94 protein-coding genes and 2 tRNA genes (2 of these 96 cut by a window edge) are annotated in these 115343 nt (G+C 39.3%); 67 read left to right on the top strand and 29 right to left on the bottom strand.

The window, feature by feature from the left end; genetic code table 11:
* From HJP15_RS12980 to mnmA, 4 genes are all read right to left on the bottom strand, one after another.
* Nucleotides 1-988, bottom strand: partial view of a ribosomal protein uL16 3-hydroxylase gene (locus tag HJP15_RS12980; RefSeq protein WP_054204757.1) — the 5' portion only. The gene continues 158 nt to the left of window position 1, outside the view; the window shows 988 of its 1146 coding nt (coding positions 1-988); the start codon lies at nt 986-988; its stop codon lies off the left edge, out of view.
* A gap of 131 nt (nt 989-1119) precedes the next feature.
* On the bottom strand, nt 1120-2490 hold the full coding sequence (gene purB / locus HJP15_RS12975) for an adenylosuccinate lyase (protein ID WP_054204756.1): 1371 nt from the start codon (nt 2488-2490) through the stop codon (nt 1120-1122).
* 32 nt (nt 2491-2522) lie between these two features.
* Nucleotides 2523-3125: a high frequency lysogenization protein HflD gene (hflD, locus tag HJP15_RS12970; protein ID WP_054204755.1), complete on the bottom strand. Its 603-nt coding sequence runs from the start codon at nt 3123-3125 to the stop codon at nt 2523-2525.
* On the bottom strand, nt 3125-4225 hold the full coding sequence (gene mnmA / locus HJP15_RS12965; RefSeq protein ID WP_170173942.1) for a tRNA 2-thiouridine(34) synthase MnmA: 1101 nt from the start codon (nt 4223-4225) through the stop codon (nt 3125-3127). Before mnmA ends, hflD begins: the two co-directional genes overlap by 1 nt.
* A 553-nt stretch (nt 4226-4778) precedes the next feature.
* Between mnmA and HJP15_RS12960 the strand changes: the two genes are divergently transcribed.
* Nucleotides 4779-6047: a sensor domain-containing diguanylate cyclase gene (locus HJP15_RS12960; RefSeq protein ID WP_170173941.1), complete on the top strand. Its 1269-nt coding sequence runs from the start codon at nt 4779-4781 to the stop codon at nt 6045-6047.
* Between the two features lie 42 nt (nt 6048-6089).
* Here HJP15_RS12960 and HJP15_RS12955 read toward each other — a convergent pair whose 3' ends face one another.
* The 6 genes from HJP15_RS12955 to HJP15_RS12930 are packed head-to-tail and all read right to left on the bottom strand — an operon-like array spanning nt 6090 to nt 8778.
* The gene (locus tag HJP15_RS12955) at nt 6090-6752 is read right to left on the bottom strand and encodes a pseudouridine synthase (RefSeq protein ID WP_054204752.1); all 663 of its coding nucleotides are present in this window, start codon (nt 6750-6752) and stop codon (nt 6090-6092) included.
* 2 nt (nt 6753-6754) lie between these two features.
* A complete protein-coding gene (locus HJP15_RS12950; RefSeq protein ID WP_054204751.1) occupies nt 6755-7084 on the bottom strand; it encodes a TusE/DsrC/DsvC family sulfur relay protein in 330 nt (109 codons plus the stop codon).
* Between the two features lie 3 nt (nt 7085-7087).
* Entirely contained in the window at nt 7088-7354 is a 267-nt protein-coding gene (locus HJP15_RS12945) for a DsrH/TusB family sulfur relay protein (protein ID WP_054204750.1), read from the bottom strand.
* Complete coding sequence (gene tusC / locus HJP15_RS12940; RefSeq protein WP_054204749.1) at nt 7351-7707, bottom strand: sulfurtransferase complex subunit TusC; 357 nt, start codon at nt 7705-7707, stop codon at nt 7351-7353. The genes HJP15_RS12945 and tusC overlap by 4 nt, the downstream gene beginning before the upstream one ends.
* Entirely contained in the window at nt 7704-8057 is a 354-nt protein-coding gene (gene tusD, locus HJP15_RS12935; protein WP_054204748.1) for a sulfurtransferase complex subunit TusD, read from the bottom strand. Before tusD ends, tusC begins: the two co-directional genes overlap by 4 nt.
* Before the next feature lie 55 nt (nt 8058-8112).
* Nucleotides 8113-8778 (bottom strand): Bax inhibitor-1/YccA family protein, encoded by a 666-nt coding sequence (locus tag HJP15_RS12930; protein WP_054204747.1) that lies wholly within the window; start codon nt 8776-8778, stop codon nt 8113-8115.
* A 252-nt stretch (nt 8779-9030) separates the two neighbouring features.
* Here HJP15_RS12930 and HJP15_RS12925 point away from each other — a divergent pair.
* The 24 genes from HJP15_RS12925 (at nt 9031) to HJP15_RS12810 (ending at nt 40369) form a co-directional block, all read left to right on the top strand.
* Nucleotides 9031-9121 (top strand) — tRNA-Ser (locus HJP15_RS12925).
* A gap of 52 nt (nt 9122-9173) precedes the next feature.
* Nucleotides 9174-9264: transfer RNA gene (locus tag HJP15_RS12920), tRNA-Ser, on the top strand.
* 167 nt (nt 9265-9431) lie between these two features.
* Nucleotides 9432-10337, top strand: a complete 906-nt coding sequence (locus HJP15_RS12915; protein WP_054453078.1) for a LytTR family DNA-binding domain-containing protein — start codon at nt 9432-9434, stop codon at nt 10335-10337.
* Between the two features lie 81 nt (nt 10338-10418).
* Nucleotides 10419-11249, top strand: a complete 831-nt coding sequence (locus HJP15_RS12910) for a CPBP family intramembrane glutamic endopeptidase (protein ID WP_054453077.1) — start codon at nt 10419-10421, stop codon at nt 11247-11249.
* On the top strand, nt 11239-11490 hold the full coding sequence (locus HJP15_RS12905; RefSeq protein WP_231659007.1) for a hypothetical protein: 252 nt from the start codon (nt 11239-11241) through the stop codon (nt 11488-11490). Before HJP15_RS12910 ends, HJP15_RS12905 begins: the two co-directional genes overlap by 11 nt.
* 238 nt (nt 11491-11728) lie before the next feature.
* A complete protein-coding gene (locus HJP15_RS12900) occupies nt 11729-12124 on the top strand; it encodes a hypothetical protein (protein WP_054204743.1) in 396 nt (131 codons plus the stop codon).
* A 125-nt stretch (nt 12125-12249) separates the two neighbouring features.
* Entirely contained in the window at nt 12250-12711 is a 462-nt protein-coding gene (gene msrC, locus HJP15_RS12895) for a free L-methionine (R)-S-oxide reductase MsrC (protein WP_054204742.1), read from the top strand.
* Nucleotides 12708-12986 carry a hypothetical protein gene (locus HJP15_RS12890; RefSeq protein WP_054204741.1) on the top strand — a complete coding sequence of 93 codons (279 nt, stop codon included), beginning with the start codon at nt 12708-12710 and terminating at the stop codon, nt 12984-12986. Before msrC ends, HJP15_RS12890 begins: the two co-directional genes overlap by 4 nt.
* Nucleotides 12987-13001: 15 nt before the next feature.
* Complete coding sequence (gene proQ, locus HJP15_RS12885) at nt 13002-13652, top strand: RNA chaperone ProQ (protein ID WP_170173940.1); 651 nt, start codon at nt 13002-13004, stop codon at nt 13650-13652.
* 26 nt (nt 13653-13678) lie between these two features.
* The gene (prc, locus tag HJP15_RS12880; protein WP_170173939.1) at nt 13679-15712 is read left to right on the top strand and encodes a carboxy terminal-processing peptidase; all 2034 of its coding nucleotides are present in this window, start codon (nt 13679-13681) and stop codon (nt 15710-15712) included.
* 182 nt (nt 15713-15894) lie between these two features.
* A complete protein-coding gene (gene nhaC, locus HJP15_RS12875; protein WP_170173938.1) occupies nt 15895-17358 on the top strand; it encodes a Na+/H+ antiporter NhaC in 1464 nt (487 codons plus the stop codon).
* 45 nt (nt 17359-17403) lie between these two features.
* Nucleotides 17404-19998, top strand: a complete 2595-nt coding sequence (pepN, locus tag HJP15_RS12870; RefSeq protein ID WP_170173937.1) for an aminopeptidase N — start codon at nt 17404-17406, stop codon at nt 19996-19998.
* Nucleotides 19999-20001: 3 nt separating this feature from the next.
* Nucleotides 20002-20223, top strand: a complete 222-nt coding sequence (locus HJP15_RS12865) for a DUF2835 family protein (protein ID WP_054204736.1) — start codon at nt 20002-20004, stop codon at nt 20221-20223.
* 246 nt (nt 20224-20469) lie between these two features.
* Nucleotides 20470-22584, top strand: coding sequence for a DUF1302 domain-containing protein (locus HJP15_RS12860; RefSeq protein ID WP_054204735.1), 2115 nt, complete (start codon nt 20470-20472; stop codon nt 22582-22584).
* 10 nt (nt 22585-22594) lie between these two features.
* Nucleotides 22595-23959 carry a DUF1329 domain-containing protein gene (locus HJP15_RS12855; RefSeq protein ID WP_170173955.1) on the top strand — a complete coding sequence of 455 codons (1365 nt, stop codon included), beginning with the start codon at nt 22595-22597 and terminating at the stop codon, nt 23957-23959.
* Between the two features lie 129 nt (nt 23960-24088).
* Nucleotides 24089-25090, top strand: coding sequence for a WD40/YVTN/BNR-like repeat-containing protein (locus tag HJP15_RS12850; protein WP_054204733.1), 1002 nt, complete (start codon nt 24089-24091; stop codon nt 25088-25090).
* Nucleotides 25090-27411 (top strand): efflux RND transporter permease subunit, encoded by a 2322-nt coding sequence (locus tag HJP15_RS12845; RefSeq protein WP_054204732.1) that lies wholly within the window; start codon nt 25090-25092, stop codon nt 27409-27411. The genes HJP15_RS12850 and HJP15_RS12845 overlap by 1 nt, the downstream gene beginning before the upstream one ends.
* 212 nt (nt 27412-27623) lie before the next feature.
* Nucleotides 27624-32465 (top strand): NAD-glutamate dehydrogenase, encoded by a 4842-nt coding sequence (locus HJP15_RS12840; RefSeq protein WP_054204731.1) that lies wholly within the window; start codon nt 27624-27626, stop codon nt 32463-32465.
* Nucleotides 32466-32578: 113 nt separating this feature from the next.
* Nucleotides 32579-33589, top strand: a complete 1011-nt coding sequence (pyrD, locus tag HJP15_RS12835) for a quinone-dependent dihydroorotate dehydrogenase (RefSeq protein ID WP_169327402.1) — start codon at nt 32579-32581, stop codon at nt 33587-33589.
* 120 nt (nt 33590-33709) lie between these two features.
* On the top strand, nt 33710-34240 hold the full coding sequence (locus HJP15_RS12830) for a cell division protein ZapC domain-containing protein (RefSeq protein WP_169327401.1): 531 nt from the start codon (nt 33710-33712) through the stop codon (nt 34238-34240).
* 90 nt (nt 34241-34330) lie between these two features.
* Nucleotides 34331-36448: a bifunctional 23S rRNA (guanine(2069)-N(7))-methyltransferase RlmK/23S rRNA (guanine(2445)-N(2))-methyltransferase RlmL gene (gene rlmKL / locus HJP15_RS12825; RefSeq protein WP_054204728.1), complete on the top strand. Its 2118-nt coding sequence runs from the start codon at nt 34331-34333 to the stop codon at nt 36446-36448.
* Nucleotides 36441-36677: a glutaredoxin family protein gene (locus tag HJP15_RS12820; RefSeq protein ID WP_054204727.1), complete on the top strand. Its 237-nt coding sequence runs from the start codon at nt 36441-36443 to the stop codon at nt 36675-36677. The genes rlmKL and HJP15_RS12820 overlap by 8 nt, the downstream gene beginning before the upstream one ends.
* Nucleotides 36678-36692: 15 nt before the next feature.
* Complete coding sequence (gene uup / locus HJP15_RS12815) at nt 36693-38612, top strand: ATP-binding cassette ATPase Uup (protein ID WP_170173936.1); 1920 nt, start codon at nt 36693-36695, stop codon at nt 38610-38612.
* An 11-nt stretch (nt 38613-38623) separates the two neighbouring features.
* Nucleotides 38624-40369, top strand: coding sequence for a DUF3466 family protein (locus HJP15_RS12810; RefSeq protein ID WP_170173935.1), 1746 nt, complete (start codon nt 38624-38626; stop codon nt 40367-40369).
* Nucleotides 40370-40542: 173 nt separating this feature from the next.
* On the opposite strand, the gene HJP15_RS12805 is transcribed toward HJP15_RS12810, so the two are convergent.
* Entirely contained in the window at nt 40543-41049 is a 507-nt protein-coding gene (locus HJP15_RS12805; RefSeq protein WP_054204724.1) for a DUF2062 domain-containing protein, read from the bottom strand.
* 21 nt (nt 41050-41070) lie between these two features.
* Between HJP15_RS12805 and HJP15_RS12800 the strand changes: the two genes are divergently transcribed.
* From HJP15_RS12800 to tcdA, 7 genes are read left to right on the top strand one after another with little or no spacing between them, the layout of a single operon-like run.
* Nucleotides 41071-43299: a DNA internalization-related competence protein ComEC/Rec2 gene (locus tag HJP15_RS12800; protein WP_349304630.1), complete on the top strand. Its 2229-nt coding sequence runs from the start codon at nt 41071-41073 to the stop codon at nt 43297-43299.
* A 58-nt stretch (nt 43300-43357) separates the two neighbouring features.
* The gene (msbA, locus tag HJP15_RS12795) at nt 43358-45103 is read left to right on the top strand and encodes a lipid A export permease/ATP-binding protein MsbA (protein WP_054204722.1); all 1746 of its coding nucleotides are present in this window, start codon (nt 43358-43360) and stop codon (nt 45101-45103) included.
* On the top strand, nt 45100-46080 hold the full coding sequence (lpxK, locus tag HJP15_RS12790) for a tetraacyldisaccharide 4'-kinase (RefSeq protein WP_054204721.1): 981 nt from the start codon (nt 45100-45102) through the stop codon (nt 46078-46080). Before msbA ends, lpxK begins: the two co-directional genes overlap by 4 nt.
* Nucleotides 46070-46267 carry a Trm112 family protein gene (locus HJP15_RS12785; RefSeq protein WP_054204720.1) on the top strand — a complete coding sequence of 66 codons (198 nt, stop codon included), beginning with the start codon at nt 46070-46072 and terminating at the stop codon, nt 46265-46267. Before lpxK ends, HJP15_RS12785 begins: the two co-directional genes overlap by 11 nt.
* A complete protein-coding gene (gene kdsB, locus HJP15_RS12780) occupies nt 46255-47028 on the top strand; it encodes a 3-deoxy-manno-octulosonate cytidylyltransferase (RefSeq protein ID WP_054204719.1) in 774 nt (257 codons plus the stop codon). The genes HJP15_RS12785 and kdsB overlap by 13 nt, the downstream gene beginning before the upstream one ends.
* Nucleotides 47021-47698 (top strand): TIGR01621 family pseudouridine synthase, encoded by a 678-nt coding sequence (locus HJP15_RS12775; protein ID WP_054204718.1) that lies wholly within the window; start codon nt 47021-47023, stop codon nt 47696-47698. The genes kdsB and HJP15_RS12775 overlap by 8 nt, the downstream gene beginning before the upstream one ends.
* The gene (tcdA, locus tag HJP15_RS12770; RefSeq protein WP_054204717.1) at nt 47699-48499 is read left to right on the top strand and encodes a tRNA cyclic N6-threonylcarbamoyladenosine(37) synthase TcdA; all 801 of its coding nucleotides are present in this window, start codon (nt 47699-47701) and stop codon (nt 48497-48499) included.
* 2 nt (nt 48500-48501) lie between these two features.
* Here tcdA and HJP15_RS12765 read toward each other — a convergent pair whose 3' ends face one another.
* From HJP15_RS12765 to HJP15_RS12755, 3 genes are all read right to left on the bottom strand, one after another.
* Nucleotides 48502-48912, bottom strand: coding sequence for a SufE family protein (locus HJP15_RS12765; RefSeq protein WP_054204716.1), 411 nt, complete (start codon nt 48910-48912; stop codon nt 48502-48504).
* 13 nt (nt 48913-48925) lie between these two features.
* On the bottom strand, nt 48926-50140 hold the full coding sequence (locus HJP15_RS12760; RefSeq protein WP_170173933.1) for a SufS family cysteine desulfurase: 1215 nt from the start codon (nt 50138-50140) through the stop codon (nt 48926-48928).
* A 123-nt stretch (nt 50141-50263) separates the two neighbouring features.
* Nucleotides 50264-51550, bottom strand: a complete 1287-nt coding sequence (locus HJP15_RS12755) for a citrate synthase (protein ID WP_054453066.1) — start codon at nt 51548-51550, stop codon at nt 50264-50266.
* 412 nt (nt 51551-51962) lie between these two features.
* Here HJP15_RS12755 and sdhC point away from each other — a divergent pair, with 412 nt between their 5' ends.
* From sdhC to hflX, 12 genes are all read left to right on the top strand, one after another.
* Nucleotides 51963-52340, top strand: coding sequence for a succinate dehydrogenase, cytochrome b556 subunit (sdhC, locus tag HJP15_RS12750; protein ID WP_082355599.1), 378 nt, complete (start codon nt 51963-51965; stop codon nt 52338-52340).
* Nucleotides 52331-52678, top strand: a complete 348-nt coding sequence (gene sdhD / locus HJP15_RS12745; protein WP_054204713.1) for a succinate dehydrogenase, hydrophobic membrane anchor protein — start codon at nt 52331-52333, stop codon at nt 52676-52678. Before sdhC ends, sdhD begins: the two co-directional genes overlap by 10 nt.
* A complete protein-coding gene (gene sdhA, locus HJP15_RS12740; RefSeq protein WP_054204712.1) occupies nt 52679-54451 on the top strand; it encodes a succinate dehydrogenase flavoprotein subunit in 1773 nt (590 codons plus the stop codon).
* Nucleotides 54452-54461: 10 nt separating this feature from the next.
* The gene (locus HJP15_RS12735; protein ID WP_054204711.1) at nt 54462-55178 is read left to right on the top strand and encodes a succinate dehydrogenase iron-sulfur subunit; all 717 of its coding nucleotides are present in this window, start codon (nt 54462-54464) and stop codon (nt 55176-55178) included.
* Between the two features lie 88 nt (nt 55179-55266).
* Nucleotides 55267-58086: a 2-oxoglutarate dehydrogenase E1 component gene (locus HJP15_RS12730; protein ID WP_054204710.1), complete on the top strand. Its 2820-nt coding sequence runs from the start codon at nt 55267-55269 to the stop codon at nt 58084-58086.
* Between the two features lie 3 nt (nt 58087-58089).
* A complete protein-coding gene (odhB, locus tag HJP15_RS12725; protein WP_054204709.1) occupies nt 58090-59610 on the top strand; it encodes a 2-oxoglutarate dehydrogenase complex dihydrolipoyllysine-residue succinyltransferase in 1521 nt (506 codons plus the stop codon).
* Nucleotides 59611-59787: 177 nt separating this feature from the next.
* On the top strand, nt 59788-60954 hold the full coding sequence (gene sucC, locus HJP15_RS12720; RefSeq protein ID WP_007375754.1) for an ADP-forming succinate--CoA ligase subunit beta: 1167 nt from the start codon (nt 59788-59790) through the stop codon (nt 60952-60954).
* Nucleotides 60954-61826, top strand: a complete 873-nt coding sequence (gene sucD, locus HJP15_RS12715) for a succinate--CoA ligase subunit alpha (RefSeq protein ID WP_054204708.1) — start codon at nt 60954-60956, stop codon at nt 61824-61826. The genes sucC and sucD overlap by 1 nt, the downstream gene beginning before the upstream one ends.
* Before the next feature lie 145 nt (nt 61827-61971).
* Complete coding sequence (locus tag HJP15_RS12710; RefSeq protein WP_054204707.1) at nt 61972-63915, top strand: GGDEF domain-containing protein; 1944 nt, start codon at nt 61972-61974, stop codon at nt 63913-63915.
* A gap of 196 nt (nt 63916-64111) precedes the next feature.
* The gene (locus HJP15_RS12705) at nt 64112-65509 is read left to right on the top strand and encodes a M28 family peptidase (protein ID WP_054204706.1); all 1398 of its coding nucleotides are present in this window, start codon (nt 64112-64114) and stop codon (nt 65507-65509) included.
* Nucleotides 65510-65769: 260 nt separating this feature from the next.
* Nucleotides 65770-67122, top strand: a complete 1353-nt coding sequence (gene gdhA / locus HJP15_RS12700) for an NADP-specific glutamate dehydrogenase (protein ID WP_170173932.1) — start codon at nt 65770-65772, stop codon at nt 67120-67122.
* A 230-nt stretch (nt 67123-67352) separates the two neighbouring features.
* The gene (hflX, locus tag HJP15_RS12695; protein ID WP_170173954.1) at nt 67353-68702 is read left to right on the top strand and encodes a GTPase HflX; all 1350 of its coding nucleotides are present in this window, start codon (nt 67353-67355) and stop codon (nt 68700-68702) included.
* A 63-nt stretch (nt 68703-68765) separates the two neighbouring features.
* Here hflX and HJP15_RS12690 read toward each other — a convergent pair whose 3' ends face one another.
* The 3 genes from HJP15_RS12690 to HJP15_RS12680 form a co-directional block, all read right to left on the bottom strand.
* Nucleotides 68766-70454, bottom strand: coding sequence for an AMP-binding protein (locus tag HJP15_RS12690; RefSeq protein ID WP_502706985.1), 1689 nt, complete (start codon nt 70452-70454; stop codon nt 68766-68768).
* Nucleotides 70455-70751: 297 nt separating this feature from the next.
* Entirely contained in the window at nt 70752-71198 is a 447-nt protein-coding gene (locus HJP15_RS12685; protein WP_054204704.1) for a DUF3010 family protein, read from the bottom strand.
* A 64-nt stretch (nt 71199-71262) separates the two neighbouring features.
* Nucleotides 71263-72276 carry an endonuclease/exonuclease/phosphatase family protein gene (locus HJP15_RS12680; RefSeq protein WP_169327393.1) on the bottom strand — a complete coding sequence of 338 codons (1014 nt, stop codon included), beginning with the start codon at nt 72274-72276 and terminating at the stop codon, nt 71263-71265.
* 258 nt (nt 72277-72534) lie between these two features.
* On the opposite strand from HJP15_RS12680, the gene thrS reads away from it, so the two are divergent.
* The 6 genes from thrS (at nt 72535) to HJP15_RS12650 (ending at nt 77931) form a co-directional block, all read left to right on the top strand.
* On the top strand, nt 72535-74445 hold the full coding sequence (thrS, locus tag HJP15_RS12675; RefSeq protein ID WP_054453059.1) for a threonine--tRNA ligase: 1911 nt from the start codon (nt 72535-72537) through the stop codon (nt 74443-74445).
* Between the two features lie 59 nt (nt 74446-74504).
* Complete coding sequence (infC, locus tag HJP15_RS12670; protein ID WP_082355596.1) at nt 74505-75068, top strand: translation initiation factor IF-3; 564 nt, start codon at nt 74505-74507, stop codon at nt 75066-75068.
* 208 nt (nt 75069-75276) lie between these two features.
* Complete coding sequence (gene rpmI, locus HJP15_RS12665; RefSeq protein ID WP_002960713.1) at nt 75277-75477, top strand: 50S ribosomal protein L35; 201 nt, start codon at nt 75277-75279, stop codon at nt 75475-75477.
* A gap of 15 nt (nt 75478-75492) precedes the next feature.
* Nucleotides 75493-75855: a 50S ribosomal protein L20 gene (gene rplT / locus HJP15_RS12660; protein ID WP_004587841.1), complete on the top strand. Its 363-nt coding sequence runs from the start codon at nt 75493-75495 to the stop codon at nt 75853-75855.
* A gap of 182 nt (nt 75856-76037) precedes the next feature.
* The gene (locus HJP15_RS12655; RefSeq protein WP_054204701.1) at nt 76038-77120 is read left to right on the top strand and encodes a sensor histidine kinase; all 1083 of its coding nucleotides are present in this window, start codon (nt 76038-76040) and stop codon (nt 77118-77120) included.
* Nucleotides 77107-77931, top strand: coding sequence for a LytR/AlgR family response regulator transcription factor (locus tag HJP15_RS12650; protein WP_054204700.1), 825 nt, complete (start codon nt 77107-77109; stop codon nt 77929-77931). The genes HJP15_RS12655 and HJP15_RS12650 overlap by 14 nt, the downstream gene beginning before the upstream one ends.
* A 116-nt stretch (nt 77932-78047) precedes the next feature.
* On the opposite strand, the gene pyk is transcribed toward HJP15_RS12650, so the two are convergent.
* On the bottom strand, nt 78048-79484 hold the full coding sequence (pyk, locus tag HJP15_RS12645; protein ID WP_054204699.1) for a pyruvate kinase: 1437 nt from the start codon (nt 79482-79484) through the stop codon (nt 78048-78050).
* Nucleotides 79485-79876: 392 nt separating this feature from the next.
* Between pyk and gnd the strand changes: the two genes are divergently transcribed.
* Nucleotides 79877-81250, top strand: coding sequence for an NADP-dependent phosphogluconate dehydrogenase (gnd, locus tag HJP15_RS12640; protein WP_054204698.1), 1374 nt, complete (start codon nt 79877-79879; stop codon nt 81248-81250).
* A gap of 64 nt (nt 81251-81314) precedes the next feature.
* On the opposite strand, the gene ansA is transcribed toward gnd, so the two are convergent.
* Both ansA and sppA read right to left on the bottom strand, forming a co-directional pair.
* Nucleotides 81315-82325, bottom strand: coding sequence for an asparaginase (ansA, locus tag HJP15_RS12635; protein WP_054204697.1), 1011 nt, complete (start codon nt 82323-82325; stop codon nt 81315-81317).
* A gap of 305 nt (nt 82326-82630) precedes the next feature.
* Complete coding sequence (gene sppA / locus HJP15_RS12630; RefSeq protein WP_054204696.1) at nt 82631-84496, bottom strand: signal peptide peptidase SppA; 1866 nt, start codon at nt 84494-84496, stop codon at nt 82631-82633.
* Nucleotides 84497-84714: 218 nt separating this feature from the next.
* Here sppA and HJP15_RS12625 point away from each other — a divergent pair, with 218 nt between their 5' ends.
* The 3 genes from HJP15_RS12625 (at nt 84715) to nhaD (ending at nt 89737) form a co-directional block, all read left to right on the top strand.
* Complete coding sequence (locus HJP15_RS12625; protein ID WP_054204695.1) at nt 84715-86676, top strand: oxidoreductase; 1962 nt, start codon at nt 84715-84717, stop codon at nt 86674-86676.
* 291 nt (nt 86677-86967) lie between these two features.
* Nucleotides 86968-87648, top strand: a complete 681-nt coding sequence (locus HJP15_RS12620; protein ID WP_054204694.1) for an HvfX family Cu-binding RiPP maturation protein — start codon at nt 86968-86970, stop codon at nt 87646-87648.
* A gap of 682 nt (nt 87649-88330) precedes the next feature.
* Nucleotides 88331-89737 (top strand): sodium:proton antiporter NhaD, encoded by a 1407-nt coding sequence (gene nhaD / locus HJP15_RS12615; protein ID WP_249118495.1) that lies wholly within the window; start codon nt 88331-88333, stop codon nt 89735-89737.
* A 71-nt stretch (nt 89738-89808) separates the two neighbouring features.
* Here the strand turns inward: nhaD and HJP15_RS12610 are convergent, their stop codons facing one another.
* Nucleotides 89809-90858: a DUF21 domain-containing protein gene (locus HJP15_RS12610; RefSeq protein WP_169327387.1), complete on the bottom strand. Its 1050-nt coding sequence runs from the start codon at nt 90856-90858 to the stop codon at nt 89809-89811.
* A 1079-nt stretch (nt 90859-91937) separates the two neighbouring features.
* Between HJP15_RS12610 and HJP15_RS12605 the strand changes: the two genes are divergently transcribed.
* From HJP15_RS12605 to HJP15_RS12590, 4 genes are all read left to right on the top strand, one after another.
* Nucleotides 91938-92360, top strand: coding sequence for an MAPEG family protein (locus tag HJP15_RS12605; protein WP_169327386.1), 423 nt, complete (start codon nt 91938-91940; stop codon nt 92358-92360).
* Nucleotides 92361-92672: 312 nt separating this feature from the next.
* Nucleotides 92673-93026, top strand: coding sequence for a 2OG-Fe(II) oxygenase (locus HJP15_RS12600; protein WP_170173930.1), 354 nt, complete (start codon nt 92673-92675; stop codon nt 93024-93026).
* A 99-nt stretch (nt 93027-93125) separates the two neighbouring features.
* Nucleotides 93126-93689: a DUF922 domain-containing Zn-dependent protease gene (locus tag HJP15_RS12595; RefSeq protein WP_170173929.1), complete on the top strand. Its 564-nt coding sequence runs from the start codon at nt 93126-93128 to the stop codon at nt 93687-93689.
* A 229-nt stretch (nt 93690-93918) separates the two neighbouring features.
* Nucleotides 93919-95532, top strand: a complete 1614-nt coding sequence (locus tag HJP15_RS12590) for an ABC-F family ATPase (protein ID WP_170173928.1) — start codon at nt 93919-93921, stop codon at nt 95530-95532.
* A gap of 399 nt (nt 95533-95931) precedes the next feature.
* On the opposite strand, the gene HJP15_RS12585 is transcribed toward HJP15_RS12590, so the two are convergent.
* Together HJP15_RS12585 and cspD are read right to left on the bottom strand one after the other, a co-directional pair.
* Complete coding sequence (locus HJP15_RS12585; protein ID WP_054204686.1) at nt 95932-98154, bottom strand: NADP-dependent isocitrate dehydrogenase; 2223 nt, start codon at nt 98152-98154, stop codon at nt 95932-95934.
* Between the two features lie 479 nt (nt 98155-98633).
* A complete protein-coding gene (gene cspD / locus HJP15_RS12580) occupies nt 98634-98849 on the bottom strand; it encodes a cold shock domain-containing protein CspD (protein WP_054204685.1) in 216 nt (71 codons plus the stop codon).
* A gap of 208 nt (nt 98850-99057) precedes the next feature.
* On the opposite strand from cspD, the gene clpS reads away from it, so the two are divergent.
* Both clpS and clpA read left to right on the top strand, forming a co-directional pair.
* Complete coding sequence (gene clpS, locus HJP15_RS12575; protein WP_170173927.1) at nt 99058-99366, top strand: ATP-dependent Clp protease adapter ClpS; 309 nt, start codon at nt 99058-99060, stop codon at nt 99364-99366.
* 68 nt (nt 99367-99434) lie between these two features.
* Nucleotides 99435-101699: an ATP-dependent Clp protease ATP-binding subunit ClpA gene (clpA, locus tag HJP15_RS12570; protein ID WP_054204683.1), complete on the top strand. Its 2265-nt coding sequence runs from the start codon at nt 99435-99437 to the stop codon at nt 101697-101699.
* A 182-nt stretch (nt 101700-101881) separates the two neighbouring features.
* Here clpA and infA read toward each other — a convergent pair whose 3' ends face one another.
* From infA to trxB, 4 genes are all read right to left on the bottom strand, one after another.
* Entirely contained in the window at nt 101882-102100 is a 219-nt protein-coding gene (gene infA, locus HJP15_RS12565; RefSeq protein ID WP_002962494.1) for a translation initiation factor IF-1, read from the bottom strand.
* 90 nt (nt 102101-102190) lie between these two features.
* Complete coding sequence (locus tag HJP15_RS12560; protein ID WP_169326343.1) at nt 102191-102895, bottom strand: arginyltransferase; 705 nt, start codon at nt 102893-102895, stop codon at nt 102191-102193.
* Nucleotides 102888-103604: a leucyl/phenylalanyl-tRNA--protein transferase gene (gene aat, locus HJP15_RS12555; RefSeq protein WP_054204681.1), complete on the bottom strand. Its 717-nt coding sequence runs from the start codon at nt 103602-103604 to the stop codon at nt 102888-102890. The genes HJP15_RS12560 and aat overlap by 8 nt, the downstream gene beginning before the upstream one ends.
* 129 nt (nt 103605-103733) lie before the next feature.
* Nucleotides 103734-104684, bottom strand: a complete 951-nt coding sequence (trxB, locus tag HJP15_RS12550; RefSeq protein WP_170173926.1) for a thioredoxin-disulfide reductase — start codon at nt 104682-104684, stop codon at nt 103734-103736.
* A 287-nt stretch (nt 104685-104971) separates the two neighbouring features.
* Between trxB and pssA the strand changes: the two genes are divergently transcribed.
* Nucleotides 104972-106297 carry a CDP-diacylglycerol--serine O-phosphatidyltransferase gene (gene pssA / locus HJP15_RS12545; protein WP_170173925.1) on the top strand — a complete coding sequence of 442 codons (1326 nt, stop codon included), beginning with the start codon at nt 104972-104974 and terminating at the stop codon, nt 106295-106297.
* Nucleotides 106298-106385: 88 nt separating this feature from the next.
* Here pssA and ald read toward each other — a convergent pair whose 3' ends face one another.
* Nucleotides 106386-107507, bottom strand: coding sequence for an alanine dehydrogenase (gene ald, locus HJP15_RS12540; RefSeq protein ID WP_054204678.1), 1122 nt, complete (start codon nt 107505-107507; stop codon nt 106386-106388).
* Nucleotides 107508-107647: 140 nt separating this feature from the next.
* On the opposite strand from ald, the gene lrp reads away from it, so the two are divergent.
* The 6 genes from lrp to serS all read left to right on the top strand — a co-directional run bounded on the left by lrp (nt 107648) and on the right by serS (nt 114489).
* Nucleotides 107648-108127 (top strand): leucine-responsive transcriptional regulator Lrp, encoded by a 480-nt coding sequence (lrp, locus tag HJP15_RS12535; RefSeq protein WP_054204677.1) that lies wholly within the window; start codon nt 107648-107650, stop codon nt 108125-108127.
* A gap of 187 nt (nt 108128-108314) precedes the next feature.
* On the top strand, nt 108315-110801 hold the full coding sequence (locus HJP15_RS12530) for a DNA translocase FtsK (protein WP_170173924.1): 2487 nt from the start codon (nt 108315-108317) through the stop codon (nt 110799-110801).
* Nucleotides 110802-111458, top strand: coding sequence for an outer membrane lipoprotein periplasmic chaperone LolA (gene lolA, locus HJP15_RS12525; protein WP_054204675.1), 657 nt, complete (start codon nt 110802-110804; stop codon nt 111456-111458). It begins immediately after the preceding gene.
* 6 nt (nt 111459-111464) lie between these two features.
* Nucleotides 111465-112808, top strand: coding sequence for a replication-associated recombination protein A (locus HJP15_RS12520; RefSeq protein ID WP_054204674.1), 1344 nt, complete (start codon nt 111465-111467; stop codon nt 112806-112808).
* The gene (gene crcB / locus HJP15_RS12515; RefSeq protein WP_082355595.1) at nt 112795-113181 is read left to right on the top strand and encodes a fluoride efflux transporter CrcB; all 387 of its coding nucleotides are present in this window, start codon (nt 112795-112797) and stop codon (nt 113179-113181) included. Before HJP15_RS12520 ends, crcB begins: the two co-directional genes overlap by 14 nt.
* Nucleotides 113182-113190: 9 nt before the next feature.
* Nucleotides 113191-114489 (top strand): serine--tRNA ligase, encoded by a 1299-nt coding sequence (gene serS, locus HJP15_RS12510; protein ID WP_054204673.1) that lies wholly within the window; start codon nt 113191-113193, stop codon nt 114487-114489.
* Between the two features lie 557 nt (nt 114490-115046).
* Here the strand turns inward: serS and HJP15_RS12505 are convergent.
* A protein-coding gene (locus HJP15_RS12505; RefSeq protein WP_054204672.1) for a LacI family DNA-binding transcriptional regulator crosses the window boundary here: on the bottom strand, nt 115047-115343 show its end. Its footprint extends 723 nt past the window's final position; the window shows 297 of its 1020 coding nt (coding positions 724-1020); its start codon lies beyond the right edge, outside the window; it ends in the stop codon at nt 115047-115049.

The raw sequence follows: 115343 nt of genomic DNA, 5'->3' as shown, positions 1-115343 counted from the left end.
CGTTGACGCTGAGAAGTATTTCATTATCAAAAACTTGATATAACGCGCGGGTGCCGCCTAAGCGTTCAAAAAACAGTTCATTATCTTCTAATAGTGCAGTTACTTGTTCGCTATTAAATAAATCTTCTGGTGGCATTAAATCCATCTCGTGCTTAGGTTGACTCAGTGTTGTACCTAGCCAAGAAGTAAATAAATCGTCATCATCAAGCATTGCTTGCATTAATAACTTAATGTTATCGGCTTCTGTTGCTTGGATCTCACCTTTAGAATCGCGCAGTTTTATTGCGGGGTCTTGATAACGACTATTTCCAGCTTCTTTATCAATAATATGATCGGCAAAGTTTGATAATAAATCACGCTGATTTGGTGCGCGAAAACCGATTGAATAGTTTAGGGCATTTTCTACTGCGTAACCCTCATGTGGGCACCCTGGTGGAATGTATAAAATGTCGCCGGGCTCGAGAATACAATCAATAATCGCAGGAAATTGTTCAACTTGTAATAAACTTTTATTTTGTGCAAATTGTTTTAGGTTACTATCTGGCATACCCACTCGCCAGTGACGCTTGCCTTCACCTTGAATAATAAATACGTCGTACTGATCTAAATGTGGGCCTACACCACCATTAGGCGTTGAAAAACTGATCATCAAATCATCTATTCGCCAATTTGGAATAAATCGAAACGGTTCGAGTAGTTGTGAAGCTGTTGGGTGCCAGTGGTCAACTGCTTGTACTAATAGGGTCGAGTTTTGCTCTGTAAGTAATTCAAAATCTTCAAATGGACCGTGGTGTGCTTGCCAATCATTATTATGATTTGTGATTATCCGCGATTCAATACTCTCTTCCATAGCAAGGCCAGCAAGTTCGTTGGCATCAAGTGGATCAACAAAGTCTGCAAAACCTTGTTTGATCAAGAGCGGTTTTTTTTGCCAATATTGAGTTAGAAATTGTTGCTCAGTTAAGCCATTTATAGTTAGTTGATACATGCTGCGCCCGTTAAAAATGAAAAAAGCGAAAGGCTAGGGCCTTTCGCTTAGTAGTCTATACCCAAACCACCTCAAGATGCGAATTCTGCATCGAGAGGTTGGGTACATTAAAATTAGTTGTTGCAGAAAGCTTAAACTAGGTTGTCGATAAACTCGACAGCACGGCCAATGTAGTTAGCTGGCGTTAGCTTTTTCATTTCTACTTTAGCTTCATCTGGTAAGTCTAAACCATCGATAAAATCAGCCATGATTTCTTGATTTACACGTTTACCACGGGTTAAATCTTTTAGCTTTTCATATGGTTTTTCAATGCCGTACTTACGCATTACTGTTTGAATTGGTTCTGCTAGCAATTCCCAGTTTTGGTCTAGTTCGTCAAGTAAACGTTGTTCGTTTACTTCTAACTTGCTGACACCTTTAAGCGTTGATTGGTATGCAATTAGTGCATAACCCATACCTACGCCTAAATTACGTAGTACTGTAGAGTCAGTAAGATCACGCTGCCAGCGAGAAACAGGTAGCTTTTGTGCAAGGTGTGAGAAAATAGCATTAGCTAAACCTAAGTTACCTTCTGAGTTTTCAAAATCAATTGGGTTAACTTTATGCGGCATGGTTGATGAACCAATTTCACCGGCAATGGTTTTTTGCTTGAAGTGGTTAAGGGCAATGTAGCCCCATGCATCACGATCGAAGTCTAATAAAATTGTGTTAAAGCGTGCAATAGCATCAAACAGCTCAGCAATGTAGTCATGCGGTTCAATTTGCGTAGTAAACGGGTTGAATGTTAAACCAAGGCTCGTTACAAATTGCTCTGCGTGATTGTGCCAATCGTAATCAGGGTAAGCACTTAGGTGAGCGTTGTAGTTACCTACTGCGCCATTGATTTTACCTAGCATTTCAACTTGTGCAATTTGATCACGTTGACGCTTTAAGCGCATATAAACGTTTGCAAACTCTTTACCCATAGTTGAAGGTGTAGCTGGTTGACCGTGAGTACGAGTCATCATTGGTACAGCTTTATACTCAATCGCTTTTTCTTTAATTGCGTTAAGTAACTTATCGCAATAAGGAAGTAATACTTCGTTACGCGCTTCAGTTAGCATTAAACCATGAGATAGGTTATTGATGTCTTCTGATGTACATGCAAAATGAATAAATTCATTAATGGCATGTAGCTCTGCGTTGTCAGCTACTTTTTCTTTTAATAAGTATTCAACTGCTTTAACATCGTGGTTTGTGGTACTTTCGATGTCTTTTACACGCTGTGCGTCTGCTTCACTGAAGTTATCAACAATCGCGTTAAGTAAAGCATTTGCTTCGTCGCTAAATGCCGGTACTTCTTTGATTTCGCTTGCTGCAGCAAGGGCTTGTAACCAACGAACTTCTACTGTTACACGGTACTTGATCAAGCCAAATTCGCTGAAAATACTGCGTAGTTCAGTGGTTTTGCTGCCGTAGCGACCATCCACCGGAGAGATAGCTGTTAACGCTGAAAGCTCCATAATAACTCCTAAATTTTAGTTTTGAACGATAATTAAATATGGTTTTTAGCAATGGCGATAATGCTTTTTTTCGAAAAGAAAAAATGACGGCGTTTTCCGCCCATTTGTCGCCATAATACAGCACTGCGAATACCTGCTAATAATAAGGCACGTATTTTGTGTTGTATTAATTGCTGTTTTAGTAAGTCAGGTTTGCCATAAACCTGTATTCGGTGCCCTAGGGGGCTAAGCACCTTTGAATAAATATCTGCAAGGGCAGCAACAACAGTGTCATCAGTTACTGAAAAATGATCAAGACGGCGCTTGATATCATCTATGCTTTTCCCAAGCTCTGCTAAGCTACTTGGTTTTGCGCTTAAAGCACGCTCTAATTGCATTAAACCGCCAACGTATTTGACGATTTCAACATCTTTTTTTTCACCCGCACTGAGCTGGTCAAGTAAACTTTTATAGCCATCTCTTAAATTTTCAGTGCCTTGGTATACATCACTGGGTGAATCAGGCGACGTTTGCACAATACTTGTAAATAGCTTTTCTAATTCATAATCGTTGCTACTACCGAACTGCGCTATTTTTTGAACTTGTTTAGCAACTTGGCACATGGCTGCTAATGCCATGACTTGGTGTTCATTCATTATTTGATCACCGAGTCTATAATACCGCCGCCTAAACAAATCTCGTTGGCATAAAATACGGCTGATTGACCTGGCGTTACCGCTTTTTGTGGCTCATCAAATAATACGCGAGCTAGGCCATCATCACCAACTAATAGCGTACAGCTTAAGTCTTCTTGGCGGTAGCGAGTTTTTACCGTACAACGAGTCGTGCCTTTTGGCCCAATACGATCAACCCAATGTAGCTGGTTGGCATTTAAACCATTGCTGTATAGACGAGGGTGGTCTTTACCTTGGCCAACAATGAGTACATTACGCTCTAGATCTTTATCAACCACATACCATGGTTCGCCTGAGCCTTCTTTCATTCCGCCAATGAGCAAACCTTTGCGTTGTCCTAATGTGTGATACATCAAGCCTTCGTGTTCACCTACATTGTTACCGTCAGTGTCTTCGATAACACCTGGTTGTGCAGGTAAAAATTTTTGTAAGAAATCTTTAAACTTACGTTCGCCAATAAAGCAAATACCGGTGCTGTCTTTTTTATCGTGGGTAATTAAATCTTGTTCTTCAGCAATACGGCGCACTTCTGGTTTGGCAATATCACCCACAGGGAAAAGCGTTTGCGCAATATGCTCATGACTTAATGTGTATAAGAAATAGCTTTGATCTTTGTTATCATCGAGGCCACGACACATTACATATTTATCATCGCGTAATTCACGACGGACATAATGACCTGTTGCAATAAAGTCAGCACCGAGGGCGGTTGCTGCAAATTCTAAAAAGGCTTTGAATTTGATTTCTTTATTACACATGATATCAGGATTCGGTGTACGGCCTGCTTTATACTCAGCAAGGAAATACTCAAATACGTTATCCCAATACTCTGCAGCAAAATTAACGGTGTGCAATTCAATGCCCAATTTATCACAGACCGCTTGTGCGTCTTTTAAATCGTCTGCGGCGGCGCAATATTCATCATTATCGTCTTCTTCCCAGTTCTTCATAAACAGGCCTTCAACTTGATAGCCTTGTTGTTTTAATAAATAAGCTGATACAGAAGAATCAACACCGCCGGACATGCCAACGATGACTTTAATGTGACTATTTTCGCTCATGGGTAATTTCGCTTATACAGGTTGCTGTCATTTAAACTACTAGCGCATATGTGCATTACAGAGATAAAGAATAGAGGCTCTGATTAACCACACAGACTATGAAAGGCCGCGATTATAGCATGTAAATAGACAGCCAAGCCACCCAAAAAATGAGTTTTGTCTAGCGATTACTGAGGAATAGGGGTTGCTCTGACAATCGCGCAGTACCCATATTTAACTTGTTACAGAAAGAGTTATATAAAGGAAGGTGGTTTGTAATGTACTTTACAAGTTAATAGTAAATAATTAGGCTGGATTGCTTTACTGGGTCTAAAGTTGTTATTAGAATAAAGTAATCCGGATGTATTATTTTAATTAGATACTATTTTAATAAAATACTAGACCTTAGTGATAATATCAGGGTAACGTATTTTATACTGTAAAATGCAATAATTGAGTGATTAACTCAAAATCGTTATTTATTTCTTCACGCTGAATGTGTTTTTTTAAATTATTCAGGTGTCATTTTAGTTTTATTTGTTCGTAACGAACGATAAAGTATTGGGCAATACATATGGATTATGTCTTATATACTCATTCATTAATCTCATTGATAGACCGTTTTGCAGTCTTTGCAAACGATGAAATTGATCACATGGTCAAAAATACGAATAGCGATCTCAGAACTGAGGCGTTTACACTATTTGAAGCATTATATAATCAATCAACTCAAAACGGCTCTTTACTTGAAGAGCTACCTGTGTTTTTTATTTCATTAGACAATAAATTCACTGCCCAACAAACACGAAATAAAGCTTTGAGTGCGGCACTTGCAAACTGGTGGTTAGAATGGTCTTTTGTTTACTCAATGCAAGCAAAGGTTATTACAAACAGCCCTGTAACGGTACAAAATATCACACATTTAACGCAAGGGAATACCCAACCTATGCGTCAGCATGAGTTAAGTCATTATGCTAATTTATTTACCCAAGTGCCAATACCCTTGTGTAATGTCAGCACTGTCACGGGTGATATTATTAGGTTAAATCAAAGGTTTGTGGACGTATTTGGATATACAATTAAAGACATACCAAATATGGATACTTGGTGGTTAAAGGCCTACCCAGATCCAGCTTACCGATCGTGGGTTTTACAAACATGGAACACTGCAGTTGAGTATGCAGTTGAGCATAAAACAGATATAGAGCCACAACATTATCAGGTTACGTGTAAAGATGGTCGCTTGATTACGATGGAAATTTCGGGTATTTATATTGATAATGAGTTTTTAGCTATTTTTAAAGATGCAACACAACGCATGGAAGCTGAAGATATTTTAAGAGACATGGCATTTTTAGATTCGTTGACACAAATAGCGAATAGACGTCGCTTCGATGAAAAATTAATTCAAGAATTCAATTTAAGTATTAAAACAAACAGTCCTTTGTCATTAATTTTAATTGATATTGATAATTTTAAACAATTTAATGATAGTTATGGGCACCTAATTGGTGATGAATGTTTACTTAAAGTAGCCCAATGTATATCTACTGCGGTTAGTCGTCCTGAAGACTTTGTTGCGCGTTTTGGTGGAGAGGAATTTGTAGTTCTTCTGCCACAAACAAGTGCTGCTGGGGCATGTAACGTAGCTCAAAAAATCCAACATGCTATCTCTGAACTAACAATAATATATGATCATTGTTTTACAAATAAAGTGACATTAAGTTTAGGTATTAATACACGGTATAATCAATGTGACCATATTCAACTTTTAGATGGTGCGGATAAAGCATTGTACAAAGCAAAAGAACATGGTCGAGATTGTATTGTAGTAAATCAATAGTGTTAAAAATGAGCTGAAGTAAGCTCGCTTGACTTGCTAGTTTTACAGTAATTTGTAATCACCCGTTCCAATGTTATCGAGGCAGTAATCACCAATACGGTAACGAATCAAACGCAGAGTTGGGTGGCCAATGTGTGCAGTCATACGACGAACCTGACGATTTCTACCTTCGGTTAAGGTGATACTAAGCCAGCTGGTTGGGATGTTTTTACGCTCTCTTACGGCTGGGGTTCTTGGCCATAAATCTGGGGTATCTATTTTCTCAATTTTAGCAGGGAGTGTCATCCCATCTTTTAGTTCGACACCTTGGCACAGTGCGCGTATCGCGTCATTACTTGGTTGGCCTTCGACTTGCACCCAATAAGTCTTACTGGTTTTTTTATTTGGGGCCGTAAGTGTGTTTTGTAGCTTTCCACAATTTGTTAGTAGTAATAAGCCTTCGCTGTCTCTATCTAGTCTCCCTGCAGCGTAAACATCTTTAATTGGAATAAAGCTTGCTAAGGTTTGTCTATTATCGTCATCTGTAAATTGGCAAAGTACATCAAAAGGTTTATTAAATAAAACAACCTTACGCTCGCTTGGATCAATTGCTGGTTTGATTTCACGCTTTGTGGCACTACTACCTTTTTTAGAGATAAGGGTACTGCGGCTATAGCTACGTCCACTGCTGCGTCGGCTTGTTTGTGGTTTATTGTTTTGGCTCATAATTATATGCACCTTGCAGGTTTAGGCAACCCAGCTATTTTTGTCGCTTGTTTGGCAGGTCCTTTTGGGAATAATGTGTATAAGTAAATACTATTTCCTTTGTCTTCTCCGAGCGCTTTAGCCATTGCTTTTACCAGCATTCTGATCGCTGGACTCGTATTGTATTCAAGATAAAAATCACGGACAAAATTTATTACTTCCCAATGTTGCGGTGTCAACTCAATATTTTCTTGTTCTGCAAGCGTTGGGGCAAGCTCTGTGCTCCACTGTTCGTGGTTGAGCAAATAGCCCTGTTTATCTGTTTCAATAAGTTGTTTATTAAATTCGAGCATGGATCACCACGTAATTGATTGTGAAGTTGATAAGGTAAGAGCAACAAAATCTGCATAATTAAGGGCATTATCAGATTCATTTATTGTTAAACCACGGGCAAGAGCATCTTCGGCTAAAAATAATAAATCAGATGAAAATTGGCGGTATAAATATGTTGAATAGCATGCGTCACCAACGAGCAATACGCTGTCATGCTCTTGTATTAAATTAGCTAAACGCTCTGTGGCATAGTAACTGATTGGTTTTGAAAATATATGCAATGTACTCATAAATTGACGACCTGGTGTTGAGTGGCTATTAATTTACTTTGCGCTGCAAAGTCTAATACGTTGACGTTAATGAGTAAGTCACTTTTAGCAAGGTTAAAATCGACCAATGATTTTTCACATACGTAAATGTTTTCAACATCGTAAATTTCGAGTGTTTTTATGCTTTTAAAATAATTTTTGAGCCCGAGGGGATCAGTGTGTTGACCTTTTTTCAATGCAAGTACAGCGGGGCCTGTAAACAGCCAACTAATATTTTGCTCTATAGCTGCAAAAATTAAGGTCATATCAAGGGCATCGCGAATATGCATATCATCAAAAGGACTATGCTGGCTTAGTACAAGTACATTGATCATTTAAATTGCACCCATTTGTCAGCATCACTTGCGAGCATTGCAAACTCGGCTAACCCAGCGATTGAAAATATACCTTTTTTTGTAATATCAAGACCCCGTTTTTCGGCAGCAGTGACACATAACATTAAGTTTATTTTCTTTTCATACAGTGTTTGCCAAAGGGCACTAATAGCTAACTCATCTGATGCAAGGTTTAAATGTTGACTGGCATGGAATACACCTTGCTGGTACAAAAAAATAGCGTCTATTGTATGACCTTGTGCTAAGCATGCATGAGCAAATTTAACCAAACGTTGTGTTGTATCATGATCTGATGGTGCGCAGTGAATAGAAAGTACAAATCGTGCCAAAACTAATCCAATAAAAAAGCCCCTAAAGAGGGGCTATTTTAACAGAACTATTTAATTAGTCATTATTTACGCCAAGTAGCGCAAGTAGCGATGTAAATAAGTTATATACGCTTAAGTAAAGAGAGACTGTTGCGCGGATATAATTTGTTTCACCACCATTGATGATACGGCTGGTATCAAACAAAATAAAACCTGACATGATTAGCACAACTGCAGCATTTACTACCATAAACATCAAAGAACTCCCGATGAAGATGTTAACAATGCTCGCAACGATAACCACGATTAGGCCTACTGTTAAAAAACCGCCCATAAACGAAAAATCTTTTTTAGTGTTAAGTGCATACGCAGATAAACCAAAAAATATCAGGGCAGTTGAACCTAACGCTTGCATAATTAGCATAGGGCCATTTGGCATGGCTGCGTAATGGTTCAATAAAGGACCGAGGCCTGCGCCCATCAAGCCTGTAAAAGCAAACACCCATGCAACACCAGATGCACTGTCAGCTTTTTTGTTTACAACAAATAATAAACCAAATGAAATAAGTGTAAAAACGATTCCCATAAAGTAGGGAAGTTGTAATGCCATTGAAATACCAGCCGTCACAGCACTAAATGCTAATGTCATTGCCAGTAGAAAGTAAGTGTTTTTAAGCACTTTGTTTGTTTCAATGGTCGACATAACCGGTTTAGCGGTATTGTACGAGTGATTAAATGCCATTGTAGAGCTCCTTTGTGTGAAACCAGTATAGATACGATAATTAACTAAAGTTAGATTACCAAGTCTTCTATATTTGGGCAAACCTTTGTAGTTCAATAGACCAATTAAATAATATAAAAGTTCCTGTTTGCACGGTTTTTGTTCTGTCTTGATTTATTTATGCACAAATCAATTGTTTTTTAGGCACTTAAACGTTTTTTTGAAAAAAAAGCTTCACAAAGGCGATGGGCTTCTCTATTATTCAGGCCGTGCGGAGAGATGGCAGAGTGGTCGAATGCACCGGTCTTGAAAACCGGCAGGGGTTTATAGCCCCTCTAGGGTTCAAATCCCTATCTCTCCACCACCTAATTAAAATAATTACGAGTACACTTTTACTTGTAATTTATAAAGAGTTTGGAGAGATGGCAGAGTGGCCGAATGCACCGGTCTTGAAAACCGGCAGGGGTTTATAGCCCCTCTAGGGTTCAAATCCCTATCTCTCCACCATATAACAAAAAAGCCCGCTAAATTAGCGGGCTTTTTTGTGCTTAAAATTTGTTGGTCGGGCCGAAAAGTTAAAATAATTGGCTTCAATAAATTGAAGTTAGGCTGTTAGTTTCTTGTGGAATTATGATATTTTCTTATTATTGGTTATTGCTAAAGGTATATAAAATATGATGTTGTGGCTTCAAGATGACTTAGCTTCAAGAAAGTTACTTGTTTATAGAGCAATGCTATTTTCCTTGGTAACCTTATTTGTTCTATTTGTGTTTCAGCCCTTTGGCACAACTAATGATACGACGCCTTACAAGTTACTTCGTTTATCTGGCTATGGTTTAGTGACATTTTGCGCTCTCTTACTGGCAGGCGCTATTGAGATATCGTTAACTCGGCTCACTCTCAACAGCACACTGCTATTGATTATGATCCCCGCTGTATACGTTCTAATTACGGCTGTGTTTAATCATGGATACTTTGTTGTCGCAGTCTTGGGACGTTGGCATTGGCAAAATCAATTACTTTTTATTGGCTATACGTTAGCGATTGGCTTGCTGCCAATTAGTTTTATGCTGTTGGTGAATCGCCATGCAAAACAGACCGTATTAACTACAGATACTACTGAGAAGGCTTCTAGCAATCAGAGCGTTTGTAATGTGTTAGAAGGAAGTGACGTTACACCCCCTCGCTTAATTACACTTATTGGTGACAATAAAAGTGATCGGCTGACTGTTGCACCCGCGGATATAATATTTATTAAGTCGGCTGATAATTATTGTGAACTTGCTATTAAAGAAAACGAGGGTGTTTGCCATACATTGCTGCGCGTCACGTTAACTGGTTTATTAAAGCAACTCCCTGAAAATATATTTATATATCGTTGTCATCGTTCTTATGCCGTGAATTTAGAGTTAGTGATGGCCAGTAAAGGTAATGCGGGTGGCTTACAACTAACTATGCTGTCATCTGATATCGCAGTACCAGTTTCGAGAACTTATGTTGATGCAATTAAACAAGCCTTGTTGTTGGCCCCTAAAGCATGTAAACGGCCCCAAAACATTGCAATTAGTACCAGAGAATGAACTACAGCCCTAATTTATCGACTTTATAATGAGTGATTGACATGCTTGAGTTGAATTTAAAATTTCACTTAAGAAGGTCATATGAAGAATCAAATAAAAGCACTGTTACTAGTAATTACGTTTATATTCTGTCATTACGGGATGAAATATTTTTGGGGTAAAAGTTGGATACCTATTTTATCAGAGCTAGATCAACACACAGATCTTTTATTATTTCCAGCTAAATACTTGTTTATCTATGGACCATTCTTACTGATAGCAACAGTGTTATTTAAGTCGATTCGCTGGTATGAATTATTAGGTCTAAATATAAAAGACTCTCAACGCTATTTATTAGCAGCACTGGCTTGCTGTACACCTATGGTAATAGGCTATGCTTTTTTAAGTAGTGAGCTAAATATTTCTATATCAGGGGTTGTTACAGGTTCAATATATGCTGGCTTTTTTGAAGAAGTAATTTTTAGGGCTGCATTGTTCGGTATATTATTTCGTTTTTGTCGTTGGGGGTTTATCCCAGCAGCACTCATTAGTTCCATAATCTTTGGTTTGGGCCATATTTATCAAGGGCATGATGTTATTTCAGCTCTTATGGCTGTTACTATTACAACAATTGCAGGCACATGGTTTGCGTGGCTATATTGCGAATGCGGTTATCGTATTTGGTTCCCGCTATGGATGCATATTTTGATGAATGCGGCTTACGGCATATTTAGTATGTCTGGTGGGGCAGCCGGTGATTTAAAAGGTAATTTATTTAAAGCGACCGCCATTATTTTGAGTATCGTATACATCAACGTACTTATTAAAGGTGGTAAAAAGCGAGAAGTAACACTTTCTTCATTATTTAAAAACCAACCAAATAGTTCGTCTTTGTCTATTAAAACGCCCACTTATGGACTTAATGATGCTTGAATTATTTTTAGTTACTATGGTCTTTAGTTCCCCTCTAATCTTGCTAGTAATTATTAAGCATTATTTTGCTTATAAAACAACAGTTCAAAAAGAGTTGGTTTTATTACAGCAAGCAAATAGAGCAGAAGCTGTCTTAACAATGCAAAATAAATTAGCGGTTCTAATTGAAAGAATCATTGTACTTGAAAAAATAGTAACAAATAGTAATGTTGATTTATCAAGAGAGATCGAGCAGCTATAACTTTTCAGGCCGGTTATCTTTCGAGATTTAAAATGCTCTGCCTGAAGGGAAACTGCTTAGGGCGATTAGTTCATTCCCCTCCCTACACAGATGTAGACAAGGGGGGGAATGAGTTGTGCGCGGAAACTTTCCTCTATTATTGTTTATCATCACAAATTACGACCATTGTCTCTATTTCGAAGTGGTACAACATGATGCATCCTTAGTATTTATCAAGGTCTGACTTTAAGGACGTTTTATGAAACATCAACTTGCAAAAAGTGTTGGCTTATCACTACTATCGCCTGTGATTATTGGTAGCATTTTAGGCGTTTATTATGGCTTAACATTAAACGCGGATCCTATCACCACATTTATTCAGTTATTAATGAGCGCGATAGCCAATGCTCATATCGTTGGTTTAACGATGGCTGCATTTGTTGTTCCGGGATATTTACTGATGTTTAAGTATGCCAAAGTTAACTACTCGGGCGTTTTGACATTAGGTTTGTTGGGGGGGGCAATTTTTAGCTTCTTACTCAGTGCCACCGGTGGCATGGTGTTCTTAGTTAATACAGCAATGTCAGCATTGGCTGCAGGTTTATTTTTATACGGGCTACGACAAGGCGCTGCAAAACAACAATCCACGCAATAGCAGAAATATTAACCAAGCGTGCTGAAAATTAGGGCAAATTACTTTTTTTTGCCCTGAAAAGGTTTCAATTATTGGCCACAAAGAGTACCTTTAACTACTGTATGTTTGATAAGAAGTAGTTTGGTATGCAAAAGCAAGAATTTTACCAGTCATTAGTTAAACAAACTGAATCACTAATTGCTGGAGAGTCTAATGTTATTGCCAATATGGCAAATATTAGCGCGTTGTTATTTACTTCATTAAATGATGTGAATTGGGCGGGCTTTTATCTAATGGATTCTCCGTCGGAGTTGGTACTTGGCCCGTTTCAAGGTAACCCTGCATGTATCCGTATTCCCGTTGGGAAAGGTGTGTGTGGAACTGCCGCTGCAACTGCACAAACACAACTTGTTGAAGATGTACATGCATTTTCAGGCCATATAGCCTGCGATGCAGCGTCTAATTCTGAAATAGTAATACCGATCCATAAAAATGGTGAATTATTTGCTGTATTAGATATCGACAGTCCAAGTATTGCCCGGTTTGATGCTGATGATAAACAAGGCTTAGAAGCATTAGTTGCGTGTTTTGAGGCAACGATTGCATGAAAGACTTAGTAAATGTACAGGATTATCTGTTTGCCATTGCCGATGTTGGTGATTGGGAAGGGGATGAAGAGCATGTAGCTGAAACGCTAAATGATTTAATTCACATTGCATGGGAACGACTTCCTGATGAGACCGATAGTGAATTAATCGATGAAATAATTAATGGTATTTGGGAACACCTTCGAGGTGATATGGCTGTAATTGAAGCCGACTTTGAAGAGCTGGTCGACTGGGTAACACACTACGTCGATTCGTCCCTTGATGAAAAGATGTGAAAAATAGGTTCTAAAATGGAAACCACAAACAAGCTAAAAGATATTAATGAAGTGTTGGAATTTTTATATCAAGAATTCCCACAATGTTTTAAACAAAAGGACGGTATCAAACCGCTTAAAGTCGGTATCTTTAAAGATATTGCTGAGCGTATTGAAGGGTCAGAGAAGGTTAGTAAAACTCAGGTGCGTCAAGCACTTAGAAAGTACACTTCAAACTGGCGCTATTTAGAAGCCGTTACTAAGTCTGAGTTCCGCATTGACCTTGATGGTAATCAAGGTGAAAAAGTTGAACAAGAACATATCGATCATGCGCAAAAATCGCTTGAAGAAAGTCGAGCGAAAATGGCTAAACGTAAGAAGTCACAACGCCCTCGAAATGATTCAGACACAAAATCTTACAAAAAGAAACCGGGTCAATTCGCCAAAACAGGTGATAAAAACGCTAAGGTTAATAGTACCTCAGCGAAAGCTGCGCCGGCTAAACGTTCTGGTAAAATTGAACCTTTGCCAGCGAGTGAGGTCAAGGTTAATAACAAAGTTAAAGTTAAACTTGGCCAAGCCCTTGTTAATGCAATTATCACTGAAGTGAACAAAGAAGACGTTCATGTTGAGTTGGTAACAGGTATGCAAGTTAAAACCAAAGCAGACAGCCTGTACATTATTTAAGCTGTATATAAATTAAGGAGTTGTGTATGAGTCAGAAGTTTACGCTCATTCCGTTAGTCGCGGCCCTATATTCGGGTTCATTATTTGCCTCAGCTGATATAGCGGATGTTTTATCAGTCAAAGACTTACCGATACTTAAGCAGGAAAGTCAGCATAGTACGGCTAGCAAACGAGTGACAAACTTATTTACTCGTGCACATTACAAGCCAATTCGGTTTGATGACGCACTTTCTAGCAAAGTGTTTGATCGTTATATTGAATCCCTTGATTTTAATAAAAGCGTCTTTTTGGCTGCGGATATTGCATCTTTTGAGCAATACCGCAACCAATTTGATAGCGCATTGCCAACAGGTAAACTCGATTTCACGTTTGATATTTTTAACTTAAGTATGAAGCGTCGTTTTGAGCGTTATGACTACTCGTTAAGTTTGCTTGAAAAAGAAATGACCTTCGATAAAGAAGATGAATATTTCTTTGACCGTGAAGAAAGCGAGTGGGCCAAAACTCAAGCTGAGCTTGATGAGCTTTGGCGTGAACGTGTGAAGTATGACGCTCTACGTTTAAAAATGACGGGTAAAGATTGGACCGGAATTAAAGAGGTATTGACAAAGCGTTACCACAATGCACAAAAACGATTAGTTCAAACTAACAGTGAAGATGCATTTCAGATTGTTATGAACTCGTTTGCACGCAGCATAGAAGCGCATACATCTTATTTATCTCCACGCAGAGCCGAACAGTTTAAGATGGATATGGACCTTGAACTTGAGGGCATAGGTGCGGTGCTGAGTTATGACGAAGACTATACCGTTATTCGCAGTTTAGTCCCTGGTGGGCCTGCAGATAAATCTGAACAAATTAAAGCTGATGACCGTGTAATTGGTGTTGCCCAAGATGGCGAAGAATTTGTTGATATAATTGGCTGGCGTTTAGATGACGTAGTTGATTTGATAAAAGGTCCAAAAGGGACAAAAGTAAGACTACAGTACTTAAAAGGCGCGGACGCACATGGCACGCCTAAAGTGGTTGAAATCATCCGAGACAAAATTCGTTTGGAAGACCGAGCGGCTAAATCAGAGGTATTCGAAGCAAAATACTCAGACTTAACAAGTAAAATAGGCGTTATTGAAATCCCGGGATTTTATAATAACCTCTCTAAAGACGTAAAAGTTGAGCTTGCTAAATTAAAAGAAGCAAAAGTTGATGGCATAATTATTGACTTACGCCAAAATGGCGGTGGTTCTTTGTATGAGGCCACACAATTATCTGGTTTGTTTTTTGATCAAGGCCCTGTAGTCCAGATCCATACATTAAATAATAGAATAGAAGAACAAAAAGATCGTGACGGTGTTACGTTTTATAATGGCCCGTTAACGGTATTGGTTGATCGCTATAGTGCTTCTGCCTCTGAGATTTTTGCTGCCGCAATGCAAGATTATGGTCGTGCAGTGGTCATCGGTGAACAAACGTTTGGCAAAGGGACTGTACAACAGCATAAAGGCTTAGGCAGAGCCTATGATTTATATGAAAATCCACTTGGTAGTGTGCAGTATACAATTGCTAAGTTTTATCGCATAAATGGTGGAAGTACACAGCATAAAGGTGTCATTCCTGATATATCATTTCCATCAGCTATAGATCCTGCTGAGTGGGGGGAGAGCCAAGAAGATAATGCACTCCCGTGGGATAGCATCATTAGAGCGAGATATAATTCGGTTGATAATTTGCAACCGGCGATAACTTACTTAAGTAAGGCTCATGCTGAACGTATAAAAACGGAACCTGAATTTAACTACGTTTACCAAGATATTACACGCTACAAAGAAGAGAAAGATCGTAAAACAATTTCGCTTGTTGAAGCAAAGCGTATTAAAGAAAAGGATGAAGGTGAAGCGCGGGCATTAGCACGTACTAATGAACGTCTTGTTCGCCTAGGTGTAAAACCTGTTGAGAACTTAGATGATATACCAGACGTTTTAGACGATTTAGACCCTTTCTTGGAAGAAGCAGCATTAATTACACAAGATTATATTAAATTTGGCCGCTTAGTTAAAAAGTAAATGGTTTTATTAACTAATAAAAAAGGCGCTTTAGCGCCTTTTTTGCTACCTAAAGCGTCTGATATTGCTATAATTGATGATTAAACGCTGATAAACCTAAGCGTCCTAGTTTCGCTAGATAATCTGTCCGCGCTAAAAATAATAATTAAACACGTACTTAAATACGTGTAGGAGTCTCTATTTTGAAGTCACAAGAAGAAAAACCTATTGCTCAGGCTAGCTTTTTTGATGCCTTAATCCCAATTTCAGTATTGATATGTTTATTAGGTGCTGCAGTGTATTTATTTGGCGATAGCTCGTCATCAGGCCCTAATCAAATTGCTCTGCTATTTGCTACTTTTACAGCTGCACTTATAGGCCTTAAAAATGGCTACACGTGGAAAAAACTAGAGCAGGCGATGATTGAAGGGATCACACTCTCCCTCGGCGCTATTTTAATTTTATTAATGGTAGGTGCGTTAATAGGTACGTGGTTGTTGTCAGGCACTGTTCCAACGTTAATCTATTATGGTTTGCAAGTAATCAACCCGAGTTGGTTTTATGCTGCGAGTTGCTTGATTTGTGGCATTGTTGCGATGAGCATTGGTAGCTCGTGGACAACAGCTGCGACCATAGGTGTTGCATTATTAGGTGTTGCTACTGGTTTAGGGCTTGAACAAACAGTTACAGCAGGCGCTGTTATTTCTGGTGCTTATTTTGGTGATAAATTAAGTCCGCTTTCAGAAACGACCAATTTAGCCCCAGCGGTTGTTGGTGCTGATTTATTTGAACATATTCACCATATGTTATGGACCACAGTCCCTAGCTTTATAATTGCGTTAGTTATTTTTATTTTTATGGGCTTTAATGCAACAGCCTCAAGTGAAGCAGGGCGTATTGATGAAATAACGCGAATACTTGAACAAAATTTTAATATTGGCTTAGAAATGCTTGTGCCTTTGATTGTTTTACTCGTTTTAGCAATTAGGAAAATGCCTGCATTTCCTGCTATCTCTATTGGTGCTGTAATTGGTGCTGTATGGGCGATGATTTTTCAATCTGACTTAATCGCAAACCAAATTGATGGCTCACAAGGTCAGTTAGTAGGTTACTTCAAATTAGTTTGGACTACTTTTTTTGATGGTTTTAGTATTTTAACCGGCGATGAAAAGATGGATTCATTACTAAGTGGCGGGGGGATGTCAGGCATGCTAACAACTACTTGGTTAATTATGACTGCGCTCATGTTTGGTGCCATCATGGAAAAAACAGGACTACTTGATATATTTGTTAAAAGTATTCTAAAAATAGCAAAAAGCACAGGCTCACTTATTACAGCAACGATTGCGACGTGTATCGGTACAAATGTTATTGCTGCAGATCAGTATATTGCTATTGTTGTACCAGGACGTATGTTTAAAGAAGAGTACGAAAAACGTGGATTAAAGCCTGTTAATTTATCTCGTACATTAGAAGATGGTGGAACAATTACAAGCCCGCTTATTCCTTGGAATACCTGTGGGGCATATATGCAAAGTGTGTTATTGATCAATCCGTTTGATTATGCGCTTTATGCATTCTTTAATCTTATTAATCCATTTTTAGCTGTTGTGTATGCCTATTTAGGCATCAAAATATTACGTATTAAACCAAAACAACAGGCATAAATTCTATGCTCCTCTGATAAAGAGGAGCCTTTTTGGAGGTTCATTATGACCGCGTCAAAAAAACCACAAGCACACTACCTTAAAGATTACCAAGCCCCTGTTTTTAGCGTTGAACATATAGATTTAACGTTTGATCTAGCGCCTTTAAAAACTCAAGTTAGCTCACTGCTGACCCTTAAAAGATTAACAGCAGAAAACGACGATTTAGTTTTAGATGGTATAGACCTAACACTACTTTCAGTAACTGTTGATGGGCACGCTTATACTGATTTTCGCGAAGCGGATGAGCAGCTAATCATTAGCAACTTACCGTCGCAATGCCGTTTAGGTATAGTGAACGAGATATCGCCGCAGACAAACACATCTTTAGAAGGTTTATATCTTTCAGGTGGTGCCTATTGTACGCAATGTGAAGCACAAGGTTTTAGAAAAATAACTTACTACCTTGATCGCCCTGATGTACTTGCTAGTTTTGATGTGACGATTATTGCAGACACTCAGTTCACTCATTTATTATCTAATGGTAATAAATTAGATGAAGGTAAACTAGATAATGGTCGCCACTTTGCTAAATGGCAAGACCCATTTAAAAAACCAAGCTATTTATTTGCACTCGTTGCAGGTGATTTTGATGTTTTAGAAGATACCTTTGTAACGCATAGCGGTCGCAGTATTGATTTAGCATTATTTGTTGATAAGGGTAATTTACCAAAAACGCCACATGCAATGACATCACTTAAAAAATCAATGCAGTGGGATGAAGAGCGTTTTAATCTTGAATATGATTTAGATATTTATATGATTGTTGCCGTTGATTTTTTCAATATGGGGGCAATGGAGAATAAAGGCTTAAACATCTTTAATTCTAAATGCGTTTTAGCAAACCAAGAAACCGCCACGGATAAAGATTATCACACGATAGAGTCAATTGTTGGCCACGAATATTTTCATAACTGGACAGGGAATCGCGTGACCTGTCGTGATTGGTTTCAATTGTCTTTAAAAGAAGGCTTAACAGTATTTCGTGATCAAGAATTTAGCAGTGACTTAGGTTCTCGTGCACTTAATCGTATTGATGCTGTGAAAGTAATGCGTACACACCAGTTTAGTGAAGATGCAGGCCCTATGGCTCACCCAATTCGTCCAGAACAAGTGATTGAAATGAATAATTTCTACACAGTAACGGTATACGATAAAGGAGCTGAAGTGATCCGTATGATGCATACATTACTGGGAGAAGAAAAATTCCAACAAGGGATGACTCTTTATTTTGAGCGCCACGATGGACAAGCGGTGACCTGTGATGACTTTGTTGGAGCGATGAGCGATGCTTCAAATATTGATTTAAAACAGTTTAAGCGCTGGTATAGCCAAGCAGGCACACCGCGTTTGGTTGTTAAGCAAGATTATAATGAAGAACTAGGTGTTTTTACATTAAATATTGAACAACTCACACCTCTAAATCAACCCAATAATACAGAACTGCATATTCCATTTGCAATAGAATTACTTGATCCGCAGGGGGACTCAATTACTTTAGGTTTCCAAGGGAAACCAGTCAGCCATGTATTAAATGTCACAAGCAAACAGCAATGCTTTAGTTTTGATGGTTTAACTGCAAAGCCAGTTGCAGTCTTGCTGGAAGATTTTTCAGCACCTTGTATTGTTGAAAAGTACAATACAGAAACAGAACTACTGCATATTATGCAGTTCGCACGCAGTGATTTTTCGCGTTGGGATGCGCAGCAGCAACTGTTTATATCGGCCGTTAAAGAAGCTATTTCAAACCCAGCAGATAACACGCTCAGTGTACCTATTATAGCGGCATTACAGAACCTATTAGGCAAGCGTGATGGTGATCTTGCATTGACTGCTGAATTACTTAAGCTCCCTAGCTTTGATACCCTAGCGGCAGAGTTTGATGTGATCCCTGTAGATACAATTATCAGTATCACAGAGCAATTTGAACGACAAATAGCAGAGCATCTATGTAATGAGTTTCTTGATTGTTATGCAAGCTTAATAGACGACGGTACCGTGAGTTCTTCAGCTGTTGCGACACGCGCATTAAAAAGTATATGCTTGCATTACTTGGCTAAAATTACTGATCCAGCCATCGCAAATCTGCTTAATAACGCAGCGGCTTCATCGAACATGACAAATGTATTAGCAGCTCTAAGCGCTGTTGTAAAAGCAGATAATCCATTATCAGTAGAGTTACTAGAGCAATTTGACAGCCATTGGCGCCATGATGTGCTGGTGATGGATAAGTGGTTTGCTTTGCAAGCAATGCAATGTGGCGATGATGCGATTGATAAAATAAAAAACCTTTATGAACACCCATGTTTTGATTTTTCAAATCCGAATCGTGTGCGGGCATTAGTTGGTAGCTTTAGTCACTTCAATACCGCACAATTTCATAGAAAAGATGGTTTAGGTTATCAATTACTAGGCGATTTATTGGTTAAACTCAATGCTATTAATCCGCAAAATGCCTCTCGTATGTTGACGCCATTTATGTCTTGGCGTCGTTATGATGAACAGCGTTCAAGTGCAATGAAAGCACAGTTACAACGTTTGGCTTTACTTGATGATTTAAGTGATGATTTATTTGAAAAAGTAGATAAAGCACTGCAATAAATTATGATCGAATATTACTTTTTATTAAACCTTACCTATATACAATGTATGGATTATTACGAAGGTAAGTATACCTCGGTGCAAGTACAAGAAGATGGCGGTAAAAAAGTACGTTTTGCTGCCCATCATTTACGCCCGTTTATTTCTTCTTTAGGAGTGAGAGGGCGGTTTAGACTTTTATTAACAGTTGAACATAAATTTATACGTTTAGAGCGCATTGGCTAAGATGGATAAAAAAAAATTATTTGGTTTATATTATATTTTTGTTAAATCAATTTGTCCTATTGTTAATTTACGTGTATAAATTATCTGGTAGGACGTCTTACCATTGCGTAAACGCCAACTAAACTGAAAAATTATGACCGATTGAACGCGTTCTATTTGTAATTTCTTTATTTCGCTTCTATCGTTACGACTACACTAAAAACAATAACTTGATCACAAAATGACCCGCGAAAGGGGGAACACACAATGATAAGAAGATCGCTATTTGTTAAAAATAAAATCGTTATGGGCCTAGCTGCTGCAACTTTAGGTTTATCAACGGGCGTAGCACACGCTGCCAACTTTGAAGTTGGCGGTTTTGATGTAACGTTTGATTCAAACTTTTCTTATGGCCAAAGTATTCGCGTAGAAGACCGCGATTTTTCTTTGATCGGTAAAAGTAATAATCCAGCTTTCGATTGGACGGGTTATAACCCTTCAGTTGGGAACACTGTTTATTCTGGGCAAGATGTCTGGGCTCAGCCAGGCGCATATTCGAACAATGGTGATGCGGGGGACTTAAATTTCGATAGCGGTGATTCGTTTTCTAAATTGCTCAAGGGTACGCATGACCTTTCTATAAATAAAGATAACTTTGGCTTGTTTACACGCTTTATGTATTTTTATGATTTTGAACTTATGGATGGTGAGCGAGCTTATAAGAACCCAACTTCGGGTAAAGCAGCTGATCCATGCGATGACGCAGATACTAAAAAGCAAGTGTGTGCTGATATACGCTTACTTGATGCTTTTGTTTGGGCAGATTTCGACTTGAATGACGGCAATAACCCATTGTCTATTCGTTTAGGTCAACAAGTAGTTAACTGGGGTGAAAGTACATTAATCTCCCATGGTATCAATGTTAACCCTGTCGATATCGATCGCTTGAAAGCACCCGGTGCGGAGCTAAAAGAAGCGTTTATTCCGGTAGGAATGTTATGGGCTTCACTGGGGATCACTGATAATATTAATCTTGAAGCCTTTTACCAATATGACTGGCATGAAACACGTTTACCTGCTGCAGGTAGTTATTTTTCAACAAATGATTTTGCATCAGAAAATGGCTATCAGCAGAATGTCCAGTTAGGATTCACTGCGAATCCTGATATTGACTTGGCATTTTTGACTCAAAGTTTAAATAATCTAGACGATATTGTAAGCTCTCAAGGTGTTGACCCAACGAGTGCACAAGGTCAGGCTATGATGAGCCAAATGTATATGGCTTACCCTACAAAAGTTGCACTTAAAGGAAAAGGCAGTGCGGGTAAAATTGAACCAGATAACGGTGGGCAATATGGTCTTCGTTTAGGGATGTTTTTACCTGAACTGAATGATACCGAGGTTGCGCTTTATCATATAAATTACCACAGCCGCCGCCCTTTAATTTCTGGTAAAGTATCTAACTTCTCAGCGCCAGCAATCGGCCAAGATATTGCGATGATATTGTCATCAGAGATCACGGAAGATAACATCACTCAACTTAATGCATTTACTCAAGGTATTTTAGAATACCCTGAAGATATTAAACTATATGGTTTAAGCTTTAATACGTCGCTTGGTGAAACCGCATTTGCTGGTGAATTTGCATTTCGTCAAGACGAACCATTGCAAATTGATGATGTAGAGCTGCTTTATGCCGGTATGCCTGAACAGTTAGCTGCAGCAGGTTTAAGACCTGATTTAGAACGTATATCTCAGGTGCCAGGCAATGCAAAAACAACACTTGCTGATGGAACTATTGTTAGTAGTGCGGTTGCACCAGGTCAAGTCGCTGCAGGCTATATTTTACGTAATACAGCGCAACTTCAATTTACAGCAACACATTTATTTGGTCCTTCTTTAGGCGCTGATAGTTGGGCTGTTGTAGGTGAAATAGGTGGCGTGCGTATAAACGATTTACCTGATTATAATGAATTACGTTTAAATGTTTCGGGTACTGGTCGAAGTGGTGTTATTTCTGGTCCTAATGCTGATGATTATTCGACTTTACACTTGGGATTATCAAATGGCCCCGAAACTAACTCATTTCCGACCGCATCTGCTTGGGGTTATCGTTTAATTGCAAAGGGTGATTACTATAACTTCTTCAAAGGCGTTAACTTTTCACCGCGCATTGTGTTTTCTCACGATGTAAATGGTATTACACCAGATCCTATGTTCTTGTTTATTGAAGACCGTAAGTCATTAGGTGTTACTGCCAACTTTAACTACCAAAATGCGTGGTCGTTTGATTTCAGCTACAACTCCTTCTGGGGTGGTGGTCAAACAAATACTTTCTCTGATCGCGATTTTGTTTCTTTCAATATTAAATATTCAATTTAAGGGTATCATGATGATAAAAAAACCTACCCTCATTGCGTTTGCACTATGTAGTTTATTTTCAACTACTGCTGCAGTCGCTAAAATGACAAGTGAAGAAGTCGCGCGTTTAGGTGCAGATCTAACACCATTGGGCGCTGAAAAAGCTGGCAATGCTGATGGTTCAATCCCAGCTTGGACGGGTGGTATTACCAAAGCACCTGCAGGTTATACGCCTGGTATGCACCATCCAGATCCTTTTGCTGATGATAAAGTACTTTTCACGATTGATAAATCGAACATCGCGAAATACAAAGAAAACCTAAGTCCTGGCCAAGTTGCACTTTTTGAAGCGTATCCAGATACGTTTAAAATGAACATTTACAAAACTCATCGCAGTGCGTCGAACCCGCAATTTGTTTATGATGCAACGAAACAGTACGCGCCTGTTGCTGAGTTAATTGAAGATGGGAATGGGATTAAAAATACTGCGATTGGTATTCCTTTTCCAATTCCAAAAACAGGCTTAGAAGCCATTTGGAATCATCTTTTACGTTATCGCGGTATGTCGGTAGAACGCTTTGGTGGTCAAGCAGCACCAACAGCCTCAGGCTCTTACAACATGGTTGGCTTTGACGAACAGCTATTAGTTAAGTATTCAGATCCAAAAGCGACGCCGGCAGAGCTGCAAGAGTCAAATATTTTGTTTAAGTTTAAGCAAAAGGTTACTCAGCCAGCCCGTTTAGCGGGGACTGCGTTACTAGTACATGAAACGATGGACCAAATATTAACGCCACGTCAAGCATGGACTTATAATACAGGCCAACGTCGTGTTCGTCGTGCGCCAAATGTAGCCTATGATGCACCAGGAACCGCAGCTGATAGCTTACGCACAACTGATGATTTTGATATGTTTAACGGTTCACCAAATCGTTACACATGGACATTGAAAGGTAAGCAAGAGCTATATATTCCCTATAATAGCTATAAGCTTCACAGTGATAAGTTAGAATATGATGATATTTTGATGGCTGGTCATATTAATCCTGAACATGTTCGTTATGAAAAACACAGAGTATGGGTTGTTGAAGCAAATTTGAAAGCTGATACACGCCACACTTATAAAAAGCGTGTGTTTTATATTGATGAAGATAGCTGGCAAGTACATGTAACTGATATTTACGATAATCGTGATCAAATGTATCGTGTAGCAATGGCGCATGGTATCAATTACTATGATGCACTTACAAATTGGAGTACGCTTGACGTATACCATGATTTAAATTCACGTCGTTATTTAGCGATTGGTTTAGACAACCAAGAGAAAATGTATGATTTCTCACAATCGTTTAATGACAACGAATTTACATCAAACGCTTTACGCCGCGAAGGCCGTTAATAAAACAGGCACCTAATATCGGTTAGGTGCCTTTTCTATCAAATCGCGTTTGTCTTCGTGACACGTACTAGAACACCCAATTGCTAGTTTTATTAGACAAACACAGTCTCCTCAAGGCGATTTAAATTTATGAAGTATTTGCTTTTTGCAGGTTTTAGTTCCCTCGCTTGTTTTACTGCCCATTCATTAGCGGCTGATCCGCTTTACGCTATTAGTGCAATTAAAGCTGATAAAACGCTCCTTACAGATATTGAGTTCAATGGTGATCAATTAGTCGCTGTTGGTAAACACGGAACAGTCATAACGAGTCCAGACGCCAAAAATTGGGAGCAGGCTAACGTACCAACACAAGTCTTACTCACTGCGGTCAATTTTGTCGATACTCAAAATGGTTGGGCTTGTGGGCATGATGCGACCATTATAAATACAGATAATGGGGGTAATGATTGGCAGCTTCAATATAGTAATGCGACATTAGATAAACCATGCCTCGATATATTGTTTAAAGATGCGCAGCATGGTTTTGCTGTAGGCGCCTATGGTATGTTTTATGAAACACATGATGGCGGAAAGCAATGGCAGAAACGCTTTTTAGATACATTATTATTTGAAGATGATCGTGATTACTTGAATGATCTAAAAGAATCGGATCCACAGGCTTATGAAGCTGAAACCGCTTCAATTTTACCGCATTTTAATCGTATTGTTGCCACTAATGAAAAGCTTGTTTTAGTAGGAGAGATGGGTCTACTTGCTCATAGCCTTGATAATGGTCAAACTTGGCAACGCGATGATGAAATTTATCCAGGGTCTTTCTTTGCTTATGGCATTAATGAACAAAACGAAGAGTTAGTTGCAGGATTGCGTGGCAATATATTTAGCCGTCATGGGGATGTAATGTGGCAGCCTATCGAAAATATTAAAACGGCTACAGTTAATAGTATTATCCATGATGATAAGGGTAACTGGTTGTTATTGGCTAATAGTGGTGTCATTTTTCATTATAAAGACAGCCAGTTACAAGTAGAACAATTGCCGGATGGTAAAGCCATTTTAGATGCCGTGATTTTTGAGCAACAATTAGTTATGGCCTCAGAAAATGGTATTAAAGTGAAGAGGATAACTCCGTAATGCACAGTATTTTAGATTTTTTAGAGAAGGCCGTTTTTCGTCACCGTTTGGTTATGCTTATCAGCTTTATTTTGATAACGTGCTTTTTAGCTTTCAAAGCGACTAACATCCAATTAGATGCCTCATTTAATAAAAATATACCGCTTAATCACGACTATATGAAAGTGTATACCAAACATGAAAAACAGTTTGGTGGAGCAAATAGTATTTTAATTTCTGTATGTGATGATAGCGGTAATATATTTAACCCTGAATTTTTTACGCAGTTAAAAGCAGTGCATGATCAGCTTTATTTTATACCGGGAATTAATCGACCTCTAGTAAACTCAATTTTTTCACCAAGTGCTCGTTTTGTTGAAGTTGTTGAAGATGGTTTTGCAGGCGGGCCAATTATCCCTGCAAATTTCAAAGCAGATGAGCGTGGGCTGGCAGTTGTAAAAGAAAATATTGAGAAGGCTAAAGTTGTAGGTCGTATGATCGCATCCGATTACTCATGTGCAATGGTGAGTGCTCAACTATTGGAAACTGATCCGCAAACTCAAGAAAAATTGGATACCCTGGCATTCGCTCAAAAATTAGAAACTGAAATTCGTCAACCGCTAAGCACTGAAACTGTCAGCATTCATATAATTGGCTTTGCTAAAATGGCTGGCGATATTGCTGAAGGTGCTAAAGGTGTTGTTTTATTCTTTGCAATCGCAATCGCCTTTACTTTCATCATGGTTTGGTTATTTTGTGGTAGCTTAAAGCTCACAATACTTCCGATTGCATGTTCAATTATTGCGGTGATTTGGCAATTAGGGATTTTATCTAGCCTTGGTTTTGGTCTTGATCCAATGTCTATTTTAGTACCATTTTTGGTTTTCGCTATTGGTGTTAGTCATGGCGTGCAAATGATTAATGCGATTGGTAAAAAGGTACTCGAAGGTGCGAGCACACGTTTATGTTGTCAATCAAGTTTTCGCTCCTTGTTAGTTCCTGGTGGGATTGCACTGCTTTCAGATACTGTTGGCTTTTTAACGCTTCTCACTATTGATATTGGTATTATCCGCGAGTTAGCTATAACAGCAAGTTTAGGTGTTGCAGTCATTATTTTCACTAATTTAATCTTACTGCCTGTTTGGGCATCCTATATGCATTTTGAAAACTCAGTTAAAATTCAAAAAGGTAATACAAATAAACCAAACATACTTGACTCAATTCGTGAGGTTTTAGTAAAAGCGACAGATCCAAAGTGGGCTAAGCTTATTATTGTATTTACCTTGGTATTATTTGCATTGGGTTACTGGCAAGCAGATAAAATGCGTATTGGCGATTTACATGCAGGTGCACCTTCGCTTCATCAAGATGCACGTTACAACCAAGACACCTTCTTAATATCGGATAAATACACTATTTCGTCTGACATATTAAAAGTGTTAGTTGAGGCCTATCCAGCAGCATGTACAGAGCATGATGTGATGGAGCGTATTAGTCGCTTTCAGTATAAAGTTGAAAATCTGGCAGGTGTCCAGTCAGCTGTAAGCTTGAGTTCAGTCGCTCAATCAGTTAATGCAGGTTACAACGAAGGTAATCTTAAATGGCAAACATTGCCTCGCAATACAGCTAGCTTAGTCCAGTCTACGGCTCGTGTTGAAACCAGTACAGGGTTATTAAACGGGGATTGCTCTGTCATGCCTGTAATCATCTTTTTAGATGACCATAAAGCAGAGACTATTGATAATGTAATTGCAAGTGTGAAGCAGTTTGCCATTGAGGAGCAAACAGATACCTTACAATTCAAATTGGCATCTGGGCCTGTTGGTGTAATGGCGGCAACGAATGAGTCGGTTTCAGCTGCTCAATTGCCTATGATGCTTTATGTTTATGGCGCGGTTATCATTTTATGCTTGATAAGCTTTAAAAGTGTTAAAGCTACTATTGCTGTTGTACTTCCGTTATATATTGTATCAACCCTTGCACAAGCCCTAATGGTGCAATTAGAAATAGGGTTGACCGTTTCAACATTGCCTGTGATCGCGTTAGGAGTGGGTATAGGTGTTGATTACGGAATTTATATTTTGTCCTCGATGATGGGCCAATTAAAGCAGGGGGTTGCGTTACCTATTGCGTATCGAAATGCACTAGTTGAACGTGGCAGCGCTGTTTTATTTACAGGTATTACACTTGCAATTGGTGTGAGCACATGGATTTTCTCTGATTTGAAGTTTCAGGTGGATATGGGAATTTTGTTAACCTTTATGTTTTTGGTCAATATGCTAGGTGCAGTACTGCTTTTACCTGCAATAGGTAGTTTACTCTGGACTGACCAGAAAAAATAATGTGAATAATTGTGCTTCTAAATGGTCAGTAATGGCCATTTATATCTATAATTTGTGAATAGATGACCAAATAGCTGAAATGCTTAAAATGTTTTCATCGAAAGGGCTGTTTATTAATTTTAAAAGGGTTAGAATTTGCCTGACTCCACACAATTAAATTGCTGTACAAATTTCCCATCTAATTTAGATGGTATAGATTTAAGGAACATGTAATGACACGAAATGAAGGGCAAGCCTCGGTTATCTTAGATAATGTCTGTAAGCTGATCCAGAAAAAAGTTCACGCTGATAATGTGTTACTCGTTGAGAAATTCGCCAAATCCTTGTACAGCAATATGTCTAAAGAAGATTTGGCACATCGCAATGATAGTGACTTATATGGCGCTGCACTTAGCCTATGGAACTCGCTGGAAAAAAATACCTCTGATGATGCGGTTATTCGCGTCTTCAATCCTGAAGTAGCAAAAGATGGCTGGCAGTCATCGCATACAATCGTCGAAATTATCGCTAAAGATATGCCATTTTTAGTTGATTCCGTACGTATGGCGATGACCCGCGAAAACATCGCATCTCACTTGCTACTACATAGCCCACTTAAAATTCAACGCGATAAAAACACTAAAATATCAGCTTTGTCTAATTTAAAAGCAGAGCAAGAATCGAGTTCAACAAAAACAGTGTTTTTTATTGAAATTGATCGCCAAACAGATTCGACAGTGATTGACTCGTTTAAAAAAGAGCTTGAGTCTGTATTAACGGATGTATCGACAGCGGTAGAAGATTGGCAGCCGATCCGTGAAAAACTAATTGCAGTCAGTAAAGATTTACCAAAACGTCACCATAATAAAAATGCAAATGAAGTAGCAGAGACAGTCGAGTTTTTAGACTGGTTGGTAAAAGATAACTTCACGTTAATGGGTTATCGTCAGTATGATTTATCTCCTGTTCAAGGTGATTATCAATTAAAAGGAATAATGGAAAGTAGTCTTGGTTTGATGAAAAATTCAACCGAAGAGCATTCACGTTTACTTTCAGAGTTACCAGAAGTTGCTCGCCAAGAAGCGCGTAGCACTAACTTACTTATTTTAACTAAAACGAACTCCGTGTCGCGTGTTCATCGTCCGGCTTATATCGATTATGTTGGTATTAAGCGTTTTGATGAGCAAGGAAATGTGATAGGTGAAGATCGTTTTATTGGTTTGTTCTCATCAAGCTTTTATAACAACAGTGCTACTGATGTTCCAGTCCTTAAAAGTAAAATAACGCGTATTATGGATATGTGTGATTTTGCAAAAGGTACGCATGCTTATAAAGCAGTTTTGAATATTCTTGAAACGTATCCACGCGATGAACTTGTTCAAGCCCGAGAAGGCGAGTTACTTGAAGTTGCAATGGGTGTTTTACAAGTGCAAGAACGTGATATGTGTCGCTTATTTGTTCGTAAAGATGCTTATGGTCGCTTTTTCTCTTGTATGGTTTATGTTCCTCGAGAGCGTTATAACACAGCGTTACGTCGCGAAACTCAAGGTATTTTAGGTAATGCATTTAATTCTGACGATAAAGTCGAATTTACTACTTTCTTCTCTGAGTCAACACTGGCGCGTACTCATTATACCGTACGTGTGACTGACAACAATATAGAATATAACGTGAAAGACATTGAAAATAATTTAATAGAAGCAGCTCGTACTTGGGAAGATAAATTACAATCAGCGCTATTAGAATCGGCTGGTGAAGCGCGTGGTAACGATTTAAATCGTAAATATGCTAATGCATTCGCGCGTTCATATAAAGATGAAGTATTACCAAGTGCTGCAGTTGTTGATATTGAGAAACTTGAATTATTGAACGATGATAATAAGCTGGAAATGCAGTTTTATCGTCCGCAAGAAGAAGCAAATAGCAATATCGTACGTTTGAGCTTATTCCATAAAGATGAGCCAATCCATTTGTCAGATGTAATGCCAATGCTTGAAAATTTTGGCTTGCGCGTAATTGGTGAAACACCTTATTCAGTTAAAACCAGCGATGGTCGTATCAACTGGATCATGGACTTTTCAATGCTACTTGATAGCAAAGGGATTGCTGATTTCGATAAAATATCGGCACGTTTTCGCGCTGCATTAACAAGTGTTTGGAATAATCGTTTAGAAAATGATGGCTTTAACAGGCTTGTATTAATGGGTGGATTAACAGGGCGTGAAGCATCAATATTACGTGCGTATGCAAAATATATGCGTCAAGTCGGTGTTACTTTTTCACAAAGCTATATCGAAAGTACGCTTGCGAACTACCCACATATTGCTACGCAAATAGTTAATCTATTCGCTAAAAAGTTTTCTGTAAAAAGCCCTGCGAGTGTTAAAACACTTGATAAATTAATTGCTCAAGTATATTTAGAACTTGAAAACGTCGCTAATTTAGATGATGACCGTATTATTCGTTTATATGTTGATATGATCATTGCAACACTGCGTACTAACTACTTCCAAAAAGATGAGACTGGTCAATTTAAATCGTATGTATCGTTTAAAGTTAAACCAAGTTTGATCCCAGATATGCCATTACCATTACCGGCATTTGAAATATTCGTTTACTCACCTCGTGTTGAAGGTGTTCACTTACGTGGCGGTAAAGTTGCTCGTGGAGGATTACGTTGGTCTGACCGTCGCGAAGATTTCAGAACAGAAGTCCTTGGTTTAGTAAAAGCGCAACAAGTAAAGAATACAGTAATCGTCCCTGTAGGCTCTAAAGGTGGCTTTGTGTGTAAGCAATTGCCAGCTGAGCGTGATGCATTCTTTAAAGAAGGCCAAGAATGTTACAAAATCTTTATTCGTGGTTTATTAGACATTACCGATAACATTGTTCAGGGTGAGATTGTCCCACCGCAAAATGTTGTTCGCCATGATGAAGATGATGCTTACTTAGTAGTTGCAGCCGATAAAGGTACTGCGACGTTCTCTGATATTGCTAATGGAATTGCAAACGAATATAACTTCTGGCTGGGCGATGCATTTGCTTCAGGTGGTTCAGTAGGTTATGACCATAAGAAGATGGGTATTACAGCAAAAGGTGCGTGGGAATCAGTTAAACGTCATTTCCGTGAAATGGATATTGACTGCCAGACAACTGATTTCACTGTAGTGGCAATAGGGGATATGGCGGGAGATGTATTCGGTAACGGTATGCTGTTATCTAAACATATTCGTTTACAAGTAGCATTTAACCACTTGCATATCTTTATTGATCCAACGCCGGATTCAGCAACATCATACCCTGAACGTGAGCGTTTATTTAATTTACCACGCTCTTCATGGGAAGATTACAATAAAGAATTAATCTCAGCCGGTGGTGGTGTTTTCTCTCGCGCAGCGAAATCAATCACACTAAGCCCAGAGATGAAAAAAATGTTGGGTACTAAAAAAGCCAGCATGACACCAAATGAATTGATCAAAGCAGTCTTGATGATGGAATTTGATCTACTGTGGAATGGTGGCATCGGTACTTACATTAAGAGCAGTAAAGAAAGTGATGCAGATGTAGGCGATCGTGCTAACGATGCATTGCGCATTAATGGTGCAATGCTTGGTGCGAAAGTACTTGGCGAAGGTGGTAACTTAGGTGCTACGCAGTTAGGCCGTATTGAATTCGGGGCTAAAGGCGGTCGCGTTAATACTGACTTTATCGATAATGTGGGTGGGGTTGCATGTTCAGATAATGAAGTGAACATTAAAATCCTTCTTAATGGGTTGGTAACGTCAGGTGATTTAACACGTAAACAACGTGATGAACTGCTGTACTCAATGACTGATGAAGTTTCTGAATTGGTGTTGAAAGATTGTTATCGTCAAACGCATACGCTGTCAATTACTCAATCTAAGGGTTCATCAACGCTTAAAGAAAAAATACGCTTTATTCATGCGCTTGAAAAAGATGGTAAGCTAAATCGTGCCATTGAATTTATTCCAAGTGATGAAGAATTGGCTGAACGTGCTGCCGCGGGTAAAGATTTGACTCGTCCAGAGTTATCTGTGTTGGTATCGTACGCAAAAATGGTTCTTAAAGAGTCATTAGTTACTGATGACATTACAGAGAATCCGTATTATCGTCAGTTATTGGTGAAGTCATTCCCATTACCATTACGTGAAAAATTTAACGGTGCGATGGATAATCACCCATTGCGTAAAGAAATTATTGCGACCAAACTAGCTAATAATATCGTAAATGATATGGGTCTTAATTTCATGGTCCGTATGCATGAAGAGACTGGAGCAACTGAATCTGAAATTGCGTTGTGCTATTCAATCGCAACGGAAGTTTTCCAGATGCGTGATACATGGTCATCGATAGTGGAACTCGATAACAAAGTACCGGCTGCTGTTCAAACGGAAATGCTATATCAATTACGCCGAACAGTTCGTCGCACAACACGTTGGTTCTTACGTCATCGCAATAAAGCCCAAACGATTGAGCAAGCAATTGAATTCTTCACACCAACATTTGCAGATTTAAGTACTAACTTAAATACCTACATGGTTGATAAAGAAGCTGAACGTTTAGCCAAATCAGCAGAAAAGCTGGTTGATAATGGTGTGCCAGTTGCACTTGCTGATCGTATTGTCGCGCTTTCAAGCTTATTCTCAATTATGGATTTAGCTGAAGTGGCAAATAACTCAGGGCGAAGCATTGATATGGTGTCTAACACGTACTTTAAGCTTGGTGCGCGTATGGGCTTACATTGGTTCCTTGATCAAATTACAAATCAACCAGTTGCAAATCATTGGCAAGCACTTGCTCGTGCATCATATCGAGAAGAGCTTGATTGGCAACAACGTACACTTGCTGAAGTTGTGTTAAATGGCTTTGAAGGTGACAATAAGGATGTTGATGGTCAAATAGATCAGTGGATGGACACTCAAGAGCAATTACTGCAACGTTGGAAGCAAATGCTTGCAGAATTTAAAACATCACAAAGTCACGACTTTGCTAAGTTTTCTGTTGCACTTCGCGAACTTATGTTGCTTAGCCACAATTGCGATACATCAGGAAAATAAACAATTAGCTTAACTTATATTTTTCTTACGTGAAAATAATGAGTTAATAGTTAAATTTGTTATACAATACCTCAGCCTAGTCTGGGGTATTTTTTTATATAGAGGATTCTTTTATGTTTTACGATCTAGCTCGCCGTTTTATGTTCACCCGTGATGCGGAATGGGCCCATGAATTCGCACTTCATAATTTACGTCGCTTTAGCAATACCCCATTTAGTGCTGCATGGTCGCAATCGGTGACAGATCATCCTGTTGAGTTTCTAGGTTTACAATTTAAAAACCCTGTTGGGCTTGCTGCTGGGCTAGATAAAGATGCGCAGTGTATTGATGCATTTGCGCAAATGGGCTTTGGTTTTTTGGAAGTTGGTACGGTTACCCCACGCCCACAAGTCGGGAATGACAAACCACGTATTTTCCGTTTACCACAATCTAATGCAATTATTAACCGCATGGGCTTTAACAATAAAGGTGTTGATAATCTCGTTGCTAATGTTAAAGCTGCAAAATACGACGGTATTTTAGGTATCAACATTGGTAAAAATAAAGACACACCAAATGAGCAGGGTAAAGATGACTACATACATTGCATGCGTAAGGTATTTGAGCATGCCTCATACATTACCGTTAATATATCGTCGCCAAATACGCCGGGACTTCGTGATTTACAGTATGGTGCAGCGCTTGATGATTTATTGCAAAGCCTAAAGAACGAACAGCTCGATTTAATCGCAAAGCACGGTAAACAAGTTCCTATGTTGGTTAAAATTGCCCCTGACCTTGATGAGGTTCAAATTAGGCAAGTAAGTGAGTCTTTACTGAATAATAAAATAGATGGTGTAATAGCGACGAACACTACATTAGAGCGAGCTTCTGTCCATGGACAGCAATATGCTGATGAAGCGGGTGGATTATCAGGCCAACCAGTGCGGGCACGTTCAACTCATGTCGTGAAGGAACTAAAGCGACTAACAGGTGGAGCGTTACCAATTATAGGTGTTGGTGGTATTGATGATGCGCCAAGCGCGAAAGAAAAGTTAGAGGCGGGTGCCGATTTATTACAGGTTTACACTGGATTTATTTATAAAGGTCCGCAATTAGTTAAAACGATCCTTAACGACTTATAAGGATCCGTTATCTAAGCTTTTGATCGTTCATTAAATGTTCTAAGCAAACATAGTGTAAATGATCAAAAGCCGCTATACTTCATTATTCGTGTAATTAATTTCTGGGAGCTAAAGGAGAGCATGTTACAAGCATCAAAGCAATGGCAGTGGGTTGCTTGTCAAGTACGGAACCGTTTATTGGTTGATTTAGACCAAGATATGCAGCTGTGCACGCCTTATAAACTCCGTCAATTGACTGATTCTGTACTTACTCAACCTAATTTTAGTTTAGAAGATGCCGCATTTTATCAGCAAGTATATCAATATCTTGATGGTTTTAATATTTGGCAACCAGCAAAGCTATGTCAAATTGCACTCAATGCAACCGCAGCAAAATTTTATTTAAAGCCAATGCTTGCAAAAAGTTGGTTTTTTGAAACTTACACCGGAGCAGAACCGAGTGTTGAAGCTGTTATAAAGCTACAGTCGGCAGCTCAAAGTGGTGAGTTTTTGATCGTTGATCATTGTAAAGAAGCATCTTTATGCATTAGTTTGTCAGAGTGTTTTAAATTAGATGAAAATCTGAGCCTTAACCAATTTGAAGCTATTCGAGTGCTCAATAACCGTGTTTTTCCAATTTATAACCACGCCCAAAATAGTAAAACTGCCTAAGCATATTTTTTGCAGTTCCTCCCATTATCACGTGTTTGTCAGTCAACCTATGGTATAATCCTGCGCAATTAGCTATTAAGGGTTATTACTTTGCAATTTATCGCGCTTACTTCGATCGGAATCGAAAATTTATTGGTTGATGAACTTACTGAAATTGGTGCAACTGTCACCAAGCAAACAGTGGGTTCTGTGCGTTTTGACGCCGACACTACATTAGCACAAAAAGTTTGTTTAATGAGCCGCTTTGCAACGCGTGTTCTGATGTTGATCGAAGAGAAAGAAGGCGTAGATGACAAAGAGAGTCTTTACAATTTTGCTCGTTCGCAACCTTGGCAAGAATGGTTCGGCCCCACACAAACATTTGCTGTTGATTTCAATGGAACAAATGATTCATTGAAAAATACCCAGTTCTCAGGGCTTGTGATTAAAGACGCTATTGTGGATTATTTTAATGACCTTTTCGAACAGCGCCCAAATGTAGATAAACAAAATGCCAATGTGCGTGTTGTTGCACGGCTATCGCGCCAAGGCGTGGCGATGTATATTGATTATTCAGGTCCTCGTTTATCTGAGCGTGGTTATCGTGAAGGCCAAGGCAAGGCACCGATAAAAGAACATTTAGCAGCCGCACTGATTAAACGCAGTGGTTGGCTTGAAAATGTTCAACAGCCGTTATTTGATCCATGTTGTGGTGCTGGTACTATTCTAATTGAAGCTGCAGGTATGGCACGCAATGAAGCTCCGGGTTTATTCCGAGAAGGTTTTGCTTTTGAGCGCTTACCAAGCTTTCGTGTTGCTAAATACAGAGAATTAAAAGAACAACTTACCTCGCAAATTACCGATCCTAAACTATGGCTTATTGGTCATGATAATGATTCTAACGTACTTAGCAAAGCGGTGGATAATGCCCGCAGAGCTGATTTAGGCGATGTGATCAAGTTTAAACAAAGCGATGCGACCAAGTTGACCTCAGTGGCAAAATTGCCGGGTGTGGTCATTTCAAATTTACCGTATGGTGAACGTATCGGCTCTATGGCTGAGTTAGTTAGTTTACATAGTGGTTTAGGTACTGGATTTAAAAAACACTTTAATCATTGGAAACTTGCGTTATTAGGTATGGATGAGAGTTTATTTAAACTACTCAAGTTAGTAAAACTCAAACGCTATAAATTTAAAAATGGCCCGCTTGATGTGGTACTTAACTTATATCAACTTGACGATAAGCAAGTAAGCTTAACAACGGAAGATAAACCAGCATTGAACTTTGAAGGTTCAATGTCGTTTGCTAACCGCGTTAAAAAGAATAAGCAAGGTTTAAAAAATTGGCTTAAACAAAATGATATACACGCATATCGCGTGTACGACGCTGATATCCCTGAATACAATGTTGCCGTTGATATTTATGGTGATTCAGCAGTCATATTTGAATACGCTGCACCAAAAGAAATTGACGATGTGACGGCACATAAGCGTCTTCAAGACGTTATTTCATTGACCGCACAGCAGCTTAATATTGCGCCAGGAAACATTGCCGTAAAAGTCCGTAAAAAGCAAAAAGGCGAAGAACAATACACGCCAATGGCAAAGCAAAATCGTACTCAAGTTATCGAAGAATTTGGTGCTAAGTTTAAAGTTAATTTATTTGATTACTTAGATACGGGGCTGTTTTTAGATCATCGTTTAGCACGACGTTATATTCAAGAAAATTCAAAAGATAAGCGCTTCTTGAATTTATTTGCTTATACAGGTACAGCTTCTGTACATGCTGCATTAGGTGGAGCTAAAGCAATTACGACTGTGGATTTATCGAAAACCTATTTAAAATGGGGCCAAGATAACTTTGATTTAAATAATATCAGTAATACGCGATACCGCTTTGAGCAAGCTGATTGCTTGAAATGGTTAGAGCATGCAACCAGTCAATATGATTTGATATTTTTAGATCCCCCTACATTTTCTAATTCAAAACGTATGAAAGATGCCTTTGATGTGCAAAATGATCATATTAAATTACTGACATGGGTTAAAAAAATCCTCAGTCCATCAGGGACGTTGATTTTCTCGAACAATATGCGTGGCTTTACAATGGATGAAGTCGGTTTAATTGGCTTAGGATTAAAAGCGGTTAATATTTCTGAGAAAACGATTTCACCTGACTTTAAACGCAATAAAAGAATACATAATAGCTGGTTGATTACCCATGGCTAAATGGATTTTATATCATACAGATGGCTGCCATTTATGTGAGCAAGCACATGCTTTGCTTACGCCGTTGCTAGATGATGATTCATTACAGCTAATTGATATTATGAGCGATGAAACGCTAATTTCAAAATATCAGACCAGCATACCGGTTTTAGAAAGCGAACGAGGCCAACAATTTTTTTGGCCTTTTACTGCGCAAGATGTGCGTCAGTTTTTTACGCAAACAGAATAAGAGTAAACAGATAGTATGGATTTAATTAGAATTTCTAAAGCTCAACTCGCATATGGCACGCATCCACTTTTAGATAATGCAGACGCTGTCATTGAAACTGGCGAACGAGTGTGTGTTGTTGGTCGTAATGGTGCTGGTAAATCAACGCTTTTAAAAGTGCTTGATGGCCAAGTGATTTTAGATGATGGTGAAATAAATCAGTTAGGTAGTATCAAAATATCTCGTTTAGAGCAAGATCCACCAAAAGGAGCCAGTGGCTCGGTGTTTGATTATGTTGCTCAAGGGATGCCTGAAATTGCCAATTTATTAATTGATTTTCACCATGTTAGTACTGAGTTACAAACTGACTGTACAGACAAGTTGCTAAATAAACTTGAGCGTTTATCAAATCAATTGGAAGCCGCAGATGGTTGGCGCTTTGATAGCCGTATTCAATTAGTGCTTACACAGTTAGAGCTTTCTCCTGATGCAAAACTTGAATCACTTTCAGGTGGTTGGTTACGCAAAGTCGCCCTTGCACGTGCACTTGTAAGTGAGCCTGATTTATTATTACTCGATGAGCCTACCAACCATTTAGATATGGAAAGTGTCATGTGGCTCGAGCAATTTTTAAGAGAGTTTAAAGGCGGAATTGTCTTTATTTCTCATGACCGTGCTTTTATTCGCGCAGTTGCAACACGTATTTTAGATTTAGACCGTGGTAAATTAATTTCTTACCCAGGTGATTACGCGACCTATTTAGAACAAAAGGCGCACGATTTAAAAGTTGAAGAAACACAAAACGCATTATTTGATAAACGTTTAGCTGAAGAAGAAACGTGGATCCGTCAAGGCGTTAAAGCACGTCGAACACGTAATGAAGGACGCGTTCGAGAGTTAAAGCAATTACGTAATGAACGTAAGCAACGTGTTGATCAAGTTGGTAAAACTGATTTCAATATTGAAACGGCTGACAGATCAGGCAAATTGGTATTTGAAGCTAAGCACCTAAATCATGCGTTCAATAAAGACAAAGTAATTGCTAATGATTTCTCAACACTAGTAATGCGTGGTGACCGTATTGGACTTGTAGGGCCAAATGGTATTGGTAAGACTACCTTATTAAAACTGCTATTTGGTGATATAGAAGCGGACGGAGGTATTGTTAAACAAGGTGTTAATTTAGAGTTTGCCTATTTTGATCAATACCGTCAAAAGCTTGATGAAGAGGCGACAGTGCAAGATAACGTCGCCGAAGGTAAGCAAGAAGTGATGATGAATGGTCGTTCACGTCATGTACTTGGCTATTTACAAGATTTCTTATTCCCACCGGCACGTGCTCGTACTCCAGTTAAAGCGCTATCAGGTGGTGAGAAAAATCGCTTATTATTAGCCAAGTTATTTTTAAAACCTTCAAATATTTTAGTGCTCGATGAGCCAACCAATGACTTGGATATTGAAACACTTGAATTATTAGAAGATATTATTAATCAATATCAAGGTACTGTTTTAATTGTAAGTCATGACAGAGAGTTTATTGATAATACCTGTTCGAGTGTGTGGGCATTTGAGGGGAATGGCGTTATTACCGATATCGTTGGTGGTTATAGCGACTATGAAGCTTATGTTAATTATTTAGCTGATGAGCAGAAAAAAAATACGCAACCTATTATTAAAAAGGTAGAAGTAGCGCCTATTACACCTGTGGTAAAAAATGATAACAAAAGTAATAAATTATCTTACAAATTAAAACTTGAATTGGAACAGTTACCTAGTAAGCTGGAAGAAATAGAAAAAGCGCTTGAAGCTCAGCAAATTGTTGTCAATGATGGTGATTTTTTTAAGCAAGACGCCAGTGAAACGACGAAACAATTGAACCATTTAGCACAACTTGAGTCTGACCTCGAAGCCGCTTTGGAGCGCTGGGAAGAACTTGAAGATTTAAAGAATCAGTAGTAAGGACTAAAATGAAATATAAATTACTCGCTGCCAGTATTTTAGCGACGATTAGCACATCGGCACTCAGTGCAACGTATAAACTAACGGAATTAGAGTCGTATGATGGAGCTAAAAAAAATTATATCAGCGATGTCAGCAATAGCGGTCATATCATAGGGCTTGCAGAAAATTTGTATAATTTCCCAATTGATGTTAGCTATATAAATTTTGAACTTGATTTAATCAAGACGGCATATAGCAATACTAAGGCTAATTATGAAGAAATTAACAAAGAAATAACGTTTACGCTTGATGAAATAAAAAATGAAAATGCAGCTGCGCTTAACCCTGACGCCCATGCTTTTATGCTTTCATTTCTTGCATCACAAGCTAATAACCCTGATTATCAAAAAATAGGTCGCTTTGTTGGTATTAACTATCTAAATAGCAGTGCGCAAGAGCAAGTGTTATTTGACATTTCATCTGTTGATTACGATGGCCTAACTCGTTCTGTAAATAATCTTTATAACGCTGTTTCAGAAGATGGAGTATCTGTCGGTTGGGGTACGGCGCCTTATGACAAAACAACATTCACTGCCGACGGTGAAACAGAGGAAGAAACACAGTTCGTTCGTGACTTTATATCACGAGGTATCATTTTATCGCCTTCAGGCGCAGAAGTTCCGTTAATACCAGAGTTTTCAGAACATGGCGGTATTAGTACCGCTAACGATATTGTTAAAACTAATTCAGGCTATGTAGTTGTCGGGCAAGTTTCTACAGGGATACCTGCAGATCGTCAAAAAAATATTGACGATAGTTGTGATGGTAAAGATGAGCTTGTATCCGTATGCATAGAGCGTTTAAATATAACCCATCAGAGAAGTGGCGGGTTGTTTGATAAACGTGCTGTTATGTGGACTTTAGATGACAATCTTAATATCACAAAAACGCAAGAGCTAGGTTTAGGGTTTACACCAGAAGATGACGAAAGTGAGAGCTTTGCATATAGCAGTAATGCCATAGCAGTAAATGGAAAAGATATTGCTGTAGGTTATTCTAGTGTTCGTTATTATGATCGAGCGAGTACTATTATATCATTACCTGCGTATTATAAAGATGGTAAGGTAACTGAGATAGTCAACCAAGAAGATGGTTGGGTGGAGGGTCAAGCATCTGCTATTAGTGAAAATAATATTATTGTAGGCTATGCATCAAAACAAATTGATGGTGCACAACGTTACAAACTTTTCTATCATGATATAGCGAGCAACAGCACAGTGTTCCCTACGGACTACTTTAGTAGCTCAAGCTCATTCGCTAATAGTATAAATGATAACGGCTATATTGTAGGCGAAGGTGAAACGGATGTATATAATACATCAAATCGCCGTCGTGAAGGCTTTTTATATAAAATTGGTGATGATAAAATTACTAATTTGAATGACTTATTACCTTGCTATGAACTTGATGGTGAAACAAGGTATAAATACACTGTTTCTGAAGCACGAGTTATCAATAATGATAATGAAATTTTCGGTGTTGCAACAAAAACAGTTGAAAAAACTGATTCACTAGGTGGCGTTGTCAGAGATACTAACGGGGACATTGAATACGAAAGTGTACCTGTTCCCATTAAATTGACTCCAATTAATGGTGAAGTTGAAAGTTGTTCTGATCCTGCAACCGAGACTTACGAGCGCCAATCTGCAAGTTTCCCTTGGTATACATTATTATTGTTACCATTAGTGGGTTTACGCCGCGTATTTCGTTAAGAGAAATCTTATGTGATAAGTAATTATCACAGAGTGATTTAAACAAAAAAGCCCTCCTTTTTATAAGGAGGGCTTTTTTGTTCTATACTTCATTATTATTCAATTAACAGGATTTAAATGAACCAAAAATTGAATGTTAATAATAGTGTGTGAACTATTATTTATAGATGAGTTTATTTATGGCGATTCAACCAAGCTTTACGTACAGAGCGACGCCATAGTAAATCAACACCAAAATAGCCGAGTATTGCCGCCATACTGGCACAAATAATAGAACCAACTAAAAAGGCAGGACCTATGGTCGTCAAACTCTCAATAAACCACTGCCAAGTTGGTTCGAATGCAAAATGTTGCTCAGGATGCCCTAAAGCAATTGCTCCGACTAAATAAGAACAGTAGAAAATAGGCGGCATGGTTAAAGGATTAGTGATCCAGACTACGGCAACAGAAATCGGTAGGTTTACACGTAAAGGAATGGCTAACGCTGCAGCCAAAACCATTTGAAAAGGAACAGGGATGAATGCGAAAAATAAGCCAACTGCAAATGCACCTCGTGCAGAGCGTCGATTTAAATGCCACAAATTAGCATCATGCAATAAACGACCAAAAATTTTTAAAAATTTGTGATGTTTAACTGTATTGTGATCGGGTAAAAACCGTTGGATCGTTTTTTTAGCCATTTAAAGCAACCATTTACATCTGTGTGGTTAAGCATTGGGTTTGTTGTAGGTTGTTTAATAACCGTTTTTTATTATCAGACCCTTGTGTTTATTCTCTTCGCTTCATCTTTAACAATTGCGAGCTTGTATTTTAAGCCGTTTTTACCTGTATTGTTAGGTTTTATTTGCTCAATTTTATGTGTTTGGGTACATTTTTATAGCTTTTATTCAATTAACGCGGAACAGTTGCACGAAAATCAATCGCTACTAAGTACATTTAAAGTTGTAGAGGTAATTTCAAGACGTGATGCGTATTATTTAAAAGTTGAAATTGAATCAATTCACGAGAAAAACGTATCAAAAATTAAGCCCCCCCTGGCGTTAGTGAATTTAAAGGTAGATGAATTGCTATCTATTGGAGATAGCATCACCACTAAGCTTAAATTGGTTCAATACCGTAGCCAGAAAAATTTTGATGTTTTTGATAAAGAGCAGCATGCTTTTAGCCAGCGTTTATTTTATAAAGCAAAGCAGATAGGCAGTGATATTCAAATTATGCGGCGGCCTAAGGCAACATTACGACAAAGCTACCGTGATTTTATTAAGCAAACTTACCAAGTGACTCAACTTAATTGGCTTTACTATGCACTATTGACTGGGGAAAGAAGTTTAATGTCGTTCGAGCAAAAAAATGAATTACAGCAGTTTGGATTGAGTCATTTACTTGCTATTTCAGGTTTACATATAGGTTTAATTTTCAGTATTGGCTTTTTTGTTAGCAAAATCTTCGTATCGTGTTTTATAAAGTTATTTAGTCAAAAACTTAATTTATCAGTGATCTATAGCTTTGGTGGGTTTAGTTTAGCATTTTGTTATGTTTATTTAAGTGATTTTTTAGTCTCAGCTACGCGTGCATTAATAATGCTAGGTTGTTATTTACTTGTTTATTATTGCTCTAAGCAAACATTAAAATGGCGGAGTATTTTGTTTGCGTTAGTGTGTGTGCTTGTAATTGATCCATTTAGCTTATTGAGTCCTGGGATATATTTTTCATTCATAGCAGTGGCTATTATCTTCTTAATATTTACTGTAAGAACACGTTTTCCAGCTAACTTTTTTACAACAATTAAAATGCTGGTTATTATACAGTTAGCATTAACAATCGGCTTGTTACCGCTATCCTTGCATTACTTTGGTGGAGTAAGCTTTATTGGCTTAGCAGTAAATTTAATAGCTATACCACTGCTTAGTATCGTTATTATGCCTTGCTTGGTTTTTATTAGCTTGCTAAGTTTTTTTGTAGAAGTACGTGAGCTTATAGCGCTATTTGATTTTTTATTGTTTGAAATGTATCAACTACTTTTAACTATCCCTGTAGATTACCGCTGGTATGACACGACAAAACCAAAACTCGCAATAGTATTAGGCTGCTACGTAAGCGCCACAATTATTTACCTATTCCCGCGGTATTTTATTATTGGGCTATTCCCTTTTTGTCTGGTGTTAGTTGATGAATTATTACAAGCTAGGGCTCGTTGGCAAGTAGATATATTCGATGTAGGGCATGGCACCATGGCACTAATAACGATACAGAATAAAGGTTTTATGTATGATCTAGGCCCTATATATTTTAATCAATTCAGTCGAATAGAAAGTACGTTAATTCCTTATCTAAAAAATAATGATATTGAGGTTGAGCATACAGTTATTAGTCATATGGATAAGGATCATGCCGGAGGACTAAATCACTGGTTAAAACACGGTTACGCGGATACGTTTAATTTATTACAACCAGAAGGAGTGGAGCAAATATGTCTTGCTGGTAGTTATGATTTTCATAGTTTAAAAATTAATGTCATTGAGAATAAAGGAAATTTTAGATCAGATAATGATAACTCTTGTGTCATTCAAATTAGTGATGGCAATTTTAGTGTGTTATTACCTGGCGATATTTCAATAGCGCGTGAGAATGAACTGTTATCTGAAAATTTAGATCTAAAAAGTACTGTGTTATTAAGTCCGCATCACGGGAGCAATACCTCTTCAAGTGAAGAATTTATCGACGCGGTGTCGCCCAACGTTGTTATTCATTCCAGTGCATATAAGGGGCAGTGGCAACTTCCTCATTTTGAGGTTGTTGAGCGCTATAGTAACAAACAAATAAAGCAACATGTTACAGGTACGCAAGGTCAAGTACAGATCCTTTTTTATCAAAATAGTTACCGTGTTCGCGTTGCAAGGGATGAAAGTTATTGGTTTCTAAAAGATTGAGTTTAGTTTTATGTTGCTGGAGGCTACAATACCCATAGACTATGAATTAGAGAGTGTTATGGATCAAACTACATCACAAATTTATAAGCGTTTATTGACGTATGTGGGTGATTATAAAAGCGTTGCAATCTTAGCCGTGGTAGGCATGATCGGCTATTCAGCGATGGATGCTTTATTTATTCAATTGATGAAACCTTTTATTGATCAGGGGCTTAATGAGCGAAATAGCGATGTTTTAAAATACGCACCTTTTGTAGTTATTGCACTCGTTATCGGACGAGGGGTTTTTAATTATATGTCATCTTATTGCTTGAGCTATGTAGGCTCTCAGGTCGTACGTTCATTACGTCAGCAATTGTTTGAACATATTCTTCATTTACCTGTGTCATTTCATGATCAAAATTCAACGGGCGATTTGATCTCAAAAATTACCTTTGATACCGAACAAGTCCAACAAGCAATAACAAAAGCATTGTTAGTCGTTGTGCGTGAAGGTGCCTTTGTGGTGTTTTTATTGGCCGTGATGTTTAATACCAGTTGGAAATTGTCTTTAATCTTTTTAGTTATTATTCCTTTGGTTGCGATTATTGTATCTGTAGTTTCAAAACGCTTTCGCCATATCTCTAAGAATATTCAATCCGCAATGGGACAAGTTACCCGTAGCTCAGAACAAATGCTAAGCGGTCATAAAGTTATTCATGGTTTTGGTGGCCAACAACAAGAAATAGCGCAGTTTGCCAAAGTTAATAATCATAATCGCCAACAACGCATTAAAATGGATGCGACTAAAGCTGTAAGTGTATCAGTTATCCAAATTTTAGCGGCCAGTGCAATGGCTGTTATTTTATGGATAGTGTCAATGCCATCAATGATTGACGCCATTACGTCTGGTGATTTTATGGTGTTGATATCTTCAATGATGATGCTTTTACGGCCATTAAAACAACTAGCTAATGTTAATAGTGACTTACAACGTGGCATTTCTGCGGCGCAAAGTATCTTTTTAGTACTGGATCAAGATATTGAGAAAGACACAGGGACAGTTACTGTAGATAAAGTACATGGGTTAATTGAAGTCAAAAATGTAACATTTAAGTATCCGACCAAAGATGAAGCTGTATTACATGATTTGTCTTTAACAATAAAAGCAGGTGAGAGGATCGCGTTAGTTGGGCGTTCTGGTTCTGGTAAGTCGACTATCTCTAACCTTTTACCACGGTATTACGATTTACAACAGCCGAGTGAAATACTCTTAGATGGTGTAGCGCTTTGTGATTACAAATTGGCTGACTTGCGTAAACAGTTTGCATTGGTATCACAGCAAGTTGTGTTATTCAACGATACCATAGCGAATAATATTAGCTATGGTATTTCACGCGAATTGGCTGAGGACGAACTACTTGCTGTTGCAAAACAAGCGCATGTTTGGGAATTTGTAAAAGACTTGCCTGATGGTTTAAATACGATGGTAGGTGAGAATGGTGTGATGCTTTCAGGTGGACAACGCCAACGCATTGCCATAGCGCGTGCGATATTAAAAGATGCCCCGATTCTTATCTTAGATGAGGCGACATCAGCACTGGATACTGAATCAGAGAAATTGATTCAGCAAGCATTAGATGTGTTAATGAAAAATAAAACATCCATCGTGATTGCCCATCGCTTATCAACGATTGAACACAGTGACAGAATATATGTAATTGATAACGGGAAAGTGATTGAAAGTGGAGATCATCCGTCTTTACTTGCAAAAGATGGTACCTATGCTGCTTTATGTAAAATGCAGTTTGGTGAACACGGGTGAGTAAAATTGAACAAAGTTGGTATAAAAAATTTAGCTTAATAACATTATTGTTATTGCCTTTAAGTGGTTTATTTTGGCTTATTTCATCTTTGCGGACACTTTGTTATAAATTAGGTGTGCTTAAATCATATCAAGGGGCAGTGCCCGTTATTGTTGTTGGCAATATTAGCGTTGGCGGCAATGGTAAAACCCCTTTTGTAATTTGGCTTGTTCAGCATTTACAACAAAAAGGCTTAAAAGTTGGTGTTTTAAGTCGTGGTTATGGAGGGAAATCAGATTCTTATCCGCTGAATGTTGATAAAACGGTTACGTGTGAGCAAGCGGGTGATGAACCCGTTCTTATCCAGCGTCGATTAGGGTGTCCAGTGGTCGTTGGACCTGATCGTACACAGAATATTAAAATGCTCTGCGCGCAAAATAAATTAGACGTTATCATCTCTGATGATGGCATGCAGCATTATAAAATGGCGCGCAGTATTGAATGTTGTATTGTAGACAGCGAGCGACGTTTTGGTAATGGTTTATTAATGCCCGCGGGGCCGTTGAGAGAAACACAAAAACGTTTAAACGCGGTTGATTTAGTGATTGAAAATGGAGGAGAGCATGAATTTAATTATCAACTTCAAGCGTCGCCATTATTACTTGTAGCAAACGGGAAACAAGCACAGCAACCATTACTAAAAGGGCATGCAGTCAGCGCGATAGGTAACCCTAAACGATTTGAACGCACCTTAACAGCCCAAGGTATAGAGTTACTATCAACAGCACATTATCGTGATCACTATGCATATTCGGTGACTGATTTTGAAAAATATAACGAAGAAGCCGTTTTTATGACGGAAAAAGATGCGGTAAAATGCCACACTTTTGCAAAACCAACATGGTACTTTTTACCTGTTGATGCCAAACCATCAACTGCGGTAATTAACAAACTAAACTTATTACTTAAAGAAAAAGGGATCCTCGATGGCCTTTGATACAAAATTACTTGAAATAATTGCTTGCCCTGTAGGCAAAGGAAAGTTGCGCTTAGATAAAGAAAATAATGAATTGATAAGTACAGCGGCAAAACTTGCTTACCCAATCGTTGATGACATCCCAGTATTACTTGAAAACGAAGCGCGTGAATTAAGCCAAGACGAGGTAGACAAGTGGAATTCGTAGTCGTAATACCGGCGCGTTTTGCATCTACTCGACTACCAGGCAAACCACTTGCTGATATTTGTGGAAAGCCGATGATTCAACATGTGTACGAAAAAGCGATCGCTTCGGGTGCCAGCAAAGTAATTATTGCCACCGATCATCAAAAAGTATTTGATGCAGTAAAAGCCTTTACATCTGATGTGCTTATCACACGAGAAGATCATCACTCAGGTACAGAACGCCTTGCAGAAGTGATGGATTTATTGGCATTGCCAGATGATACAATCGTTGTAAATGTGCAAGGTGATGAGCCGCTTTTAGCCCCCGAAAATGTGACACAAGTAGCTGCACTACTGGCTGATTCAATAGCACCTATGGCCACGCTCAGTGTTGCGATTGATGATATAGAGGATGTATTTAATCCCAATGCGGTTAAAGTAGTAAGTGATGTTAATAAAAATGCCTTGTATTTTTCACGTTCAAGCATACCATTTGATCGTGCAAATATGATGGATAGAGCAAACCATGACTTAATTAATACTGCAAATTACCAGCGTCATGTGGGGATTTATGCTTATCGCGCTGGGTTTATCAAAGAGTACATCAAACTGACACCTTCGCCGCTTGAGCAATTTGAGTCGTTAGAGCAGTTACGGGTGCTTTACCATGGGCATCAAATAAAAATTGAGCAAGCACAAATAGCACCGCATGCAGGTGTTGACACACCTGAAGACTTAACGCGTGTAGTAAATTATTTACGAAGCAACACACATTGTGGATAAACAACATACCCCATTACATGTTCATGCGCAGCATAATGACTTTTATGTCATAGAAAAACCAGCAGGGCTTAATTTTCATAGTGAAGAGGGGCCCGGATTTGTTGTGATTGCACAGCAGCAGTTAAATGAAAAACTGTATGCAGTACATCGTTTAGATAAGGTTACATCTGGCTTAATTATTTTGGCGCGCAGTAGTGAGGCCGCAGCTGAGTTTACTCGGCAATTCACTGCTCATGAAGTAGACAAATATTATTTGGCATTGTCAGATGCAAAGCCTAAGAAAAAACAAGGCTGGGTAAAGGGTGATATGGCCAAATCTCGCCGTAGCAGCTATAAACTTTTAAATACAACAGAAAACCCGGCTATTACTCGTTTTTATTCGATGAGTGTTGCGGCTAATTTACGCGGCTTTATTTTAAAACCTTACTCAGGTAAAACTCATCAATTAAGGGTTGCTCTAAAAAGCATATCAGCGCCTATCTTAGGTGATGCGCTTTACGGTGGCACGATTGCTGAACGTACATATTTGCATGCTTATGCACTGTGCTTTCTTTGGGATAACGAGCTATATCGTTTTATTTGTGAACCTAATAGCAATACTCAATTTGCACAAATTACTAAACACGAAAACTTTCATTCATGGCAGCAGCCATGGCAATTGGATTGGTAAATGACAGACTCTGTAATAGATATTCGCTTTGGCGGTATAAAGCGCTTATACGGGCAACAACAATTTGAATGGCTACAAAATGCACACTTTTGTGTGATTGGTATTGGTGGCGTAGGTAGCTGGGCTGCTGAAGCATTAGTTAGAACGGGTGTTGGTAAACTAACGTTAATAGACCTTGATGATATTTGCGCGACGAACGTTAATCGGCAAATACATGCATTAACGGGAACTATTGGTGAAGCAAAAGTTGATGCAATGAAAGAACGGTGTCAACTGATTAACCCGGAATGCGAAATTACTGTTATCGATGATTTTATTACTTTGGATAATATTCGTGAACATATTCAAAATTTTGACTATGTCATTGATTGCATTGATGCAGTGAAAGAAAAGGCCGCATTAATTGCCCACTGTAAACGTAATAAGTTGCCGATTATTACTACTGGTGGCGCCGGTGGGCAAACTGACCCTGGTCAAATTACGTTTGGTGATGTTGCTAAGTCAACACAAGATCCGCTGCTAGCTAAAGTACGCTATATTTTACGTAAACAGTACAACTTTAGTAGCAATCCAAAACGCAAGTTTAATATCGATTGTGTTTATTCAACAGAGCAACTTGTGTATCCAGGCAGTGATGGCAGTGTTTGCCATGCAAAACAAAATGCTGATGGCTCCATGAATATGGATTGCAATAATGGCTTTGGCTCTGCGACGATGATCACAGGAAGCTTTGGCTTTTTTGTTGCAGCCAAAGCAATTCGTAAGTATTTAGATAAAAAGCAACGATTAGTTCAAGTTTAAAGCTACTTTTGTGCAGCCATTGTTTGAATTCGCTCGACAATGGCTTTAACACCATTCCCTCTAGATGGGCTTAAATGGCTAATCAAACCAAGCTTCTCAAACTCTTCAAAAGCATTAATTGATAGAATCTGCGTAGGTGTTAAACCATTATATAGTGACAAAATGAGTGCTAATAAGCCTTTGACGATCCGAGTATCAGAATCACCGACAAGTACGATGCAGCTCTCTTCAAGGTCAAAGTCTAAATACAACCATACTTTGCTCTCACAACCAGGTACAAGTGCATCGTGTGTTTTTAAAATGTCAGGCATAGACGGTAATAGTTTCCCTAGTAACATAATCTCACGGTACTTTTGTTGCCAGCCGGGTGCATTTTTCAGGGTTTGTGCTATTTCTTTAAACGTTTTATTCATTGCTTATCTACTTTTAATCTAATAAAGCGATGCATTCGTGCAGAGCATTAATGAAAATATCTATATCTTGGTGAGTATTATAAAAACAAAAACTTGCCCGTACACTGCCGTTGATACCCAGATGTACCATTAAAGGTTGGGTACAATGGTGGCCGCTACGAACGGCAACACCAAATCCATCAAGTAATGTCGCAATATCGAATGGGTGTTCGTCTTTGTAATTAAAACAAATGGTACCAATATTATGTTCTAAATTACTGTAAATTGTGATGCCATCGATTTCGTTTAATTTATTAACCGCATAGTTAAATAGCCCTTGTTCATAGTCGTAGGCTGCATTCTTATCAAGTTCAGAAAGATAATCTAATGCGGCAGAAAACCCGATTACACCTGCAATATTTGGTGTGCCTGCTTCAAACTTGGCAGGTGCATCGCGAAACGTGCTGTTGAAAAGGCTCACCGTTTCAATCATTTCTCCACCCGTTTGATAAGGCAGTAAGGCGTTTAAACGCTCATACTTACCATACAGGCCACCCACGCCAGTTGGACCAAGCATTTTGTGTGCAGAGAACACATAAAAGTCACAATTGAGTATATTTAAATCAGGCTGTAGGTGCATCGCGCCTTGAGCACCATCGACGACAGTGATGGTATTAAAACCTTTTACAGTACTAAGCAGTGGGCTTAGGTTTGTTATATTTCCCAATGCATTTGATGCATGAGTGAGCGCAAGCACGGTTGGTTTTATTTGTTTTAAAAATTCAATACAGGCTGACATATTGAATGTTGCATCCGCTTCAAGCGGTAATATATGTAATTTAGCACCAGTTTTAAGTGCTAATTGTTGCCAAGGGACGATGTTTGCATGGTGTTCAAGTGGGGTAATAACGATACTTGAATTTTTATCAAGTTGTTCAGTTAATCCACAAGCAATTAGGTTTAATGCCTCAGTAGCACCTTTAGTCCAAACAATTTCACGGCTTTGCACATTAAAATATTGGGCAACTTTATCACGCGCTTTTTCGTAGGCTGTTGTTGCTTGTTCACTGAGTGAATGACGACCTCTATGAACATTTGCATTCTGCTGTGTGTAAAAAAGCTCTGTCGCAGCAATAACCGATTGGGGTTTTTGTGATGTTGCAGCAGAATCAAGGTAAACAAGAGGTTGGTCGTTTATTTTTTGTGTTAAGAGTGGGAAATCAGCACGAATTTTTTCAACAGCAAACATAAAAAAACCAAACAGTAAAAGTTGCTGGAATTGTAATGGCTTTAAGATAATTCTCAACTGTTAATAGTAAAAATCAGCAACAAAAAAGGCCGCTAAAGCGACCTTTTTGCGATAATTTAATTATTAACGCTTATCAGTTGATACGTAATCACGATGTGTGTAACCCGTATATAGCTGACGTGGGCGGCTGATCTTATGACCAGGCTGAGATAGCATCTCATCCCAGTGAGTGATCCAACCAACCGTACGTGCCATTGCGAAGATCACAGTGAACATACTTGTTGGAATACCAATTGCTTTTAAGATAATACCTGAGTAGAAATCTACGTTAGGGTAAAGTTTCTTCTCTACAAAGTACGGGTCTTCAAGTGCAATTTGCTCAAGTTTCATTGCAATATCAAGCAATGGATCTTGAATATTAAGCTCTGCAAGTACTTCATGACACGTTTGACGCATTACTGTTGCGCGTGGATCGAAGTTTTTGTAAACACGGTGTCCAAAGCCCATAAGGCGGAAAGGGTCCGCTTTATCTTTCGCTTTAGCGACGTATTCATCGATGCGGTCAACTGAACCAATTTCTTCTAACATGTTTAAACATGCTTCGTTAGCGCCGCCATGTGCAGGGCCCCAAAGAGATGCAATACCCGCTGCGATACATGCATATGGGTTAGCACCAGATGAGCCAGCTAGGCGTACTGTTGACGTTGAAGCGTTTTGTTCATGATCAGCGTGAAGCATGAAGATTTTGTCCATTGCTTTAGCAACAACAGGACTCACGTTGTATTCTTCAGCAGGGACAGAGAACATCATATGTAAGAAGTTTTCAGCATAGCTTAAGTCGTTACGTGGGTACACGAACGGTTGGCCAACGTTGTATTTGTAAGCCATTGCAGCAATTGTTGGTAGCTTAGCAATAAGTTTAACAGCACTTGTTTTACGTTGTGTCGCATCCGTAATATCAAGGTCTTCATGATAAAAAGATGATAATGCACCGACAACACCACACAGCATAGCCATTGGGTGAGCATCAAAGCGGAAACCCTGAAAGAAGTTTGCAATTTTTTCATCAAGCATAGTGCTATGAGTGATTTCTTTTGCAAATTCAGTGTATTGTTCTTTAGATGGTAACTCACCGTTCAATAGTAAGTAACATAACTCAACATAATCTGAGTCTTCAGCTAATTGCTCAATTGGGTAACCACGGTGAAGCAAGATACCTTTGCCGCCATCAATATAAGTAATTGAAGATTCGCAAGAACCAGTCGACATGAAACCTGGATCATATGTGAAATGACCGTGTGCACCTAACGTGCGTACATCGATTACATCTTGACCTGCAGTACCTTGGTAAATTGGAAGTTCGATTGGATCTAGACCATCAATATGGACTGTGGCTTTTTTATCCGCCATCTATTTATCTCCTATTAAGATAACAACTCTGATTGTTATGTTCTGAATTTGTTTAAGCACATTCTTTTCATTTTAACGTGAAAGAGGGGGTTAAAGTCAATTTTTATAAACATTATGCACAAATGTATAATAAATATTCTGAGAGGATTAAATATTATACCATTGGCTAATTCGCAAATATCTCTAATTAAACAAGAATTGTAAAAAGACCGTTGGCTATATATACTATCGAAGGTTTTATACCGTATTGTCTGTAGGTAAACGTTATTTTTACATGTGATTTTTGCAAAAATGTGAACTTTTCTTGTGTTAATAAAGTTTATTTAGATAGTTCCATCAGAAAAATTCATTTTTGGTGGGTTTAGAAAAACAAGTAGATGAGCTCCTAAGTGGGCAAGATGGGCAAGTAACTGTGAAAAAGCAAAGACCTGTAAATCTAGATCTAACAACTATATCTATGCCGGCAACGGCTAAAGCATCAATATTTCACCGCGTCACCGGTGTTGCATTATTTTTTGCTTTAACGTTTGTCATTTGGGCTTGGTCAGAGTCTCTTTCTTCAGCTGAAGGTTTTGAATTCGTCAAGGGTCTGTTTAGCGGATTCATTGCCAAATTCATAGCTTGGGGCACCATTTCTGTATTGGCGTATCACCTTATCGGCGGTATTCGTCATATCATTATGGATATGGGACATTGGGAAGAACTTGAATCAGGTAACCTCAGCGCTAAAATTGCTATGGCACTTGGCGTTGTGGCTTCCGTATTAGCAGGGGTGTGGATATGGTGTTAAATCAAGCAACTCTTAAGCGTGATGGCGTACAAGATTTCGTATCTTTACGTACCACGGCACTCGTAATTACCGCGTATGCGATTTTTATTATTGGCTATTTTTTAGCGTCGCCAGAAGTCACTTACGAAGCATGGCAAGGCCTGTTTTCAAACCTAGCAATGAAAGGGTTTACGCTAATTACCCTGGTTTGCATTATGGTTCACACCCGTATTGGCCTTTGGCAAGTACTAACAGACTATGTTAAATGCGCAAAGTTGCGTGCTGCTTTAGGGTTTGTATTAAACCTTATGGCCGCGGCGTACGTAGCTATTGGTCTAATTGTTTTATGGGGTGTTTAAGTGAAATATTCTGTTCGTGAATTTGATGCCGTCGTGATTGGCGCAGGTGGTGCGGGTATGCGCGCAGCACTTGCAATCACTGAATCAGGTAAAACCTGTGCACTTATCTCTAAAGTTTTCCCAACCCGTTCGCACACTGTGTCCGCACAAGGTGGTATTACGGTTGCGTTGGGTAACTCACATGAAGATAACTGGGAATGGCACATGTACGATACTGTTAAAGGTTCCGATTTTATCGGCGATCAAGACGCTATCGAATATATGTGTAAAACAGGACCTGAAGCCATTACTGAATTAGAGAACATGGGTTTACCATTTTCTCGTTTTGAAAATGGCCGTGTTTACCAACGTCCTTTCGGTGGTCAATCGAAAAACTTTGGTGGTGAGCAAGCCGCACGTACAGCAGCTGCAGCTGACCGTACAGGTCATGCGCTACTACACCTTCTTTACCAACAAAACGTTAAAAATAAAACCAATGTATTCTCAGAGTGGTATGCATTAGATTTAGTTAAAAACGATGATGGTAATGTTGTTGGTTGTACTGCGATTGATATTGAGACAGGTGAAGTTGTTTACTTCAAGTCAAAAGCGGTTGTATTAGCAACGGGTGGTGCGGGTCGTATTTTTGCATCAACAACTAATGCACACATCAACACTGGTGACGGTGTTGGTATGGCAACACGTGCTGGCATCTCAATGCAAGACATGGAGATGTGGCAATTCCACCCTACTGGCATTGCTGGCGCGGGTACACTTGTTACTGAAGGTTGTCGTGGCGAAGGTGGTTATCTTTTAAATAAAGATGGCGAGCGCTTCATGGAGCGTTATGCACCGAACGCAAAAGATTTAGCGTCACGCGACGTAGTTGCGCGTTCAATGATGACGGAAATTCGTGAGGGTCGTGGTTGTGATGGTCCTTGGGGTCCACACATTAAACTTAAGCTTGATCACCTTGGTGAAGAAACGCTTAATTTACGCCTTCCAGGTGTTTGTGACCTTGCGAAAACATTTGCACACGTTGATCCTGCTAAAGAACCAATTCCAGTAATCCCTACGTGTCATTATATGATGGGTGGTGTTCCAACTAACGTAAATGGTCAAGCGCTACAAATCGACGCCCAAGGCAACGAAAAAGTAGTTGAAGGATTATTTGCAGTAGGTGAAATTGCCTGTGTATCTGTACACGGTGCAAACCGCTTAGGTGGTAACTCATTACTTGATTTAGTTGTTTTTGGTCGTGCAGCGGGTAACTTCCTTGGCACATACTTAAATGATGTTGAAGTATCAAAAGATGCGTCAGAATCAGATTTAGATGCGGCTCTTGCTCGCTTCAACCGTTGGGAAAACTCAGCTGTTGGTCAAGGTGAAGATCCAGTTCAAATCAAGAAAGACCTACAACAATGTATGCAACTTAACTTCTCGGTATTCCGTGAAGGTGAGTCTATGGCTGCGGGTCTGCAAGAACTTAAAGAAATTCGTGAACGTTTGCAACATGCGCGTCTTGATGATAAATCATCAGATTTCAATACTGCACGTATCGAATGTCTTGAATTAGATAACATGATGGAAACAGCATACTCAACAGCAGTTGCTGCAAACTTCCGCACAGAAAGCCGTGGTGCGCATTCTCGCTTTGACTACCCAGATCGTGATGACGAAAACTGGTTATGTCACTCAGTTTTCAATCCGGTAACGGATGAAATGAGCAAGCGTGATGTAAACTATGCGCCTAAACTGCGCGAAGCATTTCCACCTAAAGCACGTACCTACTAGGAGCGAGACGATGGCACAAGTACAATTTTCTGTTTATCGTTACAATCCAGATGTTGATAACGCCCCACGTATGCAAGAGTATACTTTGCAAACGGAAGAAGGCCACGACATGATGGTATTGGACGCACTTTTATTATTAAAAGAGCAAGATCCAACCTTATCATTTCGTCGTTCATGCCGTGAAGGCGTGTGTGGTTCTGACGGTGTCAACATGAATGGTAAAAATGGTCTAGCATGTATTACACCTTTATCTACGCTGCAAAAAAATGGCAAAGGTAAAATCGTAGTTCGTCCATTACCAGGCTTACCTGTGGTACGTGACCTTGTTATTGACATGAGTCAGTTCTACACTCAATACGAAAAAGTAAAACCATATCTAATTAATGACACGCCAGCGGCGGGTGAACGTCTTCAAACGATCGAAGAACGTGATAAGTTAGATGGTCTTTACGAATGTATTCTGTGTGCATGTTGTTCAACATCGTGTCCTTCGTTCTGGTGGAATCCAGACAAGTTCATAGGTCCTGCTGGCCTTCTTCATGCTTACCGTTTCTTGGCTGATAGCCGCGATACGGCAACAGAAGAACGTTTAGCTGACTTAGACGATGCGTTCAGCGTATTCCGTTGTCACAGTATCATGAACTGTGTTAGCGTTTGTCCTAAAGGTCTTAATCCTACTAAGGCAATTGGACAAATCAAGTCAATGCTATTGAACCGTTCGGTTTAAAAGTATTGTAAAAAGTAAGGTGGCTGATGTAAGTTAGCCATCTTGTTATATAACAATTAATTTCTGCGCTAAAGAAAAGGGCTTATAAATGCACGAAGGTGTGATGAAGGCATGGCTAGAATCTTCACATTTAAACGGCGGAAACGTTGCTTATGTTGAAGAGCTTTATGAAGCGTATTTAGATGATGCGACTTCTGTGCCAGAAGAATGGCGAGAAGTGTTCGAACAATTACCAAAAGTAGATGGTGTGGATGTTGACGTTAAGCATTCAGAAGTTCGTGCACAATTTGCGGCGCTTGCTAAAAACAAGCATAGAGAAGTAGTGGTAACACAAAGCAATGGTGGAGACCTTAAACAGGTTAAAGTACTCCAGCTAATTAATGCTTTTCGTTTCCGCGGTCACCAAAATGCTAACCTAGACCCATTAGGGATATGGCAGCGTGAACGCGTTCGAGACTTAGAACTTGAATACCACGACCTATCTAAAGCTGATTTTGACCGCGAATTTAACGTGGGATCGTTTGCCGTTGGCCGCGATACCATGCCTTTAGGTGAGTTATATCAAGCTCTGATGACCACATATTGTGGCTCTGTTGGCGCTGAGTATATGCACATCACATCCACTGAAGAAAAACGCTGGTTACAACAACGTTTGGAATCAGTGCAGTCGCGTCCGACTTTCAGTAAAGATGAAAAGTTGCGTATCCTAAAAGGGTTAACCGCAGCTGATGGTCTGGAAAAGTATTTAGGGGCTAAGTTCCCTGGTGCAAAACGCTTCTCACTTGAAGGCGGTGATGCATTAGTACCGATGCTAAAAGAATTGATTCATCGAGCGGGCGAAAGCGGTCAACAAGAAGCTGTCATTGGTATGGCTCATCGCGGTCGTCTAAATGTGCTTATTAATGTTTTAGGTAAAAACCCATCAGAGTTATTCGATGAGTTTGCTGGTAAACATAAAGAAACACTGAGCTCGGGTGATGTTAAGTACCATATGGGTTATTCGTCTGATTTTGCTACCAAAGGTGGCAATGTTCATATGGCGCTTGCTTTTAATCCATCTCACCTTGAAATTGTAAACCCAGTTGTAATGGGTTCAGTTCGTGCACGTTTAGATCGTTTAAACAGTGAGAGCGGTTCAAAAGCGTTACCAATTACCATTCATGGTGATTCTGCAATTGCAGGGCAAGGCGTTGTACAAGAAACCTTTAACTTATCGCAAACAAATGCGTTTAGTTGTGGTGGTAGTATTCGTATTGTAGTCAATAACCAAGTTGGATTTACTACAAGTAAACAAGACGATGTTCGTTCTACAGATTACTGTACCGACATCGCAAAAATGGTCCAGTCACCGATTTTCCACGTTAACTCTGATGATCCTGAAGCCGTTGCATTTGTAACTCAAATCGCACTTGATTTCAGAAATCAATTTAAACGTGATGTAGTCATCGACTTAGTTTGTTATCGCCGCCATGGCCATAATGAAGCGGATGAGCCGAATGCGACTCAACCGATCATGTACCAAAAAATTAAAAAACACCCAGTACCACGTTTAATCTATGCAGATCAACTAACAGCGGAAGGGTCATTCACTGAAAGTGAAATTAAAGCATTAGCTGACGATTACCGTAATAGCTTAGATGACGGTCACTGTGTTGTTGAAGAGATTCAAAAAGAAACATCACATTCTTCTGATTGGGCAAAATATGTAGGCCATGAATGGAATGTAGAATACGATGCAAGCGTATCAATAGAAAAACTTAAAGAACTTGGTACAATTGTCGCTAGCTACCCTGAAGGGCATAAAGCGCAATCACGTGTTAAAAAGATTTATGATGATCGTAAATTAATGGCAACAGGTGAAAAACCACTCGATTGGGGTATGGCAGAAACACTTGCTTATGCAACGATTGCATCTGAAGGCACAGATATTCGAATGACTGGGCAAGATTCAGGGCGTGGTACGTTCTTCCACCGCCATGCGGTTGTTCATAACCAAACAGATGGTTCTACCTATTTACCACTGCAAAACATCAGTAAAGATCAAGGCACTTTCCAAGTATTCGATTCAGTTCTTTCTGAAGAAGCTGTTGTTGCCTTTGAGTATGGTTATGCAACAGCTGAGCCTACATCATTAGTTATTTGGGAAGCTCAGTTTGGTGACTTCGCCAATGGCGCGCAAGTTGTATTTGACCAATTCTTAAGCTCTGGTGAGCAAAAATGGGGCCGCCTATGTGGTCTTACAATTTTGTTACCGCATGGTTATGAAGGTCAAGGTCCAGAACATAGTTCGGCACGTTTAGAGCGTTTCTTACAATTATGTGCCGATCACAACATGCAAGTATGTGTACCTTCTACACCAGCGCAAGTATATGCAATGCTGCGTCGTCAGTCAGTAAGACCACTTCGTCGTCCATTGATTGTAATGACACCAAAATCTTTACTGCGTCACCCACTTGCAACGTCCACGTTAGAGGAGTTGTCAGAAGGTGTATTCCACAATATGATTGATGAAATCGATGATATTGACGCGGCTAAAGTTGAACGTGTTGTATTTTGTAGCGGTAAAGTATATTACGAGCTACTACAAGAACGTCGTAAACTTGAACTTGATAACGTAGCTATTGTGCGTGTTGAACAGTTATACCCATTCCCACATGATGAAATGGAAGCCATTATGGCCCGTTATCAGCATGTATCTGATTTTGTTTGGTGTCAAGAAGAGCCACAAAACCAAGGTGCTTGGTATTGTTCACAACATCACTTTGTAGAGGCAATCCCACAAGGTGCGAAGCTTAAATATGCTGGCCGTAAAGCATCAGCTTCTCCAGCATGTGGTTATATGTCAGTGCATACAAAAGAACAACAAGCGCTAGTCGCAGACGCGCTTACTATTGAAAATAAAGGATAAGCAATGAGCACAGAAATTAAAGTTCCTGTTCTTCCTGAGTCGGTTGCTGATGCTTCCGTTGCTACATGGCATGTAAGTGTTGGCGACAAAGTATCTCGCGACCAAAACTTAGTAGACATTGAAACAGATAAAGTGGTTTTAGAAGTTGTTGCACCGCATGACGGTGTGATCACTGAGATTTCGCAAGAAGAAGGTGCTACCGTACTTGGTGACCAAGTAATCGGTCTAATTGGTGATGCTGATGCAGCAGCGCCTAGCGAAGACGCGAAGAGTGAAGCAGCACCTGCTTCTGATAAACAAGACAATGCGCCAGTGGCGCCATCAGCACCAGCCTCAGAAGGTAAAGAAGTGGACATTAAAGTACCTGTACTTCCAGAATCAGTCGCAGACGCGACAGTAGCTACTTGGCATGTTCAACCAGGTGACGCAGTTTCTCGCGATCAAAACTTGGTTGATATCGAAACAGATAAAGTTGTTCTTGAAGTTGTTGCTCAAGAAGATGGCATCATGGGTGAGATTATTCATGCAGAAGGCGATACTGTACTTGGTGAACAAGTTATCGGTAAAGTGCAAGCCGGTGGTGTAGCTGCCGCTCCTGCTGCAAAATCTGATGCTGCACCAGCTGCAGAAGCAAGCGATAGCTCAGATGTGTTAACACCATCTGTACGTCGTTTAATTGCTGAAAAAGGCCTAGACGCTGCTAAAATTAAAGGCACAGGCAAAAATGGCCGTGTAACGAAAGAAGATGTTGATACTTTCTTAAAAGCACCAGCACCAGCGGCCAAAAAAGCAGAGGTTTCTGCTCCAGTTGCACCTATGGGCGATCGTACACAAAAACGTGTGCCTATGACGCGTTTACGTAAAACGATCGCAACACGCCTTCTTGAAGCTAAAAATTCAACTGCAATGCTAACAACATTTAACGAAGTAAACATGGAACCAATCATGAGCCTTCGTAAGCAGTATCAAGAAGTGTTTGAAAAGCGTCACGGTATTCGCTTAGGTTTTATGTCTTTCTATGTGAAAGCAGTGACTGAAGCACTTAAGCGCTTCCCTGATGTAAATGCATCGATTGACGGTGACGATATCGTTTATCATAACTATTTTGATATCAGTATTGCAGTATCTACACCTCGTGGTTTAGTGACACCAGTACTTAAAGATTGTGACAAGCTATCGGTTGCCGAAATTGAAAAAGGTATTCGTGAACTAGCCCTTAAAGGTCGTGATGGTAAGTTAACGCTTGCTGATATGACAGGTGGTAACTTCACTATTACTAATGGGGGCGTATTTGGTTCATTACTATCTACACCTATCATTAATTTGCCACAGTCGTCAATTTTGGGTATGCATAAAATCCAAGACCGTCCAATGGCTGTAAATGGTAAAGTTGAAATACTTCCTATGATGTATTTAGCACTTTCTTATGACCACCGTATCATTGATGGTAAAGAATCTGTTGGTTTCTTAGTAACTATTAAAGAGTTACTTGAAGATCCAACACGCTTATTGCTAGATGTTTAATCTAGTTGTATGAAATATGAGCTGTGAATGAACATTCACAGCTTTTTTTTTGCGCCTTTGGTCGTACTGGGGTTTTCATGTTAAGCCTTGGGATCTATACTAGGTGCGCAATTTGGGATAGCTGTCTGTTTATAAAAATAGTCAGCTCTTTTAGTATAAAAAATTGGATAAAGCATCATGAATTTGCATGAGTATCAGGCAAAACAACTTTTTGCCGAATATGGTTTACCAGTTTCTCAGGGTTTCGCATGCGACACACCTGAAGAAGCTGCAGCAGCTGCTGAGAAAATCGGCGGTGATATGTGGGTTGTTAAAACTCAGGTTCACGCAGGTGGACGTGGTAAAGCTGGCGGTGTAAAGCTAGTTAAAACTATCGACGAAGTAAAAGCGTTTGCAGCTAACTGGTTAGGTAAAAACCTAGTTACTTACCAAACAGACGAGAAAGGTCAGCCAGTTGCTAAGATTTTAGTAGAAAGCTGTACTGATATCGCCAACGAATTGTACCTTGGTGCAGTTGTTGACCGTGCATCTCGCAAAGTTGTTTTCATGGCGTCTACTGAAGGCGGTGTTGAAATTGAAACTGTTGCTGAAGAAACACCAGAGCTTATCCACAAAGCTGAGATCGATCCGTTAGTAGGTCCTCAAGCTTATCAAGCCCGCGAATTAGGTTTCAAATTGGGTCTTAACCCAGTGCAGATGAAACAGTTCGTTAAGATCTTCATGGGTCTTGGTAAAATGTTCACTGATTTTGATTTCGCATTACTTGAAATCAACCCGTTAGTAATCACAGACGAAGGTAATCTTCACTGTCTTGACGGAAAAATCGGTATCGATGGTAATGCACTTTACCGTCAACCTAAAATCCGTGAGTTCCACGATCCATCTCAAGAAGATGCACGTGAAGCACATGCAGCAAGCTTTGAGCTTAACTACGTAGCCCTTGATGGTAACGTTGGTTGTATGGTTAACGGTGCGGGACTTGCGATGGGTACTATGGACATCGTAAACCTACACGGTGGCAAACCGGCTAACTTCCTAGATGTTGGTGGCGGCGCGACTAAAGAGCGTGTTTCTGAAGCATTCAAAATCATTCTTTCTGATGATAATGTTAAAGCTGTTTTAGTAAACATCTTTGGTGGTATCGTTCGTTGTGACATGATCGCTGAAGGCATCATTGGCGCAGTTAAAGAAGTAGGCGTAAACGTTCCAGTAGTTGTACGTTTAGAAGGTACTAATGCTGAACTTGGTCGTGAAGTTCTGGCTAAATCTGACCTTAATATCATCGCTGCTGAATCACTAACAGACGCTGCTGAAAAAGTAGTTGCTGCTGCGGAGGGCAAATAATGTCTGTATTAATCAATAAAGATACAAAAGTTATCTGTCAAGGTTTCACTGGTGGTCAGGGTACTTTCCATTCTGAGCAAGCACTTGAGTACGGTACTCAAATGGTTGGTGGTGTAAGCCCTGGTAAAGGCGGTCAAACGCACCTTGGTCTTCCAGTATTCAACACAGTTCGTGATGCAGTACAAGAAACAGGCGCAACTGCGTCAGTTATCTATGTACCAGCGCCTTTTTGTAAAGATGCAATCTTAGAAGCTATCGATGCTGGCATTGAGCTGATTGTTTGTATCACTGAAGGTATCCCTACACTTGATATGGTTGACGTTAAAGTTAAACTAGATCAAACAGGTACTCGTATGATCGGTCCTAACTGCCCAGGTGTTATCACTCCTGGCGAAACTAAGATTGGTATCATGCCTGGTCACATCCACAAGCCTGGTAAAGTAGGTATTGTTTCTCGCTCTGGTACTTTAACGTACGAAGCAGTTAAACAAACTACTGATGCTGGTTTTGGTCAGTCTACGTGTGTTGGTATTGGTGGTGATCCAATTCCAGGTACTAACTTTATCGACGTTTTAGAAATGTTCGAAAAAGATCCACAAACTGAAGCAATCGTAATGATAGGTGAAATTGGTGGTACTGCAGAAGAAGAAGCTGCAGAGTACATCAAAGCTAACGTAACTAAACCTGTTGTATCTTACATTGCTGGTGTTACTGCACCAGAAGGTAAGCGTATGGGTCACGCTGGCGCGATCATCGCAGGCGGTAAAGGTACTGCTGATGAGAAATTTGCTGCATTAGAAGCTGCGGGCGTAAAAACTGTACGTTCACTTGCTGATATCGGTAAAGCATTGAAAGAAAAAACGGGTTGGTAATAACCAGTTAATTTCTTTTAAAAAGGCTCGCTTTTATCGCGGGCCTTTTTTAATGTAAAAATATTAACGTTAATATTTTTATTTTGATCTTCATAATCAATTACTTGCTTAGCACCTACCTTACTTTGATAAATAAGCAGAGTAAATGAATAAAACTGTACTTATTAGGTACGCTAGCATTAATTTAAACTGGCGTTATAATAGCCAACTGTTTATTAATAATTCTAAGAAAAAAGCAGTAATGCGAATAATTCATTTTTCATTTTTTTGTGTTTGCGTAGTATTCACTCCGTTTTTATTTGCAATGGGTTCCCAGCATATTGATTTTTTGTCTGTAGAAAAAACAGCGATGGCACACCCTAATGAAGCAATTAAACGTTTAATTTTATCACAAGATGATAAAAGCTTACCTGATACGCAGCACGCCTATAATAATACATTGCTTGCTCGCCTTTATCTTTTTCAGGGGGATATCGATCTCTCTAAAGATACATTTGAACTCGCATATCAACAGCTGCCAAAAACGGATAATTGGATCCATGGTTACTGGCTCTTATATCGCAGTATTTTTTCTCTAGAGCAAGGGCAGTTACCACAAGGGCTTAGGCAAATTAAGCTATCTCAAGAGGCCTTTGCAAAAGCAAATGATTATGAAATGATCGTCAGAGCTATCTCTATTGAAGGTGTACTTTTACTATGGCAAGAGGAATACCCTAAATCAATAGAGATCATTGAAAATGCTTATATTGAAGCAAAAACTGCAAAAATGTCCACAACAACAATGTTGTATATTTATGACAGTCTCGCAGCATACTATTCAACTATGTCGCTATTTGAGCAAGGAATACAGTACGCTGAAATAGCCGCTGAGCTTGCAACAAATAACGGGGATATTGTCAATGGTTTACCAATCCTTTATACATTATGCATAACTTACTCCCGTGCAGAACAGCTGGATTTGGCGTCTGCGTGCTATGAAAAAATGATCACACTTTCGGCAAGTGTAAAAGCACCACGTTATTTATTTTGGGCTCCGGCTGGTAAGGCACGTGTTGCATTAAAGCAAAAAGATTATACGCAAGCGTTACAGTTGTTGTATCTTGCTAAAAATTACGTTTATAAAGTGATTATTAACCCTGCTCATATTATTGCTTTGAATAATAATTTTGCGCGTGTGTTTTTAGCACTAGAGCAGCCAGAGCAAGCGCTTGAGTATCTACATGAGTCAGATAAGTTACTAGCGAATTATGAGCGACCACTAAATAACCGTTATATGCGACAAACTTTAGCACTCAAAGCGCAGAGTTACGAACAGCTTGAGCGTTTTGAAGAATCGTCAAAATCACTCTGGTTTTATATAAAACTTAGTGATGAAGCAAAAGAAACCACGCAACAAAAATTAGAGCAAGAAGCGCGCTCTAAATTTGAATCAACCCAACAAGAAATTAAATTACAGCTAGCAGAAGAAAAACTAAAAAATCAGCAAATCGCATTAGATAAATTGGCAAAAGAGGGGCAACTAAACACGGCTTACTTGGTTATTGGTTTATTAGTTATTGTGAGTATGTCTATTTTTGGATTTAATCAGCACCGCGCTTATGTAAAAAGCCAACAGCGTGCAAATACAGATCCATTAACGGGTGCGTGTAATCGGCGCTATATACTCGATTTTATTGTTCAGCAGCTCATAGATAAAGAGCGCTTTTTTTCTGTCGCCATTTTAGATATCGATCACTTTAAACAAGTTAATGATAACCATGGCCATGATATTGGTGATCAAGCGTTAATAGGGTTTACCACTTTATTGCAGACTCAATTAGAGAATACAGCATGTAAATTTGCACGTTTTGGCGGTGAAGAGTTTATAGTCGTTATGCCCGATTTTGATTTAGAGGCAGCTCATGAGTTTATAGCTAATTTATGCACTTGTTTAAAATCTTTAAATTTAACAGATAAAAATATCACATTAACCAGTAGTGCTGGAGTTGCACAAAGGCAATCAGGGATGGCACTTAATACGTTATTAAAAGTAGCGGATACAAATTTGTACAAAGCAAAAAATACAGGAAGAGACAAAGTATGCAGCTAACAAATACGGCTTAACGTCGGGGATTGCTTGCTTACTGCTTACTTTCGTATTTTACCACCCCTTTAATTTATCATTTTCATTACTCAATCAATTTTTACTATTGCCCGACTTAAGTCGTCGTTTATCTCAAAACTATTTGCACAATGAATTAGCTCACGTACTGTAGTATTTATTACAATAAAAATGAGTACGGATTATGTTTAATCGAATGACTAGCAAAGTAACGATTTTAAATTATACATTGGCGTTGAGCTCCTTATTTATAACTACATCAGCATTGAGCGAGCAGCTTAACTATCAAGATCAGGAAAAACTACACCGTATTGCTGATGCTGTTTCTGCCAAGCGTATTGAAAATGATATTCAGAGTTTGGTTAATTTTGGTACTCGCCATACATTATCTGATACTCGCTCAAGCACTCGAGGTATTGGGGCCGCGCGACGATGGATCAAAGCTGAGTTTGAAAAAATATCAAAGCAATGTGGTGGTTGTTTGCAGGTTATAGAAGTAAAAGAGACGATCTCAGGTGAAAAGCGGATCCCCACACCTGTTGAGGTCGTAAATATTATTGCAATACAACGCGGCACGTCAGAGCCCAATCGTATGGTAGTGATGTCGGGTGATATAGATTCACGAGTTAGTGATGTAATGGATTTTACTAGTGATTCACCGGGGGCGAATGATAATGCATCGGGAGTTGCAGGTGTCCTTGAGTCGGCTCGTGTTCTATCACAGTATAAGTTTAATGGCTCAATTGTCTATGCTACGCTTTCAGGGGAAGAGCAAGGTTTGTTTGGTGGTAAAATTTTAGCTGAATATGCAAACAAACAAAGGTGGCAAATTCACGGTGTACTAAACAACGATATGATAGGTAATATTACGGGTATTAATGGTGTAACAGATAATACAACAGCCCGAATTTTCTCAGAAGGCACGCGGGTTATCGAAACCAAAGAGCAAGCACATAAACGCCGCTTTACTGGAGGTGAGGTAGATTCTGCAAGTCGTAACTTAGCGCGTTATATCGACACAATAGCCGATCGCTATATCCCTAACCTAGATACTCTATTAGTGTATCGACTCGACCGCTTTGGCCGAGGTGGGCATCATAGACCATTTAATGACATGGGCTACGCCGCAGTGAGAGTTATGGAAACCAACGAAAACTATAATCATCAACATCAAGATTTACGTACTGAAGAGGGTGTTGTTTATGGTGATACAATAAAGGGTGTTGATTTTGATTACACGGCCAAATTAACGGCATTAAATGCTGTAAGTTTGGCATCTATGGCATGGGCACCAGCGCCACCAAAAGCAGTTACTATATCTGGAGCTGTACAGGCGAGCACCACTTTAAAATGGCAAAAAAATCAGGATAAAACGACGACTGGCTACCGTATTTATTGGCGTTACACTAGTGAACCTCAGTGGCAGTTTAGCCGTTATGTAGGCGATGTAAGTGAAGCGACACTCACTAATGTAGTGATCGACAATTATTACTTTGGTGTAGCCACAGTAAATAAAGAGGGTCTTGAATCACCTGTTGTATTTCCAGGAGATGTGGGGGCATTTGAACACGTAAATAACTGATAATAACTTTACCCTAGAGACGCTTTGTTTTGAACAGTACCATCTCCACTAACTATTAATTCGCTATAGATGAATTAATAGTTAGTTTACCAGCCTTTCACTAAAGATTTTTTCAAGTAGAAATAATTAAATATTAATTTTAATAATGCTAAAGTGGCTCGCAGATTATTACTCAAGGGGCATAGATTATGAGTCACAAATTAGATCATGTTTATTTTAATATTTAACACATCAAACTTTTTTGAAACGGAAGAATAATTATGAATTATATCCATAGTACAATTGCACAATTAAAAAATAGCAGCCCTGCACAATGTGAGTTTTATCAAGCTGTAGAAGAAGTACTTGAATCACTTGAAGCTATCTTAGAAAACTCAGCGAAATATAAAAAAAATGCCATTATTCAACGCTTAGTTGAGCCCGAACGTCAAATTATGTTTAGAGTTCCTTGGGTTGATGACGAAGGAAATATTCAGGTAAATAAAGGCTACAGAATTGAGTTTAACTCTGCGCTTGGCCCTTATAAAGGAGGCTTACGTTTTCATCCGAGTGTAAATGCTAGCATAATTAAATTTTTAGGATTTGAACAAATTTTTAAAAATGCACTCACGGGGTTGCCGATTGGTGGAGGCAAGGGAGGCGCTAACTTTGACCCTAAGGGGCGTTCAGATGCTGAGATTATGCGCTTTTGCCAATCATTCATGAGTGAGCTTTATCGTCATATTGGTCCTACAACCGATGTACCCGCTGGAGATATTGGAGTAGGGGCGAGAGAAATAGGTTATTTATTTGGTCAATACAAGCGTTTAACAGGACGCTATGAAGGCGTATTAACAGGTAAAAGCTTATTGTGGGGCGGATCGCTTGTGCGTAAAGAAGCAACTGGATACGGTGCCGTGTATTTTGCTGATTATATGCTGCAAGCGCGCGGTGATAGCCTACAAGGTAAGCGCTGCGTAGTCTCGGGCGCGGGTAATGTTGCTATTTATGCTATGGAAAAACTCTATCAAATGGGGGCAATTCCTCTAAGTTGTAGCGACTCTCGTGGCACTGTTTATCATGAGTTAGGTATAGATTTAAGCCTCATTAAATGCTTAAAAGAGCAATCACGTGATTGCTTGAGTGCTTACAAAAAAACTCATCCTGAGGCAATTTATATTCCAGTAAGTGATTACCCTGAAAATGGACATGCTGTTTGGCGTTTTAATGCTGACGCTGCTTTTCCGTGCGCCACACAAAATGAGTTAACAGAGGCTGATGCAAGTGCTTTATTAGCAGGTGGTTGTATATTAGTAAGTGAAGGCGCAAACATGCCCTCTACCAAAAAGGCTATCGACTGCTTTCTTGCTGCAAAAATTGCGTATGGGCCAGGTAAAGCTGCGAATGCGGGCGGCGTTGCAACAAGCCAACTAGAAATGGCACAAAATGCGAGTATGCAAAGTTGGACCTTTGAGGAAGTTGATGAAAAGCTAAAACAAATTATGAAAAATATATTTGTCACTGCTAACGATACCGCGATAGAATTTGGTGAGCCTGGAAATATTTTACTAGGCGCTAATATTGCAGGCTTTAGGCGTGTAGCCGATGCAATGATTGAACAAGGCGTAATTTGATCATCAGTTTAACAAATCGTTTGAATAATGTACTTGACGTGTTTAACTTGAATTGATTCGCATGTAATTTTAAAACTAGTCATTAAGTTGAAGGTATTATGGCTAGTTTTAAATATTAACGTCATTAATGAACTATAACCCTATAAAGCGAGGCTATAACAGCGTAGGATCAAGCTACTTTCGAATGAAAAATAGGTTTGCACTTATTGGGTGCATTAACACAAAAAATTATGCAACTAACTGCAAAACCATCACTTCCTAATGCGTTACTCATTTCTATTAGTACACCGCAGTTTAAAGGTGACGAAGCAACTGAATCACTTTCAGAACTTGCTCGTTTGGTGACTACTTTAGGATTTAAAGTAGTGGGCACACAATCACAAAAGCAAAGTTCTACGCAAAAAGTTAATGTACTTGGCTCAGGTAAACTAGCAGAAATAGCACACCTCACCGGTAATAAAGGAATGGTTGAAGACGAACTAGCAGATGATTTACTCGATGAAGTTCCTTTAACTGAAATATCGTCAGAAATTCCATCAGATGAACTTGATTTTGCGTGCGCTGACGTAGTGGTATTTGACTGTGATTTAACCCCTTCTCAACTACGTAATGTTGAGAACCAATTAGGTGTAGAAGTATTTGACCGCACTGGCATAATTATTGAAATATTTAGTCGTCATGCGCGTACTAAAACAGCAAAATTACAAGTGGAAATTGCTCGTCTTAATTATGTAGCACCACGACTTCGTGAAACATCAACAGGTGATAAAGAACGACAAATGGGTAAAGGTGCTGGTGAAACCACGCTTGAGTTAAATCGTCGTAAGGTACGTGATCAGTTAGCAGAACTAAAGCGCGAATTGGTAAGTGTTCAAGATGTAATGATGGACCGGCGAACGCAGCGATCTGAGCTATTCTCAGTGGCTTTAATTGGTTACACCAATGCTGGCAAGTCATCCATGATGCGTGCAATTACAGGCAGTGATGTGGAGGGCGAAAACAAACTATTTGCAACGTTAGATACCACTGTTCGGGCGCTGTATCCAATTACACAGCCTCGTATACTTGTTTCAGATACGGTCGGTTTTATTAAAAAATTACCTCATGATTTAGTTGCTTCATTTCATTCAACATTAGCAGAAGCGCATGATGCGTCATTATTGTTATATGTCGTTGATGCATCTGATCCTTCATTTCGCTCACAGCTTGATGTAGTGCATAAAGTTCTGGCTGAAGTTGGAGTGGAAGGCAGTAAAAAGTTACTGGTACTGAATAAGTCAGATCAATTAAGTATTGAGCAACAGCAATCGCTAATGGATGAATTTCCTGATGCGATGATGACATCTACGCGTAACCCAGATGATATCAGCAAACTGCATAAGTACATTATTGATATTGCTCAAGAGGACATGATTGAAGAAGAGGTTGTTATACCGTATACCGCCAAAGGTATCGTGGGCGAAATTCGATCCAGTATGAGTGTTGTTAAAGAAGAATATGAATACAGCCATATCAAATTAACGGTGCGCTCAAGCGCGATTGATTTAGAACGTTTAAAAAAGAGAATGCTGAATTTATAACAAATTCAATATTTAAAAAGCACAGCTGATTGGCTGTGCTTTGTTGTATTTAGCGTGGTGAAGCTAAGAGAAAGCTTTGTCGCTGAGTTCTGCTTGCATTTGTTCTCGCATTTTAAATTTTTGCAGTTTACCTGTTACAGTCATAGGGTAGTTTTCTACAAAACGGATATGTCGTGGCATTTTAAAGTAGGCTAGCTTGTCTTTTAAAAACACACGAATCGCTTGCTCATCAAGTACAGCATCCTCTTTCGGTTGGATCCACGCACACACTTCTTCACCATATTTTTCATCTGTTATACCAAATATTGCAGCATCTTGAATACCAGGATAGGTATAGAGCACCTCTTCAATTTCTCGAGGGTAAATATTCTCGCCACCGCGAATAATCATATCTTTAATGCGCCCAACAATAGTGACAAACCCTTGCGTATCCATAACACCTAAATCGCCAGAGTGCAGCCAACCGTCTTGATCGATAGTTGCAGCTGTTTTTTCCTGATCATTCCAATAACAACGCATAATTCCTGCTCCGCGACTACATATTTCCCCTGGTAATCCTATTTTTTGCAGTTTTCCGACTTCATCTATTATTTTTACTTCTGTATGCGCTAAGGCACGCCCTACAGTCGTTACTTGTTTCTCAATTGACGAGTCTATTTCAGTTACATTATTAATCGGGCTACATTCTGTTTGCCCATATCCAATCACAACCTCATTCATATGCATGAGTGACTGTACTTTGCGCATCACTTGCTCTGGGCAAGTCGAGCCTGCCATTATTCCGGTGCGTAAACTAGATAAATCAAAACGGGAAAAGTCCTTAAGTTCAAGTTCAGCAATAAACATTGTAGGCACGCCATGCAAGGCAGTACATCGCTCTTTTTCTACTACTTCGAGGGTTATTGTTGGATCGAATGATTCAGCAGGAAATACCGCTGTAGCGCCTTTACTAATACATACCAGATTACCTAACACCATACCAAAGCAATGGTATAAAGGCACCGGGATACATAGCTTGTCATCTGCTGTTAAACGCATGGCATTGGCCATTAGAAAACCATTATTTAAAATGTTTTTATGAGACAGTGTTGCACCTTTTGGACTGCCTGTTGTACCCGATGTAAACTGAATATTGATATCTTGCTCTGGTTTTAAAGTTGCTGCGAGCGTGACAAGCGCTAATTTTTGCGCATCAGTTGGCATATTCATTATTTGGTTAAAACTAAACATTCCTGGGGCTGCTTCATTACCAATCCGAATAATGTTTTTTAGATAGGGGAGGTTTTTTGCATTGAGCATACCTGGCTCAGTATGTTCGAGCTCTGGAAGCAATTCATTTAGCATAGCAAGGTAATTACTCGCTTTGAAACAAGATGCAGTGATGAGTGTTGAGCATTCAACCGTATTAAGCGCAAATTGTAACTCGTTTGGACGATATGCAGGATTAATACATACCATAATGGCCCCAATTTTAGCTGTCGCAAATTGGGTTAAGCACCACTCTAAGTTATTTGGAGACCATATCCCAACTCTATCACCCGGCTTTACACCTATCGATAGTAGACCCATGGCCAATTGATTAATTTTTTGTTGATATTCTCTATAACTTAATCGAATGTTTTGGTGATGAACTACAATTGCAAGATGTTCGGGGTTATTGTCGACAATGCTGTCAAAGTAATTACCTATCGTACTCTCTATCAAATCAGGGGGTTGTGATCCTCGGTACTGGCTAATTACCAAGTCATTCATATCATTGACTTTATTCTGCGCATTTTTTACAGGTCTATTGTTGTCATTTACTTGCATTGTGCGATCTCCATGTCATGTTGTGTGAGTATACAAAAACAAGAAAAGCATAAATTGTCGACAAATGAAAGGGTTCTAAGACCAATGTAGCAGGGGGGATGAGCTTAGAGCAAAAAACAGGGCAATAAAAAACGCCAATGAGATATGCTGAATAACAGCACACATTGGCGTTGTGTCGTAGGTTAATTTATTTGGCTTCAGATCAAGCAATTATAATCAATAAAGCGCTACTTTGAAAAATTAAAGCTCTTCACTACGATATGTTTTTTTCATCAAGTGTACGTATGCATTCACAAACGCATTTTCTTGATATTTTTTAAGTCCCGTTTCTGCAAAATCGATAGGGATTGGATTTCGCTTTAACTGTTCTTTGACTTCAGTTGTGCTGAATAAATAGACATCTAATTCTTTGATCAATTGGATAGCCGTTTCCATTTTGAAGCCATTTGCACTACCTGCAAATTTACCCTTAGGGGCACGTTGACGAATTGCCACAGAGTCAATTTGGTAATCTTGCATTAATTTTGCAAAATCGAACTGAAATTTACGCATAACTTCAGTGTCGTTACCATTGCCTAAAGTAAAGCGAGTTTGGCGGATATCACGTATATCAAATACATCGTTATCTTTAGTTAAAATACACAGTAGTACGTCACTACCGGTAATTTCTACACCACATGTTCTCATTGTCATTCTCTAATAACTAGTTTAATCATATTATATCAATTAAACGTCTTAAAAACAGCGCATTTTAAAAACCTATTTCAATTGCTATCCCACTATGATCACTTACACAAATATCTTCTTCAACCAATTGGGGGTTCAGATGTGAATCAAAACTTAAATAATCTAAAGACTTTATTCGTGATAAAGCACAGTGCGTATTAAAATGACTTGAGGTCAAAATATAGTCAAGTACATTGCCTTGGCCTTTATAGTAATGACTGGGAGGCTTTTTCTGTCCCGCATCGCATTGAGTACTTAATTCATATGCATCTGATAAACCAACTACTGGTTGATCGATCTTTAAACACGAATTACTTTGCAACGGGGGGAATCCTGTGGTCATAAATGACAATGCGGGGCTGTGAATGCTATCGTTAAAATCACCCATAACAATTGTGGCACAATTTTTTTCTCGTTGTGTTTTAAGTGCATCATAGTAAACAATAGACGCTTCTAAAGAGCGAGATATTTGCGATTGCATCATACCCACTGTTTGCTGCAATACATTAAGTAACGGATCTTCTTGATTATGAATATTCAAAATATGCGCCATTGAATGCACCCGTTGTGATTTAAAGTGCACTACATAGCAGGTCAAGTCACCAAATTTAGGAATACTAAAGCTGCACTTGATAGGTGTTCTATTAAATTTAAATTCATTTTGGTTATTTAAATATTCAAGTAATTCAGGACAAGGGGTTAATTCGATACATTGCGTAAAAGGAATTTTTGAAGCAATTGCAACGACAGGGTTAAATAAGACTTGTGGATAAAGATTATCGCTTCGTGGTGCTGCCACAGTAGCGAAATGATCATAGCCTTGGTCTTTACAAAGTGTTTGCAATGCATTTGGACTAAAGACTTCCTGAAATGCGACGATAGTCGCTTGGCTTTGCTGTAAAAAACCAGTAATAAACTGCAATTTTTGTTGCCATTGAGTTGCATTATAGCGTTCATGCAATTGATAAAATGAATAAGGAGGTACCGCAAAATTAAGTAAATTAAGCGTGGCAAAGCATATACGGTTTGGCGCAGTCATTAAGTAGTCCAACAGCTAAAATTCTATGTAAGTATGAAATGCGAGGGTTATTTGTCAATTTGTCTGGCTAAATACTTGTATTTAACTGCTTCAAACGCGACAATAACTAACTGTACTTGGTAAGACTCAACAAGTGCATTAGCGTTTAACGCTGAATTTAACAATGCTTATTCGTAAAAGCGTTGTAGAGTCATTCATTTTAATTTAATAAATACATGTGATGCATTGTAGGCGTCACCACTGTAGCAAGGATTTATAATGCCAGTTATTACTCTCCCTGACGGCAGTCAGCGTAGTTTCGAAAACCCAGTAAGTACTCTTGACGTAGCGAATGATATCGGACCAGGTCTAGCCAAAGCGACTATCGCTGGTCGAGTTAATGGTACGCGCGTTGATGCATGTGATTTAATTAGTGAAGATTCTCGTCTTGAAATCATTACCGCAAAAGATGACGACGGCCTTGAGATTATTCGTCATTCATGTGCCCACTTAATTGGTCATGCGGTTAAGCAGTTGTTTCCTGATGCGAAAATGGCTATTGGTCCAACAATTGATAATGGTTTTTACTATGATATCGATATGGAGCAATCGTTATCTCAAGATGATTTAGAAGCCATTGAAAAACGCATGTTACAACTAGCTAAAACAAACTACGATGTGGTTAAGAACACCGTAAGCTGGCAAGAAGCGCGCGATGTATTTGAAGCGCGCGGCGAAACATATAAAATTGAGATTCTTGACGAAAACATCAGTAAAGATGATCGCCCTGGTTTATACCAGCATGAAGAATATGTTGATATGTGTCGTGGTCCACACGTACCAAACATGAAATTTTGCCAAAATTTCAAAATCATGAAAGTAGCCGGTGCTTACTGGCGTGGTGATTCAGATAATAAAATGCTACAGCGTATTTATGGCACCGCATGGGGCGACAAAAAACAGCTTAAAGCTTATTTAAAACGCCTTGAAGAAGCTGAAAAACGTGATCACCGTCGTATTGGTAAAGCACTTGATTTATGGCATTGGCAAGAAGAAGCGCCAGGCATGGTATTTTGGCACAACGATGGTTGGAGCATTTACCGTGAGTTAGAAGAGTTTGTACGTGAAAAATTACGTGAATACCAATATGAAGAAGTAAAAGGTCCAATGATGATGGACCGTTCATTGTGGGAAAAATCAGGTCACTGGGATAAATATTCAGATGCAATGTTCACCACTGAGTCTGAGAAGCGTGAATACGCTATTAAACCAATGAACTGCCCAGGTCACGTACAAATATTTAATCAAGGCTTAAAATCATACCGTGATTTACCACTGCGTATGGCAGAGTTTGGTTGTTGTCACCGTAATGAACCATCAGGTGCACTACACGGTTTAATGCGTGTGCGTGGCTTTACACAAGATGATGCCCATGTGTTCTGTACTGAAGAACAAATCATGGACGAAGTATCGTCATGTATTAAAATGGTGTACGACACATACGAAACGTTTGGTTTTGAAAAAATTGTTGTTAAGTTGTCAACACGCCCTGAACAGCGTATTGGTGATGACGAAATGTGGGACAAAGCTGAGCTTGCATTAGCTGACGCACTTAAAGCAAATGACATTGAATTTGATTACCTACCGGGCGAAGGTGCCTTTTATGGTCCTAAAATTGAATTTACTTTGTACGATTGCTTAGACAGAGCGTGGCAGTGTGGTACAGTGCAACTAGATTTTGCATTACCAGGGCGTTTAGGGGCAACTTATGTTGCTGAAAATAACGAACGCCGTACGCCTGTTATGATTCACCGTGCTATTTTAGGTTCTATCGAACGCTTTATCGGTATCTTAACAGAAGAGTACGCGGGCTTATTCCCAACGTGGCTTGCGCCTAAGCAAGTTGTGATTATGAATATCACAGATAAACAAGCTGGTTATGTGCAAGAAGTTGTACAAAAATTAAATAAAATTGGAATTAGAGCCACTGCTGACTTGAGAAATGAGAAGATTGGCTTTAAAATCCGTGAACATACATTAAAACGTATTCCTTACTTACTTGTTGTTGGCGATAAAGAAGTTGAACAACAAGAAGTAGCGGTGCGTACCCGCACAGGTGAAGATCTGGGCAAATTTAATGTTGATGAATTTGTCGCTAAAATTAGCGAAGAAATTAAAAATCGACTATAAAAATCCAGCGTGTAGGGCATTTACAAAACAGCTAACTACACGCTTATTATTTGATATTCTTGGAGGAACGTACTATTAGAGGCGGCAAGAAAGGGCAACAAACAGCCCAAAAAAATCGTATTAACGAAGAAATTACAGCTCAAGAAGTTCGCTTAATTGACATTGAAGGCGAACAAGCTGGAATTCAGTCATTAAAAGACGCGCAAACAATGGCTGATGCCGCGGGTGTTGATCTTGTTGAGATTAGCCCTAATGCAGAGCCGCCTGTTTGTAGAATCATGGACTACGGTAAGTTCATCTTTGAAAAAAGCAAAGAACTGAAAGAGCAGAAAAAGAAGCAAAAGCAGATCCAGATAAAAGAAATCAAATTCCGTCCGGGAACGGATGAAGGCGATTATCAGGTTAAGCTTCGCAACTTACGTAAGTTCTTAGAAGGTGGCGATAAAGCTAAAATTACCATCCGCTTCCGTGGTCGTGAAATGGCCCACCAAGAAATTGGTATAGAATTACTAAACCGTATCAAAGCCGATTTAGAAGAACTTGCAGTTGTTGAGTCTTTCCCAAATCGTGTTGAAGGTCGCCAAATGGTTATGATGATGGCACCTGTTGCTAAAAAGCAATAAACGCGCTATGATATGCACCGAATTTAGCTCAGGTCTGCAAGTAATATGTAAATATTCACCTGAGTTAACCGGTATTAAAGTAAAACTGCGGCATTTATGCTGGGTTTTCACCGGAACATGGCAGTAAGTTAGGCCTAAAAGTGGAGCTATAGAAATATATCTCACGCCTGCTTACTAATTTTAAAGCAATACATTTGGAGTTATTGCAATGGCTTATAAGCTAAAAAGTCACAGCGGCGCAGCTAAGCGCTTCAAAAAGACTGCTTCTGGCGGTTTCAAGCGTAAACAAGCGCATCTTCGTCATATTCTGACTAAGAAAACTTCTAAGCGTAAACTACACCTACGTCCTAAGATGATGGTTCATAAAAATGACCATGGTCTAGTTTCACGTATGTTACCGTTCGCTTAATAGGGGTTTTTAGAAATGGCAAGAGTTAAACGCGGCGTTGTCGCACGTGCACGTCACAAAAAAGTTTTAAAACAAGCAAAAGGTTACTACGGAGCACGTTCACGTGTTTACCGCGTAGCTTTTCAGGCTGTTACTAAAGCGGGTCAATACGCTTACCGTGACCGTCGTGCGAAGAAACGTACTTTCCGTCAATTATGGATTGCACGTATCAATGCTGCTTCACGTCAAAATGGTCTGTCTTACAGCCGTTTTATCAATGGTCTTAAAAAGACATCTGTAGAAATCGATCGTAAGATCCTTGCAGATATCGCTGTTTATGATCAAGTTGCATTCGCAGCGCTTGTTGAAAAAGCAAAAGAAGGCCTAGCGGCAGCTTAAGCTTTTTAAATAAGTACTAAAAGGGAGCCTATGGCTCCTTTTTTTGTGGCTAAAATAAAGTATGCTCAAATCATCTGTAGATATCTTTGCGGTAAGGCTCGTGAAAAGCGAGATAGTTGGTAGTGATCCCATCCTAGCTAACGCTATATAATAATTATAAATTAATGAGGTAATTAACTATTTTGAATTGGCAATCATTAGTCGACAACCGCCAACGTTTTTTCTGGGTATTACAGATCGCGGGCTGGATTGGTTATGCACTAGTAAATTATATTGGCTCAAAAGTCTTTGAAATGCGCGACATCTACGTATTCGTCATTGTACTCAATGCATATGCGGGTTGCTTAATGACTGTGCCACTGCGTTATATGTATCGCAAAGCATGGAATGCATCCCCTTGGGTGCTCATGCTTGTTGTATTTAGTGCTTCCTACGTAACAGGCACTTTATGGGCAGTTGTACAAAAGTTTAATCTGTGGGAAATATATCGACATGGTTATCGTCCTTCAGAATGGTTTTATTATTTTCAGCAAGGCTTAGACTCAGTCTATATTGTATTGTGCTGGAGTGGTTTGTACTTTGGTATAAAGTATTATCAGTTATTGCAAAGTGAGCGTCAAAAAGCATTAAAGGCTACGACGATGGCCCATGAAGCGCAATTAAAAATGCTGCGATACCAGCTTAACCCTCACTTTTTATTTAATACCTTGAATGCTATCTCAACCTTAATATTGGTAAAAGAGAATAAAGATGCCAATTTAATGGTGTCTAAGTTAAGTGACTTTTTGCGTTATACACTTAATACTGATCCAATTAAGAAAGTGCCATTAGAGCAAGAGTTGCATGCACTTATGTTGTACCTTGAGATAGAACGAGTGCGTTTTGATGAACGTTTAAAGCTCAATGTGCAAGTAAGTGATGAAGCAAAGCAAGCATTAGTCCCTAGTTTGATATTACAACCTATAATAGAGAATGCGATTAAATACGCGATAGCTCATTTAGCGCAAGGTGGAGTGATTGATATCAAAGCACAGGTATTTGCTAATGAACTATTGTTGGAAGTAGGTGATAATGGCCCTGGCACTGAGCTAGTTAATGGTCAATTAGTTAATGCACAAGGGGTAGGGGTGGCAAACACCAAAGATCGCCTAAAGACTTTGTATGAAAATAACTATTCGTTTGTATTATCACATAATACGCCAAGTGGATTGAAAGTAAATCTGCGTGTTCCGTTTGAAAAGGCTGTGAAAAATGAGCAAGATTAAAACCCTGATTGTAGATGATGAACCGTTAGCTCGTAGAGGATTAGCGGTGAGATTAGAAGACTTTGACGATATCGAAGTGATAAAGTTGTGTAGCTCGGGCCAAGAGGCAATTGATGCATGTCTTGCAGGGAATATAGATTTAGTTTTTTTAGATATCCAAATGCCAGGTATGAATGGCTTTGAAGTTGCTAGAACATTAAGCAGTAGCGTAAGGGCGTTACCTGCTATTGTATTTGTAACCGCATTTGATCAGTTCGCAGTCAAGGCATTTGAAATTCATGCTTTAGATTATATTCTTAAACCAGTCGATGACAACAGACTAAAACAGGCGGTAGAAAAAGTGCATACTTACTTGAAGACGCAACAAGACAACGCACATAAAAAGAAATTGGCGAGTTTTGTTGCTGGAATTACGGGTAATAATTGTGAAGAGATTTTGAAAAAGTTGGCGACGGGAGATACGTTAACAGATCGTCGCTATCCAGAGTCTTTAGCCGTGAAGGAGCAAGGGGAAATAATCCGTGTGCCTGTGGCGACAATTCAATGGGTGGATGCAGCTGGCGATTATATGTGTTTGCATTGCCAAGATGGGCAAACGCATATTCTACGTAAAACGATGAAAGAACTAGAACAAGAACTCGATCCACAATTATTTGTGCGCGTTCATCGTAGTGCCATTGTAAATACAAAACAAATTAATAAATTAGTAACGCAAGTAAGTGGTGAGTATTTACTTGTACTTGATAATGGGCAAGAGTTAAAAGTAAGCCGTAGCTACCGCGATAAAGTCAAGGCAGCTTTAGCTAGCTAAATTTATTACCCAGAATTAGGGGATTAAGTTGAGTATTTTATACGCTGTGTTTTAACTAAGAGCCTTAACGTAAAAACGCGAGCAAAAGCTCGCGTTTTTGTAGGACTAAGATTTAACTAAGCAACAGTAACTATTTTCATCGTATTGGTTGCGCCAATAGTCTCCATCGTATCACCATGAGTGATGATAACGGTGTCGCCTGATTGCAATGAACCAGCGGCAACTAAGGTGCTAAGTGCATCTTTTACCATATTATCTTTTTCACATTTAGTCGAATCAAAGAACACCGGGTAAACACCACGGTAAAGCGCTGTCTGACCTAGCGTACTTGCATGACGAGATAATGAAAAAATAGGTAAACCAGAGCTAATACGAGACATTAGTTTAGCTGTGCTACCTGACTCAGTTAATGTAACGATTGCTTTTACTGAATCTAAATGGTTTGCTGCGTACATTGCAGATAAAGCGATTGACTCAGCGTTTGAAGAGAAACGGCTATCTAAACGATGTTTAGAAACGTGTGTTTCTTTTTGTGATTCAGCACCTAAACAAACACGTGCCATAGTTGCTACGGTTTCTTCAGGGTAATCGCCGGCAGCAGTTTCAGCTGACAGCATTACTGCGTCAGTACCATCAAGTACAGCATTAGCAACATCCATCACTTCTGCACGAGTTGGCATTGGGTTATCGATCATCGATTCCATCATTTGCGTTGCAGTGATCACAGTACGATTTAGTGAGCGAGCGCGGCGGATAATTAGTTTTTGCTTACCCATTAAAGCAGCATCGCCAATTTCAACACCTAGGTCACCACGGGCAACCATCACAGCGTCTGAAGCGAGAATAATATCATCAACAGCTTCAACAGTTTCAACCGCTTCAGCACGTTCAATTTTTGCTAAAAGCTGTGCATTAGAACCCGCAGCTTCAGCAAGTGAACGTACATAACGCATATCATCGCCACTGCGTGGGAATGATACTGCGATGTAATCAACGTTAATTTCAGCAGCTGTTAATAAATCTTCTTTATCTTTTTCAGTAAAAGCGGGTGCTGTTAAACCACCCCCTAAACGGTTGATACCTTTATTATTTGATAACACACCACCGACAGCAACTGTGGTATGTACTAAATGGCCTTCAACACTTACGACTGTTAATTGAATTAAACCGTCATTTAAAAGGAGTAAATCACCAGGGGCAACATCTTGTGGTAATTCTTTATAATCAATACCTACGCCATTAATATCGCCTAGGCCTTTTTCCATTTTTGCATCAAGAATGAATTTAGCACCAACAGTCAAACTTACTTTGCCTTCTTTAAACGTTGATACACGAATTTTAGGCCCTTGTAAGTCAGCTAAAATAGCAATGTGCTTACCCAATTTTTTTGCAATATCACGTACAGCTTGAGCGCGATCTTTATGATCTTGTGCAATACCGTGTGAGAAGTTTAAGCGCACTACGTTTGCACCGGCACGAATTATTTTTTCTAAGTTGTTATCTCGATCGGTTGCAGGTCCAAGGGTCGCGACTATTTTTGTGCGTCTAAGCATCAAATTCTCCTGTGAGCTTACGATGTAAGCAGGTTGACGGTTATTTTCATTATTTATATTCATAGGCTTTAGCGCAATGAAATATACAGTTTGAATAACAGGGAAGAATAGTAATTAGTTATTCTTTTGCTGTCATTATTTATACAAAATTAATATGACGACATTATGACACCGGTGTCAGGTTCCGTCAATGCACGAATAATGAAATCCCAACCGTGAAATTATCACCCTGCAACCACGGTTGTTTGATATAATCCCCGCAATGTGCGCATTTGTTTTGCGCTCGGCGTTGTATCTAATGTCTAAGTTCGCAATTTTAAGCTGCTTGGGTATAATGCGCGCGGTATTATTTTCATTTTCTAACCAATAGTTGTTACCGAGGAGGACACTAAATGCAAGTTGCATTAGTCGGGTTAGGCGTTATGGGTAAAAATCTTGCTCTCAATTTGATTGAGCAAGGAATGACACTAGTAGCTTATGATAAAAACCCGGATGCGGGCGAAGAATTACTAAGCTGTGCTAAATTACAAGGCATGGCAGATCGTTTGCACATTGTCTCTGATTTAGGTGATATGGTTAAACGGTTAACGCCACCTCGCTCAATTTTGTTATTAGTGCCAGCGGGTGAGTTAGTTGATAAAGTTTGCAGTGAACTAGTTGAAGCGGGCGTTGATTGTGACGATATTATCGTTGATTGCGGTAATAGTAATTATAAAGACGGCATCACTCGGAAGCTGAAATATCAAAACAAATTTGAATTTGCAACGATGGGAATTTCTGGCGGGGCAGAAGGTGCTCGCCATGGTCCTGCGATGATGGCAAGTGGTTCAGAAGGTGGCTGGGAGCGTGTCGAGCCATGGTTTGAAAAAGTAGCAGCAAGTTACAAGGGTGAGTCGTGTTTTGCCCGTGTAGGTCAATCTGCTAGTGGCCATTTTGTCAAAATGGTGCATAACGGTATTGAATATGCACTAATGCAGTTAATTGCAGAAATGTATCAATTACTACGTTTAGGCACTAAACGCAGTCCGCACGAAGTAGCTGAGATCTTTAATCAATGGTCTGAAGGGTCACTTAATAGTTACTTATTATCTATCTCAAGCCATATTTTATCGCTTGAAACAAATGCAGATGAAGCATTAGTTGATTTAATTGATAATAAAGTTGGCGCAAAAGGCACAGGCTTGTGGACGGCACAGAATGCGTTAGAGCTAGGCATTGCGGTTCCTTCGTTGGTTGCAGCAGTTCAAGCACGTCATTTAACAAACACAGGTGATACACACGCCGCAAAAGAAATGGCCTATGCTGCTAAATCAACCACACATGTTGAATTAGATTTAGACGAACTTAAAGATGCTTTTTTGTTTGCTAGTTTATTAGCTTATCGTCAAGGTCTTGCGCTTATCAAGGGTGCATCGCGTGCGCATCAGTGGAAAGTCGACCTGTCTAAAACATTACAAACATGGCGTGCTGGTTGTATCATTCGTGCAGATTATTTAGATAATATTGCCGAAGGTGTTGAGTTTATCGATACACTAGAAAAAGAGTCGTTAGCACTGCGTAAGATCTGTGGACAAGCAATGATGACAGGATTAGCATTTCCGGTACTGAGTTCTACACAAACGTATTTTGCGACGCTTACTACACCAAGTAATGGTCACTTAGTGCAAGCTCAACGAGATTATTTTGGTGAGCATGGTATTAAAACCCACAGCGGTGAAGTGTGCCATTTAACTGATTTAGTAGAGATTGACGCGAAAGTACGTTAATTGCTGTTTAAGTACGAAAAAGGCGCGCTAAATAGCGTGCCTTTTTCGTTTAGAAAGCTATTTGTTACCGGCTTAATTCACCACGTAAATTATCTTGCATTAAATGACGAATAGTTTCTACTTCTAGTTTTTGACTAAGTAGGTAATGTAGTTTCGTTAAGCATGCTTCTAATGTCATATCGTAACCGCTGATCACACCAATATTGAGTAATGCGTTACCTGTTGCGTAACCACCCATATTAACATGGCCTTTTAAACATTGAGTAAGATTGACGATAACCATACCTCGTTTACTGGCGCTGGAAAGTATTTCTAGAAAATCTGGATCTTGTGGCGCATTACCAACACCAAAGCTTAATAACACTAAAGCTTTAATATTATCATTTACTAAGCTTTTTACAACAGCGTGGCTGATCCCAGGATATAAATATAAAACCCCAATAGGCTGTGGTGTTATTTTAGTTATTTGAAGTTCGTTCTCAACGTAAGGGCTCAGCTGTCCCTTTAGTAATTGAATGTTAATACCGGATAATGCCAATGGATCAAGGTTAGGGGATGCAAACGCATCAAATCCGTCAGCGTGTGCCTTAGTGGCGCGATTACCACGAAATAGTTGATTATTAAAAAAGAGACTTACTTCTGCGATAGGGTAATTAGCCGCTAAATACATGGCATTGAGTAAATTTACTTGGCCATCAGATCGCAGTTGCGAGAGCGGAATCTGTGAGCCAGTAACGATGACAGGTTTTGTTAAGTTCTCAAACATAAACGACAATGCTGATGCAGTATACGCCATGGTATCGGTACCATGAAGCACCACAAAGCCATCGTAATCTTGGTATTTGCTTTTAATATCGTCAGCAATTAATTGCCAATGAGCAGGGGACATATCTGAAGAGTCGATTAGTGGGCAATACTCGTGAATATCGAATAGGGGCATTTCATCACGATTAAATTCAGCATTGTTTTCTACGGTTTGCGTTAAAAAACCTTCAGCGGGAATATAGCCTCGGCTCGATTTTTTCATCCCAATCGTACCGCCAGTGTATGCGATATAAATACGTTTACGTTTCATAAAAAAGCCCAGTAAAAAAACTGGGCTTAGTATAACGGTTAGTGGCTGCGATTACAGCTTATATACCTAAACTACCTCAAGATGCAGAATTCAGCGTTTCACAGGTGCTTAATATCAAGGCGTTACTTTGCAAGAATGGCAGTCCCTTTTAAGAAGTAACAACGATGAGAGTAAGTACCTGTGAAACGCCCAACGGGTTGGTTTAAAAGCGATTTATACCGCGTTATTGATTTTAACAAGGGAATAACCATTCTTTGCAATCAATGCCTTGTCTAAATCGCTTTTAATTCCAACTGAAACTCGCATTATTGTGAAATATTACACACTAAACAACGAGCATAAATACCTTGCGGATCGTTATAATCCTGTAAGCTTTCAACTTCAGCAGTTAATTGCTTAACTAAACCAGTGATTGATGCTTTATTTGATAAGGCATTTTGCAATGTACTTTGTGAGCCAATCAGTGATTTGATAGATGCATTTCCAAAAATATCTTGCATTAGTTGCTCTTCAGCAGACAGACTATGCTTAATAGTTTTAACTTCATAAAAGTCAAGCTTAGCGAGTTCTGCCGCCGCTTTAATTGCATCTTGTTTATTACCTAGTTTATCGATTAAACCAAGTTCTTGTGCCTGGCTTGCAATCCAAACGCGGCCTTGAGCAATATTATCTACTTGCTCTGGGGTCATGTTACGCGCTTCACCAACCACCTCTAAAAAGCGTTGATAAGCATCTTCAACACTTAATTGAATTACTTGTGCCATTTTTGCATTAAGTGGGCGTGCGATTGATAAACCAGCCATTTCCGTTGTAGCTACACCATCCGAGTAAACACCTAATTTAGCCATGGTATTTTCAAATGTCATAAAGTTACCGAATACACCAATTGAACCAGTGATGGTGCTAGGCGCAGCCCAAATTTCATTGGCCGCAGAAGCAATCCAATAACCACCAGACGCTGCAACTGAGCTCATTGAAGCGATCACAGGCTTACCTGCTGCTTTTAGTGCGAGCACTTCGGCACGAATAACTTCAGAGGCAAACATACTACCGCCACCTGAATCAATTCGTAGCACAACCGCTTTCACTTTTTCATCTAAACGCGCTTTACGAAGTAAGGCTGCGGTTGAATCACCACCAATTTCACCGGCTTTACGTTCACCATCAGAAATAGTGCCGCGTGCAATAACAACAGCTACTTTCTCTGTCATTGGGTTATCAAATGTAATGGGAGGTTTAATTAATGATAAATATTCTTTAAATGATACTTGATTAAAGGTCTTGCCTGTTTCTTCAGTACCGACTAACGCGATAAGTTCTTGACGAACTTGCTGATTAGTTTTTAATGAATCTACCCATTGATGCTCAAGCGCATATTTACCTGAATCACCATTGACAGCTTGCATTTTTGCAAGGAACACATCCATTGTTTCATCAAAATTTGTTTCATCAAACGGACGAGCAGCGGCCACATCTTGTTTGTATTCTTTCCACAATGCACTTAACCACACGCTGTTGGCTTCTTTGGCTGCATCTGACATATCATTACGGATAAACGGCTCAACAGCTGATTTGAATGTCCCAACACGGAATATATGCTGAGTGATACCGAGTTTTTCCAAGGCCTCTTTAAAATACAGCGGGTACATACCAAAACCTTGAATTTCGACGCCGCCATAAGGGTGCATCGATACTTCATTAGCATGAGCAGCTAAATAGTATTGCGCTTGTGAATAATAATAACCAGTGGCAATGACTTTTTTATCCGCAGCTTTGAAACGCTCTAACGCTTGGGTTATTTGCTTTAATTTATTTAAATGCGCATTTGGCATTTTTTGTAAATCTAACAAAATAACCGAAATACGTTTATCTTCAGTTGCTTGATCAATTACTTCTATTATGTCATCAAGTAAAATTTCAGCTGGCTCATCCTTACTCATTGTGGCGTCATTGATAGCCGCTCCAATTGGATCCACGTAGATTTTTTCTTCTACGATTGGACCATTGAGGTTGAGCCTAAGTACAGATGTATCTGCTACTTTAATTTCATCTCCATCACTGGCAATTGACACAATGAAAAGAATAACAATTAGCACAAATAAAAAATTGAGAACTAAGCGGCGTGAAAAGTTAATTCCTGCCCACAGTCCTTTAAACATCTTTGCAATCAAAATAGATCCTTAATTTGGTACAGCTTATATCTGACTCCATATTAGCCCAGAATAAAAATTTATTTAACTGTTAAATCGTAACTAAGTATTTACGAATGATTTTTTAACCTTGTTTATGCGAAAATGTTACATAATTTATCACTTTTGTTGCTTATTACTTGCCAATCAAGCAAAATTCGCTAATGTATAGAGGTTAGACCAGTTGATTGGGGCAGAGGATGTTAGAACAACAATTACAATTAAAACACACACAATTACGTAACCGCTTGGTAATGGGCTCAATGCATACGGGCCTTGAAGAGGGGTGGCATAACCGAAAACGCCTAAGTGCGTTTTATGAAGCGCGTGCCAAAGGTGGCACGGCAATGTTGATCACAGGTGGGTACAGCCCTAATTTACGTGGTAAATTAACGCCTATATCGTCATCTTTTAACAGCTACTATGATGTGTTTAAGCACCGCGCATACACCGATGTTGTACATCAGCATGGCGGTAAGATTTGCTTACAATTATTACATGCTGGTCGTTATGCATATCATCCATTTAATCAAGCACCGAGCGCAATTAAAGCACCTATTAATCCGTATCAGCCAAAAGCAATGTCGCTCAGTTCGATTAAAAAAACCATAAAAGACTTTGCCCATTCTGCCTATTTAGCACAAAAGGCTGGCTACGATGGCGTTGAAGTGATGGGGTCTGAAGGCTATTTGATCAATGAATTTATGGCTCCGCATACCAATAAACGCACAGATGAATACGGTGGCAATTTAGAAAATCGTATGCGCTTAGCATTAGAGATAGTCAAAGCAGTACGGGCAAAAGTAAATAAAGAATTTTTAATCATTTTTCGTTTATCAGTGATGGATTTGATCCCTAATGGGTCAACACCTGATGAAGTGACGACTCAAGCCAAAGCATTAGAGCAGGCTGGGGTCGATATATTTAATACAGGTATTGGCTGGCATGAAGCGCGAGTGCCAACAATTGCGAGTATGGTGCCGCCAGGTGCTTTTAAAGAAGCGTCAAAACGATTAAAAGAAGTTGTCAGTGTTCCAGTGATTGCTGTTAATCGTATAAACACACCGGATATTGCGAATGAAATATTAAACGCAGGTGATGCTGACTTAATTTCGATGGCGCGGCCATTACTGGCTGATCCTGAATTTTTTAATAAATACCAAGCACAGCAAAGTAAACACATTAATATTTGCATTGGCTGTAACCAAGGCTGTTTAGACCACGTATTTAAGGGTAAACGAGCGACATGCTTGGTGAATCCGCAAGCGGGATTTGAACTTGATTACCCATTAGAAGCCACATCAAAATCAAAAAATGTTTTAGTTGTTGGCGCAGGGCCCGCTGGTTTATCGGCAAGTTGCTATTTAGCACAAAAAGGCCATACGGTTACGCTGATTGATAAAAAGACAGATATGGGCGGGCAATTTAATTTAGCCATGCGAATTCCAGGTAAAGAGGATTTTAATCATACTCTACGTTATTTCATCAATGAACTTGAGCGCCTAAAAGTCACAATAACGTTAAATACAGCTTTTGCTGATGATATGCTTGAGCAATATGATGAGGTTGTATTTGCAACTGGCGTTCGCCCTCGTGAGGCAAATTTTACCTGTGCAGACAATAAACGTGTATTTTCATACGATGAAGTTATTCGTGGTGAAGTTGAGCTCGGTAACTCTATTGCGATTTTAGGCGCAGGTGGGATAGGTTTTGATATGGTTGCGTTTTTAAGTGAACATAAAGATCAAAGCATTGCTGATTTTAAATCACAGTGGGGTATTGAATGTGAGCCAAATCCTCATAAAGATAACCGACAATTATTTATGTTAAAACGAAGTGCAGGGCGCTTTGGTAGCGATCTTGGTAAAACAACAGGTTGGATACACCGACAAGTTGCAAAGCAGCATGGTGTAAAACAAATTGCTGATTGCCAATATCATCATTTTGATGATCGAGGTCTTAAAATTACAGTGGCAGGGCAAGATCAAGTGTTACCTGTCGATACCGTTATTGCGTGTATCGGGCAAGTTTCTAATAATGAATTAATGTCTCAATTACTTGATAACCCAAAGGTACATGTTATCGGCGGAGCAAAATTAGCATCTGCAATTGACGCAAAACGAGCTATTTATGAGGCATTACAAGTAGCACGAGAAATATAACTCAATTATAAGCCGTTAATCTTTCAAGGTTAAAGTTTTACTCTTAGGGGCGATTTAATCGCCCCTAAAGATTGGCACTTAGAAACGTTCAGTATTTATATGTGATTATTAGCTCATTTAAAGCTTAAATATTCGCATTGTTGTAGAATTAAACCCCACATACGCACACCTTATTGCACTTGAATGTTAATTTATATTTTTTCTGGTTGTTGGTTGAAATAAGCAACTGCTCATGGCGGTCTAAGTGATTTATAGACTATAACTAACTTAAACGTTTTGAGAAGGACTGAAATGAAAAATAAAATCATATCTTTATACCACTCTATCTTTACTAAACTTGCCGTTTTAGATGGCGCTCCTGCATTACTTTTTAGGCTTATTCTTGCGCCTGTGATGATCATTGCTGGGTATAACAAACTTGCAATTAGTGGTGATACGTCAGGTTTTTTTGAATTATTTTTAGCTTCACCCGATGTCGTCGCATGGTTTGGTAATCCTGACTGGGGTTTAGGCTTGCCATTTCCAGATTTGCTCGCATTTTTAGCCGGTTGGAGTGAGTTCTTGGGGGGATGGCTTTTGTTAGTTGGTTTATTAACACGTTTAGTTGCTATTCCACTGATGTTTACCATGGTTGTTGCAGCAACGAGTGTGCATTGGCATAACGGCTGGTTTGCTATTGCGCCAACAAACCCGGAGACAAGTGCGGCACAAGTGCTTGATTGGTTAGCTATTCCCGGTGCTAAAGAAAGCTTAGATAACTCTCTTGAAGTGAAAGATCGTATTGAAAAAATTCGTGGATTAGTCGAAGAGCATGGCTTTCCTGATTATTTATATGAAAAAGGCAAACCATCAATTTTAAATAATGGCATCGAATTTTCTGCGATCTATTTTGCCATGCTATTAAGCTTATTTTTTACGGGTGGTGGGCGTTTTGTAAGCCTTGATTATTGGTTACGAAAAAGAATTGAATAAACTAGATTAGCATAGTCGTGGCTGGGTATAACTAGAATTGAATAGGTTGCGCGTTGTATATCCAAACCAGCTCAAGGTGCAGAATTCAGCGTTTTACAAGGGCTTAATATCAAAATGTTACTTTGAAAAAATGGCTGTCCATTTTAAGAAGTAACAACGCAGAGAGTAAGTCCCTGTGAAACGCCCAAGAGCTTGGTTTAAAAAAATTTATACTGCGTTATTGATTTTAATAAAGGAATAACCATCCTCTGCAATCAATGCCTTGTCTAAATAGCTTTAATTCTAACGACACTCACCTCGGGTATATATTATACGTAGAATACTCTTCTAAGTTTGCAGAGCCTCATAATTATTGATTTATTAGTGAGTCTATAAAATAGCGCGAGAGGAAATTTTTATGCATTAGAGAGCTATCATTAATGTTTAATTTAATGTTTATCCCCACTTGTTCTACCCACCGTTGCGCTCAGTAATATCGCTGTTATTAATGCAAATTTAGACTTGAGTATAATTGCCACGCCATTTTATTGTGATACCTTATTTCAACTTTTTTATAACAATTGATCAATCATAAGAATGATAAATAAAAATATATGAATTGATCAATGCGTATTAAAAAAACAGTTTTTGAAATTAAAACAGGACGTGTTACGTGAATACTTTGTTACGAGGATTTAACCTTTTGAGTGTGGTTTTATTGTTATTTTGCTCACCTGCGTGGGCGGCAGACGGACAATTAGACCTAACAACATCTAATATTGGGTTACTTTGCATTATTATATTTTGTATTGCTTATGCAGTGGTTATGCTCGAAGAAAAACTACATTTAAGAAAATCTAAACCAGTACTCGTTGCAGCGGGATTAATCTGGATATTGATTGGCGCATACTATGTAAACCATGATATCCCTGGTATTACGGAAGTCGCATTTAGACACAACTTACTTGAGTTTGCTGAGCTAATGCTATTTTTACTGGTGGCGATGACGTATATCAACGCATTGGAAGAACGAGGTGTGTTCGACGCTTTACGCTCTTGGATGATACGCAAAGGATTTAATTATAAAAATTTATTTTGGATCACCGGATTTCTAGCGTTCTTTATATCACCGATTGCAGATAACCTGACAACGGCGTTACTAATGTGCGCGGTAGTAATGAAAGTGGCTGAAGGTGATAAACCATTTATTAACCTCAGCTGTATAAATATTGTGATTGCAGCCAATGCGGGTGGGGCATTTAGCCCGTTTGGCGATATAACCACGTTAATGGTCTGGCAGGCTGGGTTAGTCCATTTTAATGAATTTTTAGTCTTATTTTTACCCTCGTTAGTGAACTACCTTGTCCCTGCGGCAATAATGAGCTTTTATGTTGCTGATAAACAACCCACCGCAAAGTACGAAGAAGTTGAGCTTAAACGTGGTGCAGTTAGAATTTTGGTTTTATTCTTATTAACAATAGCTACAGCCGTTGCGTGTCATAGTTTTTTACATTTGCCTCCAGTGCTTGGCATGATGATGGGATTAGGATATTTACAGTTTTTTGGTTACTTTTTAAGAATGACATTACCTGGTTCTCTTGCTCGCAAAAAAGCGCATGCGGAGCAGCTAGGTGATAAAGACAGGTTAGCCAAACTTGGTAGTGTTGTACCATTTGATGTGTTTAGTAAAGTGTCACGTGCCGAGTGGGATACTTTATTGTTCTTTTACGGAATAGTAATGTGTGTAGGTGGTTTAGGCTTTTTAGGCTACTTAAATCTAATGTCTGAAATGCTCTATGGTAACTGGTCTACAACAACAGCTAATGTGTTTCTTGGTGTGATCTCGGCAGTCATTGATAATATACCTGTGATGTTTGCGGTACTATCTATGGAGCCTGACATGTCCCACGGGCAGTGGCTTTTGATCACTCTTACAGCAGGTGTAGGCGGTAGCTTATTATCGATAGGCTCTGCGGCGGGGGTTGCTTTAATGGGGCAAGCGCGCGGTTACTATACATTTTTTGGACACTTAAAGTGGACACCTGTTATCGCTTTAGGTTATGGCGCAAGTATCATGGTACATCTTTGGTTGAATGCATCACTTTTTTAAGTGGTAGTTAAACCACTTATAGGCACTGATTAAAACCAGTGCCTATAAGTCGTCTGCTCGCTTATTTATGTTTATTGTACGTTTGGTTTTTGTGCGGGTAACAATAGTTCAGGAGGCTGCATGCCCTTTAGTAGTCGGCCGTAAATATCAGCGCCAGTTATGATACGGTTTGTAGTTCCCCAAACAAGCAACACATCTTGATCAATAGCACCATCGAATGCTTTATCCACCGATTGACTCATTTTCATTTTTATCACAGCGTCACTTAAACTGGTTTTATCATCAGTAATAATAATAGGGCGGTGACAAAAACGATACGCGTCAAAGCTATCAAACTCAAACAAGGCAGCTCTTAATAAACCATCAGCATCCACGACCAGCAAAGGTTCATCATCTAAATTGGTGATTACCACCCAACGATGACCCGATTTATTAATACTTTTTAAAAAGGGATCTTCTGCTGAATTTGTGATATCAGGAATAATCGGTAAATCCATTTTTGTTTTTAGCGCGATAATTGAATCAGGATCAATTAACTCGCCTTCATCAGCAACGGTTATGGTATCTAGTTTAAAGAAGTTAAGTGCGCCAATCCCTTCGACATGATTAATATCGGTACCTTCGGCTTCAATGTGTTTTCTGATAATACTGCTTAGTTCGCTTTCAGCGAGGTAGGTAATGCCTTCTTTACCTAGCCATAGATCTAATATAATAGCCGTTGGCTTTGCAACGGGATAAAACAATATTTGATAAAAGCGGATTACCGGGGACAATAAACTTCCCATTTTTAGTGCGTTTCTTGAAAAATAAGCTTGGGGAATAATTTCACCAATAATGGTGATTGCAATTGTGGAGAATAAAAAGGCGCTGATACCTGCTAAAGCAGAATCAGATAATAGGGTCAATAAAACATTGATACCCACATTACCCCATAAAATAGTGGTTAAAAGGAAGTTTGAGTCACCTCTCAATGCGAGTATTTTTTTCGCATCTTTATTACCTTTTGTTGACTCTACTTCGAGTTGTAAACGACTCAAAGAGAAAAAAGCTAAATTTAGACCTGAAAATATGGCTGATTGCGAAATGCAAAAAACGATACCAAGCCAAAGAAAAAGATCCATAAAATGAGTTCCTAATGTGTTAGTGGCATGTACCACAAACAATAAAAGTAACACAAACCATCACATTATCAGGCATTTTTATAACTAACGGTGAGGTTTAGGCTGTTTATTAAAATTTTATGGATACTAGGTAGGGCGTGTTGACCTTTGTGGATTGAAATTTGCTCAATCTAGGGGCGATTTAATTGCAGCGCGAGGTTTGTAGCCTAGCGGGCTCGATAACTGCTCCTGCGTTATTCTACTGGCTCACATCCATGTGAGAATAAGTAAAAATCGAGCAAAGCTTCCGCGTCCTGCTCACGGCCCTTATCTACGTCCGTGTATGCAACAAAGAGTTAATCGCCCCTAGGAAAAACCCTTTGGGCAGCGCATATTTGGCATTTATACTGCGTTATCGCCTATTTATGGGGAGCAACCACACGACATAGGCGCTGCCTTGCCTAAATACCAAATAGACTGCTGCAAAATCAATCACGAAAGGTCAACACGCCCTAGCATGATTGATAAAGGGGCCAGTTATAGTTTTTGCTGATGCTATTACAGAAAGTATAAATGTGAAATATAAATAATTAGCTTAAACACGGCTTAAAAAACTGACTAACGTAATGATTTAAAATATAAAATAATTACTAAATTTTCAAAAGTATAGGCTATATACCCAAACCACCTCAAGATGCAGACTTCAGCGTTTCACAGGTGTTTAATATCAAGGCGTTACTTTGCAATAATGGCAGTCCCTTTTAAGAAGTAACAACGATGAGAGTAAGCGCCTGTGAAACGCCCAATGGGTTGGTTTAAAAGCGATTTATACTGCGTTACTTTAATAAGGGAATGATTTTAATAAGGGAACAACCATTATTTGCAATCAATGCCTTGTCTAAATCGCTTTTAATTCCAACTGAAACTGCATCTTGAGGTGGCTTGGGTATGTATTTAAGGTTAACCATGTAGCTTTTATAAAGTATCAACTCAGATTTACAAAAAATTGCGCCGTAAAAATATAATGCATTTAAAATCATGTAATTATAATTGGCTTGTGTTTTGCTTTACTAAAATACAAATACTAAAAAGGAATATTGATGACTGAACTTACCTTATCGGCTTATTATGCGCTTTATCTCTATTTGATTATGTTGTTTATCCAATGGGCTATTGCAACGTTTAGTAAAGCAAGCAAGCCAAATGCGATACCAGGGAAAATTGATGATACCCTAAGCCACGAAAGCTTTATTTTTAGAGCGCATCGTACATTTCATAACACGCTTGAAAATAGCCCTTTATTTTTAGGGACGGTGCTTTTTTCTTTTATTATTGGGTATCACAGTGCCATCTTTGCAATGTGTATTTGGGTGTACGTTGTAGCCCGTATTTTACATATGGTATTTTACTATAGCATTGCAACAGAAAAGAATCCCAGCCCACGTAGTTACTTCTTCTTAGCCGCAGTGGGAGCCAATCTTGTTATGTTGGTTATGTTGGGCTTACGTTTAGTTGCATATTAAAGCTTAAGTGAAAGCATAGTTTGATTAAAAGGAGCCCGTTTGGCTTCTTTTACTTTTTGGTTCATTCATGGGAAACACAGAATTAATTATTTTTTACAAGACGCAGGGCCAAGAGTTTATCAATAGCGAGTTTTTATTGTCAGCATCACCACAAGAACTGGCAAGTTATATTATTCAATGACTAAAGCCTGCAAGCAGTGTTATACCCACTTTAGTTAAAACGTAATCATTTTCTTATCGTTATGATAAATTACTAGTTCTACAATTGGTATTATGAAATTTCCCAGCAATAAATAATAAAGGGGGTTGAATATGTCTATTTTAAACAGGTTATTTAGATGGGAGCGCGGTAGACAGCAATCAGGTTATGACAAAATGTTACTATGTGGTGCGTTGTGGCCAATTAAGTTTGATACCTACTTACTTAAATTTCCACAAGGTAGTGAGATAGCCCCTCATACGGATAAAGTTAAATGTGGTAGGCACTATAGATTAAATATTATTTTGAAAAATGCAGAGCAAGGCGGAAACTTTATTTGTAAAAACCCACTATTTGAAACTAAACGAATCAAGTTTTTTCGACCTGATGTATCGGAGCATCAAGTATCTAAAATAGTAAAAGGGAACAGGTACTTGTTAAGCATAGGCTGGGTGAAAACCCGTTGATAATTTTAAGTTACTTGAACCGCAAAGAATTTAACTATGCCGATAGATTAAAACCTGAGCAATCTCTTTTGCTAAAAAATTTAACAAGGAAATAGTAGTATGAGATTGATAATATTGAGTTTAATCTTTTTATTTACACCTATAGTAATAGCAGAACCGATAATAGAACAAGATACGACTTACTATAAAGTCAAAGTCTCAAGTAAAGAAAAACTGCTTGAGTCGGTTAATCATGCATCGCCAATAAGAGAAAACGGGAAGGTTTTTCATGGTTATACACGTTTTGACATACGGTGGCGCTTTAATTGGGAAAAAACAGCGAAGCGATGCCGGTTAGTGCGTGTAAAAACAATATTACAACTTAAATACACAATGCCAGAACTCGATTCTGATAGCCAGCAAGTAAACACAGTATGGGCACCGTGGTATTCAAAGCTACTTCTGCATGAACAAGGTCACGGTGAGTTAGCTATTACTTTTGCTTCAAAAATAGAGGATGCGCTAAAAAGCATGCGCCCTCAGCGTGATTGTAAGACCTTATCTGATGATGCTAATACTGTAGCGTATAAGATTGTGGAACAATTGAATAAAGCAAGTGCTGCGTATGATGTAAAAACAAACCACGGTGAAACCCAAGGTGCGTGGCTTCATTCACATTTATAAACGAGGTTTTATGGGCAAACCCACGAGTACTTTCCCTGTAAATTACGAGATAAGCGTAAAGTAACGTAATAAAATGCATACAAACCCAGACAGTGCTCGACAGGTGGGGCTAGCCGTCTGTATAATTCGCGTCCTCTTTATACCGTATAATCGCACCGACTATTGTCAGGGCTGCTTTTTTTGAAATAAAAAATAGCGTGCTCGACAGTACGTGCTTAGGAAATTCATCTTGATCTCTACCGCTAATATCACCATGCAGTTTGGTGCTGAACCATTATTTGAAAACATCTCTGCTAAATTTAGTAACGGCAATCGTTATGGCCTAATTGGCGCAAATGGGTGCGGTAAGTCGACCTTTATGAAAATTCTAAATGGTTCATTAGCTCCAACATCAGGTAATGTGTCAATTGGACCAGGTCTGAAAGTAGGTAACTTGAGCCAAGATCAGTTTGCTTTTGAGCAATACTCAGTGGTTGATACCGTGATCATGGGTGACGTTGCATTGTGGGAAATTAAACAAGAACGTGACCGTATTTATTCATTGCCTGAAATGAGTGAAGCCGATGGTATGAAAGTCGCTGAACTTGAAAGTATTTTTGCAGAGATGGATGGTTACAGCGCGGAAAGTCGTGCAGGTGACATTTTATTAAAAGCAGGTATAGAAGAAGAGTTTCATTTTGGTCTAATGTCACAAGTCGCCCCTGGCTGGAAATTACGTGTGTTATTAGCGCAGGCTTTATTTGCAAATCCAGATATATTATTACTGGATGAGCCAACCAATAACTTGGACATCCACACAATCAGCTGGTTAGAGCATGAACTTAACCAACGTAAATGTACCATGATTATTATTTCTCATGACCGTTATTTTTTAAATGCAGTATGTACTCATATGGCCGATATTGATTACGGTGAACTGCGTATTTACCCTGGTAACTATGAGAAATTCATTGAAGCATCAACACTTATTCGTGATCAGTTACTCGCTGGTAATGCCAAAAAGCAATCTGAGATTGAAGAGCTACAAGATTTCGTAAATCGTTTTGGTGCCAACGCATCAAAAGCTAAACAAGCGAGTTCACGTGCAAAGCGTATGGATAAAATTAGCTTAGATGAAGTGAAATCATCTAGCCGCATGGCACCTTCACTGTATTTTGATGAAGGTAAAAAGATGCACCGCCAAGCATTGATTTTAGAAGATTTTGGTCATGGTTTTGATGGCGAAGTACTGTTTGAAAATGGTGAGCTAATTTTAGAAGCTGGTTCTAAACTAGCCATCATCGGCGAAAACGGTGTTGGTAAATCAACCTTCATTCGCTGTTTAGTGGGGGAGCTTGAAGCGAATCATGGCGTGGTTAAATGGTCAGAAAACGCATCTGTAGGCTATTGCCCTCAAGATAGCAGTAAAGACTTTGATAATGACTTAACTTTATTTGATTGGATGTCACAATGGCGCACGGCCAAACATAATGATTTAATGGTACGTGGCATGTTAGGACGGTTGTTGTTTACTGCTGATGACTCTAACAAGAAAGCTAAAAACTGTTCGGGTGGTGAGAAAAACCGCCTATTATTTGGCAAGCTAATGATGCAAGACGTAAATGTGTTGATAATGGATGAGCCAACCAATCACATGGATATGGAAGCTATTGAAGCGCTAAACAATGCATTAAAAGGCTTCGAAGGCACATTGATTTTTGTAAGCCATGACCGTGAGTTTGTATCGTCATTGGCGACTCGTATTATCGATATTCGTGATAAAGAAGTTGTGAATTTCCACGGTACATTTAATGAATTCATGGCAAGTCAGCAAGAACAAGCGAATATCCAAGCTGTAAAGTGATATTTTGCTAGGAAACCAATCTTGAATTCAAATTCAGTGCCAGTCAGCTATTAATTAATACTGACTGGTGCTTCTATGTCTAGGGTCTCTTACGTTGCATGAACTCATTGGTGAGTTTGGTGCTAAACTTTACTGAAGTTAATTTCAATCCGCAATAATACTAAGTCATTTTGAGGTATCAAACCTGACGCTAACGGCGTTAAAAATTTCTTATTTAGAACAACTAAATGACGATATTTTTGCCTTGTTATCGACAAGGTTTTTTTGCCACAAAATAGATCTCATAATTAAGAAAATTGGAATAATTTGAGTCGGTATTGAAAAAGATGGATCTTTGTATTAGGCACAAAAAAGGCGCTCACTTTAACAGTGAACGCCTTTTTTAATTTTAACCGATACTTATATTAATTTAGCTAATATATCGTTAAATGTAGTGCTTGGACGCATTGCTTCGAATGCTGCAGCATCATTTGGTTGGAAATAACCACCGATGTTTACTGCCGGACCTTGTGCGTCATTAAGTTCATTAATGATTTGCTCTTTATTGCTTTCTAAATCGCTGGCGATTTGAGTAAACTGTGCTTTAAGTTCACTGTCGTCGTCTTGCTTAGCAAGCTCTTGCGCCCAGAATAAAGATAAGAAGAAATGAGAACCACGGTTATCAATTTCTTTCACTTTACGCGAAGGCGATTTATTTTCAGCAAGGAAAGTTCCTGTTGCTTTATCAAGCGTATCAGCAAGTACTTGTGCTTTGTTGTTACCCGTTGTAGTGCTCAGGTGCTCAAGTGATGCGGCAAGTGCTAAAAATTCACCCAAAGAATCCCAACGTAAGTGGTTTTCTTTTTCGAACTGTTGTACGTGCTTAGGTGCAGAACCACCCGCGCCAGTTTCAAATAAACCGCCGCCATTCATAAGAGGCACGATTGACAGCATTTTAGCGCTTGTACCAAGCTCTAGAATTGGGAATAAATCAGTAAGGTAATCGCGTAGCACGTTACCCGTTACTGAAATAGTGTCTAGGCCGTCTTTAATACGTGCAAGAGAGAATAACGTAGCTTCAAGTGGCGCTAAAATTTGGATATCAAGGCCAGAAGTATCATGGTTTGGTAAATATGCATTTACTTTTTTGATGATTTGCGCATCGTGTGCACGGTTTTCATCAAGCCAGAAAATTGCAGGGTTACCCGTAGCACGTGCGCGATTAACCGCTAACTTAACCCAATCTTGGATTGGTGCATCTTTAACCTGACACATGCGCCAGATATCGCCTTGCTCAACACTGTGCTCAAGTAAAGTTGTGCCATTTGTATCTACAACACGAATGACACCGTTTGCAGGTGCTTCAAACGTTTTGTCGTGTGAACCATACTCTTCCGCTTTTTGGGCCATTAGGCCTACGTTTGGTACGCTACCCATAGTGGTAGGATCAAATGCGCCATGCTCTTTACAAAAATCAATCGTTGCTTGATATACACTTGAATAACAACGATCAGGAATTACAAAGCTAGTATCTTGTAATTTACCTTCGTTATTCCACATTTGGCCGCTTGAACGGATAGCTGCAGGCATAGATGCATCGATGATCACATCACTTGGTACGTGAAGGTTAGTGATGCCACGATCAGAATCAACCATTGCAATTGCAGGGCGAGTTGCATAAACAGCGTCAATATCAGCTTCGATTTCAGTGCGTTTTGCATCATCTAAAGTTTGAATTTTAGCGTAAACATCACCCAGGCCATTGTTTACATCAACACCTAGCTCAGCAAATAAAGCACCGTGCTTTGCAAAAACATCTTTATAGAATACTTTTACTGCGTGGCCAAAGATGATTGGATCAGACACTTTCATCATGGTTGCTTTCATATGTAATGAAAACAAGATGCCTTTTTCTTTCGCTACTTCAATTTCTGCAGCTAAGAATGCTTGTAATTTAGCAACACTAATTGAAGATGCGTCAATTACTTCGCCAGCTAGTAGCGGTGTGCTTGCCTTAAGTACAGATACATCACCATTTGCAGCAACATGTTCAATACGTACATCTGTTGCAGCATCAACAGTTACTGATTGCTCAGAACCAAAAAAGTCGCCTTCACTCATACTAGCTACATAAGAAGCTGAATCTTTGCTCCATGCGCCCATTGAATGAGGATTATTACGTGCATATTCTTTTACAGAACCAGGCGCACGACGGTCAGAGTTACCTTCACGTAATACAGGGTTTACTGCGCTACCTTTGATTTTGTCGTATGTAGCTTGAATTGCTTTTTCTTCGTCTGTTTTAGGCTCAGCAGGGTAATCTGGAAGTGCATAACCTTTTTCTTGTAGTTCTTTGATAACAGAACGTAATTGTGGAACAGAAGCACTGATATTAGGCAGTTTGATGATGTTAGCTTCAGGTGTTTTAGCAAGCTCACCTAATTCAGCAAGTGCATCGCCAATGCGTTGTTCTTGCGTTAAATACTCAGGGAAGTTAGCAATAACACGACCAGCTAAAGAGATGTCACGTGTTTCAACTTCAACGCCAGCGGCATTAGTATAAGCTTGGATGATCGGCAGCAGCGAGTAAGTTGCTAGCGCCGGAGCTTCGTCTGTTTTAGTGTAGATAATTTTTGATGTCATCATCATTCCTAGATAGTAGGCATAAAAGCCATATTCAACAATGCAAAGAATACCATCGCTATCATGCAAGCACGATTGAGCAATAGTCAGTCTGTTAGGTGTTAATACTGTAAGTCCTTTGCACTATGCAATGGACGTGATAAATAACCACACCTGACGAACTGTATTAAATTTACTGTAATTTTGTAGCCAATTAAATGATCCATTAGCATAGGTATTGCCACTTAAAGAGCTATGTAAGGCCGTTTTTAAGCACAAAGAGTGTAACAAGCTTGGCACAAAAGGGCTAATAACAAATAGGACATGGGGTTATTAAAAAAGAATTTCAAGAGGAAGGGCAGTTTTTGTTCATTAAGAACGTTTAATTTCTAACTATATCGGGTTATTTTTACATTAAAACACGTTTGATGAAGAAAATTGTAGGGAGAATTAAGCGAGGATCTTTACAGAACGCTCGCTTTAGTCGAATATTTATACAGCTACACTAACTCTTCGTTAGGAGCGATATTAGTTGCATGCATGCCTTTTGGGCCTTGCTGCAATTCGAATGTTACATCTTGACCAGCTTTAAGCGTTTTATAACCGTCCATTACAATCGTTGAGTAATGGGCGAATATGTCATTCTCGCAGCCGTCTTCCACGATGAAACCAAAACCTTTGGCGTTGTTGAACCATTTGACTTTACCACAAGCCATACTTCTACATCCTTCTATAAGTTGACTAATTTAGTTATTCTAAACCGTATAGTTTGATAGACTGACTAAGGTTTAATCAATCTACAATTGACTGTAGTTTATTTCGCCGATCAGTCAAGTGTTTTAAACTATTTTTTAACATTTAATTTATTTTTAATTCAAGTTTGCTTGAGTTCCAAAGACAAGACTATATTTAATTATGAGTGGCATGAAAGATTCGGATGTTTTAGATACTGTTCGCGATAGTGAAAAGCAAAAATTGCAACCACCGCGAAAGTATAAAGTCATTTTAAATAATGATGATTACACGCCAATGGACTTTGTAATAGAAGTACTTACGACGTTTTTTAATATGGATAGCGATAGAGCAACAGATGTGATGCTTCAGGTTCATCAGAATGGTCGCGCTATTTGCGGTGTTTATACAGCCGATGTAGCGTATTCCAAAGTTGACCAAGTTAATCGTTACGCACGTGATAACGAGCATCCACTGCTATGTAGTTGTGAGCAGGAATAATACCAAGGTAGGGTGATCAGAATACCCATCACAACGGTATATTTATTTATCTCAGTAAGGGGTTGCCAATGCTAAACAAAGACTTAGAACTAACTTTAAACGCGGCGTTTCGTGAAGCGCGTACACGCCGCCATGAATTCATGACAGTGGAGCATTTATTGCTTGCGCTGATCGATAATCCCTCTGCAGGCGAGGCATTAATCGCATGCGCAGTGGATATGGCTGCACTAAAAACAGAGTTATCAGAATTTATTGATGAAACAACACCCGTTATTCCAGATCTGGAAGATGAGCGTGAGACTCAGCCAACACTTGGCTTTCAGCGTGTTTTACAACGAGCTGTGTTTCATGTGCAATCATCAGGAAAAAATGAAGTAACAGGCGTAAATGTATTAGTTGCTATTTTTTCTGAGCAAGAAAGCCAAGCGGTTTATTTACTGAAGAAAAGCGATATTTCACGGTTAGATATTGTTAACTTTATTTCACATGGTATAGCTAAATCAGATGATGAAATAGGTGGTGAAGAGTCAGACGATATTCATGAAGAAGTGCAAGGTGCACAAGGTGAAGAACCAAGTAAATTAGATAATTTTACGACTAATTTAAATGTGCAAGCCCGTGAAGGGAATATTGATCCGCTCGTAGGGCGCGATAGTGAGGTTGAACGTACGGTTCAAGTTTTATGTCGTCGTAAAAAGAACAATCCGCTACTCGTAGGTGAAGCAGGCGTTGGTAAAACAGCCATTGCTGAAGGTTTAGCTTATCGGATTGTTAATGAACAAGTGCCGGAGGTCATTGCAGATGCCGTTGTATATTCATTAGATATGGGCGCTTTACTTGCAGGGACTAAATATCGAGGCGATTTTGAAAAACGCTTCAAAGCATTACTAAAAGAGCTTCAAGCAAAGCCTGGCGCGATTTTATTTATAGATGAGATTCATACCATCATTGGTGCCGGCGCAGCCTCTGGTGGCGTTATGGACGCATCTAACCTACTTAAACCGCTGCTTTCGAGTGGCAAGTTACGTTGTATGGGGTCGACTACATATAACGAGTATAAAAATATCTTTGAAAAAGATCGTGCTTTAGTGCGTCGTTTCCAAAAAATTGATGTACTTGAACCAAGCGTGGCAGACACGACTAAAATTCTAAATGGTCTAAAAGAGCGTTATGAAGAGCACCATGGTATTCGCTATACGCAAAAAGCGTTAAAGGCAGCAGCTGAGCTTAGTGCTAAATATATTAATGAGCGTCATTTACCAGATAAAGCGATTGATGTTATTGATGAAGCGGGCGCGAGTCAGCGTTTACAGCCAATCTCTAAACGTAAGAAGACCATTGGTGTTGCCGATATAGAATTGATTGTTGCCAAAATGGCGCGTATTCCACAACAAAGTGTGTCATCAAGTGACAAAGAGACGTTAAAAAATCTTGACCGTAACCTGAAGATGTTAGTGTTTGGACAAGATCAATCAATTGATGCATTAACGTCGGCAATTCGGTTATCTCGTTCTGGCTTATCAAGCGAAGATAAACCGGTAGGCTCATTCTTGTTTGCAGGCCCGACGGGTGTTGGTAAAACAGAAGTGACTAAGCAACTTGCAAAGTGCATGGGTGTTGAGTTTATTCGATTTGATATGTCAGAGTATGTTGAGCGCCATGCCGTGAGTCGTTTGATCGGAGCACCGCCAGGGTATGTTGGTTTTGAACAAGGTGGCTTACTAACCGAAGCTGTTATCAAAAATCCACACTCAGTTGTATTGCTTGATGAAATTGAAAAAGCGCATTCTGATATTTACAACATTCTGTTGCAAGTAATGGATCATGGCACTTTAACTGACAACAATGGACGTAAGGCTGACTTTAGAAACGTTGTTGTTGTTATGACCACTAATGCGGGCGTACAAGAAACAGTGCGTAAATCAATTGGTTTTACTGATCAAGATCATTCGCATGACGCGATGAGCGAAATTAATAAAGTATTTTCACCGGAGTTTAGAAACCGTTTAGATAACATTATTTGGTTTAATCATTTAGACCGTGATGTAACCTTACTGGTTGTTGATAAATTTATTGTTGAGCTTCAAGCACAACTGGATAAAAAATCAGTTAACCTTGAGCTTACTTCTAAAGCGCGTGAATGGCTTGCAGATAAAGGTTATGACAAAGCAATGGGTGCACGCCCAATGGGACGGGTGATCCAAGAGCAGCTTAAAAAGCCACTAGCCAATGAAATTTTATTTGGTGCACTTATTGATGGTGGAACAGTGAAAGTATCGCTTAAAGATAAAAAACTTCGTTTTGATTATGAAACGAATTTAACCCCTGCATAAAAGCGTTTGTGATAACGCAGATAACAAAAAGCCCAGCAAATGCTGGGCTTTTTGTTTATTAAATGTAATGGTCAGCAACTTGCATTCAATTACATTTAATAAACGCTTCAAGCTAATGTAGTAAGTAACTAAGTTACTTAGACAACTTAGCTAAAAACTTGATATTTCGTTAACGCACTAACTTAGCGAGCACGGAATACGATGCGACCTTTCGATAAATCGTATGGGGTCATTTCTACAGTAACTTTATCGCCGGTTAAAATACGAATATAGTTTTTACGCATTTTACCTGAAATATGAGCCACAACTACGTGACCATTTTCAAGCTCAACTCGGAACATTGTATTTGGTAAAGTATCAAGGACCGTCCCTTGCATTTCGATTACGTCTTCTTTCGCCATGTTTAGCGTAACACCTCTTTAATAGTTAAACGATGCAGATTCTGCCGAAAATACTCCAATAAGTAAAGCCACAGTAGCTATTTTTGCAAATTAAATAGTCAGCCACTCATCTGCAACCCTATTTTGTGCAGGTAAAAATTGAGTTTTGTAGCGCATTTTAGCGCATTCATCAATTTGGTAACCTAAGTAGACAAAATCTTTATTGTGTAGTTGAGCAAACTTTATCTGCTCTAAAATCATTAATGTGCCTAAACTAAAATGCTCAAAATCGGGGTCAAAAAAAGTATAAATAGCTGAAATGGCGTTGTTCATACAATCAGTTACGGCCACAGCGATAAGCTTTTCTTGGTGCCATAATTCAATAAACGTAATAGGTAACCATTGGCAAAATAAGAAACTTTGATATTGTGATTGTTCAGGAGGGTACATTGAACCCTCTTGATGACGCTGCGTGATATATTTGCTGTAAAGTGGGTAATATTCAAGGCGTTCTTGTCGTGAATACGTCACTGTAAATTGATTTTTTGCCTTATTAAGTTTACGTTTTTGTGATTTTGTCGGTGAAAACTGTTGAGCTAATACTCTTACTGACTTACACGCACTGCAAACAGGGCAGTGTGGACGGTAAATTTGGTCACCACTTCGACGAAAGCCAAGTGCTAATAATGCTTCAAATTTTTCACTGCTGTAGCAGCTAGGTTCGAGGATCACTAATAATTGCTCTTGCCTATCAGTAAGGTAGCTACAATCAAATTGTTGGCTCAAACCTAAACGAGCCGGTAAATGGTCAGTCATAAATAGCTATAAGCTCCTGCGCTTGCCACATCGTTGGTGGTATTTTAAAACTGCTGGCTTGTTTAAGTTTAGTTAAAAATTCGCTTCGCGGTAGGACTTTTTGCCCCAATGATAGCAAGTAAGGGTTTTCTAGTTGGCAATCAATGAAATGTGCGTTGTGGCGCTTAAGCCAATTCACTAAAGCCCACATCGCTAATTTAGAACAGTTAGTTTGATGATGAAACATAGATTCCCCACAAAACACGCCGTTTTGCATCATTCCGTATAAGCCACCAACAAGTTCATCATCTATCCATATTTCAAGGCTGTGGGCAACACCAGCTAGGTGTGCTTGCTGGTAAGCATTGATCATTTCACTTGTGATCCATGTTCCTTCAACATCTTGGCGCTGTTGTTGACATGCTTCAATAACATCATTAAAAGCGGTATTAATGGTTACTTTTACTGGGTGTTTTTTCAGGTGTTTCCGTAAACTGCGGCTAACATGAAACTCATTCAGCTCAATAATGCCGCGCATACTTGGTGACCACCACATTATAGGTTCATACTCGCTAAACCATGGGAAAATGCCGTGTATGTATGCATTTTTCAATCGCTCTATAGATAAACAACCACCCACAGCCAGTAAGCCATCGGGATCATCAAGTGCATGTGTTGGGTTAGGAAACTCAAAGTGGCTATTGGAGAGTTGATAAAGCTGTTTAGTCATAACATCAGTAAATAAAAATAAGACGAATTAAAAAGTGTAACCTGCAAGATTAAAATTACAAAGGGGGAATATAAAAAAGGGCTGAAATATCAGCCCTTAATACTTGCATTTAAGAATACAAACCAATATTTATAGATTATCTAAGAAGCGCTCAGCATCTAATGCAGCCATACAGCCAGTACCCGCTGAGGTAATTGCTTGACGGTAAATGTGATCAGAGACATCACCTGCAGCAAATACACCAGGTACGCTTGTTTGCGTTGCATTACCGTTAAGACCTGATTCAACAACTAAGTAGCCGTCCTTCATTTCTAACTGGTCTACAAACATATCAGTATTAGGTTTATGGCCAATGGCGATAAATACGCCTGCTAAATCGAGTTCTTCAGTTGCGTCAGATTGCGCATCTTTAATACGAATGCCAGTTACGCCCATTTGATCGCCTAATACTTCATCAAGTGTGCGATTGTAATGTAATACCACGTTGCCGTTCGCTGCTTTTTCAGCAAGACGATCAGCTAATATTTTTTCACTGCGAAAGCTATCACGGCGATGAATAACATGAACTTCGTCTGCGATGTTTGACAAGTAAAGCGCTTCTTCAACAGCCGTATTACCACCGCCTACAACCGCAACTTTTTGACCTTTATAGAAAAAGCCATCACATGTTGCGCAGGCAGAGACGCCACGGCCTTGGAAGTTAGTTTCAGACTCTAGGCCTAAGTATTTCGCTGATGCGCCTGTAGCAATGATTAGCGCGTCACATGTGTACGTACCTTGGTCACCAGTAAGTGTAAACGGGCGCTTAGATACATCGACTTTATTAATATGGTCAAATACAATTTCAGTTTCAAAACGTTCAGCGTGTTCTTTCATGCGATCCATTAATGCCGGACCTGTTAAACCATGAGCATCACCTGGCCAATTTTCTACTTCAGTTGTCGTTGTAAGTTGACCACCTTGTTGCATGCCTGTAATTAATACAGGGTTTAAATTTGCGCGCGCTGCGTAAACGGCTGCGGTGTAACCTGCAGGGCCAGATCCTAAAATTAGTAACTTACAATGTTTTGCTTCACTCATGTTTTTTATCCTAAACGTTTAATAGCGTATTAATGCGCTCGATTTTAAGAGAAACAAGGGGGAAGTAAATAAAAGCGATGATTATTTTTTTTTATAAATCGCAAAGCTGTCAAATATTGTGTACTAAGATTGTGAAAAATAGCTGTTCTGTACGATATGTACACTATTAATCTATTATTACCCTAACAAGCATCGTTAATTCATGACCACGCTGTATTTTTTTGATATGTTTTAACTAATTTTGATTTGTTGCGCTGTTTTGGCGTGACCTAAGTGAATAGGCATCTATGTTATTTTGGCAGGAAAAACCCGCGTTTGGGTTGACTTCAAAAGACGTTAACGTCTTAACCAATGCACAAGAATATCGTTCGAATCTTCTGGATCTGATCGCAAACGCGAAAACACGGATCTATATTACCGCGCTTTATTTACAGGATGATGAAGCTGGGCGAGAAATTTTAGAAGCATTGCACCACGCTTCATTAGCAAACCCAGCATTAGAAATAAAGGTGCTGGTGGATTTTCATCGTGCTCAACGTGGTTTGATTGGCGCGGCTAAATCGGATGGTAACGCAAGTTTATATTGTGAATACCAAGAAAAATATCAATCAAATGTACAAATTTATGGCGTACCAGTCAAAGCTAAAGAGCTATTTGGGGTACTGCATTTAAAGGGTTTTGTGATTGATGATACGTTGTTATATAGCGGCGCAAGTCTCAATAACGTTTATTTACAATTTGAAGAACGTTATCGGCTTGATCGTTACTTTTTGATTAATCAATTTGCGTTATGTAATGCTGTGGTCGATTTTATAGAGCAAGAATTATTAAGTTCTGAGGCTGTACCGCGTATTGATGTGCGTCCATTAACTAAGTTTAACGACATTAAAGTAGTGCAAAAGCAATTAATGCGGGCACTTAAACAAGCAACATATTCACATGGACCTGAAAATAACGAACAACCATTAGGTGTACGCTTATTTTTAGGGTTAGGCCGACGAAATAACGAATTAAATCGCGCGATAAAGTCGTTATTTGATACCACTGAAAAAGAGCTTGTTCTTTACACGCCTTATTTTAACTTTCCAGCACCGTTAATGCGCTCGTTAAGGCGTTTACTTAAACAAGGTAAGCAAATAACAATTGTGGTGGGTGACAAAACCGCCAATGATTTTTATACGCCCCCAAGTGAGCCATTTAGTAAAATAGGTGCTTTACCGTATTTGTATGAAACGATTTTGCATAAATTTTTAAAGTCGCAACAACGCCATATAACGAATGGAAATTTAAATGTTTACTTGTGGCAACACGAAAGCAACTCGTTTCATTTAAAAGGCATTTGCTCTGATCAAAAGTACCATTTACTCAGTGGTCACAATTTAAACCCGCGTGCATGGGGTTTAGACATTGAAAACGGTATTTTATTAGATGATCCAGAGCAAAGTTTAATGCCAGCAATTGATAATGAAAGAGCTGAAATATTAAAACACTGCCGCCGTTTATCCGGTGCTGAAGATTTAGAGACTATGGACGACTACCCGCCAGCAGTTAAAAAAATACTTGGCCAAGCAAAGCGTGTAAAGGTTGATTTTATTATCAAGCGATTTATATAAAGCGAATTAAAGCAAAATTTAGACATAAAAAAAGCAGCGAATTCGCTGCTTTTTTACTAATTAACGTACGCTAATTAACGTGCGTTAATTATGCGTTTTCAACAGCTGTACGTGGATCAACGTATTCCATGTTGAATGCTTCAGCTACTTCTTTGTAAGTAACTTGACCTTTGATCACGTTAAGACCTTTAAGGAAGTTAGCGTCATCTAATAATGCCTTTTTGTAACCTTTATTTGCAAGGTTAATGATGAAAGGCAATGTTGCATTGTTAAGTGCAAATGTAGATGTGCGCGGAACAGCACCAGGCATATTAGCAACACAGTAGTGAACAACGTCATCAACGATGAATGTAGGATCAGCATGCGTAGTTGCTTTAGATGTTGCGATACAACCACCTTGGTCGATTGCAACGTCTACAATAGCAGAACCAGGCTTCATCGCTTTAATGTGCTCAGCAGTAACTAGTTTAGGCGCAGCAGCACCTGGGATAAGTACACCACCAATAACAAGATCAGCCTCAAGTACGTGTTTTTCAAGTGCATCAGCCGTTGAGTAAATAGCTTTAACTTTATTACCAAACTGTGCATCAAGAGCACGAAGTACATCGATGTTACGATCAAGTACGACAACTTCAGCACCTAGGCCTACTGCCATTTGCGCTGCGCTACGACCAACCATACCGCCGCCAATAACAACAACTTTAGCTGGCTCAACGCCCGGTACACCACCAAGTAGCATGCCGCGACCGTGGTTTGATTTTTCAAGGGCTTGTGCGCCTGCTTGAATTGACATACGACCAGCAACTTCGCTCATAGGCGCAAGAAGAGGTAGGCCACCACGTGAATCAGTAACCGTTTCGTATGCAATACAAATTGCTTTACTCTTTACTAGGTCTTCTGTTTGTGGAAGATCAGGTGCAAGGTGCAGATAAGTGAAAAGAATTTGGTCTTCACGTAGCATCGCACGTTCAACAGCTTGTGGCTCTTTTACTTTTATAATCATCTCTGCTGTTGCGAAAACTTCAGCTGCTGTTGCTAGAATTTCTGCACCAGCTAGCGTGTAATCTTCGTTAGTGAAGCCAATGCCCATACCAGCATTAGTTTCAACAAAAACTTGGTGGCCGTGGTTTACTAACTCACGAACACTAGCAGGGACCATACCTACACGGTATTCATGGTTTTTTATTTCTTTAGGTACACCGATAATCATAATATTGCCTTGTTTGAACGGAATGAAATTTTCCACTATTATATTCATGACAAGCCAGTGTGTCTCACCTTTTTTTAGTGTGAGTCTAGTGATATAATCTAAATATTAATAATAAACAGAATAAAAAACTAGTTGGTAATATGCATCAATTATTAGATCGAATAGATCGTAAGATTTTAATGGAATTACAGCACGATGGCCGTATCTCCAACGTGGAATTAGCTAAGCGTGTTGGTTTAAGTGCTACCCCTTGTCTGGAAAGAGTAAAAAAGCTCGAACGCGAAGGTTATATTGTAGGTTATAAAGCGGTAGTTGACCCAGCTAAGCTAGGTCAAGGCTTATCTGTATACGTTGAAGTGACGATCACAAAGACATCGCCAGATGTATTTGATGAGTTTAGTGCTGCGGTAAAAAAACATGACGAAATAATCGAATGTCATTTGGTATCTGGTAATTTTGACTTTTTACTCAAAACTCGTGTTAACGATATGTCTGAGTACCGTGGTGTTTTAGGTGATATTTTGCTAAAGCTTCCTAACGTTAGTGAAAGTCGCACTTATGTGGTGATGGAAGAAGTAAAAGGCGAGCAAGGGGTGATTATTCGCCCATATATAGCCTAAGTTTTGTACGGGTTTATAGATGATATAATAAATGGCAAATAACGGGTTTGCCCAAGGTATTCATAATTTATAAAAACACGTTCATTATCAGTCCATCATAGTTAAGATAAAGTGCAACGAAAAGCATTTCCTGCTAAGGTATTTCACTGCTAAGTAAAAATGCAAAGATAATAAGGATTAGGGAATTATGCGCCTAAACGGTGTACAAAGACTATTAGAAACAGGGTTAATAATCAGCACCTTTGCCGCAGTATTTATTTTGTGTGCGCTGATAAGCTTTGATCCTGCCGATCCTGCGTGGTCACAAACCAGCTTTAGCGAAGTCAGAAATGTCACTGGCGCAGCTGGTGCATGGATTGCAGATATTTTATTACTCACCTTTGGCTGGCTAGCCTACTTTGTGCCTGCGGCCATTCAAGTATTTGGCTATTTACTATTTAAGCAACCGCATAAAATTTTTCAGCTAGACTATACAACACTTGCTTTGCGTGTAATTGGTTTTGCGCTATTTATAACCTCAGCGACCGCAATTAGTAGTATCAATTTTGATGATATTTATAACTTTTCGTCAGGCGGTGTAATAGGCGATGTGATTGCAACTGCGATGATGCCCGCATTTAATTTCACTGGCACGTCTATCTTACTACTGTGCTTCTTTTTTGCAGGGTTAACATTATTAACTGGTGTATCGTGGGTGCAGTTTGTTGATTTCTTAGGTGATTGGGTTGTCCGCATATACCGTGTGATTACTTCGCAGCTTAAAGGCTGGTTACACCGTGAACGCGTAGCGATTGAAGAAAAACCGATTAATGAACCTTCAATTGAAGGCGATCTTAACGACCAAGATAAAATCACGTTTACAGAGCCTGCGCCAACGAGTGCGACAAAAGCAAAGCGTTTTACAGCTGATCAAATTGAGACCACACCACAGCATAGCCCGTTTGATGATTTAGACGATATTTTAGATCAAGAAATCAACTTTAGTGCCATTGACGATGAGCCGATGGACACGGCTGCTGCATTAAATGCACTGGATCAAAGCTACGTTGCTGAACCTGAAAAACCAGTTACCACGGTGGTGTCTCCAGCAAGGCCAATGTCTAAGCCAAAAAGTACGTATCAGCCGCCACCGACAGCAAAAGAAAAATTTGAGCAGTTATTAGAAGAAAAACCACCAAGCACACCGCTACCAACGCTTGATTTATTAGACCGCCCAGATAAAGCTAAAAACCCGATATCACCGGAGGAGCTTGAAGCTGTATCGCGTTTAGTTGAAACCAAGTTACTTGATTTTAACGTACAAGCGACGGTTGTCGCAGTGTACCCTGGACCTGTTGTAACGCGTTTTGAGCTGGATTTAGCACCGGGCATTAAAGTATCAAAAATTACAGGTCTTGCAAAAGATTTAGCCCGTTCGCTTTCTGCTGTGAGTGTCCGAGTAGTTGAAGTGATCCCCGGTAAAACATATGTAGGGATTGAATTACCAAACAAACACCGTGAAATAGTTCGTCTATCAGAAGTGATCGACGCGCCAAAATTTGAGCAAAACCCGTCACCCCTTACCATGGTGCTAGGTAAAGATATTGCCGGTGAGCCGATCTGTGCAGACCTAGGAAAAATGCCACATTTATTAGTGGCAGGTACAACAGGTTCTGGTAAGTCAGTGGGCGTTAATGTCATGATATTAAGCTTACTGTATAAATCTGGCCCTGATGATGTGCGTATGATTATGATCGATCCAAAAATGTTGGAACTTTCTGTGTACGAAGGTATCCCACACTTACTATGTGAAGTAGTCACTGATATGAAAGAAGCTGCCAATGCACTGCGTTGGTGTGTAGGTGAAATGGAGCGTCGCTATAAGTTAATGTCAGCGTTAGGTGTTCGTAACTTAAAAGGTTATAACCAAAAAGTAATGGATGCCAAAGAAGCAGGTCATCCAATTTTAGATCCATTATTTAAAGACACCGATGGCATGAAAGAGGGGCCTGACGAGTTAGGTAAATTACCAAGTATAGTCGTGGTTATTGATGAATTTGCCGACATGATGATGATTGTTGGTAAAAAAGTTGAAGAGCTGATCGCGCGTATTGCACAAAAGGCCCGTGCTGCAGGTATACATTTGATACTTGCAACGCAGCGGCCATCGGTAGATGTTATAACAGGTTTGATTAAAGCCAATATACCAACTCGTATGGCGTTTCAGGTTTCAAGTAAAATAGACTCGCGCACCATTTTAGATCAACAAGGCGCTGAAAACTTACTAGGTATGGGTGACATGCTTTATTTACCGCCAGGGACAAGTGTACCGATACGTGTGCATGGTGCATTTGTTGATGATCACGAAGTTCATGCCGTGGTAAATGATTGGAAAGCGCGTGCTAAACCAAACTATATAGATGAAATTTTAAATGGTGATGCCACAGAAGATATTTTACTTCCAGGTGAAGCCAGTGAAAATGCAGATGAAGAATCAGATCCGCTTTATGATGAAGCAGTCTCATTTGTTATTGAAACAGGTAAAGTGTCTGTCTCAAGTGTACAACGCAAACTACGCGTAGGGTATAATCGCGCAGCACGTTTAGTAGAGCAAATGGAAACTTCGGGTATTGTGAGTGCACCAGGTCATAACGGTGCCCGTGATGTATTAGTGCCCAACGGTGGAGCAAATTAAATGAAAAAAATTAAATCTTTAGCATTAGCTGTAAGCTGTTTTTTATCAGCGTCATTCTTTACAGCCCAAAGCCTAGCAGGCGAGACGTTTACAAGTGACAGCCAAGCATTACAGGCAAAACTTGCTGGCTTAAAGAGTTTTCAAGCGCAATTTATTCAGCAAGTAAACGATGCGCAAGGCGAGTCAATTATGCAAGGTAAAGGTAATATTGCCTTACAACAGCCAATGATGATCCGCTGGCAGCAAGCAAGCCCGGATGACACCTTGTTCGTTTCAAACGGTGATAAAACCTATTACTTTGACAGCTTTGCTGAGCAAGTCACGATAATGAAAACACATAGCTTGATTGATTCAACGCCGTTTGTTTTGCTGACTTCTAAAGATCCTGCGCAATGGCAAAAATACCATGTAGCAAGCACTGATAAAGGGTTTAGCGTTACGCCCAACAAAGGCGTTGAAAGCCAAGTTGAGCAACTTGATATTGTATTTTCAGGGAACGAGAGTGGCTTAGCGTCGTTATTAGTCAAAGATAGCTCAGGGCAATCATCAACATTTACGTTTAGCGATGCCAAAGTAAATGAGAGCCTAACAACATCATTATTTGAGTTCACAATTCCAGATGGCGTTGAAATTGACGACCAAAGCCAAGGCGAGTAGTCACAGGTGAGCAATTTAGGTTTTAATTTCGCCCCCGATGTGCGCCCACTCGCGGCGCGTATGCGCCCGACTAGTTTAGAACAATATATTGGTCAGCAACACTTATTAAGCCACGATAAACCTTTATACCAAGCAATATTGGCGGGGCGTTGTCACAGCTTAATTTTATGGGGTCCGCCTGGGGTGGGTAAAACCACACTGGCACAAATTATTGCCAATCATGCTGATGCCGCACTGATCCAAATGTCGGCGGTGACTGCGGGTATTAAAGATATTCGTGATGCTGTGAGCGAAGCTAAAAATAACCTTGAAGGGCGCGGGCAACGCACTTTATTGTTTGTAGACGAAGTGCACCGCTTTAATAAATCTCAACAAGATGCCTTTTTACCGCATATAGAAGACGGCACATTTATTTTTGTAGGTGCAACCACCGAAAACCCATCGTTTGCACTAAATAACGCGATTTTATCGCGAGCGCGTGTGTATGTACTTAAATCTCTGCAAGACGCAGATTTGAATTTAGTAATTGAGCGGGCATTAAAAAACGACGACGAGTTAAGCACTAAAACCATTATTCTTGCTGATAATGCTAAGAGCGCATTATGCCAAGCAAGTGACGGCGATGCCCGTAAAGTACTTAATTTACTTGAACAAGCAATCGATTTAACAGTCGAACAAAATGGCCAATACTTAGTTGATGAACATGTATTAAGCCAAGTATTACCAACGCATTTGGCAAAATATGACAAAGGCGGTGATGAATTTTACGATTTGATCTCGGCGTTTCATAAGTCAGTGCGTGGCAGCTCGCCAGATGGCGCACTGTATTGGTATTGCCGCATTTTGGCTGGAGGCGGTGATCCGCTGTATGTTGCAAGGCGTTTACTGGCTATTGCTACCGAAGACATAGGCAATGCTGACCCAAGAGCTATGGAAGTTGCGCTCAATGCATGGGATATATTTCAACGAGTGGGTCCCAGTGAGGGGGAGCGCGCTATCGCACAAGCAACCATTTATTTAGCCAGTGCGCCTAAAAGCAACGCAGTGTACGACGCTTTTAAGCAAGCAAAGCGGGATGCGCAAAATGAGCCTAGTTACCCTGTTCCAGAGCATTTACGTAATGCCCCCACAAATTTAATGAAAGACTTAGGTTATGGCGCAGAGTATCGTTATGCACATAATGAAGAAGGTGCCTATGCAGCGGGTGAAAAGTACTTACCAGAGCCAATAGCCGACACCCAATATTACTTTCCAACCGATCGTGGATTAGAGCAAAAAATTAAACAAAAACTGGATTACTTAAAACAACGTGACCAACAAAGCGATTTAAAACGTTATGACAAGCCTTAAGTTATACATGATGATCGCGCTTGGTGGCGCAAGTGGTGCTTGTTTACGGTTTTTTATTAGTGAAACCATGCTAAAACTGCTCGGTAGGGGATTCCCTTTTGGCACGTTGACGGTTAATATTCTTGGTTCATTGTTAATGGGCGTATTATACGGTTTGATAGAGCGCGAAATTATCACCGTTAGCCCCGCCAAAACCCTAATCGGAATTGGTTTTTTAGGTGCATTGACCACCTTTTCTACATTCTCAATGGATTCGTTGTTGCTACTGCAACAAGGTCACTTTTTAAAAATGGCCCTCAATATCACCTTAAATGTGGTGGTGTGTATTTTTATGGCTTGGCTGGGCCTTCAGCTAGTAATGCAAAAAGGTTAAAAAACTAACATGTTAGATTCTAAATTATTACGTCAAGATATCGAACAAACAGCGGCGCGCCTTGCAGCACGTGGTTATGAGCTTGATACAGCAACTGTCAGCGCACTTGAAGAAAAACGCAAAACATTACAAGTAAAAACACAAGAGTTGCAAAGTGAGCGTAACAGTCGTTCCAAAGCAATTGGCCAAGCAAAAGCAAAAGGCGAAGACGCACAACCATTACTCGATGCAGTAAGCGATTTAGGCGCGCAACTTGACAGCGTTAAAGCTGAGCAAGATGTTATATTAGAGCAGCTTAAAGATATTTCTTTAGCAATTCCTAACTTGCCAGATGAGTCAGTACCAGCAGGGGCTGATGAATCAGATAACGTTGAAATCTTAACGTGGGGCCAGCCTAAAGCGTATGATTTTGAAGTAAAAGATCACGTTGACTTAGGTCAAGACCTAAACGGTCTAGATTTTGAAATGGGTGTTAAAATTACCGGTTCTCGCTTTACTGTTATGCGTGGCGCAACAGCCCGTATGCACCGTGCACTGGTACAATTTATGTTGGACACGCATACTGACAAAAACGGTTACACAGAAATGTACGTGCCATATTTAGTAAACCGTGAGAGTTTATTTGGTACAGGGCAGCTACCAAAGTTTGCTGAAGACCTATTCCACACTAAAGGTCTTGTAAACGATGACGGCGAAGAACAAGAAGGCTTTAGTTTAATACCAACAGCTGAAGTACCACTTACAAACAGTGCACGTGACGAAATCTACGACGAGAAAGATTTACCAATTCGTTTAACAGCACACACACCGTGTTTTAGAAGTGAAGCGGGCAGCTATGGCCGCGATACCCGTGGACTTATTCGTCAACATCAGTTTGATAAAGTTGAGCTAGTACAACTTGTAAAGCCTGAAGACTCAATGCAAGCCCTTGAAGATCTAACAGGTCACGCAGAGCAAATTTTACAAGCACTTGAGCTGCCGTACCGTAAAGTGATTTTATGCATGGGTGATATGGGCTTTGGCTCAGCAAAAACGTACGATTTAGAGGTATGGTTACCAGCACAAAATACATACCGCGAAATTTCATCTTGTTCAAACATGGTTGATTTCCAAGCTCGCCGTATGCAAGCACGTTTTCGCCGTGCTGGAGAGAAAAAACCAGAATTACTGCATACACTTAATGGCTCAGGCCTAGCAGTAGGACGTACTCTAGTTGCTATTTTAGAAAACTATCAACAAGCTGATGGTTCAGTAGTCGTGCCAGAAGTACTTCGTCCATACATGAATGGTCTTGAAGTTATTAAATAAGCATTAGACCTGTAAGTTTTAAGCTTTTCAAAAAAAGCCGCTGTTTGTAATGAACCGCGGTTTTTTTGTTTTTAGTTCGAGATTAAAACTGAAAAATTAAAGAGAAAAGTTGCAAGCGAGTTTGAATATTAACTCAGCGATAAATTTATGACGTAAGAACAGGCCTCAGCCGTGATTTTTGGTAGTTTGTGTTATAACGTCCGATTTAAAGAGCAATCTTTTTCTAGAGCGAAATGTCAAATTCGAATAGGGTGTATCTGCTTTTTCAAATTGCTCGTTGGTTTTAGTGATCTAGTTGAATCCAGTAATCATTTACAGTTTACCAAGATAATTTATCGCAGGAGTTCGAGGGTGACACTAACTGTTTAGATCGCACCTTATTATAAAGTGGGTTTATAACTGTAAGTAAAACACTCGGTGGTAATTTCATTGTTGGCAAAGGGTGGGGTCAGTTACACCCCAAGTAACACAAATAGCTACTCGAAGATTTAGAACCCGCGAACGTATCTATATGCTGTATTGTACAATTTAGAGTGCTCTGCGGATTCGTTTAATACTTAAAAGCTTGAGCCGCGTATAATCAATGACGGTGGGAGTAGGGTGTTTTCAACCACTTCGCCACGAATTAACTTTAATAAATTACCAACTAACATTTGCCCCGCAAGCGTTGTATCTTGTTGTACCGTTGTTAGTGGTGGGTTTACATAACTTGCAACCGCTATATTATCAAAACCGACAACATGCACATCTTCAGGTACCTTTATACCAGCTTCCTTTAACGCTCTAATCGCACCTATGGCGATTAAGTCACTAGCGGCAAACAGAGAATTAAAGTGGATGTTGTTAGCGATTAG

Origin of the sequence: Pseudoalteromonas sp. NEC-BIFX-2020_002 (assembly GCF_013002825.1) — a bacterium.
Classification (GTDB): domain Bacteria; phylum Pseudomonadota; class Gammaproteobacteria; order Enterobacterales; family Alteromonadaceae; genus Pseudoalteromonas; species Pseudoalteromonas neustonica.
Note: the sequence above shows the minus strand (reverse complement) of the source record. Positions and strands in the feature narration are given on the sequence as shown.

Bases quoted from the DNA above. Each gene is read 5' to 3' on its own strand.
- purB (WP_054204756.1), bottom strand. From the start codon at position 2,490: ATGGAGCTTTCAGCGTTAACAGCTATCTCTCCGGTGGATGGTCGCTAC.
- hflD (WP_054204755.1), bottom strand. From the start codon at position 3,125: ATGAATGAACACCAAGTCATGGCATTAGCAGCCATGTGCCAAGTTGCT.
- mnmA (WP_170173942.1), bottom strand. From the start codon at position 4,225: ATGAGCGAAAATAGTCACATTAAAGTCATCGTTGGCATGTCCGGCGGT.
- HJP15_RS12960 (WP_170173941.1), top strand. From the start codon at position 4,779: ATGGATTATGTCTTATATACTCATTCATTAATCTCATTGATAGACCGT.
- HJP15_RS12955 (WP_054204752.1), bottom strand. From the start codon at position 6,752: ATGAGCCAAAACAATAAACCACAAACAAGCCGACGCAGCAGTGGACGT.
- HJP15_RS12950 (WP_054204751.1), bottom strand. From the start codon at position 7,084: ATGCTCGAATTTAATAAACAACTTATTGAAACAGATAAACAGGGCTAT.
- HJP15_RS12945 (WP_054204750.1), bottom strand. From the start codon at position 7,354: ATGAGTACATTGCATATATTTTCAAAACCAATCAGTTACTATGCCACA.
- tusC (WP_054204749.1), bottom strand. From the start codon at position 7,707: ATGATCAATGTACTTGTACTAAGCCAGCATAGTCCTTTTGATGATATG.
- HJP15_RS12930 (WP_054204747.1), bottom strand. From the start codon at position 8,778: ATGGCATTTAATCACTCGTACAATACCGCTAAACCGGTTATGTCGACC.
- HJP15_RS12915 (WP_054453078.1), top strand. From the start codon at position 9,432: ATGATGTTGTGGCTTCAAGATGACTTAGCTTCAAGAAAGTTACTTGTT.
- HJP15_RS12910 (WP_054453077.1), top strand. From the start codon at position 10,419: ATGAAGAATCAAATAAAAGCACTGTTACTAGTAATTACGTTTATATTC.
- HJP15_RS12905 (WP_231659007.1), top strand. From the start codon at position 11,239: ATGATGCTTGAATTATTTTTAGTTACTATGGTCTTTAGTTCCCCTCTA.
- HJP15_RS12900 (WP_054204743.1), top strand. From the start codon at position 11,729: ATGAAACATCAACTTGCAAAAAGTGTTGGCTTATCACTACTATCGCCT.
- msrC (WP_054204742.1), top strand. From the start codon at position 12,250: ATGCAAAAGCAAGAATTTTACCAGTCATTAGTTAAACAAACTGAATCA.
- HJP15_RS12890 (WP_054204741.1), top strand. From the start codon at position 12,708: ATGAAAGACTTAGTAAATGTACAGGATTATCTGTTTGCCATTGCCGAT.
- proQ (WP_170173940.1), top strand. From the start codon at position 13,002: ATGGAAACCACAAACAAGCTAAAAGATATTAATGAAGTGTTGGAATTT.
- prc (WP_170173939.1), top strand. From the start codon at position 13,679: ATGAGTCAGAAGTTTACGCTCATTCCGTTAGTCGCGGCCCTATATTCG.
- pepN (WP_170173937.1), top strand. From the start codon at position 17,404: ATGACCGCGTCAAAAAAACCACAAGCACACTACCTTAAAGATTACCAA.
- HJP15_RS12865 (WP_054204736.1), top strand. From the start codon at position 20,002: ATGATCGAATATTACTTTTTATTAAACCTTACCTATATACAATGTATG.
- HJP15_RS12860 (WP_054204735.1), top strand. From the start codon at position 20,470: ATGATAAGAAGATCGCTATTTGTTAAAAATAAAATCGTTATGGGCCTA.
- HJP15_RS12855 (WP_170173955.1), top strand. From the start codon at position 22,595: ATGATAAAAAAACCTACCCTCATTGCGTTTGCACTATGTAGTTTATTT.
- HJP15_RS12850 (WP_054204733.1), top strand. From the start codon at position 24,089: ATGAAGTATTTGCTTTTTGCAGGTTTTAGTTCCCTCGCTTGTTTTACT.
- HJP15_RS12845 (WP_054204732.1), top strand. From the start codon at position 25,090: ATGCACAGTATTTTAGATTTTTTAGAGAAGGCCGTTTTTCGTCACCGT.
- HJP15_RS12840 (WP_054204731.1), top strand. From the start codon at position 27,624: ATGACACGAAATGAAGGGCAAGCCTCGGTTATCTTAGATAATGTCTGT.
- pyrD (WP_169327402.1), top strand. From the start codon at position 32,579: ATGTTTTACGATCTAGCTCGCCGTTTTATGTTCACCCGTGATGCGGAA.
- HJP15_RS12830 (WP_169327401.1), top strand. From the start codon at position 33,710: ATGTTACAAGCATCAAAGCAATGGCAGTGGGTTGCTTGTCAAGTACGG.
- HJP15_RS12820 (WP_054204727.1), top strand. From the start codon at position 36,441: ATGGCTAAATGGATTTTATATCATACAGATGGCTGCCATTTATGTGAG.
- uup (WP_170173936.1), top strand. From the start codon at position 36,693: ATGGATTTAATTAGAATTTCTAAAGCTCAACTCGCATATGGCACGCAT.
- HJP15_RS12810 (WP_170173935.1), top strand. From the start codon at position 38,624: ATGAAATATAAATTACTCGCTGCCAGTATTTTAGCGACGATTAGCACA.
- HJP15_RS12805 (WP_054204724.1), bottom strand. From the start codon at position 41,049: ATGGCTAAAAAAACGATCCAACGGTTTTTACCCGATCACAATACAGTT.
- msbA (WP_054204722.1), top strand. From the start codon at position 43,358: ATGGATCAAACTACATCACAAATTTATAAGCGTTTATTGACGTATGTG.
- HJP15_RS12785 (WP_054204720.1), top strand. From the start codon at position 46,070: ATGGCCTTTGATACAAAATTACTTGAAATAATTGCTTGCCCTGTAGGC.
- tcdA (WP_054204717.1), top strand. From the start codon at position 47,699: ATGACAGACTCTGTAATAGATATTCGCTTTGGCGGTATAAAGCGCTTA.
- HJP15_RS12765 (WP_054204716.1), bottom strand. From the start codon at position 48,912: ATGAATAAAACGTTTAAAGAAATAGCACAAACCCTGAAAAATGCACCC.
- HJP15_RS12760 (WP_170173933.1), bottom strand. From the start codon at position 50,140: ATGTTTGCTGTTGAAAAAATTCGTGCTGATTTCCCACTCTTAACACAA.
- HJP15_RS12755 (WP_054453066.1), bottom strand. From the start codon at position 51,550: ATGGCGGATAAAAAAGCCACAGTCCATATTGATGGTCTAGATCCAATC.
- sdhD (WP_054204713.1), top strand. From the start codon at position 52,331: ATGGTGTTAAATCAAGCAACTCTTAAGCGTGATGGCGTACAAGATTTC.
- HJP15_RS12735 (WP_054204711.1), top strand. From the start codon at position 54,462: ATGGCACAAGTACAATTTTCTGTTTATCGTTACAATCCAGATGTTGAT.
- HJP15_RS12730 (WP_054204710.1), top strand. From the start codon at position 55,267: ATGCACGAAGGTGTGATGAAGGCATGGCTAGAATCTTCACATTTAAAC.
- odhB (WP_054204709.1), top strand. From the start codon at position 58,090: ATGAGCACAGAAATTAAAGTTCCTGTTCTTCCTGAGTCGGTTGCTGAT.
- sucC (WP_007375754.1), top strand. From the start codon at position 59,788: ATGAATTTGCATGAGTATCAGGCAAAACAACTTTTTGCCGAATATGGT.
- sucD (WP_054204708.1), top strand. From the start codon at position 60,954: ATGTCTGTATTAATCAATAAAGATACAAAAGTTATCTGTCAAGGTTTC.
- HJP15_RS12710 (WP_054204707.1), top strand. From the start codon at position 61,972: ATGAATAAAACTGTACTTATTAGGTACGCTAGCATTAATTTAAACTGG.
- HJP15_RS12705 (WP_054204706.1), top strand. From the start codon at position 64,112: ATGTTTAATCGAATGACTAGCAAAGTAACGATTTTAAATTATACATTG.
- gdhA (WP_170173932.1), top strand. From the start codon at position 65,770: ATGAATTATATCCATAGTACAATTGCACAATTAAAAAATAGCAGCCCT.
- hflX (WP_170173954.1), top strand. From the start codon at position 67,353: ATGCAACTAACTGCAAAACCATCACTTCCTAATGCGTTACTCATTTCT.
- HJP15_RS12690 (WP_502706985.1), bottom strand. From the start codon at position 70,454: ATGAATGACTTGGTAATTAGCCAGTACCGAGGATCACAACCCCCTGAT.
- HJP15_RS12685 (WP_054204704.1), bottom strand. From the start codon at position 71,198: ATGAGAACATGTGGTGTAGAAATTACCGGTAGTGACGTACTACTGTGT.
- HJP15_RS12680 (WP_169327393.1), bottom strand. From the start codon at position 72,276: ATGACTGCGCCAAACCGTATATGCTTTGCCACGCTTAATTTACTTAAT.
- thrS (WP_054453059.1), top strand. From the start codon at position 72,535: ATGCCAGTTATTACTCTCCCTGACGGCAGTCAGCGTAGTTTCGAAAAC.
- rpmI (WP_002960713.1), top strand. From the start codon at position 75,277: ATGGCTTATAAGCTAAAAAGTCACAGCGGCGCAGCTAAGCGCTTCAAA.
- rplT (WP_004587841.1), top strand. From the start codon at position 75,493: ATGGCAAGAGTTAAACGCGGCGTTGTCGCACGTGCACGTCACAAAAAA.
- HJP15_RS12650 (WP_054204700.1), top strand. From the start codon at position 77,107: ATGAGCAAGATTAAAACCCTGATTGTAGATGATGAACCGTTAGCTCGT.
- pyk (WP_054204699.1), bottom strand. From the start codon at position 79,484: ATGCTTAGACGCACAAAAATAGTCGCGACCCTTGGACCTGCAACCGAT.
- gnd (WP_054204698.1), top strand. From the start codon at position 79,877: ATGCAAGTTGCATTAGTCGGGTTAGGCGTTATGGGTAAAAATCTTGCT.
- ansA (WP_054204697.1), bottom strand. From the start codon at position 82,325: ATGAAACGTAAACGTATTTATATCGCATACACTGGCGGTACGATTGGG.
- HJP15_RS12625 (WP_054204695.1), top strand. From the start codon at position 84,715: ATGTTAGAACAACAATTACAATTAAAACACACACAATTACGTAACCGC.
- HJP15_RS12620 (WP_054204694.1), top strand. From the start codon at position 86,968: ATGAAAAATAAAATCATATCTTTATACCACTCTATCTTTACTAAACTT.
- HJP15_RS12610 (WP_169327387.1), bottom strand. From the start codon at position 90,858: ATGGATCTTTTTCTTTGGCTTGGTATCGTTTTTTGCATTTCGCAATCA.
- HJP15_RS12605 (WP_169327386.1), top strand. From the start codon at position 91,938: ATGACTGAACTTACCTTATCGGCTTATTATGCGCTTTATCTCTATTTG.
- HJP15_RS12600 (WP_170173930.1), top strand. From the start codon at position 92,673: ATGTCTATTTTAAACAGGTTATTTAGATGGGAGCGCGGTAGACAGCAA.
- HJP15_RS12595 (WP_170173929.1), top strand. From the start codon at position 93,126: ATGAGATTGATAATATTGAGTTTAATCTTTTTATTTACACCTATAGTA.
- HJP15_RS12585 (WP_054204686.1), bottom strand. From the start codon at position 98,154: ATGACATCAAAAATTATCTACACTAAAACAGACGAAGCTCCGGCGCTA.
- cspD (WP_054204685.1), bottom strand. From the start codon at position 98,849: ATGGCTTGTGGTAAAGTCAAATGGTTCAACAACGCCAAAGGTTTTGGT.
- clpS (WP_170173927.1), top strand. From the start codon at position 99,058: ATGAAAGATTCGGATGTTTTAGATACTGTTCGCGATAGTGAAAAGCAA.
- clpA (WP_054204683.1), top strand. From the start codon at position 99,435: ATGCTAAACAAAGACTTAGAACTAACTTTAAACGCGGCGTTTCGTGAA.
- infA (WP_002962494.1), bottom strand. From the start codon at position 102,100: ATGGCGAAAGAAGACGTAATCGAAATGCAAGGGACGGTCCTTGATACT.
- HJP15_RS12560 (WP_169326343.1), bottom strand. From the start codon at position 102,895: ATGACTGACCATTTACCGGCTCGTTTAGGTTTGAGCCAACAATTTGAT.
- aat (WP_054204681.1), bottom strand. From the start codon at position 103,604: ATGACTAAACAGCTTTATCAACTCTCCAATAGCCACTTTGAGTTTCCT.
- trxB (WP_170173926.1), bottom strand. From the start codon at position 104,684: ATGAGTGAAGCAAAACATTGTAAGTTACTAATTTTAGGATCTGGCCCT.
- pssA (WP_170173925.1), top strand. From the start codon at position 104,972: ATGTTATTTTGGCAGGAAAAACCCGCGTTTGGGTTGACTTCAAAAGAC.
- ald (WP_054204678.1), bottom strand. From the start codon at position 107,507: ATGATTATCGGTGTACCTAAAGAAATAAAAAACCATGAATACCGTGTA.
- lrp (WP_054204677.1), top strand. From the start codon at position 107,648: ATGCATCAATTATTAGATCGAATAGATCGTAAGATTTTAATGGAATTA.
- HJP15_RS12530 (WP_170173924.1), top strand. From the start codon at position 108,315: ATGCGCCTAAACGGTGTACAAAGACTATTAGAAACAGGGTTAATAATC.
- lolA (WP_054204675.1), top strand. From the start codon at position 110,802: ATGAAAAAAATTAAATCTTTAGCATTAGCTGTAAGCTGTTTTTTATCA.
- crcB (WP_082355595.1), top strand. From the start codon at position 112,795: ATGACAAGCCTTAAGTTATACATGATGATCGCGCTTGGTGGCGCAAGT.
- serS (WP_054204673.1), top strand. From the start codon at position 113,191: ATGTTAGATTCTAAATTATTACGTCAAGATATCGAACAAACAGCGGCG.